This is a genomic window from Primorskyibacter sp. S187A, from assembly GCF_049800955.1.
Taxonomy (GTDB): domain Bacteria; phylum Pseudomonadota; class Alphaproteobacteria; order Rhodobacterales; family Rhodobacteraceae; genus JAKVBH01.
Window position 1 is genome coordinate 113751 of sequence record NZ_JBNAGA010000003.1, and the last position, 112223, is coordinate 225973.

The 112223-nt window shown below is 60.8% G+C and carries 111 protein-coding genes and 1 pseudogene (2 of these 112 cut by a window edge); 40 read left to right on the forward strand and 72 right to left on the reverse strand.

Annotated elements, in window-relative coordinates:
- The 3 genes in view from ACP15S_RS17875 to ACP15S_RS17885 are tightly spaced (at most 18 nt apart) and all read left to right on the forward strand, a layout consistent with a single transcriptional unit that may run on beyond the window.
- Positions 1-498, forward strand: the 3' portion of a protein-coding gene (locus ACP15S_RS17875) for a TRAP transporter small permease (protein ID WP_425041033.1). Its footprint begins 42 nt before the window's first position; only the last 498 of its 540 coding nucleotides appear in the window; its start codon lies off the left edge, out of view; it ends in the stop codon at positions 496-498.
- Positions 495-1994: a TRAP transporter large permease gene (locus tag ACP15S_RS17880; protein WP_425041034.1), complete on the forward strand. Its 1500-nt coding sequence runs from the start codon at positions 495-497 to the stop codon at positions 1992-1994. Before ACP15S_RS17875 ends, ACP15S_RS17880 begins: the two co-directional genes overlap by 4 nt.
- A gap of 18 nt (positions 1995-2012) precedes the next feature.
- Positions 2013-2771, forward strand: coding sequence for an SDR family oxidoreductase (locus ACP15S_RS17885; RefSeq protein WP_425041035.1), 759 nt, complete (start codon positions 2013-2015; stop codon positions 2769-2771).
- A gap of 118 nt (positions 2772-2889) precedes the next feature.
- Here the strand turns inward: ACP15S_RS17885 and ACP15S_RS17890 are convergent, their stop codons facing one another.
- The 7 genes from ACP15S_RS17890 to ybgC all read right to left on the reverse strand — a co-directional run bounded on the left by ACP15S_RS17890 (position 2890) and on the right by ybgC (position 8849).
- Positions 2890-3699, reverse strand: coding sequence for a tetratricopeptide repeat protein (locus ACP15S_RS17890; protein WP_425041036.1), 810 nt, complete (start codon positions 3697-3699; stop codon positions 2890-2892).
- Complete coding sequence (gene pal, locus ACP15S_RS17895) at positions 3699-4226, reverse strand: peptidoglycan-associated lipoprotein Pal (RefSeq protein WP_425041037.1); 528 nt, start codon at positions 4224-4226, stop codon at positions 3699-3701. Before pal ends, ACP15S_RS17890 begins: the two co-directional genes overlap by 1 nt.
- 72 nt (positions 4227-4298) lie before the next feature.
- Positions 4299-5621: a Tol-Pal system beta propeller repeat protein TolB gene (gene tolB / locus ACP15S_RS17900; RefSeq protein WP_425041038.1), complete on the reverse strand. Its 1323-nt coding sequence runs from the start codon at positions 5619-5621 to the stop codon at positions 4299-4301.
- A 98-nt stretch (positions 5622-5719) separates the two neighbouring features.
- Positions 5720-6829, reverse strand: coding sequence for a cell envelope biogenesis protein TolA (locus tag ACP15S_RS17905; protein ID WP_425041039.1), 1110 nt, complete (start codon positions 6827-6829; stop codon positions 5720-5722).
- A 9-nt stretch (positions 6830-6838) separates the two neighbouring features.
- Positions 6839-7306, reverse strand: coding sequence for a protein TolR (gene tolR / locus ACP15S_RS17910; RefSeq protein WP_425041040.1), 468 nt, complete (start codon positions 7304-7306; stop codon positions 6839-6841).
- Between the two features lie 4 nt (positions 7307-7310).
- A complete protein-coding gene (tolQ, locus tag ACP15S_RS17915; protein WP_425041041.1) occupies positions 7311-8006 on the reverse strand; it encodes a protein TolQ in 696 nt (231 codons plus the stop codon).
- A 453-nt stretch (positions 8007-8459) separates the two neighbouring features.
- Positions 8460-8849, reverse strand: a complete 390-nt coding sequence (gene ybgC, locus ACP15S_RS17920; protein WP_425041042.1) for a tol-pal system-associated acyl-CoA thioesterase — start codon at positions 8847-8849, stop codon at positions 8460-8462.
- 108 nt (positions 8850-8957) lie between these two features.
- Between ybgC and msrB the strand changes: the two genes are divergently transcribed.
- Complete coding sequence (gene msrB / locus ACP15S_RS17925) at positions 8958-9422, forward strand: peptide-methionine (R)-S-oxide reductase MsrB (protein ID WP_425041043.1); 465 nt, start codon at positions 8958-8960, stop codon at positions 9420-9422.
- Between the two features lie 161 nt (positions 9423-9583).
- Positions 9584-9709: a hypothetical protein gene (locus ACP15S_RS17930; RefSeq protein WP_425041044.1), complete on the forward strand. Its 126-nt coding sequence runs from the start codon at positions 9584-9586 to the stop codon at positions 9707-9709.
- Between the two features lie 4 nt (positions 9710-9713).
- Here ACP15S_RS17930 and ACP15S_RS17935 read toward each other — a convergent pair whose 3' ends face one another.
- Together ACP15S_RS17935 and glyA are read right to left on the reverse strand one after the other, a co-directional pair.
- Entirely contained in the window at positions 9714-10670 is a 957-nt protein-coding gene (locus ACP15S_RS17935; protein ID WP_425041045.1) for an NAD(P)-dependent oxidoreductase, read from the reverse strand.
- 10 nt (positions 10671-10680) lie between these two features.
- Positions 10681-12000 (reverse strand): serine hydroxymethyltransferase, encoded by a 1320-nt coding sequence (glyA, locus tag ACP15S_RS17940; RefSeq protein WP_425041046.1) that lies wholly within the window; start codon positions 11998-12000, stop codon positions 10681-10683.
- Between the two features lie 200 nt (positions 12001-12200).
- On the opposite strand from glyA, the gene ACP15S_RS17945 reads away from it, so the two are divergent.
- From ACP15S_RS17945 to ACP15S_RS17970, 6 genes are all read left to right on the forward strand, one after another.
- The gene (locus ACP15S_RS17945) at positions 12201-12944 is read left to right on the forward strand and encodes a substrate-binding periplasmic protein (RefSeq protein WP_425041047.1); all 744 of its coding nucleotides are present in this window, start codon (positions 12201-12203) and stop codon (positions 12942-12944) included.
- 16 nt (positions 12945-12960) lie between these two features.
- Complete coding sequence (locus ACP15S_RS17950; RefSeq protein WP_425041048.1) at positions 12961-14385, forward strand: ATP-binding protein; 1425 nt, start codon at positions 12961-12963, stop codon at positions 14383-14385.
- A gap of 21 nt (positions 14386-14406) precedes the next feature.
- Complete coding sequence (locus tag ACP15S_RS17955; protein ID WP_425041049.1) at positions 14407-14796, forward strand: response regulator; 390 nt, start codon at positions 14407-14409, stop codon at positions 14794-14796.
- 53 nt (positions 14797-14849) lie between these two features.
- Positions 14850-18146, forward strand: a complete 3297-nt coding sequence (locus tag ACP15S_RS17960; protein WP_425041050.1) for a chemotaxis protein CheB — start codon at positions 14850-14852, stop codon at positions 18144-18146.
- An 87-nt stretch (positions 18147-18233) separates the two neighbouring features.
- Positions 18234-19451, forward strand: a complete 1218-nt coding sequence (locus ACP15S_RS17965; RefSeq protein ID WP_425041051.1) for a sensor histidine kinase — start codon at positions 18234-18236, stop codon at positions 19449-19451.
- Positions 19452-19568: 117 nt separating this feature from the next.
- Complete coding sequence (locus ACP15S_RS17970) at positions 19569-19955, forward strand: response regulator (protein ID WP_425041052.1); 387 nt, start codon at positions 19569-19571, stop codon at positions 19953-19955.
- Between the two features lie 23 nt (positions 19956-19978).
- Here the strand turns inward: ACP15S_RS17970 and ACP15S_RS17975 are convergent, their stop codons facing one another.
- Complete coding sequence (locus ACP15S_RS17975) at positions 19979-20998, reverse strand: Gfo/Idh/MocA family protein (protein ID WP_425041053.1); 1020 nt, start codon at positions 20996-20998, stop codon at positions 19979-19981.
- A gap of 79 nt (positions 20999-21077) precedes the next feature.
- On the opposite strand from ACP15S_RS17975, the gene ACP15S_RS17980 reads away from it, so the two are divergent.
- Positions 21078-21356, forward strand: coding sequence for a putative quinol monooxygenase (locus tag ACP15S_RS17980; protein WP_425041054.1), 279 nt, complete (start codon positions 21078-21080; stop codon positions 21354-21356).
- Positions 21353-22150, forward strand: coding sequence for an N-acyl homoserine lactonase family protein (locus ACP15S_RS17985; protein WP_425041055.1), 798 nt, complete (start codon positions 21353-21355; stop codon positions 22148-22150). The genes ACP15S_RS17980 and ACP15S_RS17985 overlap by 4 nt, the downstream gene beginning before the upstream one ends.
- A 2-nt stretch (positions 22151-22152) precedes the next feature.
- On the opposite strand, the gene ACP15S_RS17990 is transcribed toward ACP15S_RS17985, so the two are convergent.
- From ACP15S_RS17990 to ACP15S_RS18030, 9 genes are all read right to left on the reverse strand, one after another.
- Complete coding sequence (locus ACP15S_RS17990) at positions 22153-24567, reverse strand: ligase-associated DNA damage response DEXH box helicase (protein WP_425041056.1); 2415 nt, start codon at positions 24565-24567, stop codon at positions 22153-22155.
- A 162-nt stretch (positions 24568-24729) separates the two neighbouring features.
- Positions 24730-26040 carry an ATPase gene (locus ACP15S_RS17995; RefSeq protein ID WP_425041057.1) on the reverse strand — a complete coding sequence of 437 codons (1311 nt, stop codon included), beginning with the start codon at positions 26038-26040 and terminating at the stop codon, positions 24730-24732.
- A gap of 63 nt (positions 26041-26103) precedes the next feature.
- Positions 26104-26613 carry a prepilin peptidase gene (locus ACP15S_RS18000; protein WP_425041058.1) on the reverse strand — a complete coding sequence of 170 codons (510 nt, stop codon included), beginning with the start codon at positions 26611-26613 and terminating at the stop codon, positions 26104-26106.
- A 5-nt stretch (positions 26614-26618) separates the two neighbouring features.
- The gene (locus ACP15S_RS18005; RefSeq protein WP_425041059.1) at positions 26619-27476 is read right to left on the reverse strand and encodes a tetratricopeptide repeat protein; all 858 of its coding nucleotides are present in this window, start codon (positions 27474-27476) and stop codon (positions 26619-26621) included.
- A gap of 43 nt (positions 27477-27519) precedes the next feature.
- A complete protein-coding gene (locus tag ACP15S_RS18010; RefSeq protein WP_425041060.1) occupies positions 27520-28083 on the reverse strand; it encodes a tetratricopeptide repeat protein in 564 nt (187 codons plus the stop codon).
- Between the two features lie 52 nt (positions 28084-28135).
- The gene (locus ACP15S_RS18015) at positions 28136-29137 is read right to left on the reverse strand and encodes a type II secretion system F family protein (RefSeq protein WP_425041061.1); all 1002 of its coding nucleotides are present in this window, start codon (positions 29135-29137) and stop codon (positions 28136-28138) included.
- A 13-nt stretch (positions 29138-29150) separates the two neighbouring features.
- Positions 29151-30116 (reverse strand): type II secretion system F family protein, encoded by a 966-nt coding sequence (locus tag ACP15S_RS18020; RefSeq protein ID WP_425041062.1) that lies wholly within the window; start codon positions 30114-30116, stop codon positions 29151-29153.
- A gap of 5 nt (positions 30117-30121) precedes the next feature.
- Entirely contained in the window at positions 30122-31594 is a 1473-nt protein-coding gene (locus ACP15S_RS18025; protein ID WP_425041063.1) for a CpaF family protein, read from the reverse strand.
- A 9-nt stretch (positions 31595-31603) separates the two neighbouring features.
- Positions 31604-32887, reverse strand: a complete 1284-nt coding sequence (locus ACP15S_RS18030; protein ID WP_425041064.1) for an AAA family ATPase — start codon at positions 32885-32887, stop codon at positions 31604-31606.
- A 319-nt stretch (positions 32888-33206) separates the two neighbouring features.
- On the opposite strand from ACP15S_RS18030, the gene ACP15S_RS18035 reads away from it, so the two are divergent.
- Entirely contained in the window at positions 33207-33791 is a 585-nt protein-coding gene (locus ACP15S_RS18035; protein WP_425041065.1) for a VPLPA-CTERM sorting domain-containing protein, read from the forward strand.
- A 72-nt stretch (positions 33792-33863) separates the two neighbouring features.
- Here ACP15S_RS18035 and ACP15S_RS18040 read toward each other — a convergent pair whose 3' ends face one another.
- The 6 genes from ACP15S_RS18040 to ACP15S_RS18065 form a co-directional block, all read right to left on the reverse strand.
- Positions 33864-34565 (reverse strand): OmpA family protein, encoded by a 702-nt coding sequence (locus ACP15S_RS18040; protein ID WP_425041066.1) that lies wholly within the window; start codon positions 34563-34565, stop codon positions 33864-33866.
- A gap of 4 nt (positions 34566-34569) precedes the next feature.
- Positions 34570-35997, reverse strand: coding sequence for a type II and III secretion system protein family protein (locus ACP15S_RS18045; protein ID WP_425041067.1), 1428 nt, complete (start codon positions 35995-35997; stop codon positions 34570-34572).
- Positions 35998-36203: 206 nt separating this feature from the next.
- The gene (cpaB, locus tag ACP15S_RS18050; protein WP_425041068.1) at positions 36204-37052 is read right to left on the reverse strand and encodes a Flp pilus assembly protein CpaB; all 849 of its coding nucleotides are present in this window, start codon (positions 37050-37052) and stop codon (positions 36204-36206) included.
- Positions 37053-37265: 213 nt separating this feature from the next.
- Entirely contained in the window at positions 37266-37463 is a 198-nt protein-coding gene (locus ACP15S_RS18055) for a hypothetical protein (RefSeq protein ID WP_425041069.1), read from the reverse strand.
- A gap of 280 nt (positions 37464-37743) precedes the next feature.
- The gene (locus tag ACP15S_RS18060) at positions 37744-37941 is read right to left on the reverse strand and encodes a Flp family type IVb pilin (protein WP_425041070.1); all 198 of its coding nucleotides are present in this window, start codon (positions 37939-37941) and stop codon (positions 37744-37746) included.
- A gap of 90 nt (positions 37942-38031) precedes the next feature.
- Positions 38032-38229 carry a Flp family type IVb pilin gene (locus ACP15S_RS18065; RefSeq protein WP_425041070.1) on the reverse strand — a complete coding sequence of 66 codons (198 nt, stop codon included), beginning with the start codon at positions 38227-38229 and terminating at the stop codon, positions 38032-38034.
- A 340-nt stretch (positions 38230-38569) separates the two neighbouring features.
- On the opposite strand from ACP15S_RS18065, the gene ACP15S_RS18070 reads away from it, so the two are divergent.
- A complete protein-coding gene (locus ACP15S_RS18070) occupies positions 38570-39394 on the forward strand; it encodes a lytic transglycosylase domain-containing protein (RefSeq protein ID WP_425041071.1) in 825 nt (274 codons plus the stop codon).
- A gap of 156 nt (positions 39395-39550) precedes the next feature.
- Here the strand turns inward: ACP15S_RS18070 and ACP15S_RS18075 are convergent, their stop codons facing one another.
- The 6 genes from ACP15S_RS18075 to ACP15S_RS18100 all read right to left on the reverse strand — a co-directional run bounded on the left by ACP15S_RS18075 (position 39551) and on the right by ACP15S_RS18100 (position 44792).
- On the reverse strand, positions 39551-40177 hold the full coding sequence (locus ACP15S_RS18075; protein ID WP_425041072.1) for a 3-oxoacid CoA-transferase subunit B: 627 nt from the start codon (positions 40175-40177) through the stop codon (positions 39551-39553).
- Entirely contained in the window at positions 40164-40982 is an 819-nt protein-coding gene (locus ACP15S_RS18080) for a hypothetical protein (protein WP_425041073.1), read from the reverse strand. Before ACP15S_RS18080 ends, ACP15S_RS18075 begins: the two co-directional genes overlap by 14 nt.
- Entirely contained in the window at positions 40979-42046 is a 1068-nt protein-coding gene (locus ACP15S_RS18085; RefSeq protein WP_425041074.1) for a GSCFA domain-containing protein, read from the reverse strand. The genes ACP15S_RS18080 and ACP15S_RS18085 overlap by 4 nt, the downstream gene beginning before the upstream one ends.
- A gap of 69 nt (positions 42047-42115) precedes the next feature.
- Positions 42116-43159, reverse strand: coding sequence for a PAS domain-containing protein (locus tag ACP15S_RS18090; RefSeq protein ID WP_425041075.1), 1044 nt, complete (start codon positions 43157-43159; stop codon positions 42116-42118).
- 20 nt (positions 43160-43179) lie between these two features.
- Positions 43180-43875: a CoA transferase subunit A gene (locus ACP15S_RS18095; protein WP_425041076.1), complete on the reverse strand. Its 696-nt coding sequence runs from the start codon at positions 43873-43875 to the stop codon at positions 43180-43182.
- 149 nt (positions 43876-44024) lie between these two features.
- Entirely contained in the window at positions 44025-44792 is a 768-nt protein-coding gene (locus ACP15S_RS18100; protein WP_425041077.1) for an FCD domain-containing protein, read from the reverse strand.
- 128 nt (positions 44793-44920) lie between these two features.
- On the opposite strand from ACP15S_RS18100, the gene ACP15S_RS18105 reads away from it, so the two are divergent.
- From ACP15S_RS18105 to ACP15S_RS18120, 4 genes are all read left to right on the forward strand, one after another.
- Complete coding sequence (locus ACP15S_RS18105) at positions 44921-45331, forward strand: hypothetical protein (protein ID WP_425041078.1); 411 nt, start codon at positions 44921-44923, stop codon at positions 45329-45331.
- A gap of 119 nt (positions 45332-45450) precedes the next feature.
- Positions 45451-48906: a chromosome segregation protein SMC gene (gene smc, locus ACP15S_RS18110; RefSeq protein WP_425041079.1), complete on the forward strand. Its 3456-nt coding sequence runs from the start codon at positions 45451-45453 to the stop codon at positions 48904-48906.
- Positions 48907-48968: 62 nt separating this feature from the next.
- The gene (locus ACP15S_RS18115; protein WP_425041080.1) at positions 48969-49325 is read left to right on the forward strand and encodes a hypothetical protein; all 357 of its coding nucleotides are present in this window, start codon (positions 48969-48971) and stop codon (positions 49323-49325) included.
- An 87-nt stretch (positions 49326-49412) separates the two neighbouring features.
- Positions 49413-49802 carry a hypothetical protein gene (locus tag ACP15S_RS18120; RefSeq protein WP_425041081.1) on the forward strand — a complete coding sequence of 130 codons (390 nt, stop codon included), beginning with the start codon at positions 49413-49415 and terminating at the stop codon, positions 49800-49802.
- Positions 49803-49808: 6 nt separating this feature from the next.
- Here ACP15S_RS18120 and ACP15S_RS18125 read toward each other — a convergent pair whose 3' ends face one another.
- The 4 genes from ACP15S_RS18125 to ACP15S_RS18140 all read right to left on the reverse strand — a co-directional run bounded on the left by ACP15S_RS18125 (position 49809) and on the right by ACP15S_RS18140 (position 54848).
- Entirely contained in the window at positions 49809-50789 is a 981-nt protein-coding gene (locus ACP15S_RS18125) for a glutathione S-transferase family protein (RefSeq protein WP_425041082.1), read from the reverse strand.
- A 189-nt stretch (positions 50790-50978) separates the two neighbouring features.
- Entirely contained in the window at positions 50979-52157 is a 1179-nt protein-coding gene (locus ACP15S_RS18130; RefSeq protein WP_425041083.1) for a MalY/PatB family protein, read from the reverse strand.
- A 3-nt stretch (positions 52158-52160) separates the two neighbouring features.
- A complete protein-coding gene (gene ptsP, locus ACP15S_RS18135) occupies positions 52161-54407 on the reverse strand; it encodes a phosphoenolpyruvate--protein phosphotransferase (protein WP_425041084.1) in 2247 nt (748 codons plus the stop codon).
- Between the two features lie 216 nt (positions 54408-54623).
- Complete coding sequence (locus tag ACP15S_RS18140; RefSeq protein ID WP_425041085.1) at positions 54624-54848, reverse strand: DUF1127 domain-containing protein; 225 nt, start codon at positions 54846-54848, stop codon at positions 54624-54626.
- Positions 54849-55237: 389 nt separating this feature from the next.
- Between ACP15S_RS18140 and ACP15S_RS18145 the strand changes: the two genes are divergently transcribed.
- The gene (locus tag ACP15S_RS18145) at positions 55238-55534 is read left to right on the forward strand and encodes a hypothetical protein (RefSeq protein WP_425041086.1); all 297 of its coding nucleotides are present in this window, start codon (positions 55238-55240) and stop codon (positions 55532-55534) included.
- A gap of 102 nt (positions 55535-55636) precedes the next feature.
- On the opposite strand, the gene ACP15S_RS18150 is transcribed toward ACP15S_RS18145, so the two are convergent.
- The 10 genes from ACP15S_RS18150 to ACP15S_RS18195 form a co-directional block, all read right to left on the reverse strand.
- Positions 55637-56251, reverse strand: a complete 615-nt coding sequence (locus tag ACP15S_RS18150; RefSeq protein ID WP_425041087.1) for a class I SAM-dependent methyltransferase — start codon at positions 56249-56251, stop codon at positions 55637-55639.
- 6 nt (positions 56252-56257) lie between these two features.
- The gene (locus ACP15S_RS18155) at positions 56258-57499 is read right to left on the reverse strand and encodes an aspartate kinase (RefSeq protein ID WP_425041088.1); all 1242 of its coding nucleotides are present in this window, start codon (positions 57497-57499) and stop codon (positions 56258-56260) included.
- 91 nt (positions 57500-57590) lie between these two features.
- The gene (gene lipA, locus ACP15S_RS18160; protein WP_425041089.1) at positions 57591-58541 is read right to left on the reverse strand and encodes a lipoyl synthase; all 951 of its coding nucleotides are present in this window, start codon (positions 58539-58541) and stop codon (positions 57591-57593) included.
- A 179-nt stretch (positions 58542-58720) separates the two neighbouring features.
- Complete coding sequence (gene ccmD, locus ACP15S_RS18165) at positions 58721-58876, reverse strand: heme exporter protein CcmD (RefSeq protein WP_425041090.1); 156 nt, start codon at positions 58874-58876, stop codon at positions 58721-58723.
- Positions 58876-59607 carry a heme ABC transporter permease gene (locus ACP15S_RS18170; RefSeq protein ID WP_425041091.1) on the reverse strand — a complete coding sequence of 244 codons (732 nt, stop codon included), beginning with the start codon at positions 59605-59607 and terminating at the stop codon, positions 58876-58878. The genes ccmD and ACP15S_RS18170 overlap by 1 nt, the downstream gene beginning before the upstream one ends.
- 55 nt (positions 59608-59662) lie before the next feature.
- Positions 59663-60310, reverse strand: coding sequence for an SDR family NAD(P)-dependent oxidoreductase (locus tag ACP15S_RS18175; RefSeq protein ID WP_425041092.1), 648 nt, complete (start codon positions 60308-60310; stop codon positions 59663-59665).
- 11 nt (positions 60311-60321) lie between these two features.
- Entirely contained in the window at positions 60322-60741 is a 420-nt protein-coding gene (locus ACP15S_RS18180; RefSeq protein ID WP_425041093.1) for a DUF1178 family protein, read from the reverse strand.
- A 72-nt stretch (positions 60742-60813) separates the two neighbouring features.
- The gene (locus ACP15S_RS18185) at positions 60814-61290 is read right to left on the reverse strand and encodes an NUDIX hydrolase (protein WP_425041094.1); all 477 of its coding nucleotides are present in this window, start codon (positions 61288-61290) and stop codon (positions 60814-60816) included.
- A gap of 88 nt (positions 61291-61378) precedes the next feature.
- Positions 61379-62632, reverse strand: coding sequence for a 3-deoxy-D-manno-octulosonic acid transferase (locus tag ACP15S_RS18190; RefSeq protein WP_425041095.1), 1254 nt, complete (start codon positions 62630-62632; stop codon positions 61379-61381).
- Between the two features lie 18 nt (positions 62633-62650).
- Positions 62651-64279, reverse strand: a complete 1629-nt coding sequence (locus ACP15S_RS18195) for an AMP-binding protein (RefSeq protein WP_425041096.1) — start codon at positions 64277-64279, stop codon at positions 62651-62653.
- Positions 64280-64357: 78 nt separating this feature from the next.
- Here ACP15S_RS18195 and ACP15S_RS18200 point away from each other — a divergent pair, with 78 nt between their 5' ends.
- Together ACP15S_RS18200 and ACP15S_RS18205 are read left to right on the forward strand one after the other, a co-directional pair.
- Entirely contained in the window at positions 64358-65257 is a 900-nt protein-coding gene (locus ACP15S_RS18200; RefSeq protein ID WP_425041097.1) for a DMT family transporter, read from the forward strand.
- Positions 65258-65316: 59 nt separating this feature from the next.
- On the forward strand, positions 65317-65976 hold the full coding sequence (locus ACP15S_RS18205) for a sulfotransferase family 2 domain-containing protein (protein ID WP_425041098.1): 660 nt from the start codon (positions 65317-65319) through the stop codon (positions 65974-65976).
- On the opposite strand, the gene ACP15S_RS18210 is transcribed toward ACP15S_RS18205, so the two are convergent.
- The 4 genes from ACP15S_RS18210 to ACP15S_RS18225 form a co-directional block, all read right to left on the reverse strand.
- Positions 65977-67473 (reverse strand): phosphomannomutase/phosphoglucomutase, encoded by a 1497-nt coding sequence (locus tag ACP15S_RS18210; RefSeq protein ID WP_425041099.1) that lies wholly within the window; start codon positions 67471-67473, stop codon positions 65977-65979.
- 54 nt (positions 67474-67527) lie between these two features.
- Positions 67528-69174, reverse strand: coding sequence for a capsule biosynthesis protein (locus ACP15S_RS18215; RefSeq protein ID WP_425041100.1), 1647 nt, complete (start codon positions 69172-69174; stop codon positions 67528-67530).
- Positions 69152-69811, reverse strand: coding sequence for an ABC transporter ATP-binding protein (locus ACP15S_RS18220; RefSeq protein ID WP_425041101.1), 660 nt, complete (start codon positions 69809-69811; stop codon positions 69152-69154). The genes ACP15S_RS18215 and ACP15S_RS18220 overlap by 23 nt, the downstream gene beginning before the upstream one ends.
- A 167-nt stretch (positions 69812-69978) precedes the next feature.
- Positions 69979-70695: a trypsin-like serine peptidase gene (locus ACP15S_RS18225; protein ID WP_425041102.1), complete on the reverse strand. Its 717-nt coding sequence runs from the start codon at positions 70693-70695 to the stop codon at positions 69979-69981.
- Between the two features lie 161 nt (positions 70696-70856).
- Here ACP15S_RS18225 and ACP15S_RS18230 point away from each other — a divergent pair, with 161 nt between their 5' ends.
- A complete protein-coding gene (locus tag ACP15S_RS18230) occupies positions 70857-71456 on the forward strand; it encodes a uracil-DNA glycosylase family protein (RefSeq protein ID WP_425041103.1) in 600 nt (199 codons plus the stop codon).
- Positions 71453-72235 (forward strand): SseB family protein, encoded by a 783-nt coding sequence (locus ACP15S_RS18235; protein WP_425041104.1) that lies wholly within the window; start codon positions 71453-71455, stop codon positions 72233-72235. Before ACP15S_RS18230 ends, ACP15S_RS18235 begins: the two co-directional genes overlap by 4 nt.
- A gap of 130 nt (positions 72236-72365) precedes the next feature.
- Here ACP15S_RS18235 and ACP15S_RS18240 read toward each other — a convergent pair whose 3' ends face one another.
- The 7 genes from ACP15S_RS18240 to ACP15S_RS18270 form a co-directional block, all read right to left on the reverse strand.
- The gene (locus ACP15S_RS18240; protein ID WP_425041105.1) at positions 72366-73295 is read right to left on the reverse strand and encodes a 2-hydroxyacid dehydrogenase; all 930 of its coding nucleotides are present in this window, start codon (positions 73293-73295) and stop codon (positions 72366-72368) included.
- 12 nt (positions 73296-73307) lie between these two features.
- Entirely contained in the window at positions 73308-74447 is a 1140-nt protein-coding gene (gene rodA, locus ACP15S_RS18245; RefSeq protein ID WP_425041106.1) for a rod shape-determining protein RodA, read from the reverse strand.
- A 12-nt stretch (positions 74448-74459) separates the two neighbouring features.
- Entirely contained in the window at positions 74460-76403 is a 1944-nt protein-coding gene (gene mrdA / locus ACP15S_RS18250) for a penicillin-binding protein 2 (RefSeq protein WP_425041107.1), read from the reverse strand.
- Positions 76400-76939: a rod shape-determining protein MreD gene (locus ACP15S_RS18255; RefSeq protein WP_425041108.1), complete on the reverse strand. Its 540-nt coding sequence runs from the start codon at positions 76937-76939 to the stop codon at positions 76400-76402. Before ACP15S_RS18255 ends, mrdA begins: the two co-directional genes overlap by 4 nt.
- The gene (gene mreC, locus ACP15S_RS18260; protein ID WP_425041109.1) at positions 76932-77849 is read right to left on the reverse strand and encodes a rod shape-determining protein MreC; all 918 of its coding nucleotides are present in this window, start codon (positions 77847-77849) and stop codon (positions 76932-76934) included. Before mreC ends, ACP15S_RS18255 begins: the two co-directional genes overlap by 8 nt.
- 24 nt (positions 77850-77873) lie before the next feature.
- On the reverse strand, positions 77874-78413 hold the full coding sequence (locus tag ACP15S_RS18265; RefSeq protein WP_425041307.1) for an alpha/beta hydrolase-fold protein: 540 nt from the start codon (positions 78411-78413) through the stop codon (positions 77874-77876).
- Positions 78414-78559: 146 nt separating this feature from the next.
- Positions 78560-79678 (reverse strand): S-(hydroxymethyl)glutathione dehydrogenase/class III alcohol dehydrogenase, encoded by a 1119-nt coding sequence (locus ACP15S_RS18270; protein WP_425041308.1) that lies wholly within the window; start codon positions 79676-79678, stop codon positions 78560-78562.
- Between the two features lie 76 nt (positions 79679-79754).
- On the opposite strand from ACP15S_RS18270, the gene ACP15S_RS18275 reads away from it, so the two are divergent.
- Together ACP15S_RS18275 and ACP15S_RS18280 are read left to right on the forward strand one after the other, a co-directional pair.
- Entirely contained in the window at positions 79755-80741 is a 987-nt protein-coding gene (locus ACP15S_RS18275) for a LysR family transcriptional regulator (protein WP_425041110.1), read from the forward strand.
- Complete coding sequence (locus ACP15S_RS18280) at positions 80738-81643, forward strand: bestrophin family protein (RefSeq protein ID WP_425041111.1); 906 nt, start codon at positions 80738-80740, stop codon at positions 81641-81643. Before ACP15S_RS18275 ends, ACP15S_RS18280 begins: the two co-directional genes overlap by 4 nt.
- 74 nt (positions 81644-81717) lie before the next feature.
- Here ACP15S_RS18280 and ACP15S_RS18285 read toward each other — a convergent pair whose 3' ends face one another.
- The 9 genes from ACP15S_RS18285 to ACP15S_RS18325 form a co-directional block, all read right to left on the reverse strand.
- A complete protein-coding gene (locus ACP15S_RS18285; RefSeq protein WP_425041112.1) occupies positions 81718-82761 on the reverse strand; it encodes a PLP-dependent cysteine synthase family protein in 1044 nt (347 codons plus the stop codon).
- Positions 82762-82781: 20 nt separating this feature from the next.
- Positions 82782-83459, reverse strand: coding sequence for a sulfite exporter TauE/SafE family protein (locus ACP15S_RS18290; protein WP_425041113.1), 678 nt, complete (start codon positions 83457-83459; stop codon positions 82782-82784).
- 180 nt (positions 83460-83639) lie between these two features.
- Positions 83640-84005 carry a RidA family protein gene (locus ACP15S_RS18295; RefSeq protein ID WP_425041114.1) on the reverse strand — a complete coding sequence of 122 codons (366 nt, stop codon included), beginning with the start codon at positions 84003-84005 and terminating at the stop codon, positions 83640-83642.
- Positions 84006-84028: 23 nt separating this feature from the next.
- Positions 84029-84751, reverse strand: a complete 723-nt coding sequence (locus ACP15S_RS18300; RefSeq protein ID WP_425041115.1) for a DUF3726 domain-containing protein — start codon at positions 84749-84751, stop codon at positions 84029-84031.
- Entirely contained in the window at positions 84748-86424 is a 1677-nt protein-coding gene (locus ACP15S_RS18305) for a hypothetical protein (RefSeq protein ID WP_425041116.1), read from the reverse strand. Before ACP15S_RS18305 ends, ACP15S_RS18300 begins: the two co-directional genes overlap by 4 nt.
- A gap of 66 nt (positions 86425-86490) precedes the next feature.
- The gene (locus tag ACP15S_RS18310) at positions 86491-87786 is read right to left on the reverse strand and encodes a BCCT family transporter (RefSeq protein ID WP_425041117.1); all 1296 of its coding nucleotides are present in this window, start codon (positions 87784-87786) and stop codon (positions 86491-86493) included.
- Positions 87701-88039, reverse strand: a complete 339-nt coding sequence (locus ACP15S_RS18315; protein ID WP_425041118.1) for a hypothetical protein — start codon at positions 88037-88039, stop codon at positions 87701-87703. The genes ACP15S_RS18310 and ACP15S_RS18315 overlap by 86 nt, the downstream gene beginning before the upstream one ends.
- Positions 88040-88139: 100 nt before the next feature.
- Positions 88140-89081, reverse strand: a complete 942-nt coding sequence (locus ACP15S_RS18320; RefSeq protein ID WP_425041119.1) for a membrane dipeptidase — start codon at positions 89079-89081, stop codon at positions 88140-88142.
- Positions 89078-90529, reverse strand: coding sequence for an aldehyde dehydrogenase family protein (locus tag ACP15S_RS18325; RefSeq protein ID WP_425041120.1), 1452 nt, complete (start codon positions 90527-90529; stop codon positions 89078-89080). The genes ACP15S_RS18320 and ACP15S_RS18325 overlap by 4 nt, the downstream gene beginning before the upstream one ends.
- A gap of 89 nt (positions 90530-90618) precedes the next feature.
- Here ACP15S_RS18325 and ACP15S_RS18330 point away from each other — a divergent pair, with 89 nt between their 5' ends.
- The gene (locus tag ACP15S_RS18330; RefSeq protein WP_425041121.1) at positions 90619-91488 is read left to right on the forward strand and encodes a LysR family transcriptional regulator; all 870 of its coding nucleotides are present in this window, start codon (positions 90619-90621) and stop codon (positions 91486-91488) included.
- Positions 91489-91580: 92 nt separating this feature from the next.
- On the opposite strand, the gene ACP15S_RS18335 is transcribed toward ACP15S_RS18330, so the two are convergent.
- Entirely contained in the window at positions 91581-91997 is a 417-nt protein-coding gene (locus ACP15S_RS18335) for a MerR family transcriptional regulator (RefSeq protein ID WP_425041122.1), read from the reverse strand.
- Between the two features lie 156 nt (positions 91998-92153).
- Between ACP15S_RS18335 and ACP15S_RS18340 the strand changes: the two genes are divergently transcribed.
- The 6 genes and pseudogenes from ACP15S_RS18340 (at position 92154) to ACP15S_RS18365 (ending at position 96030) form a co-directional block, all read left to right on the forward strand.
- Positions 92154-93335: a permease gene (locus tag ACP15S_RS18340; protein ID WP_425041123.1), complete on the forward strand. Its 1182-nt coding sequence runs from the start codon at positions 92154-92156 to the stop codon at positions 93333-93335.
- A 78-nt stretch (positions 93336-93413) separates the two neighbouring features.
- On the forward strand, positions 93414-93728 hold the full coding sequence (locus tag ACP15S_RS18345) for a hypothetical protein (RefSeq protein WP_425041124.1): 315 nt from the start codon (positions 93414-93416) through the stop codon (positions 93726-93728).
- Between the two features lie 108 nt (positions 93729-93836).
- Positions 93837-94328 (forward strand): DUF411 domain-containing protein, encoded by a 492-nt coding sequence (locus ACP15S_RS18350; protein ID WP_425041125.1) that lies wholly within the window; start codon positions 93837-93839, stop codon positions 94326-94328.
- Complete coding sequence (locus ACP15S_RS18355) at positions 94325-94783, forward strand: c-type cytochrome (RefSeq protein ID WP_425041126.1); 459 nt, start codon at positions 94325-94327, stop codon at positions 94781-94783. The genes ACP15S_RS18350 and ACP15S_RS18355 overlap by 4 nt, the downstream gene beginning before the upstream one ends.
- Before the next feature lie 447 nt (positions 94784-95230).
- Positions 95231-95769 (forward strand): annotated as a pseudogene (locus ACP15S_RS18360) (TRAP transporter small permease subunit); the annotation flags it as partial.
- 105 nt (positions 95770-95874) lie between these two features.
- Positions 95875-96030, forward strand: coding sequence for a phosphate acyltransferase (locus ACP15S_RS18365; RefSeq protein ID WP_425041127.1), 156 nt, complete (start codon positions 95875-95877; stop codon positions 96028-96030).
- Between the two features lie 214 nt (positions 96031-96244).
- Here the strand turns inward: ACP15S_RS18365 and ACP15S_RS18370 are convergent, their stop codons facing one another.
- Entirely contained in the window at positions 96245-98863 is a 2619-nt protein-coding gene (locus tag ACP15S_RS18370; protein WP_425041128.1) for a GcvT family protein, read from the reverse strand.
- Between the two features lie 105 nt (positions 98864-98968).
- Positions 98969-99529, reverse strand: a complete 561-nt coding sequence (locus tag ACP15S_RS18375; protein WP_425041129.1) for a J domain-containing protein — start codon at positions 99527-99529, stop codon at positions 98969-98971.
- A 142-nt stretch (positions 99530-99671) separates the two neighbouring features.
- Here ACP15S_RS18375 and ACP15S_RS18380 point away from each other — a divergent pair, with 142 nt between their 5' ends.
- A complete protein-coding gene (locus ACP15S_RS18380) occupies positions 99672-101306 on the forward strand; it encodes an AMP-binding protein (protein WP_425041130.1) in 1635 nt (544 codons plus the stop codon).
- On the opposite strand, the gene ACP15S_RS18385 is transcribed toward ACP15S_RS18380, so the two are convergent.
- Positions 101297-103576 (reverse strand): NADP-dependent malic enzyme, encoded by a 2280-nt coding sequence (locus tag ACP15S_RS18385; protein WP_425041131.1) that lies wholly within the window; start codon positions 103574-103576, stop codon positions 101297-101299. The two genes, ACP15S_RS18380 and ACP15S_RS18385, sit on opposite strands and share 10 nt — an antisense overlap.
- Before the next feature lie 162 nt (positions 103577-103738).
- Here ACP15S_RS18385 and ACP15S_RS18390 point away from each other — a divergent pair, with 162 nt between their 5' ends.
- The 6 genes from ACP15S_RS18390 to ACP15S_RS18415 all read left to right on the forward strand — a co-directional run bounded on the left by ACP15S_RS18390 (position 103739) and on the right by ACP15S_RS18415 (position 109698).
- On the forward strand, positions 103739-104119 hold the full coding sequence (locus ACP15S_RS18390; RefSeq protein WP_425041132.1) for a cytidine deaminase: 381 nt from the start codon (positions 103739-103741) through the stop codon (positions 104117-104119).
- A complete protein-coding gene (locus tag ACP15S_RS18395; RefSeq protein ID WP_425041133.1) occupies positions 104116-105444 on the forward strand; it encodes a thymidine phosphorylase in 1329 nt (442 codons plus the stop codon). The genes ACP15S_RS18390 and ACP15S_RS18395 overlap by 4 nt, the downstream gene beginning before the upstream one ends.
- A complete protein-coding gene (locus tag ACP15S_RS18400) occupies positions 105441-106637 on the forward strand; it encodes a phosphopentomutase (protein WP_425041134.1) in 1197 nt (398 codons plus the stop codon). Before ACP15S_RS18395 ends, ACP15S_RS18400 begins: the two co-directional genes overlap by 4 nt.
- Complete coding sequence (locus ACP15S_RS18405; protein ID WP_425041135.1) at positions 106634-107617, forward strand: adenosine deaminase; 984 nt, start codon at positions 106634-106636, stop codon at positions 107615-107617. Before ACP15S_RS18400 ends, ACP15S_RS18405 begins: the two co-directional genes overlap by 4 nt.
- The gene (upp, locus tag ACP15S_RS18410) at positions 107614-108246 is read left to right on the forward strand and encodes a uracil phosphoribosyltransferase (RefSeq protein ID WP_425041136.1); all 633 of its coding nucleotides are present in this window, start codon (positions 107614-107616) and stop codon (positions 108244-108246) included. The genes ACP15S_RS18405 and upp overlap by 4 nt, the downstream gene beginning before the upstream one ends.
- Before the next feature lie 69 nt (positions 108247-108315).
- On the forward strand, positions 108316-109698 hold the full coding sequence (locus ACP15S_RS18415; RefSeq protein WP_425041137.1) for an SPOR domain-containing protein: 1383 nt from the start codon (positions 108316-108318) through the stop codon (positions 109696-109698).
- A 51-nt stretch (positions 109699-109749) separates the two neighbouring features.
- Here the strand turns inward: ACP15S_RS18415 and ACP15S_RS18420 are convergent, their stop codons facing one another.
- From ACP15S_RS18420 to ACP15S_RS18430, 3 genes are all read right to left on the reverse strand, one after another.
- Positions 109750-110772: a hypothetical protein gene (locus ACP15S_RS18420; protein ID WP_425041138.1), complete on the reverse strand. Its 1023-nt coding sequence runs from the start codon at positions 110770-110772 to the stop codon at positions 109750-109752.
- 124 nt (positions 110773-110896) lie between these two features.
- Positions 110897-111055, reverse strand: coding sequence for a cbb3-type cytochrome oxidase assembly protein CcoS (gene ccoS / locus ACP15S_RS18425; protein WP_425041139.1), 159 nt, complete (start codon positions 111053-111055; stop codon positions 110897-110899).
- Between the two features lie 13 nt (positions 111056-111068).
- On the reverse strand, positions 111069-112223 hold the 3' portion of the coding sequence (locus ACP15S_RS18430) for a heavy metal translocating P-type ATPase (RefSeq protein ID WP_425041140.1). The gene runs 1029 nt beyond the window's last position; the window shows 1155 of its 2184 coding nt (coding positions 1030-2184); the start codon falls outside the window, past its right edge; it ends in the stop codon at positions 111069-111071.

Sequence of the window (112223 nt, forward strand, 5' to 3'; positions counted from 1 at the left end):
GTCGGAGGCGTCGTGTTGTCGAGCCTCGTCGTGCTGGTCTGTCTGTCGATCTTGGGCCGCGAATTGGGCGCAGCCTTTCCCGCCAGCGGGCTGGCCCCGATCACGGGAGATTTCGAGCTGGTGGAAGCGGGCATGGCCTTTGCCATCTTTTGCTTCCTGCCGCTCTGTCAGATCGAGCAAGGCCATGCGGTGGTTGATGTTTTCACGTCGAAATTCGGGCCCCGGCTGCAGCGCGCTTTGATCTGGGTCTCGGATATCCTCTTTGCCGCGGTGCTTGTCCTGATCGCCGTGCAACTGGGCGCGGGCACGCTGTCGAAGATGAATTCCGGGCAAACGACCTTCCTGCTGCAATTTCCCATCTGGTGGGCTTATGCGCTGAGCTTTGTGGGCGCAGGCGTGGCGGCGCTGGTGGCCTGTGTCATGGCGGTTTTGCGCAGCCTTGAGATCACAACGGGCCAGAGCCTGATCCCCGCGTCTGATCAAGGAGCGCAGCATTGAGTGATCTGGCCATCGGAGCGCTGTCGTTTCCTGCGCTTCTTTTGATGATTTTTCTGCGCGTCCCGATTGGGCTGGCGATGTTTCTGGCCGGTCTCGTGGGGCTTGTGCTCGTCACGGGCGATGCGACCGTGCCCTTTGCGCGGCTCAAGTCGGAGACGTTTACGACCTTCTCCAGCTACTCGCTCTCCATCGTGCCGATGTTCCTGCTTATGGGGCATTTTGCGACGCTGGGGGGCATGTCGACCGCGCTTTTCAAGGCCGCTGAGGGCTGGCTCGGGCATCGCCGAGGCGGTGTGGCCATGGCCTCTGTGGGGGCCTGTGCAGGCTTCGGGGCGATCTGTGGCTCCTCGCTGGCCACGGCGGCCACGATGTCGCGCGTGGCGCTGCCGGAGCTCAAACGCTACGGCTATGCGGGCGGGTTCTCAACCGCGACACTGGCCGCAGGCGGCACGCTTGGCATTCTCATCCCGCCTTCGGTTGTGCTGGTGATCTATGCGCTGCTCACCGAGCAGAACATCGCCAAGCTCTTTCTGGCCGCGTTTATCCCGGGCCTTCTGGCAGCGCTGGGATATGTGATTGCGATCTCGATCTATGTCCGGCTGAACCCGGATGCCGCGGGCACGCGCCCGCCGGTGCCGATGGCGGAGCGATTTGCGGCGCTCATCGCGGTCTGGCCGGTGCTTGTGGTCTTTGGACTGGTCGTGGGCGGGATCTATTCGGGCTGGTTCACCCCCACCGAAGGCGCGGCTGTGGGCGCGTTTGGCACGGGGCTCATTGCCTTTGTGAAAGGCGGTCTGACCTGGTCGAGCCTCGGCGAGAGTTTCACGACGACGGCCAAGGCCTCCGCGATGATCTTTTTCATCATCCTCGGCGCGGCGTTTTACAACGGCTTTCTGGCGCTCACGCAGCTGCCGCAAGAGATCGCGGCCTGGGTCGGCGGGCAGGGGTTCTCGCCCTGGCTTGTGTTGATCGTGATCCTGATCTTCTATCTGCTGCTGGGCTGTTTGATGGACAGCCTGTCGATGATCCTGCTGACGATTCCGATCTTCTGGCCGATTGTCTCGGCGCTGGAGTTCAACTTCGTGACCATGGTGGAGCTGCAGAGCGCCAAGCTTGACGATCTGGTGGCCAGCGGGGCGGCGATGGCGGAGGCCACGGTCGATCAGGCGCGCGCGCTTTTGGCCGCAGGTGAGGCGTTGCCGCGCGAGATCACGCGGGAATTGGGGATGCGCGGGGTATCCAACGGGGCGCTCAACCGGATCAACATCGAACAGACGGCGATCTGGTTTGGCATCCTCGTTCTGATCGTGGTGGAGGTCGGGCTGATTACGCCGCCTGTGGGCATGAACCTCTTTGTGATCAATGCGATGGACCGCAAGACGCCCATGACGGAGACCTACAAGGCGGTGCTCTATTTCGTGGCTTCAGACCTCATTCGGGTCGCGATCCTCGTGGCCTTTCCGGTGATCACGCTGATGTTCATCCCCTGGTATTGAGAAAAGAGGAGAGGGCGCATGCAGATTGAGGGTCAGGTTGCGGTGGTCTCCGGCGGGGCCAGCGGATTGGGGGCGGCCACGGCGCGGCATCTGGCGGCTTTGGGCGCGCGTGTGGCGGTGCTTGATTTCAATGGCGATGCTGCAGGCGCTTTGGCCGCAGAGATCGGCGGGCAGGCCGAGACCGTGGATGTGCGCGATGAGGCCAGTGTGGCCGCAGCGATGGACAAGGTTGCCCAAGAACTGGGCGTGCCGCGTGTGGTTGTGAATACTGCCGGTATTGCCGATGCGGCGCGGGTTGTGAACCGGGAGGGTCAGACCTCCGTTGAGCTCTTCCGCCGGGTGATCGAGGTCAATCTGATCGGGACCTACACAGTCATGTCCCATGCGGCGCGGCACATGGCTGCGGCGGAGCCTGTGGGAGAGGAGCGCGGCGTTGTGATCAACACGGCGTCTATCGCCTTTGAAGACGGGCAGATGGGGCAGACGGCTTATGCCGCCTCGAAAGGTGGCGTGGCCGCGATGGCTCTGCCTGCGGCGCGCGAGATGGCCCGGCAGGGCATTCGTGTCATGACAATTGCGCCGGGTCTCTTCGAGACGCCGATGATGCAGGGCCTGCCCGAGGAAGTGGCGCAGGGGATTGTGGCGAATATCCCGTTTCCCGCGCGTCTGGGCGCGCCGGAGGAATACGCGCGGCTGGTGCAGAGCATTGTCGAGAACAGCTATTTCAACGGCACGGTGGTGCGTCTGGACGGGGCTGTGCGGCTGCCGCCCAGGTAGATCGCCGTTGAACTCCGGGTTGGCCTTGGGGGCTCTGCCCCCCGCAATCTGCGATTGCTCCCCCCGAGGTATTTAAGGACAAAAGAAGGGATGGGGCAGTCTTGGACGGCTGTCCGGATCAGTTGCAGCCCAGCGTGCCGGTCAGGTTCGGGGCGTCTATGGCCTGATCTGAGTTCGGAAAGCTCGCGCTCAGCTGTGCCAGGATCTGGCAGGCGGCGTCTGTCTGGCCCAAAGCGCCCAGAGCGTCGCCCAGGTTGAAGAGCGCTTCGGGCGCGGAGGCCCCGTCGGGAGCGAGATTATAGGCCGCGAGATAGGCCCGGGCGGCTTCGCGGGTATCGCCCAGTGCCTTCAGCGCATCACCACGACCGATCTCTGCGGCCGCGGCGAAAGGGCTGCCGGGGTAGGTATCGTTGAGCGCGGCGAAGAGATCGGCCGCGCGTTGGGCCTCGCCTGCGGCCAGGGCTTCTGAGGCGGCCTGGAAGTCAGCCTCTTCGCCGATGGCCACTTGTGTTGTGGTTTCGCTCGGGGTGGGCGCGGGACGCGCCGGTGTGGTCTCGCCCGTGTCGATCCCGCCCAGCGTCGAGGTCTCGCCCAGCTGGCTGACATCGCCGCCTTCGAGCTCAACGAGGCGAAACTCGAGATCACCGATCCGATTGGTCCCGTCCTGCACGATGCTCTGGATGCGGAACTCCAGCTGTTCTGTCTTGGCCGTCAACCTTTGCAATTCGCTCTCGATCACCTGCACGCGATCAAGCAGGGGCCCTGCATTGGGCACGGTTGCGCCGCCCGTCGTCGAGAGCTCGCGGCGCAGTTTCTGCACCTCCACATTCAGGACCGTCAGGTCCTGCCGGATATCCGCCAGTGTTTCGCTGTTCTGGGCCAGGACAGGGGCCGCGATCAGGCAAAATGCGAAGGCCAGCCGTTTCATCAGCTTGTTAGCCCGCCGGTGAGGATCGTGACGGAGCGGCGGTTCTGGCTGTAGCAGCTTTCGTCAGAACAGACAGCAATCGGGCGCTCCTTGCCATAGCCCACGCTTGTCAGACGTCCAGCCGAGACGCCTTTTGAGACCAGATAATCCCGCACGGCGGCGGCGCGTTTGTTGGACAGGCCGATGTTGTATTCACGCGTGCCCTGCTCGTCGGCATGGCCTTCGATGGTCGCGGTGTAGTCGGAATTCGTCATGAGCCACTGGGCCTGACCGTCCAGCGTCGCGCGCGCCTCGGCGGTCAACACGCTCTGGTCGACGGCAAAGAGCACGCGATCCCCGATGGCCTGACTGAAATATTGCGGGCTTGTGGGATCACCCAGGGGATTGGACGAGACGTCTGAATTGCCAAATCCATCCGCGCCCCCACCCGCGCCCAGATCAACTTCATTGTCGAACCGATCCGCATTGGTACAGGCCGAGATGGCCAAAACCGAAAGGAGACACACCGCTTTTGTCGTCAGTTTCATGATTTCTGCTCCTGTAGGGCTGCGCCCTCTTTTTTAAGGATGATTAACACAACTTGGCCGATCCGCCTAGCCTCACTGCAGCGGGCCCCAGCTGGGGTCTGATCCGCCGCCAGGGGTCGGGATGCGCTTGAGATTGCGCCCCGATACGTCAACCGAATAGAGGCTCGCGGAGCCTGACGCGCCTTGCGTCTCGCGGGTGAACATGATGACCCGGCCATTGGGGGCCCATGTGGGGCTCTCGTCGAGGAAGGAGGCGGTCAGCAGGCGCTCTTCGCTGCCATTCACGCGCATCACGCCTATGTGAAAGCGGCCCTTGCTTTGCTTGGTGAAGGCGATCTTGTCGCCCCGGGGCGACCAGACGGGAGAGCCGTAGCGGCCCTCGCCAAAGCTGATGCGCTGCGCGTCTCCGCCGCTGGCGGACATGATGTAGATCTGCTGGCTGCCCGAACGGTCGCTTTCAAAGACGATCTGCCGTCCATCGGGCGAGAAGGAGGGCGAGGTCTCAATCGCGGGCGTATTGGTCAGCCGGGTCATGGTGCTCGAGGCGACCTCCATGCGGAAAATGTCGGTATTGGCGCCTTGGGCCAGCGAAAAGACAATCGAGCGGCCATCGGGTGAGAAGCGGGGGCTGAAGCTCTGGGTGCCCGGGGCCTGTTCGAGGATGCGCGCGCGGGTATTGCCCACGTCGAGGACGTGAATACGCGGCGCGCCTGTGGCGTAGGAGGTGTAGAGCACACGGTCGCCCGTCGGCGAGAAGCGCGGCGCCAGCACGATGGCCTCGGACCCGGTCAGAAACTGCACATTGGCACCATCGTAATCCATGATGGCGAGGCGCTTCTTGCGATCATCTTTCGGCCCTGTCTCCGAGACAAAAACGACGCGACTGTCGAAATAGCCGGTCTCGCCGGTGATCCGGCTGTAGACCTGATCGGCAATCTTGTGCGCCACGCGCCGCCAGCTGTCTGTCGTGCCGTTAAACTGCAGACCTTTGCCGAGCTCCGCGCCGGAGAAGACGTCATAGACCCGGAATTTCACCGTGATCTGCTCGCCCGATAGCGAAACCGCGCCAAGGACCAGCGCCTGCGCGTTAATCGCTTTCCAATCGGGAAACTGCACGGGCGCTGCGAAAGAGGCCGGGCGCGAGATATAGGCCGTAGGCGGCACTTCGCGGAAGAGACCTGTGCCGGTCAGATCGTCAGACACGACCCGGGCCAGACGCTCGCCCCATTCCTGCGCGCCCGCGCTTTCGGCGATGAAATCGGGCACCGCGAAGGGCAGGGGCTCGATCACACCTTCCGTGATCTCGATCCGCAGCGGCCCGGATTGCGCAAGAGCCGCGCTGGCCATGAAGAGCGCCGTGAAGGCGGCCATGAGAGTTGAAACGACACGTATCATCGGGACCTCATTGTCTCGGTTGCCCTGGAAAAGTCTATGGAGGGCGCGGGGGGATCGGCAAGGGATTGCCGAGTGCTCGGCTCTGGGAGGGGTCCTTGTCATCGCACACGCATGCTCTCTGGATTGAAGGTGATTTCGATCTGTTTCCATTGCTCGTATTTCTCGGGCGGCAGATCGTAGCCGCCACGCTGGCAGCGCAGAACGGCGCGGCGGGCGGCCTGAAAGGCAACCTCCTGCGCGCGGGTGTCGCCGCCCTCGGCGCTGAGCAGGCGCACACCGCCTGCGACGGTGCCGTCGCGGTTCATGTCCATGGCAACAGTCACGATCACATCCGCCGCTTGCGATCCGACATCGACGACCCAGCAATCCTGCACGGCCACAACAAGCCCTGCGCGTTCACCGGCGGTCAGCGGCGGGCCTGTCGGGGCGGGCGCGGGCGCGGTGTCGGCGGTTTCGCCTGAAAGGGCTTCTTGCAGCGCGGCTGCCACGGCATCGGAATTGTCCGTTTCAGGTGGGGGCGTCTCAGCCACCTGGGGCGCCGGGCGGTTGGGCCGGGCTTGCGGTCGGATGGATTGCGCGGGCGCAGAAGGCGGGCCTTCTTCGGCTTCCGTCACAATCTCAGGCGCCGCGGCTTCGGGGCTTGTGGCCTCCTGCGCCTCTTGCACATCCGTCGTGTCGTCACTGGCGTCCGGGGCGATGGCCTCTTGGGTTTCCTCGTCAATCACCGTGTCGGGTTCTGGCGGGGCGACGGGTTCAGGTGCGACGCGATCGGCAGGGCGCAAGCGGGGGCGCTCCGAGATATCCGGCGCGTCGGGGACGACCGGAGTGGGCGGTGTGACCAGAGTTGTGACGTCGTTTTGCGGCGGCTCGACCGGCGCAGGTGGTGCGGGCGGTTCGGGAATGGCCTCGGGCGCGGGTGCGGCCTGCGGGGCTTGCGGAGCATCGGCAGGGGGGGGCGCGTCGTCCGGGGTGGGCGCGGGGGCAGGATCGGTCTCGGCGATCTCTGGCGTGGCTGGTGGTTGCGGCGTCGGCGCGGGGGTCACGGTGCTGGGCCGGGCCGTCAGCGCCGCAAATTCCTCACTTGTGACGACGGAGACATTGGCCACCTCAAAGGGCAGAGGATCTGCTGTGGACAATGGTCCAAACAGCATCACGCCGATCAGGCCGACATGGCCCGCCCCCGAGATATAATGGCCGATATGCGCCAAGGACCCGCCCTACTGGCCTGCGTCAAGCGACGGGCCACCCACATCCGTGACCAGCCCGATATTGGTAAATCCGCCCGCATTGAGCGCGCCCATGACCTGCATGACCTGCTCATAGGGCACCGCCCCATCGGCCCGCAGGAAGACGCGATCACTGGCGCGTTCGGCTGCGATGGCCCGTAACCGGCCGATCAATTCGTCGCGCGCCACATCCGTTGTCTGGATTTGAATGGCACCCTCTGCAGTCACCGTCACCGTCAAAGGTTCCTCGGCTTCCGTTGGCAAAGCGCCCGCCGCGGTTTTGGGCAGCTCCACTGGCACGCCCACAGTCAAGAGCGGGGCAGAGACCATGAAGATGATCAGCAAAACCAACATGACGTCGACAAAAGGCGTGACGTTGATTTCCGCCATCGGCTGCGCCCCGCCGCGCACGCGTCTGCGCCGACGGCCCCCGCTGGCTTTCATGACACCGGCCCCCATGGCTCTAACCGCCCGTCTGACGGCTGAGGATCGTTGCGAATTCGTCGGCAAAGCTCTCGTAGCCGCCGATGATGCGATCACTGTCTGCGGTGAGCTTGTTGTAGAAAATCACCGCCGGGATCGCCGCGACAAGACCCAGACCCGTGGCCAGAAGCGCCTCGGCAATGCCGGGCGCGACAACGGCGAGATTGGTGTTTTGCTGCTCGGCGATCTCGATGAAGGCGTTCATGATGCCCCAGACCGTGCCGAAGAGGCCCACGAAAGGCGTGGTTGAGCCGATGGTGGCGAGGATCGGCAATTGCGCCTGCAGGCTTTCGGCCTCGCGCGCAATGGCTACGTTCATGGCCCGGTCAATCCGCGCCTGCGCACCAGGGATCATCGCGCCGTCCGCCTTGTGAGACCGGCGCCACTCCACCATGCCTGCGGCAAAGACCCGCTCTGATCGGCCATCGGGCTCCGGGCCGATGGTTTCAAAGAGTTCATCCAAAGGCTCACCGGACCAGAACACACGATCAAACGCATCCGCCTCTGCGCGCGCCTTTCGAAATGCCAGGATTTTCTGAATGAAAATCGCCCACGCCCAGAACGACGCGACGATCAGCGCAACCATCACCAGTTTGACGATAAACGTGGCGCGCGCGAAAAGACCCCACATGGAGAAATCGATCTCCTTGGCGGCCGCCAAAACCTCTGTTTCCATATGCCTGCTCTCTGATGCCCGTTTGCGGACTTATTTGGTCATGTCTTAACGGATTTTGAGGGGGAAAGCCAATGAATACGAATCACCGCGCGCAAACGTGATAGGAAAGGTGCCGAACCAACCGTACCCAATGCGTGGAGGTTGGGAGGGGGCCAGCCCCCTCGGCCCTATCGGGCCTCCCCCCGGAGTTTATTTGGCAAGATGAAGCCAGAGGTACTTTACACCAGGCATTAAGATTAATCGTTTCACGGGTGCGACGTATGGCAGACTGTGTGGTGAGCCATGTGCAAGGGGGGGTCTGATGACGACCTGCGTCCCGCCTGGCGGTCGGGTCGTGATCAGGGATGATCCCCTTCATCTTGCCCAATAAACTCCCGCCGGAGGCTCCTGCGGGCGACCCAAAGCACAGCCGGTGCAAAATAAGGCGCGCGCGAAAAGGGTGCTGTCAAAGGCTCAATTCAACAAACCACGTATGCGGGCGGGCAAACGCGCGGGCTGGCCCGCGTCATTGATCATCACAATGGTCACGACCGCCTCAAAGAGCAGGGTTCCAGCGCAGCGCACGATTTGCCGCATGACAAGGCGGGCCGGGGTGATCTGCTCGACCGTCGTGGCAATGGTCAGCTCATCGTCGAGACGGGCCGGGGCGAGGTAATCCGCCTCAACGCGCCGCACGGCAAAAACCAGACCCTCGTCGTCTTTCAGGCGCCTCTGATCAATGCCCAGGCCTTTGACCCAATCCGAGCGCGCCCGTTCGATGAATTTGAGGTAATTGGCGTAGTAGACGATGCCGGCCATGTCGGTGTCTTCGTAGAAAACGCGGCATGAGAAGTGATGTGTCATGGCCCAGAGGGCTACACGCTTGCGCGAAGAGGTGCAATCGCACGGGCTTGTGAAGAGCGTTTGGTGCTGGATGCGGTACAAGGGCATGCCCACGTTCAGGAGATCACAATGCAACGCCGTACCTTTTGCACATCCGTTTTCGCCGTTTTGACCTTTTCGCGCACCGCGAAGGCTTCGGAATGCGGATTTGAGATTTGCCGCAGTGAGGGCGAATGGCGCGCGATGTTGACCTCGGCGCAATATAAGGTGATGCGCCGGGAGGGCACGGAACGGCCTTTCTCCAGTCCGTTGGATAAGGAGACGCGGACCGGCACATATGCCTGTCGCGGCTGCGATTTGCCGCTCTATCCGTCATCTACCAAGTACGACAGCGGCACCGGGTGGCCCAGTTTTTACCAGCCGCTGAACAATGCTGTTGCGACCAAGCCGGACCGCAAATTGCTTGTGCGCCGCACAGAGGTGCATTGCCGGCGTTGTGGATCGCATTTGGGGCATGTGTTCAATGACGGCCCGCCCCCCACGGGCAAACGGCATTGTCTCAACGGGGTCAGCCTGAAGTTCCTGCCCGCCTGATCGTTCTGCCCGCCCGGCCATTCTGGCTGCGTGATAGGCTTGCCTTCGGCCAGCCGCGCCGCGAGGTCGCTGCAGGGGCAAAGGCATGGATTTCCAGACTGGTGTGGCCGCGCCTCGTGAGGCACCATAACCCCATTCATTTGTTACGTTTGGGGGTTTTCATGAAGACATTTGTCATTGTTGCATCACTGATTGTGGCCGGGCTCGCCGTTGTGGCGCAGACGAGCCCGCAGCCTGCCGGTACGGCGTCTGATCCGAACCTGTCCGGGGAGCGCGCCGCGCAGTGAGGCGCTAGCCGTGTTTCGGGACAACTTCGAAGCCCTGTTCTTCCGGTTCATCATCCACCATCTCCGCCGGGAAGCCGGGGGCTGTGATCGAGAGCCCTGTGGCCTCCTCGAGGCGCTTGATGATGTTGGGTGAGAGTTCGCGGGAGCCGAACCTGTCGATCCCGTCTTTGAAGATGTCGATCATCAGCGGATTGATGTCGAGCGGCACGCCCGCGCGATCTGCGACGTCCTGGAAGAGCGAAATATCCTTGAGGACAAGGTCCATCGTGAAGGAGATATCGCGCGATCCGTTGAGGATCACCTGGCTCTCGGTCTCATGCACGAAGGAATTGCCGGACGAGATGCGCATCGCTTCATAGGCGGTTGCGAGATCCATGCCTGCGCCTTTGGCCACGGTCAGCGCCTCCGCGCAGGTGATCAGATTGGCCGTTGCGAGATAATTGGTCAGCACTTTGAGGACCGATGCAGAACCCAGATCCCCCGTATGCAGGACGCGCCGGCCCATGGTTGTCAGCAGCGGCAGGATCCGCTCGAAAGTGGCGCGGTCGCAACCTGCAAAGATGGAGATGTTGCCTGTATCCGCGCGGTGGCATCCGCCCGAGACGGGACAATCCACAGCCGCCGCGCCTGTGGCCAGCACCTTCGCGCCGAGGCGTTTGACCTCCGCTTCATCAGTGGTCGACATCTCCATCCAGATCTTGCCGGGGCCGAATGCTCCGAGGAGGCCATCCTCGCCCTCGACAACGGCTGCCGAGATCGTGGGGTGGGGCAGGCAAGTGATGATGGTGTCACAGGCCTTTGCCATCTCGCGCGGGCTTTGGGCCTCGCTTGCGCCTTTGGCGACGGCTTGCGCCACAAGCTCGGGATTGAGGTCACGCACCATGACGTCATGCCCGTTGCGCAGCAATGAGCCAGACAATTTGCCGCCGACATTGCCTAATCCGATGAAGCCGATTTTCATGGTCTTGTCCTTACGTGACATTGTGGATGTGGTGCAGCGTGCTGAAGCTCTGCCGCCACTGTGCGACCTCCGCGCTCAGATTTTCGGGCGCTTTGGAACGCAGGGCTTTGGCAATTAAGCGGGCAAGCTCAGGTGCATCCGCCGCGGTCATGCCCCAGCGGACAAGCTCGGGCGTTCCGATGCGCAAGCCATTGAGATCACCTGCAACCTCTTGGGCGGGCAACCCGATCCCGCAGGCCAGAAACCCCGCTTTGCGCAGCGTTTTCGAGGCGGTTTGACCACCGCCGAACGCAGCCGCATGCAGGGCGAACTGGTGCGAGGCGGTCGCGCCTGCGGCACATTCGAAGAGGTCGAGGCTTTCCGCTTTCAGGCCCTGCGCAAGCGCCTGGGCCATCTCGATCATCTCGCGGGCATAGGCTTGGCCAAAGTCGCGCCAATCCAGCATGGTCATGGCCAGGGCGGCGGATTTGGCCGCATCGAAATTCGCGGTCATGCCGGGGAAGGCGATGTGGTCAAAGCGTTCCGCGAGCTCTGGATCATTGGTCACGATCAGGCCGCCTGCGGGCCCGCCAAGGCTCTTGTAGGTGCTCATCGTCATGAAATGCGCGCCATCATCGAGCGGGTTTGACCAGGCCTTGCCGGCGATCACGCCGCATTGGTGGGCGGCATCAAACATAACTTTGGCGCCTACCTCATCTGCGATGGCGCGCACTTCCGCAACGGGATGCTCAAACAGGTTGAGGCTCGCGCCAATGGTGATCAGCTTCGGGCGCACCTCTCGGGCCAGGTGGCGCAAGGCGCCCACATCGATGGAATAGCGGGCCACGTCCACGGGCGCATCGTGGATGGTGAGGCCGAAGAGCCCGGCACATCCGGCTTGGTGATGCGTGACATGCCCGCCAATGCGCGCCGGGGGCGCGATGATCCGGTCGCCGGGCCGGCAGGTGGCCATGAAGCCATAGAGATTGGCCAGCGCGCCGGAGGGCACGCGTATTTCCGCAAAACGGGCGCCAAAGACCTCGGCACAAAGCGCGGCCGCCAGCACCTCGATTTCCTCGATGGCTTCCAGCCCCATCTCGTATTTATCGCCGGGATACCCCAGCGATGGGCGGGACCCGAGCCCCTGTGAGAGCATCGCTTCAGCGGCGGGGTTCATCACATTGGTCGCGGGGTTCAGGTTGAAACAGGCGCGCTCGTGAATGTCACGGTTGGCCCGCGTCAGATCGGCCAGCCGCTGGGCGATATCCTTCGAAGGGGTTGCCGCGACAGGGGCTGCGAGGGTTTGAACATAGGCCTCGCAGGCCTCAGGTACCCAGTCTCGTCGATCCATGATCTGTCCCTCGCAGCGGTCGTATATGGTGTTAGTGTTTTGTAGCCAGCGCGGACGAGGTGTGACACTCTGTTTGCGACGCGCGGGCAGACACCGCGTCTCTTCCGGGCAAATCCGAACGACATGTTCACACTTTTTAAACCAAAATTAACGATATCCTCCGCTTCGGGAGCCCGGCTTGCGGAATGAGGACCAGGAAAATGAAAGCACTTCGAAAAGCCTGTTTTTGGAGCTGGTTATGTCTGATGCCGCTGAGCGGCTGGGCAGAAACACTGCGGGTCGTGGCAGATGAATGGCCGCCTTACTCGGGCGCAGAGCTTCCCGAGCGCGGTTTGGCCATGGATGTGGTCTCATCGGTTCTCGAGCGCGCGGGATATGGGGTCGAGACCCGCATCCTGCCCTGGGCGCGGATCATGGGGGAAACGGAGGCGGGTGAGTTCGAAGTCGTCGGCACGATGTTCTTCAATGAAGAGCGCGCGCAGCAATGGCAGTTCAGTGAGCCTTATTACCTCACCAGCGTGCAGCTGATTCAGCGGACCGGCGCAGGCCACAGTTTCGAGGATATTGACAGCCTCTTGCCTTTGCGTGTCGCGGTGGGGGCCGGGACGTATTATGATCAATGGCTCATTGAGGCCGAGCATCCCGACCGCGTGGGACTGAAGACAACCCTGCAGGCCTTGCAGATGGTGGCGGCAGGCCGGGTGGATGTGGCGATTGTGAGTGTTCCCGTCGCCGAATACTACATCCGGACAAGTGCTCCGCAGCTCGCCGATCAGTTGGAATTCGCGCCCGGTGTCCTGGGTCTGCACGGGATTCGCATGGCTGTCCGCCGCAGTTTGGAGCGCAGCGATGACATCGTCTTGAGCTTCAATGAAACGCTTGCGGCCATGCGGGCCGATGGCAGCCTGACCTCCGTTCTGGACCGGCATCTCAATCAACAGTGAATGTGGAGTTCCCGGCATGGGGATCCTGAATATCTTCAGAAACAGCTTGGCGATCCGACTTGTTATCGCGTCGCTCGTAATCAGTTCGGTCCTGTCGGTCTTCTCGACCGGCGTGCAATTGTTTGCCACCTACCAGCGCGAAACGAACGTGGCTATTGCGGGGTTGGACAAGGTTGAGCTGGCCCTGGCGGAATCACTGGAGCAGGCGTTATGGACCTTTGATTTCGAGCAGGTGGAGATCATTCTTGCGGGTTTGCGCAGCAATGCCTCTGTCGCTCAGCTCACGTTGACGACGCCGACGGGACAGAGCTGGCAATTAGGTGAGGGCGAGGGCTCCTCGATCGTGCGGCGTTATGTCCTGACGAAACGGCAGGACACTGGCGAGGCGGATGTCGTGGGGGAGCTCTTTATCGAAGTCGGGCGCGCGGAAATCCTGAACGCCGTGGTGGCCCAGTTCTGGACGGTTTTTGCCTCTAACCTGACCAAGGCCTATTTCGCGGCACTGGCTCTGCTCGCGGTTTTTGCCTGGATGGTGACGCAACATCTGCGCAAGATCGCGGACTACGTCGATCACACCAGCGTTGAGGCCCGGGATGGTCCTCTTCAGCTGGATCGCAGGCCGCGCCGTGTACCCGATGATCTGGACAGCATCGCCAATGCGATCAATTCCTACAAAGCCCGGGTTTCCGAGGCGATGGCGCGGTTGCGACAGCAAATCGCGGAGCGCAGTGCGGCGGAACAGAAAGCCAAAAGTGCGGCCGAGGCGCGCAACTCGTTTCTCAGTACGATGAGCCATGAGGTGCGCACGCCGCTCAATGCGATTTTGGGATTGCTGCACCTCATCGAGATTCAGGAAGAATCATCAGAAAAACACAAGCAATATGCGCGGGTCGGCAAGCGGGCAGGACACCAACTTCTCAACCAGCTCAATAATGTTCTCGACATGGCGCGTCTCGATGCCTCTGGCGTCGAAATTCGGCGGAGCGCTGTGGATATGCGCAAGCTGGCCAGGCAATGGCAGGAAACGGCCTCGGCCCTGGTTGCCATATTGGACAAATCCGTGGAGGTCACGCTGACCTTGCATGATGACTTGAAGGACCACTACGAGCTCGATCAGGCCCGGGTCACTCAGATCGTTACCAATCTGACGGATAATGCCGTCAAGTTTACATCCTCGGGTGAGGTCAATATCGACGTGGCGCCGCGCGGCGATGGTTTGCGGATTTCCGTGGCCGATACGGGGCCGGGGATTGCGCCTGAGGAGCGCGAGCGGGTGTTCTCCCGCTTTACCCAATTGGAGAATGGCATTGATCGCCCGAAGGGTGGTTCAGGCTTGGGGCTTGCGATTTGTCTTGAATTGGCCAAACTGATGGGCGGCACCATCACGGTCGAGGACGATCATAGTGGTCGCTATGCTGTCATGTTCGTGTTAAGCGTGTAGTGCAAACCTCATAGGTCAGTCATGTCTCATGCTAAGAAATTGCTGCTGGTCGAAGATGATGCGTTCACGCGCTTCATGATGAAAGAGATTATCACAACGCTCGGTGTGGAGGCGGAATATGCCGTCAATGGGCAGGAAAGCATTGATCTGATCAATGCCGATCCAGGTGCTTTTGGCCTGGTTCTGATGGATCTTCATATGCCCGTCATGTCGGGCATTGAGGCGACCCATGGCATTCGGGCCAGTGAGTCCAATCCGCCGCGCGATGTGCCCATTGTCGCTGTGACGGCCGATGTCAGCTACCATGATGATGCGGTGGTCAAGGAACTCGGCATGGACGGATTTGCGGCTAAACCGGTGAGTCCGGGGCGTTTGCTCGATCTTGTCACGACCTATTGCCAGGTGGCCTAAGATTCTGAATTGTATGGCATAATTTTTGGCGCCAGGATCTTAGGCGAGACGAAATGACGACGACAAAGAAGACTTCCAAACCCGCAAAAGCCGCCGCAGCCCAGGCTGAGGACACCTCGCAAGACCAGCTGCGGTTCGTGGGCATTGCCGCATCAGCAGGTGGCCTTGAAGCGGTCTCGCTCCTCGCGCAGAATTTGCCGGAACATGCCGGCGCGGTCTACGTTGTTGCGCAGCACATGTCGCCAACCCACAAGAGCGTTCTGACGTCGCTGATCTCGCGCGAGACGCGCCTGCCGGTCAAAGAGCTTGAGGCCGAAACCATTCCCGAGCCCGATACGCTCTACATCACACCGCCCAATACCGACGTCATCTATCACAAGGGTCTGCTGCGATTGCGCAAGCCTAACGGGCATCCTGCATCACCCAAACCCTCGGCCGACCGATTGTTCAAAAGCTTGGCAGAGAATTGCGGCGAGAGTTCGGTGGGCATTGTGCTGTCTGGCACGGGCAGCGATGGCAGGTACGGGGTGCAGGCGATCCGCGAAGCGGGCGGCATCACCATTGCTCAGGATCCGATCAGCGCGAAATACGATGGCATGCCCACATCGGCCATTGAATCGGGCTGCATCGATCTGACGCTGTCTCCCGAACAGGTGGGCACGCATCTCGAAAAAATCATGGCCCGCCCGCGAAACCTTGATGCGTTCCGCACGGTCATGGACCAGCCCAACCCATTGGGCGAGCTGTTTGGCATTCTCCTGGCGCGCACCCGGGTCGACTTTGCTGATTACAAGGAAAACACGCTCAACCGTCGTATCGCGCGGCGCATGGGCGCGCTTGGGATCGACGATTACGAAGATTATGTCGATTATTGCCGCACCAGCGTTGATGAAGTTGACGCGCTGCACCGCGATCTTCTGATCTCGGTGACGCGGTTTTTCCGCGATCCGGAGCAATTCGCCTTGCTGCGTGATCAGTTGGGTGAGGCGCTTGACAAGCGCAAATCCGGGCCGATCCGCGTTTGGGTGGTGGGCTGTGCCACCGGCGAGGAAGCCTATTCCATTGCGATCACGCTGGCGGAATTGCTGGGAGGGATCGACAAGCTTGCAAAGCGCAACGTGCAGGTCTTTGCCACGGACATTGACCAGAATGCTGTCGAGATTGCCCGGCGCGGGATCTATCCGATCACAGCGGCGCAGGACATCCCCAACCATTTGCTGCACGAGTATTTTATAGTCAGTGAAGGAGAGGTGTCGGTCAAGCCGGAGCTGCGGGCTGTAACGCTCTTTTCACAGCACAACGTCTTCCAGGACCCGCCCTTCATCAATGTCGATCTCGTCAGCATTCGCAACGTGTTGATCTATTTCAATCTTGCGCTGCAAGAGCGTGTGCTCAGCCGGTTGCACTACGCCATGGCGACCGGGGGGCTTCTCTTTGTTGGCACGTCCGAGACCGTGGGCGAAATGGGCGTCTATTTCGAGAACCGGGAAGGGGCCGACAAGATCTTTGGCAAGCGGCGCGGTATCTCGGGCGAATTGTCGGTTGAGCCGGGCTCGCGCGTTTACAGTCCACGCATGTCCCGGCGCCATACGCCGGATCATGAGCAGGTTGCGCAAGAGGCGGTCAAGCGGGCAGAGATGTCGCTGGCGCGGGTGGTTGCGCCCAATGGTCTGATCTGTACCCGCAATGGCAATATCATCGAGATATTGGGCGATATCAGCCCCTTTATCGAGATCAGGGCCGGGATGGCTACATCTTTGAATATCAAGATGTTGATAGAGCCTTTGCGCTCCGAAGCCATGAGCCTTCTGGCCGTGGCCCTGCGCAATGAGGCGCGCCGCGAGGGACGCTGGCATGCGCTCAATCTGCCGGTGGGCAACCGCATCCAGCTTCAGGTCTATCCGTTTACCCATCAGGCCGGCGGCGAAACGCAGGGCTTGATCGCAATCAACTCCAAGTTCGAGGATGTGCCAAACCTGCAATCCTCCGATATCGAGGACAATGATCAGCGCGCCTATGTCGAGCGTATTGAGCAGGAGATCAAATCCACGCAGGAAGCGCTGCAACAGACGATCGAGGAACTGCAGACCGCGAACGAGGAATTGCAATCCGCCAACGAGGAACTTCAGTCGACCAACGAAGAATTCCAGGCCACAAACGAGGAGCTGGAGACGTCGAACGAAGAGCTTCAATCGACCAATGAGGAATTGCTTACGGTCAACGAAGAGCTTCAGATCAGCGCCGTCGAACGGCAGGCGCTGGCTTCGGAGCTCGAAGCCATGATGACCACGGCGCCTTATGCTGTGGCTCTGGCCGATCAAGCCCTTGTCCTGCGCCGGATGTCGAAACAGGCGCTGCAATTGTTCGGGCTGTCGGAATTGCCGCCGACGGGCGTGCATCTGAGCCAGTGTAATCTGCCTGCGGGCTTTCCCGCGCTTGCGCCGATTGCCAACACGGTTCTGCGGCTACAGGAGGCGCGGCGTCTGCCCATCCTGTCCGATGGGCAATATTTCACGATGGTCATGGCGCCCGTGCATGATTTGCACAAGAAACTCATCGGCCTGTCGATCACCATCACGCAGTATGACAATGAGCCGCTCGCCCGCATGCTGGAGATGATGGGCGCGGCCACGGGTGTCGCACGCTGGACCTACAATCTGGATACAGAGGAATTGTTCTGGTCCAAGGAGATGTTCGAGATATTTGGCCGCGACCGGTCGGGCAAGATGCCCATATGGGAAGATGTGATGCAATTGGTGCATCCCGAGGATCGCCAGAGCGAGCAGGATGCCATCGATACGCTCATCCGGCATGGCGGGACACATTCGTCCGAAACCCGTATGTTTGGTGCGGATGGCCGCATCCGGACAGTGTTTGGCAGCACAACTCTGGTTGAGGATAATTTCGGCCAGCCGGTGCAGTTGATTGGCGTCATGTGGGACACCGCCAAGCAAACTGAACACGCGATCCTGATGTCACACCTCCAGACCGTTCAGGCAGAGCTGGGCATCGGATTTTTCTCGATCGATGTGGCCAATAATCTGACTGTCTGGAACAGCTCGATGTATGATCTGCTGGGCTATTCCAGCGAAACCTTCTCGCCCACGTCCGAGAGCCTTCTACTGAAGCTGACGGGCGACACACATGATGAAATCTCGAACCTCTTCCACAGGGCGATCGAGAGCGGCACACCGTTTGAGACCACTTGCTTTATCAACGCCCAACCTGTGGGTGAGGCCCGGTATATCCTGAGGGTCTCGACGCGCAAGCGCGACGACGGACGGGTCTCCCATGTCTATGGGTCGCTTTTGCAGGCGCGAGATGCTTCCGAACAAGTTGCGAAAAAATGAGTTGGACAGGATGGCGTGTTAAGGCTGCGTTAACCGCGAATGCGGATTGTGGGCGCACCCCCCCTGATGCGCGGAAGGCACTACTCCATGAACGCTGTTCGACCTTTCGCGCCGCTTGTGGTTCCATCCAACCGGACAGTGCGAGATGTTCACTCAGTTCTGTCGCTTATGCCTAGTGATGCGGATATCAACCAAACCGTCCTGAGTTCGGCATTTCTGGCCTCTCCTTATGCGTCGTTCATTCTGGATTGGTCGGGCCGCATCCTGGTCTGTAACAGGCGCGCCGAGCGCACCTTTCTGCCGCAGGATACGACGCTGTCGGACCATTCGGGAGAGTTGTTCGCGGACCTGACCAGCCATTCGCCCGACGAAATGTCCCTTCTGTTGAAGGAAAGTGCGGCCAAGGGCAGTATAAGCGTCTTGATGAGCCGCCTGCAGCGGCCTGTTTCCGAGGTGGCGACGGTCTTTCGGTTGGCTTTGCTCAGATCGGAAACCCGCGGAGAACGTCTCTATCTGCTGACACAGGATCAGCTCAAGGCAACGGCCGACGCGTTGACGCGCATGAACGAGCGCCGCAAGGAAGCCTATGACAATCTCGCACGGTTGGAGCGCGCGCATCTGGATTTGCGACAGGCATTGCTGAGCACCGAGGCCTTCTCGCGCGCGGCGTCCCATGATCTGCGCACGCCGCTCAATACAATCGGCGGGCTGTTGGAGCTACTTCGCACGAAATACGGGGCGCAATTGCCCGATGGCGCTGGCGAATACCTGGATTACATGGGCCGGGCCGTGGATCAGATGAACACGCTCACGACGGAATTGCTCGACCATGCCCGTTCCAACGCTCCGGCCATTTTGGCCGAACCTGTGGATGTACGTGAAATTGCGCGTTCGGCGGCGCGCGACGCCGAGCACATGGTGGACGAAGTGGGTGGAACCCTGACCGTCAGTGGAACGCCCACGCGTGTGATGGCGGAGCCTGCTCTCCTGCAGATCCTCATCGCCAATCTTCTGGCCAATTCCATAAAGTACCGGTCTCCGGAGCGTGCCCTTGACATTGAAGTAAGATGCAGCGCGCCGGTCGGCGGTGTGGCGCGGCTCATGGTGCGCGACAATGGGATCGGTTTTGCGCAGAGCAAAGCGGACGAGATCTTTCGGCCATTTGTCCGTCTGGGTCAGGAAAAACGCGGCATGGGCATTGGCCTGGCCACATGCCACGAGGTTTGCCGGCGACATGATTGGTCGATTTCCGCGATCTCCGAGCCCGGACAAGGCGCGACATTTACTGTCGACTTCAGAGATTAAGATATCCTTCAAAAAAGTTATCAAAACCTAGCCACCGGGTCCGTTGATTAAGAGTTTTTTTACCGTCCGCGGACAAGACTATGGCAATTAAGTCGAGGTCTAGGAATGTCATCCATATTGCTGCTTGAAGACGATGCCGGTCTTCGTTTCACTTTTTCCGCAGGCCTGGAAAGCGCCGGCCATGACGTCATTGCTTTAAGTAGCTGCAGTGAGGCGATCCAGGCTTTGAAGACCTTCAAGCCCGATGTTCTTGTTCTCGACCTTCTGATTGATGATGGCAGTTCTATCGAAGTAGCGAGCTTTGCAAATTATGCAGCGCCTGAGGCGGAAGTGGTTTATGTGACAGGCAGTGGCATGTTTCCGCGTGGTGAGTTGTTCAACATGGTGAACAACCTGCGCTGGGTGCTTCGCAAACCCATTCAGATTGCAGACCTGAACGATATGATTTCGCATGTGGCTCTGCGCCAGAGCGAGACGGCCTTGTCATTTGGGCAGGCGGGATAGCCCGCCGCGCGCGGGTCGCTTACTCAATCGAGCCAGACTTTGCGCGCCTGCGATGCAGATGCGTAAATCGCCTCTTCAATCTCGATGACCCGCAGGTAGCTGCGCGCCGTGTTTTCGAGAGGTGTGCCTTCGTCCAGATGCCCTACGACATGGGTTTGCAAGGCGTGCACGCAATCTCCTCCAAATCCATCAAAATCGGTCGGCGCCAGCACTTCCTGCGTCTGCTGCGCCCCAAACGACCGCAGCGTCAGCCGGCCATCACCGCTGATCGACAATGTGGCCTGCGTGCCTTCGATCAACGCCTCTCCCATGGTGGCGCGCGCGTTTTGGGCGGCATGGTCGAGATGTCTGTTGCCATCAAAAATCGCGCGCGCGCCGTTTGCATGATCAAAGACAATCACGCCTGCATCCTCACCGGCAATCGCAGGATTGAGCCGCCGGAGATCGGCGTAAACCGCCAAAGGCTCTCCCAGTAGAAAGCGAAAGGTGTCGATCCAGTGCACGGCCGTTTCATGCACAAGAAACCGCTCCATCTTCTGAAAGTAGGGCTGGCGCGCGAGATAGGCATCCGGCCCCTGACCATCGCCCGGACGCAGCCGGAAGGTGCACTGCATCACCTCGCCCAAAACCCCTGACGTCATGACCTCGAAGGCGCGGCGATACCAGGGCTGAAAGCGGATGTTCTCGTGGATCACCAGCGTTACCCCTTGCGCCTCGGCCTCCGCCGTTACCTTGCGCGCCTCGTCCAGCGATGTGCAAAAGGGTTTTTGGCAAATCATTGTCCGGACGCCCGCGCGCATGGCAATCCGGATCGCATCGGCATGGGCGGCGGGGGGCAAGATGATGTCGAGCACATCGGGCCGCGTTGCCCGCAGCATGGCGCTGAGGTCATCAAAGGCGGGCGCGCCCGTGGCCTTGGCTTTGTCCAGATCCTGATCACAGGACCCCACCAGCGCAACCTGCGGCAGACGCGCCCAGCTCTGGTAGTGAAACTGAGCGAAATAACCAGCGCCCACACAGGCCACGCGCAATGGATCAGGCATGTCGGAATTCTTTCTCTTACCTCAGGGCAGTGCGGTAAGGTATGCACTAACCAGAACACCGCGCAAGGGAGGGCCGGGCATGTATGCAGTTGTTGTCACATTGAAAATTGAAGAAGGGCAGATGGAGCAGTTTTTGCCCCACATGATGGCCAATGCGCGCGCGTCGCGCGAGACAGAGCCCGGATGCCAGCAATTCGACGTCTGCCGCGATGGCGACACCCTGTTTCTCTATGAGCTCTATGATGACCGAGCGGCGTTTGAAGCCCATATGCAGACCGCGCACTACCAAAAGATGGATGCTGCCGCGCATCTCATTGCCTCAAAAGAACTCCAGACCTATGCAGAGGTCCTGCGATGAGCGATTGGCAGGTTCACGCCGTCAAATATGCCGATCGCAATGCACGGACCCGGGCTGACAGCTTTATCTTCGACGCCCACCACGACAGCCCGCATCCAATGGATTACTACATCTGGGTTCTGCGCAATGGATCGCAGACGATCCTTGTGGATACGGGCTATGACACCGAAGAAGCCACGGCGCGGGATCGCCCGATCCAGTTGGACCCACGAGACGCCTTGCGCCCGTTTGACATCCGGCCAGACGATGTCACCGATGTGATCGTCACGCATTTGCACTATGATCACGCGGGCGGTTTGCGTCTCTTTCCCAATGCGCATCTGCATCTGCAAACCGCGGAGATGGCTTACGCCACTGGCCCTTGCATGTGCCACGATACGTTGCGGATGCCCTTTACGGCCGGGCATGTCTGTGAGGCGGTCACGCGCCTTTATGCCGGAAAGCTGACCTTCTACGATGGCGACGGAGAGATCGCGGAGGGCGTCAGCGTGCATTGCATCGGCGGCCATTCCCGTGGATTGCAGGCGGTGCGGGTGCGCACGCAAGCGGGCTGGCTCGTGCTCGCCTCGGATGCGGCGCATTACTATGAAAACCTCTGGCTGAAAAAGCCCTTTCCCATCGTGGTTGACCTGCAGGACATGCTGGATGGCTACGGCAGGCTCGAGCGCTTGGCCAGCACACGCGCGCTTATCGTGCCGGGCCATGATCCTCAAGTGCGTGATGTCTTTGTGCAGGATCTGGCCCCGCATATTGTACGGCTTGATGTGGGGCCGCAAAAGGCGATTGAGCTCTAGGTTCAGGAGCACTCGAGCGTACTGAGCCCGGCTTCGGCCATGAGGCTTTGGGCCTCCTCTGCCAGAAGCCGCTCGTCTGCAATCCCGTTGACCGGGACCCGGCCTGGCTCCAGAAACAGCGGCGCAGCAAGAGGCGTCACACGGGTGAGGCGCAAGAGATCGACCCGGCCGGAAATGCGCTGCGCCAGATCGCGGATACGATCAAAATCCACGAGCCCGCGCATGGCCTCGGATCGTGTGATCTGGAGCAGCACGTGGTCGGGGTCATATTTGATGAGCGTGTCATAGAGAATGTCAGAGCTGAACGTGGCCTGCCGTCCTGATTTGCGCTGCGCGCCGGTGTTGCGCTGAATGAGCCCGGCGATGGTGGCCGAGGCGCGAAAGGTGCGCTTCATGACGGCATTGCCCGCAAGCCATGTGTCCAGCCCCTGCTCAAGGGCCGCGAGATCAAAAAGCGGCGCGGGGTCTGTAAGTGGCTCCAGCCCCCAGATAAGCGTCGCATAATCGGTCGAGACAAATCCCATCGGCGCCAGCCCCATCTCCTCCATCCGCTTGGAGAGGATCAACCCCAGCGTCTGCTGCGCATTGCGCCCGGCAAACCCATAGATGCAGGCATGCTCGCGCCCGTCATGGGGGAAGCTCTCGATCAACAGGCGACCGGGCTCAGGCAGCCGCGAGACACGGCGCTGCAAATGCAGCCATTCGCGCGTGTGCTCGGGCAGCGCGGGCCAATCGGGCTGTTGAAACATCGTCAGGATACGTTGACTGAGTTCCGTGGATGTTGCGAATTTGGTCCCCATGAAAGTGGCAATCTTGGGCTTCTTGGCGGCATTGCGCGTGACTTCCACAGTCATCTCGCGCAGCCCCTCGTAGCGCACGATCTGCCCGCCTATGAGAAAGGTGTCGCCGGGTGTGAGCGAGGCGGCAAAGCCTTCCTCCACCTCGCCCAATGGCTTGCCGCGCCCGCGCATGCGGACCTTGAGCGTATCGGTGTCTTGAATGGTCCCGATGTTCATCCGGATGAGCCGCGCCGCGCGAGGGTCGCGCAATTCCCAAAGCCCATCGTCACGCTGGCGCAGCCGCTGCCACTGATCATAGGCGCGCAGGGCATAGCCGCCGGTTGCGCAAAACGAGAGGCAATCGTCAAAGGCCTCCCGGCTCAGATTGGCATAGGCCCCCACCGTGCGAAACTCATCGTAAAGCGCATCGGCGTGAAACGGGCCCGCGCAGGCTGTGATCAGGATATGCTGACACAGCACATCGCGCGGCCCGGGCCCGCGCGCCTCGCCGTCGAGGGTCTGCGCCTTGACAGCTGCAAGCGCGGCCTGACATTCGACAATTTCAAAGCGGTTGGCCGGCACAAGCCGCGCTTTGGACGGGGCGTTGTAGCGGTGATTGGCCCGGCCAATCCGCTGCACCAGGCGTTTGACGTTCTTGGGCGCGCCCACCTGAATAACGAGATCCACATCCCCCCAATCGATCCCGAGATCAAGCGAACCCGTGCAGACAACCGCGCGCAAAGCCCCGTTGACCATCGCGGCCTCAACCTTCTCGCGCTGCTGCCGATCAAGGCTGCCGTGATGTATGCCGATGGGCAGGGCCTCTTCATTGGCCAGCCAAAGGTTGTGAAAAAACAACTCCGCCTGCGCGCGTGTGTTGTGAAAAATCAAAGTGGTTTTATGGGCCCGCACCGCCTCAAGAACCGCAGGAATTGCGTAGGCCGCGCCGCCTCCCGCCCACGGGGGCGCCTCATCAACGGCCAGCATGTCAATATCAGGCGCAGGGCCGGGGTCCGCAGTGAGAATTGGGCAGGGATCAGGATGGCGCGCCATCAAATGGGCGATCGCGTCAGGATCATCCACTGTGGCGGAGAGGCCCACACGCCGCAGGTCGGGACAAAACCGCTGCAACCGCGCAAGCGACAGAAACAGCTGATCCCCCCGCTTGCTTTCAGCCAAAGCATGGATCTCGTCAATCACCACACGCTTGAGCCCCGCAAACATGCGCGGCGCATCTTCATACGACGTGAGCAACGCCAGACTTTCCGGCGTCGTCAGAAGGATATGCGGTGGATCGGCGCGCTGCCTGCGTTTTTGCGTGTATGACGTATCGCCCGTCCGATCCTCGATCCGTATGGGCAAGCCTGCTTCCTCAACCGGGCGTCGCAAATTTCGCTTGATATCAGCAGCCAGCGCCTTGAGCGGAGAGACGTAAAGCGTATGCAGCCCCGCATGTGAGCCGTCCGCCAATTCCGCCAGAGTGGGCAAAAACCCCGCAAGCGTCTTGCCGCCCCCCGTTGGCGCAATGAGCAAAAGCGCAGGCAGATGCGCGCGCGCCAACATCTCTTGCTGATGAGGGTGAACCTGCCAGCCTTGCGCCGCAAACCAGGTTTTCAAAGACTGAGGTAATGCCGTCATGCCAGCGCAGCATAGGGCGTGCGCGCAGACCATCCAGTCTTCTTTTGCCTCAAAATACCTCGGGGAGGCGCAAACTTGTTTGCGCCCGGGGCAGCGCCCCGAACGGCCCCGCCGCCAAAGGCGGGGCTTAAAGAGGCGCGGGCGAAAGCCCGCACATTGGGATCACTTCACGATGGTTTCGTCCTTTACGAACATATTGGCCCAGGCGCGGTCCACCAGATCGGGGCGCATCTGCGGTGGGATGCCTTCAAAAGCGCAGATCGACAGGATTTGATCGATCAGGAACACGGGCTGGTAGTTCGCGTAGATATTCTTGATCGTCGGGTATTTGGTCTGCAACAGATGCACGAGGCTCGCCTCATCCAGCGGCAGGCCCTTTTTCTTGGCCACCATGGCAAAGATCTTCAGGAAGCCTTCCTGATCGGGGCCATCAATCTTGATCTTGAAGAAAATCCGGCGCAGGGCGGCCTGGTCAAAAATCTCGTTGGGGTGGAAGTTGGTGGAAAAGATCACCAGCGTGTCGAAGGGCACCTCGAACTTTTCCCCAGATTGCAGCGCAAGGATATCGCGGCCCTCTTCGAGAGGCACAATCCAGCGGTTGACCAGCGCTTGCGGCGGTTCTTCCTGACGGCCGAGGTCGTCCACGATGAAAATGCCGCCGGTCGATTTGAGCTGCAACGGTGCCTGATAGGTGCGCGCAGTGGGGTTGTAGACAAGATCGAGCATTTTGAGAGACAGCTCACCCCCCGTCACAACCGTGGGGCGGACGCATTTGACATAGCGCGTGTCATAGCGATTGGCGGTGCGGCGCAGGGAGTTCGGGTCATCCACCTCCGCCTCCGCTTCCGAATGCACGATGGGGTCATAGACCGTGATCACCTGACCGGCATATTCAATCGCGCGCGGGACGTAGATCTTGTCGCCCATGGCATTGCGGATCCCGTTGGAGATCGAAGACTTCCCGTTGCCGGGCGGGCCATACATCAAGACAGAGCGTCCCGCAGATACCGCAGGGCCCAGCTGATCCATCAAAGTGGGCGGCAGGATCAGGTCGCCCATGGCGCCTGTCAGCTGATCCCGATTGATCTGAATATTGCGGATCGATTGGCGCTTGATCTGTTCGCGATAGACATCGAGCGGCACAGGCATTGCACCATAGTATTCGGATTGCGCAAGCGCATCGAGGGCGCGTTGTTTGCCAGCGTCTGTGAGCTGATAGCCCATCTCGTTGCCAGCATTGGCATTGAGCGTCCCTGTGGCCTCAAGCAAGCGTTGAGAGCGGGCCAGATCGACGAGCTCTTGCGTGACCGGCACTGGCAGACAGATCGCCTCGGCCAGATGCGTGACCATATCGAGGTTCTTGCGAAACATCGTCTTGAGCAGGATATCCCGCATCATGACCATGGAAAGTTGCATCTCCTCCAGCCGCTTGGGGGCAGGGGGGGCCATGACATTTCCGGTTTGCATATTCATGGAAGGGTAAACTCCGTCAGATCACGCGCATGATCGCGACAAGAGCTTAACAATCAGGGTTCTCTATGACGGCACCGCGCCAAAAATGAGGCCAAGCAAGAGGTAGAGTGCCAAAGCGGGGCCAAGGGCCAGCCCCATCGGGAAATCCGAGCCGGTTTCCCAGCTTTTCCAATCCGGTGCGAGGTTGCGCAGGCCGGTGTGTTTGGCGATGCGGTGGGTGGCGAAGGCCGCAAGGATTGTTGCCGCCAGAAGCAGCAAGACGATGACCAGATCGCCCAGGGCAATAAACGGCGCGGCCGCCGCGGCAAACTTGGCATCGCCCGCGCCCACAGCGCCCGCGGCATTCATCACCATGCCCGCCACGAGGATCGCGGCAAAATGGCTCCACCGCCAGGCCCAATCCATGAAGGGCAGGGCAATGAGGCCAACGCCAAAGAACACGATGAGCAACGCGAGCACGGCCTTGTTCGGGATGATCATCCCGCGGCAGTCAGACCACGCCACGTAAAGACAGATGGGCAGGACGAAAGGCGCAAACCATGCGGCCTCCCAAACCGTCAGACCAAGCACCATGGCGCTTAGTTCGTCACGTTGTTTTCGAGCGCATCCAGAGACCGGACAGCGGCTTCGAAATATTGCGGATGGCTGTCGATGGCATCGCGGAACAGGCCTTTGCCGGTTTCCACGTCCCCGCGTTTGATTGCGGCCAGCCCCAGTGTGTGCAGCAGGTTGGCACGTTCCTCCTGGCTCATGGGCACAACGGGCAATTGGTAATTGCCTTGCGCGCCACGCGCGAGGGCGAGGTTGTTCTTGGCGGTAAAGAGCGTGTCGTCCTGACGGATGGCATCCAGGAAGAGCCGTTCTGCCCCGTCGAAATCGCCCCGGGTGAGCTTGGAATAGCCCCAGTTGTTCATGACGCTCGCAGGCGTTGTCGTCAGGCCAACGGCGGTCTCGTAGAAGCTGTCGGCGCGTTTCCATTCCTTGTTGCTGTCTGCAACCATGGCCTCCAGACGGTAGCGCTTGTAGGTCTCATGGGTGGGCGGGATTGCATCCAGGACAGTCTCGGCGGCCTCCCACTGGCTGTCGCGCAGAAGGGCATCGGCCAGTTGAACGGAATCCGCAGGCGTTGCGTCATCCATTTCAGTGATCTTGCGCCAGACGGGTACGGCTTCGGTCACCCGTTTGGCGCGAATGAGCGACGCGGCAAGGCCGCGATGCAGGTCGATCCGGTCGGGATTGTCCGCAGTGGCGCGCTGAAAATAGGACACGGCCTCGTTGGGGTCGGCCACTGTCAGCATCACATCGTTGAGATCGGTCTCATCGACAACATTGAGGTTGGAGAGTTTGCGATCAACGGCGTTCTTGTCGATCTCGCCGCATGCCGTCAGGCCCAGCACAGTGGCAAGGCCCAAGCCAATAACGAGTGGATGGCGCATGTTTTGCGTCCTTTTACTGCTCTGCCTCGGTTCAGATGTCGGTCTAGTTTGCGCGCCGGATCAGGTAATCCGACGTACCACGCCGCACCAGTTTGAACTCTTGTTCTTGCTCGTCACCGTATTCAATCTTTTCCATTTTTGCGAGCGCCAAACGTAAATTGTCCCGGATTGAGTCATTTTCGCCATTCGACAGCGCGAAGGCGCGGCGCAAAATTTGCTCAGCCTCTGCATTTTTGCCCCGTTCCATCAAAACAACGCCGAGATTGTTCCAGACCTCAGGCCAGGCATCTTCGGCCTTTACGGCACGACGCAGGAGCTGCTCGGATTGGTTCAGGCGGCCCAGGGCCAGGTTGGCTGATCCAAGCGAGGACAGGACTTCCGCGTCATCCAATCCGCGCTGAGCGGCGGCGCGGTTGAACGCACCCAGCGCCAGCTCCGCCTCTCCGGAGGCCAGCAACCTGTGGCCCACCAGCAGCTGATCGACCTGTTCTCCGCGTCGGTCGACTTCCGGTGCGAAGGGGCCACGTTGGGTTGTGGACAGGCTGCCCGTGTCACAGGCAGCCAGAAACGTCAGGGTCAGACAGACAAGTCCAATCGGCTTGTACATGGCGGGGCTCATTGCTCACAAATCTGCTCAGGCGCCCCGTTTGCCGGGGCTTTTATTCGTCTTCGACGCCGACCGTTCCGCTGATCCCGCCAAGCTGGGTGATCCCGTGCAGGGACGGACCCACGAGGATGATCAGGAGCGGAGGCACCGTGAGCATCATTGTGGCAAGGGTCATCTTCGTTGGCAACTTGTTTGCCTTTTCTTCGGCGCGCATGACGCGTTTGTCCCGCATTTCGGCAGAATAGACACGCAAGGCCTCTGCGATCGAGGTCCCGAAGGTCTGCGACTGGATGAGAACGGTCACAAAACTCTGCACATCCTGCACGCCGCAGCGCTCGCCCATGTCGTTGAGGACCTGTGTCTTGTCCTTGCCGGCCTTCATCTCGTGGCTCACGACTTTGAATTCATAGGCCAGCGAGGGAAAGGAGGTTTCGAGCTCGGCGGCCACACGCAGGATCGCCTGATCCATGGACTGGCCCGCTTCCACGCAGACCAGCAACATGTCGAGGCTGTCGGGAAAGCCCTCCTCGATCTGCTGCTTGCGCTCCTCGACGCGCCGCGTGACCCAGTATTTGGGCGCGAAATAGCCTGCCGCCCCGGGGCCCAGAATATACATCGCCATCTGCTGAACGGTCGCATTCTCGGGGCCAATCGCGAGGTAGTAATAGGCAAGCCCCGCGCCCAGAGCGAGCACGCCAAGGATCACCTGCGCGGCGTAGAACATGCGCACGGCATCTTTGCCGCGGTAGCCCGCCTGCATCAGTTTCTTGGCGATTTCAGAATATTCTTCAGCGTCTTGTGGTTCCAGAAAGGCCGCGTATTTGTCGAGCTTCTCATTGCGCGAGGTATGACGCAGCGCGCCTTCCTTCGAGGAGCCGCCCGTCTTTTGCTTGGCCTTGGCGGCGAGCTTCTCATAGGGGTCATTCTTGGCGTTGAGCATCATCGGAATGGCGATCAGAACGAGCGCAATTCCGAGAAAGCCAACGATGAAAATGGGCCACATCGGCGCCAGCGCGCCGAGGAATGGTTCAAAGAGCGGGTTCAGGGCTTCCATTGGGCTGATCTCCTCACACTTTGATGTTGGTCAGGATGCGCATGACAAACAGGTTGCCAGCCAGAAATCCGCCCACCACGAAACACGCCGGGATAAACCACGGATGATCGAGCACATCGTCGTAGTAGTTGGGGTCTGTTACCTGAATGAAGATCAGCGCGGCCACGGGGAAGCCAGAGAGGAACTTGCCCGACCATTTCGCCTCAGCCGTGATCGCAGCCACGCGCCGGAACAGCCGGAAGCGGGCCCGGATCACCTTTGACAGGCCCGCGAGGATCTCCGCAAGGTTGCCGCCAGATTGCTGCTGGATCGTCACAGCAACAGCCAGAAAGCGCAAATCCTGCATGTCGAGGCGTTCGGCCATGGCTTTGATCGCATCGCCCACATCCCGACCATAAGCCGCTTCATCGGCAATCATGCCAAATTCGGTAGCCAGGGGGTCTTTGACTTCTTTCGAGACAATCGCGATGGCCGAGGAGAAGGGATGGCCCACGCGCAGGCTGCGCACAATGAGCTCGATCGCGTCAGGGAGCTGTTCCTCCAGCATCGACAGCCGCTTGTTGGCCTTGGAATTCACCCAGAAAAACACGCCGCCCACCCCCATGACGACACCGCCCAGGATGCGCATGGGAAGACCCGCCTCCGTGCCCACGGTCAGGGCAAGAAATGACAGGGCAGACACCCCGACCATCATCATGATGAGCTGGGTGGGCGAGAAGGCAATCGCCGCGATCTGCGCCTTTTTCGCCAGCAGCGAATAGAGCGGCACCGAGCGCGATTTCATATGCTGGTTCATCTCCTTGCGGAGTTTTTCCAGCACTTCTTCGCGCCGCGTGCCCTTGTCGAGCATCTCCAGGCGGCGGTTGACGCGGTTATTCAGGCTGATCGATTTGCCAAAGACGGTCAGGTAGATGCCCTCAACGAGCACCAGAACGCCGACAAAGATCAGGCCGTAGATAATGGGTTCTGCTGAGATCATGGCAGCTACTCCGCAGCAAAGGGCTCAAAGATTGTGGGGGGCAGATCGTAGCCCCACAGGCGGAAGCGCTCGGAGAAGTGCGAGCGCACGCCGGTGGCCGTAAAATGGCCGATAATGCGGTTGTCGGGCGTCAGGCCCACGCGTTGGTAGCGGAAGATCTCCTGCATGGAGATCACATCGCCTTCCATGCCGGTCACTTCCGTGATCGAAGTCATGCGGCGCGAGCCGTCTTGCAGACGCGAGGCCTGCACGATGAGGTTCACAGCCGAGGAGATTTGGCTGCGCACGGCCTTGATCGGCATTTCGATGCCGGCCATGGCAATCATGTTTTCCAGACGTGAAATCCCGTCGCGCGGGTTGTTGGCGTGGATCGTGGTCATCGAGCCGTCGTGCCCGGTGTTCATGGCCTGGAGCATGTCGATCACTTCCTCGCCGCGCGTCTCCCCCACGATGATGCGATCGGGGCGCATCCGCAGGGCGTTTTTCAGACAATCGCGGGGCGAGACCTCGCCCTTGCCTTCGACGTTGGGCGGGCGGCTTTCCATCCGGCCCACATGGGTCTGTTGCAGCTGAAGTTCGGCCGTATCCTCAATCGTGAGGATCCGCTCGGCATCATCAATGAACGAGGACAAGGCGTTGAGCGTCGTTGTTTTACCCGAACCCGTCCCGCCTGAGACGATCACGTTGAGGCGGGTGGCCACGGCGGCCTGAAGATAGGCGGCCATCTCTTCGGTAAAGGCGCCAAACTTGACGAGATCGTCGATGCCCAGCTTGTCCTTTTTGAACTTCCGGATGGAAACGAGGCTGCCGTCCACCGCAATTGGCGGCACCATGGCGTTGAAACGCGAACCATCGGCCAGACGGGCGTCCACATAAGGGTTGCTCTCATCAACGCGGCGACCCACGGCGGAGACGATCTTGTCGATGATCCGCAGCAGGTGCTTTTCGTCCTTGAAGGTCACATCCGAGAGCATCAGCTTGCCCGCGCGCTCGACGAACACCTGCTGAGGGCCGTTCACAAGAATGTCGTTGACCGTCTCGTCCTTGAGCAGGCTTTCCAGCGGGCCAAGGCCCTTCACCTCGTCGAACAATTCCTGAATGAGCGTTGTGCGGTCCTCGCGGTTGAGGACCACGCCCTTCTCGCCCAGAACCTCGCCGGAGATATCGGCGATCTCGGCTTTGAGATCCGCCTCGGAGGCGTTCTCCAGGGCCGCGAGGTTGAGGTTGTCCAGCAGCGACCGGTGCAGCTCCAGCTTGAGCTCGCCCATCCGCTCCTTGCGCTTGCGTTCCTTGTCCGCCGGTCCCGCCGCGGCGGAGACCTTCTTGGGCATCGGGCGGCGCAGGGAAATGGGCGCGTCATCATCGGCCGGGGCCTCACCAGAGGCTGGCGCGTCTGATTTGACCGGCATCTTTGTGACATTATTTGCCGTTTTGGGCTCTGATTTACCGGGGGCAGCTTTTCGGTATTTAGAGAACATTTGGTTTCCTTACGCCGCTTCAGCGTCGTTGTTCTGGCCCAATTCGTGGATTTGGGCCGCCAGTTTGGCGATTTCCTTGCGCAGCGGGTTCTTGGCTGCGGAGGAGGCAATGGGCAGACCATGATCGCAGGCCTGGGTGACGGGTTTGCCGCCATCGGGGAATAGCACGTCGATGCCAATTCCGAGGCTTTCGGCCATGCGCTTGACGCGCGACTTGCCGGACAGATCCGTGAACTTCGGGGCGCGGTTCATGATGAAACGCATTTTCTCGAAAGGCAGATCTTCGGCCTGAAGTGCGCGTTTGAGGCGCAGCGCGTTCTGGGCCGAGCGCATGTCCAGCTCCAGCATCGCAAAATAGACATGCGCCGAGCACAGCACTGTCTCGGACCATTGCACCAACGTCGTGGGCATATCGACGATGACATAGTCAAAATGCGCTCGGGCCATATCGACAATGGTCTCCACATCTTGCGGCGTCAGCAGGTCCAGTGGCAGAACATCGGCAGGCGCAGTCAGAACCTGGACCTTGTCCTCAAAACTCATGAGAGCCTGGCTGAAGCTGTCCTCGTCCATGGATTCCGTATCCGACAGAAGCTCATAGACGGCTTCGCGCCGGGGCAGATCAAGGAACGTGGCCACCGATCCAAATTGCAGATCGAGGTCCAGAATGCAGACCTTGGGCCCGTCCTTCTTCGTGATATTCGCCAGTTCCCAGGCGAGGTTGACGGCGAAGGTCGTCGCGCCGGTCCCACCGGCGAGACCATGCACCGCGATGACCACGCCATCTTGCTGACTGCCCTTGCGCAGCTTGACCTTGCGCTCGGCGGGCGCGTCTTCATCCTCGTAGACGTCCTCATCTGCGGCCTGCACTTCGGGTTCGGGCTCCGGCGCGCGCATCCGGTCTATGGCGAAGGCCAGTTCGCCTTCGGGAAGCGGGTAGGGGACAAACTCATCCGCGCCACGGCGCAACAATTGATGCAGTGCCGCGGGCGTGACATCTTCCGCGATCAGGACGACTTTAATACCGCGCCCCTTGGCTGTGGTGATGATCTCGCCCAGTTGGGGCAGGATTTCCTCATCCAGATCATCCATTGCCAGGGCCACAAATTCGAGCGCCTCCGCGTCAGGTTGGGCAAAAAATGGGATGGCTTCGTCGAAACTGAGGTCACCCCATTGTTCGCCAAGCGCGCTTTCCATGTCTTCAATCAGAAGATCGAAGTTCTGCACATCCCGCGAGATTGTGCAGGCAATGATGGGTGCCACATCCATCGGAATTTCGTTCTGATCGGTCATTGCCTCATTCCTTCCTCTTCGCCACGTGACCCCGTGAAATCACCGACACTGCTCTTGCCGGGCGCGGTCGCATGACGCCCACCGGACTGGCCCGACGTGGAGCCGCTCGGAGGGATTGCGATAGTCAAGAGGTGCCGCCGAACTTGGGCAACAATGGGGCCAAAAGATCGTCATTTCGCGATTATTGTCACCGAGACCGAAACAGAAGCCGGTCGAATGCGAGCAAAATTTGACGATGACCCGGCAAGCGGGTATTTTTTACCTATTAACAAGCTAAGATCGGGGGACGATTATGAACTTATCTAAAATTGCTACAGGGATGGCAGCTTTGCTTTTGGCGACCAGTGCGCAAGCGGCTGTGATTGGAAAAGCGGATTTCGTCGGGGTCTCAGTCTCTGACTATGAAGGCCTTGGGCTGGACTTCTCAACGGATACTCCGTTGGACATCGATGGGAATACGTACAACACAGATACGGATTCCATTCGCTACTTCAGCGATTTCGGCGGGACTGTAGGCGGCACGGCCTTTGGTTTGGGTACGGAAAGCGACAGTGGGTTCATCGAGATCACGTTGGGCGGTTCGTATAATCAGGCCGGCTTGCAATTTGGCCAAGATGCTGCGGGCACAGCGCGGATCTCCTTCTTTTCCGGAACGACGTTGCTCAACAGCTTCGAGAACACGACGACCGGCATCGGCGGTATCTTCTATGGCTGGGACGCCGGAGCAGATTTGATTACCCGCGTTTTGGTGGAAGATTTGTCGCCAACCAACGGCCGTATCTTGGAAATTGACGACCTGCACACAGGCAACAGCGCTGTGACGGCTCCTGTTCCATTGCCTGCGGGTCTGCCGTTGATGCTGCTGGGCCTCGGCGGTTTGGCCGTCATGCGTCGCAAGTCCTGATGTCGCAGACGTAGAAACAGAAAAGAGCGCCTCGCAAGGGCGCTCTTTTTTTGTGCAGTGAGCCTGTTTGGCTTAGCGGCTGGAGGTCGCTGAGGCGGAGGCTGAGGCACCAGTCTCGCCGCCCGATAGGGTGGAGATCGCCGTCGCAGATGCCACGTATTGACGGTAGACGATCAGCGCGTATTTGCCATCCAGCACTGTGGGGTGGCTTTCCACAAAGCCCGATACTTCCGTCACTGTGCGGCGGTTCCGGCGCTCCCGACCTTCGGTCACGATCAAGGGCTGGCGCTCGCCGAAGGAGACGACCGCTTCGAGACGCGACTTCGAGATGCCGAAAGATGTCAGGTAATGGACAACCGCATTGGCGCGGCGAAGGCCCAGGCTCTTGTTATAGCTCGCAGATCCGACCTTGTCGGTATGGCCATAGACGCGAAAGCGCACTTCGGGAAACTGCTTGATCCAGGCCGCTTGCTCACGCAGCGTGTCGCGCGCGCCGGCGTCCAGCTCGGCGGAGTTGAAGGCAAAGTTCACCGTTGTCATGACTTCATTGGCAAAGCGCTGCGACAGATCGTAGGTCCATTGCTGCTGGCCGGTCATGTAGCCTACGTTGTTGATCGTGGCAGTTCCGAAGTTGCCTGTATCGATAAGCGCGCCTGCTTCGCGATGAAACTGGGACCGGACCGGGTCCGAGGTCGGAGCGCAAGCCGCAAGACCAGCGACCAACGCGCCTGTCAGCGCCACAGAGGTATGTTTTTTTTTCAGCCGCTTGGTCATGAGCTCAATCCATCACATAGCCATAGGACCCGGAGAAGTCCTGTTTGGCAACCTCTCCCGCAGCACCGCGACGCGGGCGCTGACCTTCGCCCGTCACGCGGCCAAAGAGGAAGAGATCTTTTTCGGTGGGGGGCCGCACGCGATCTGTGGGCAGCGCGAGCGCTTCGCCACGGGTCGGTGAAACCAGGTGTGGTGTCACGATGATCACCAGTTCGGACTGGTTACGACTGTATTCCGCAGACCGGAACAAAGCGCCCAGCACCGGGACATCGCCCAGCCATGGCACCTGACCGTTCAGGTCCGTGAAGTCATCCTGCAAGAGCCCCGCAATGGCAAAGCTTTCGCCGTCGCGCATCTCGACCGTGGTCGAGGTTTCACGGCGGCGGAAGGCGTCGATTGTGAACTGGTCGACGGAAAAGCCATTGGTCGTGTCAATCGAGGACACGGCGGTTTTGAGTTGCAGGTTGATCAAATCACCATCAACGACCGTGGGCACAAAGGCCAGCTCGATCCCGAAGGGTTTGAATTCAATGGAAATTGCGCCTTCTTCCTGCGCCACAGGCACCGGATACTCACCGCCTGCGAGGAAGGTCGCTTCCTGTCCCGAAAGGGCGGTAAGGTTGGGCTCGGCCAATGTACGGACAACGCCTTTGTTTTCCAGAGCTTCGAGCAGAACCGCCACTTCAACCGCACCGGCGTTGAAGCCAAGCGAGAAGGTGCCCTGATTTGTGGTGGACCCAGGGAAGCCGCCGTCGAGGATGCCTTCAAGCCCGGAATTCCGAGCAGCCTGGCCGGAGCCGCCGCGAATGCCTGCGTCGCCGCCGAGGATATCACCGCCGAGGGCAAGAGACGTGCTGAGTGATTTGGACACCGAGCGCTGCATTTCCGCGAACCGGACTTTCAGCATGACCTGCTGTACGCCGCCAACAGACATCAGATTGGACACGCGCTCCGGCGCATACCGCTGTGCCAGCTCAAGCGCGCGTTGCAGGCGCATGGCAGAGGAGACGGTGCCGGAGAGCACGATCCCGTCATTGGCGGTGCGCACTTCGATCTTCTCTCCGGGCAGGATCTGCCGCAGACGTTCCTTGAATTCGCTGATATCCGGCGCGACGCGGACGTCGACATTGGTGATCAACTTGCCGGAGGCATCGAGCAGCGTCAGGGTCGTCAGGCCGGGGGCCTTGCCCAAAACGTAGATCGTGCGATCGGAGAGCGATGAGATGTCCGCAATCGAGGGATTGGCAATGGACAGTTCCGCGAAGGGAACGTCACTTTCGACCACCACCGCCCGGTTCATGGGTACATTCAGATTGGAAGACGTGCCGCTGCGGACCACGCGAAGGGATTCCGCCTGAACAAACTCCGCAACCGGCATCACAGCCACGGCAGCGCCCAGCAGGGCGGCCTTCATAAACGTCGCAAATTTCATGTGACCTGCCTTTCCGATCACGCCTCAAGGAGCAGGTCTGACGCCCGCTTTGATGGTAAGTCTGCGTCATTTTTCATTTTTATGCAAGAATCAACGGCTTCGGGGCCAACCTTTATGTGGACAACTGGCAACAGGCCAAATGAGAATGCCCGCCCGATTACTAAATCGGGCAGGCTGATGCGGTTTATCCACAAGTTGTAGTGGCGTCAGTTCGTGCAGGGGATCGGGATCACAACCACTTCTGCGCCTTTGCGGGTCCGGATGGTGCACTCGCGCTTTTCTTCCTGGATCACGGGTGCGATCTCCTCGCGGGTCAGGCCCAAAAGCGCTGTCTGATCAACGGCAACTTGCCCGATCTCGCCTTCATCGTCATTGCCCACGAGCGCCAGTGTCAGCGCGCCGGTGGATTGCGCTTGCGCGAGGGCGGCGACCTGGAGGGGATCGACCCGGACAGTGATCGTGCGCGCCACATTGGCGCCTTGCGTTTCGCGATCCGCTTGCTGGTCGATGGCGATGATCGTCACGGCACGCTGGATCAACTTGGTGACGCCGCGGCGCGATCCGTTCTCATTGATGGAGCCGGTCCAATAGACGTCAACACGGTCTCCTGGGCGCAGAAAACCCGATACACCAGAGGCCACGTCGACCTTGATCGTGAAGGCCCGCATGCCATTGCCCAGGCGCGAGATCACGCCAGCATCTTGGCCCGGTTCCGTGACCTTGACCGCGAGAATGGGCTCATGCTTCTCCATGGTGCGCAGAACGAAACGATCTTCGCCGTCAAAGAGCGTGTCATTCTCGGCTGTGAATGCGCCTTCAGGGACAGACGCCTTGGGCCAATCCATCTTGATAACCTGATCTTCCGCAAGCACGTCACCGTACCGCAGGGTCTGCTTGGCGACGTAGACGGGAATGGTCGGGACGATCTTGGGCTGGTTGGCGCGCTCTTTCTCAAGAGCCATCTGATAGCTCTCGACATAGCCATTCACCAGGTACACGGCGAAACCGGCCAATCCGAGGCCCAGTACCAGGACAAGTCCAAATACCACACGCATGATGTCGTTCCTTTTCTGCTCGCGGCTGTCCCAGCGGTTGATCCATTGGGGTTACGCGTTTGGAAACAGTGTCGTTAGGAATTGTGGTCAAATTGGGCCATGGCCGGGAAAAAACAGCGGCGTGCTGTCTGGCTTTTGAATCAAAATCGGCGAGGGCAGAGGCCTCGCCGATTGAGTAGGACATTGAAGTCGTGGCAGCGCAATTGCAGCAGCTTATTCGGTGGCTCCGCCACCAAAGTCGTTCTCGCCATCCACAGCCGCACCGGCGGCGGACATGAGGCTGAAGGAGCTGTCTTCGATTGCGGCGAAAGAGATTGCCGACATTCCAACAACCGCTGCGGTGATAACCACCCAGTCAACGGTCACCGCGCCATCTTCATCGCGCAGGAAGTCGAACAGTTTCTGACGCATCCTAGTCTCCTTTTGGGTCAGGCGCTTTGCGCCAGTCTACCTTGGCAAAGACATATCGTCCTTCGCGCGGCAGCCATCCCGGTAGGGCTTGGAGTTGGGGGCTGTGTTGAGACACAGCGCCCCGTCCTTCGAAAACCAATCCCTATCCCGGTTTTGGCAAGCGTGACGTGAGAGTTTCGGATGCCAGCGGCCTGTCAGCCTGGATCCTCCGCCTCGTGCGACGCCTCCCGGGAGTACCGCCTGAGCCGGAGCTCAGGCGACGCGGGTCAGCCTAGGCTGATTACTCGGTGGCACCGCCGCCGAAGTCGTTCTCGCCGGTCACGGCTGTACCAGCAGCTGTGATCAGGCCGTTTGCGGATGTCTCGATGGCCGAGTATGCGGCGATCGCCATGCCAACAACGGCAGCTGTGAGAACAACCCAGTCAACTGTGACTGCGCCGTCTTCGTCTTTGCGGAAGTTTTTGATGAACTTGATCATGGTATTCTCCAGAAATCGGGTCCGGCTATGCCGGAAATCGTAAGGTGGGGTGCCCTGGCACGAGGCCAGGGCAGTCAGACCAGAGGTCTATTATTCGGTGGCACCGCCGCCGAAGTCGTTCTCGCCGGTCACGGCTGTACCAGCAGCTGTGATCAGGCCGTTTGCAGATGTTTCGATGGCCGAGTATGCGGCGATCGCCATGCCGACAACGGCAGCTGTGAGAACAACCCAGTCAACTGTGACTGCGCCGTCTTCGTCTTTGCGGAAGTTTTTGATGAACTTGATCATTGGATTAGTCTCCGTAGGTCGATTTGCATTTATACCCCGGCAAAGCTGTCTGATCCGGCCTCTCACTTCCGAACCACTCCGTCGCGGCATGGGGAGATATGGCCCTCACAATGGGGCGGGAGTTGGGCAGCAATCGCGCCATTTTAGAGTTCGTTTAGAAATTCCCTGAGACCGCCTTAAGATATTGAAAACAATCGGAATAATTTTGCATAGAATGCTATACTATCGGTTCGGCGCGCCAAATGTGACACAGGCGGCAGAATTTGCTGATCCAATGCTGGCGCGAAGCGCTTTCCTTTGAAAAACTGGAAACAATCATACCCTCACGAGGCCGAGCAGAATGCCCCTGGGACTTACGAGATTCTTCCTGCCCTTCCTGGCGGCGGGACTTTTTGGTGTTGCATCGCCCTTGCAGGCGGAAAGCCCGCCGCCGTTTCCCGATTTCAAGGCTAAGCGCATCAAGCCACCCAAGAGTGGCGCGGGCAAACGCATCACGGTTCAGATTGCGCCGCAGGAGGCGCCCGCGCCGCAAGCAAGTGCAGGCGCAGAGCGCACAGAGGCCGCCGCCGCGCCGCGCGGTGCGCGGTATCCCTGGTTTTGGGAGGTGATGTCTCCTTCTTTGGAGGACAGTGGTCCCGGGCGGCTGGAGCCCGCGCTTGTGGCGTTGCGCAACGCGCCGGACGGGGTTGCGTCGCCGCGCTTACAGAGCTTGCAGGACATCGCCCGCCAGCGCGGCGTGGATATTCTCAAAGCCAGCATCGGGACGGATGTATCTCCCGCGCTTGTTCTGGCCGTGATCTCTGTGGAGAGTGCGGGGCGGGTAGATGCTGTCTCCAAGGCAGGCGCACAGGGTCTCATGCAATTGATGCCGGCAACGGCTGCGCGCTTTGATGTCACCAATGCGCTGGCGGCCTCCGAGAACATCCGTGGCGGTGTTGCCTATCTGGATTGGTTGATGAAGGAGTTTGACCGCGATCCATTAATGGTGCTGGCTGCTTACAATGCGGGCGAGGGCGCAGTACGCAAACACAAGGGCGTGCCCCCGTTTGCAGAAACGCGCGACTATGTGCCCAAAGTCCTGGCCGCCTTCACGACCGCCAAAGGTCTGTGCCGCACGCCGCCGCAACTCATAACGGACGGTTGCGTCTTTACGGTCATGAATTAGGCGGCGCGCGCTCACGCGCGCAACACGATGCGCACGCGCAGGCGCGTGCAGGTCAGGGGGCGCTGCCCCCGTTGTCTGCGGCACCGCCCCAGGGATATTTTTGGCAAGAGGAAGGGGCGCACGGGGCGCGCCCCTCTGTTGTCCGTCGTTTCGGGGTCAGACGATCGTGGCTTGTGTGGCGGCGCGCAGGTCATCTTCGCTGACGCCAGGCGCGGTTTCCACGATGGAGAGGCCGCCCTCGACCACGTCGAGCACACCAAGGTTGGTGATGATACGATCGACCACGCCTTGACCCGTCAGCGGCAGTGTGCATTCGCTCAGCACTTTGCTGTCGCCGTGTTTGTTCGTGTGATCCATCACGACAACGACGCGGCCCACGCCTGCAACGAGATCCATTGCGCCGCCCATGCCTTTGACCAGCTTGCCGGGGATCATCCAGTTGGCGAGATCGCCATTCTCGGCCACTTCCATGGCACCGAGGATGGCCATGGCGATTTTGCCGCCGCGGATCATGCCGAAGGAGGTGGCGCTGTCGAAATAGGCGGTATGGGGCAGTTCTGTGATGGTCTGTTTGCCCGCGTTGATAAGGTCCGGGTCTTCCTCACCTTCGATGGGAAAGGGGCCCATGCCGAGCATGCCATTTTCGGATTGCAAGGTGACGCTCACGCCTTCGGGGATGTAGTTGGACACCAGCGTCGGGATGCCGATCCCGAGGTTGACGTACCAGCCGTCTTGCAGCTCCTGTGCGGCGCGGGCCGCCATCTCGTTTCTATCCCAAGGCATGTTCATTCTCCTTTTGCCGCATCGCAGCGGTCACTCTATCCAGAATATGGGTGAGCGCAATTGCGCCGTAGTCTTCATTCATGTGGTGGTGGTCTTCTGCACCATATGTCTCGCCTGCCGAGAGGCTGGGGGCGTTGCGGCCAAACCGGGCGCGTGTGAGCCCTGTCTCAGCGTGGAGTTTATCGGGCAGGGGGATCAGGCGTGCGCCAACGGCCTCCAGGGCTTGGCTGACACGTTGCGAATAGCCGGAGAGCCGGGGCGCGCCATCGGGGGTGAGATCTGCGAAACGGCGCCAGACATCATAGGCCGGGGCAGGGTCCTTCAGGCAGGTTTCGCATTTGCGCGGTTTGGGTACGAAAAAGAGCTGCGGAGAGGTCCAGTTGCGCCAGGGCTTGGCGGGGAGCGTGTGAAGGGCCAATGCGTCGCAAAATGCAGAATAGGCGGGGAGGCTCATACGTGGAAGCCGGGGCTGGGTGTGCAGGCCGTCGATGGAATAGGCCCCGAGCAACCGGGCCACTTCACCTTCGTGCAGGTACCAGCCGATCTGGACCACCGCGTCTGCTTTGGACAGATCCACATGGCTGGCCCCAAAGCCCGTTTCGATCGCGCGGCGCACGTCGGGTTTGAAGCGCTCCGGGGTGAGCGCGCCGAAGTGTTTTTGCCCGTTGATCTGAAGCTTTCGGAAACTCTTGCCGGGGAGTGCGAGGAAGCGCAGCTCGATGTCCTGCCAATTGGATTGGATCTGTTCCCAGCCCAGCTTGAGCGCGGCCACATGCGACGAGCCGATCAATGTGATCTGCGTCATGGGGAGAAGGCCTCCAACAAGGCGTCATCACAAGATGCCTCTTCCAGCTTTGCCATGCTGAGCGCGCCGGGCTTGAGCACGCGGCCACGCGCGAACGCCGGGTCGGCCTTTGCTGCATCGCCATGGGCGGCGCGGAACACCGACATGACCGCCGCAACGCCGGCATCCGAGACATTGCGCAGGTTTGGCGCGAAATAGGCGCCGCGTGTGGCGGGGGAGGTAATGATCTCGTAGGAGGGGAAGTAATCCACATTGCGGAACGTCTGGGTCAGACGGCCACACACGCTGCGCAGCGTGGCCTTGGAGTAGGCCGTGGCCACTTCGACATGCTGCCCTGAGGCCGTTGCGGTCAAAGGCACGGGAGAGACCGTGAGAAGCATGCGCATCTTGGGGTTCTCGCGACGCAAGAGCTCTCTAAGTGCCAAGGCATCTGCAAGAACCTCGGCAGCCGTGAAATTCTTGAAGATCATTGTCTCGGGATCGTAACTGCCTGCAATGACGCCGGGCGCTGTGGGGTAGATCGTTTCGTCCGAGCGCGCAATCCAGGCTTCGGTCAGGCCCATCGTGAAGACAAAGAGATCGATATGTGGAAGCGTCTCGCGCAAGGCGTGCAGATGTTGGGCGCGGTGCGCCAGGACGTCATCGGCGCTGGGCAGGCCTTGAGGTTCGACGCTGGGCCGCTGGGCATCGAAAAAACGCCCGTCCTTTTCCCACACAGGGTCACTTGGCGTCGCCTCGCCCAGACATTCGCGCACAAGCTGCACCATATGGCGAAGCGTATAGATATTGCCCATACGGGCCGAGAACTGGCGGTATCCAAAGCGCGCGGCGATGTCATCGGGCAGGGCGGAGTGCAGCGGCTCTGCGTCCAGCACGTGATAGCCCGCGTCGCGCAGATTGCGATTGAGATGCTGGGCGAAACAGGAGCCTGCGGTGAAGATCCGTGTCTTCTTCGTGATGCGAAACCTGGGCGCATAGATCCCGGCGGGATCCAATGGTGCGCGGTCCGAGACGGCATTGCGCCAGAAGGCATCCGGAGGCAGATCGTCGTAAGGCGAGGTCATGGAGCGTCAGCTTCGCGTGTTTCTTCAAATGCGGGCAACGGGCGCACACATGCCGCGGCGTCAGCCCGTTTATTTGTCATGTCCGGCGGGCACGTCCACTGTGACGACAGTCCCTGCCGCGCCGCGAATGACGTTCATGGATCCCTCCAGCCCGGTCAGCAAGTCATTCAGGATGCTGCCTCCCAGCGACGTCTCATTCGGGATCGTGACATTGTTGGGAATGCCGACGCCATCATCCGTCACGGTGATCCGGAACCCGCCTGCGGCCAGCCGTGTGACGCGCAACTCGATGAACCCTTCCGAGAGGCCCTTGAAGGCATGCTGAAACGCGTTTGTCAGAACCTCGGAAATGATAAGCGCGGCGCGGGTGGCGGTGTCGATGGAGACATCGAGGGATTCCACGTTTTGCGTATAGCGGATGCCGGACGATGCGCCATGATGTGCGATCGATGTGCCGACGCGGCTCAAAATAGCGCCCAGATTGATCCAGTCGCGCACATTCGAGCTGTCGAGCAGCTCCATTTCCTCATAGCATAGCTGCAACGTTTCCAGTCGACGCTCAAGCGCTTCGAAGTCGGCGGGAACGGACAGGTCTTCGCGGCTCTTCGAGATATTCTCAAGGATCACCCCCAGATCCTGCCGCACGCGGTGCACCAGCTTTTTGAGCTGCTGATCAGCATTCAGGCGCGTGCCATCGGTTTCCCGGTGACCCAGTTCGCGCTGGATGCCCAGAAAGTAGAGAGGCTTGCCCTTGTCGTCAGGTATGGCCGAGACGATGAGCCGGTTGAGGAACTTCTCGCCGTTGGCGCGATAATTGGTGATATCAACCGTGATATCTTCGCCATGCTCAATGGCATTGCGCAATGCATCCACGGAGCGTTTGTCGGTGTCTTCCCCTTGCAGGAACCGGCAGTTGCGCCCGATGGCTGCGGAGCGCGCAAAGCCTGTCGTCCGCTCAAAGGCTTCATTCACATAGACAATCGGATTGTCTTCAATGGCAGGGTTCGTGATGACCATGGCAAGACGCATGCGCGAGAAGCCCTCAAGAGCCTGCTTGTCCCTCAGGACATCTGCCATCGTCGTCTGGCTGTCGCGTTTCTTGTTCTCGGTCATGGGCGGATGATCGCTTTTCCTCAGGCTGCGCGCGTTGTGCGTTGTTCGATGCGCTTCTCGTGTTCGCCCTGGATAAGTCTATGTACATAGATACCGGGCAGGTGAATATGATCGGGATCAAGCTGGCCCGGCTCCACGATTTCCTCGACCTCGGCCACGCATATCTTGCCACACATCCCGGCGGGTACGTTGAAGTTGCGCGCGGTCTTGTTGAAGATCAGGTTGCCGGTGGTGTCCGCTTTCCAGGCTTTGATGATGGACAGATCGGCGAAAATCCCGCGTTCCATGATGTAGGTTTCGCCGTCAAATTCCTTGTGCTCCTTGCCTTCGGCAATTTGCGTGCCGACGCCGGTCTTGGTGTAAAAGCCCGGGATGCCGCAGCCGCCTGCGCGCATGCGCTCTGCCAAGGTGCCTTGCGGGTTGAACTCAAGTTCCAGCTCGCCGGAGAGATACTGGCGCATGAATTCCGCGTTCTCACCTACATAAGACGAGATCATTTTCTTGACCTGGCGTGTTTGCAGCAAGATCCCGATGCCAAAATCATCCACGCCCGCATTGTTTGAAGCAAAGGTCAGGTCTTTGGTGCCTGCGTCCTTGATCGCATCGAGTAAAAGTTCGGGGATGCCACACAAGCCAAAACCGCCCGAAGCGATAAACATCCCGTCAAACAGAACTCCGTCGAGCGCCTCAGAGGCTGACCCGTACACTTTTTTCATGGTATTCGTCCCCGCATGCAGTTGCACAGACTCTGACTTCTTAGGGCAGCAGTGTCAATCTGGTGCGCTGCTGCTTTTTTGGGCAGTTGTCAGTTTTATTTGACAGACTTCAGGCGCAAGTTTTTGACAGGTGGTGCTGCTCGTTGGGGCTAGCGCGCGGCCTCGTGTTCCAGTCTTTGGCGCGCGATTTCCTCATTTGCGGCAGCCCTGACATTGTCGCGCAGAGCCCCTTCGACGTAGGACAGGTGATCTTCGACAGCGCGCCGTGCTTCTTCGGGATCGCGCGCCTGCAAAGCTGCGTTGATGCGCGCATGTTGGGCCAGCAAGGTATCGCGCCGTGTGCGTTGTTTGAACATGACCTGCCGGTTGTAGAACACGCCTTCGCGCAACAGCTGGTACATGGAGCGCATCATGTGCAGCATGATCACGTTGTGGCTGGCCTCGATAATGGCGAGGTGAAATTCCGCATCAAGCGCCGCCTCATCGCGGGGATCGCGTTTGGCGTGGGCCGCTTCCATCTTGTCAAAGACGGTCTGGATGACCTTGAGATCTGTATCCGAACCCAGCCGCGCAGCGCGCTCTGCGGCCAGCCCTTCCATATCGCGGCGGAAGGAGAGGTAATCGAATTTGGCTTCTTCATGCCCGGAGAACAACTGCACCAAAGCCGGAGCAAACGCCGAGCCCAATACATCTGCCACGAAGACCCCGGCATTGGCTTTCGCAATCAACAGGCCGCGATCCTGCAGATCCGCGATGGCCTCGCGCAGACTTGGACGCGAAACGCCCAACCGCTCCGCCAGATCGCGCTCCGAGGGAAGCCGTTCGCCGGGTCTGAGGATGCCGCGCAGGATCAACTGCTCAATCTGGCGGACAACAGCTGTTGAGAGCTTCTCCGATTGAACAGGCTGAAACGGCATGGTGGCTCCCTTCGGCTTTGCGCGCGGATTGGTCAAAACATATGACCAGAAAGGCGCTGGAGCAAGGGACCTTGTCCGGTCACGGCTGCGGTAAGGATTGATTAACCATCTTTTGCGCAATTGGGGTCATGGATATGATGTCACGCGTCTTTGTTGCTTTCGTTGGGCTCACCTGTCTTGCCGCTTGCGACACGGGCACGCCGCAATACTGGGGGATTGATCCAGTGCGCGTTGAGGCGCGCGGTATGGTGTTTGACGTCCGCGTCAAAGGGGATCGTGCCGAGGCGCTGCGCAAAAACGTGATGGCCTTGCCGCGTGCGGGCGATGTCTCGTCGGCTGCCGCGGTGGCGATTGCGCAGGTCTCCGGCTGCAAGATCGCGGGCCTCACAGGGGATCCGTCCATCGTCGAAGCCAAGCTCGATTGCGGCTCTGGGGGTCCGCGTCTTCCCGAACCTGAACGGGAGCGCTTGCGCTGCGAAGGCGAGATCCTCTCCCGGCCCGCCATCGAGCTCGAAGAGATCACTTTGGACTGCCATTAACCTATATCTTGGGGATAAGTGCGGTCTGCTGCCTATATGCAGGGTGTTTTGATTGACAGGGATGCCTCTGGCTCGCAAAAATCCGACCCAATCGAGCGATTCCATCAAAGGCAAGCCTTTTGCGATTTTCCAAACTGCGTCTGACCGGGTTCAAATCCTTTGTCGACCCCACGGATCTGATCATTGCCGATGGTCTGACCGGGGTGGTCGGGCCCAATGGGTGCGGGAAATCCAACCTGCTGGAAGCGCTGCGCTGGGTGATGGGGGAAAACCGACCCACAGCCATGCGCGGCGGCGGCATGGAGGATGTGATCTTTGCCGGCGCTGCGACCCGGCCCGCGCGCAATTTCGCCGAAGTCTGCCTGCATCTGGACAATTCCGAACGGCTGGCCCCGGCCGGTTTTAATGACAGCGACAATCTGGAGATCACGCGTCGTATCACGCGCGATGTGGGCTCTGCCTACAAAGTCGGCTCCAAAGATGTTCGTGCGCGCGACGTGCAGATGTTGTTTGCGGATGCCTCAACGGGCGCCCATTCGCCAGCACTTGTCCGGCAGGGCCAGATCTCCGAGCTCATCAACGCCAAACCCAAGAACCGCCGCCGTATTCTGGAAGAAGCCGCAGGTATCTCAGGGCTGTATCAGCGACGCCATGAGGCGGAACTCAAGCTTAAGAACACCGAAGCCAATCTGCTGCGTGTCGATGACGTGATTGAGCAATTGGCCGGGCAATTGTCGCAATTGGCCCGCCAGGCACGGCAAGCCGCCCGGTATCGCGCGATCGGAGAAGAACTTCGCCATGCGGAGGGGCTCTTGCTTTACCGCCGCTGGCGCGATGCGGATGTGGCGCGCGCGGCGGCAGAGGATGTCTTGCGCGTCAGGATAACCGAGGCCGCACAAGCCGAAGGCGCCGCGCGTGACGCAAGCAAGGCCCGCGAAGGCGCCGAGGCGACCTTGCCGCCCCTGCGCGAGGAAGAGGCCATTGCGGCGGCCGTTCTGCAACGCCTCCTTGTTCAGCGCGACCAGCTGTCGGAAGCCGAAGCGCGCGCGGTTCAGACCATCGAGACCCTCGAACGCCGCCTTGCGCAGCTGACGCAGGATATCGCCCGTGAAGCCGGGTTGAACCGGGATGCGGGCGAAACCATCGAACAGCTTGAATGGGAGGCCAAGGAACTGGCCAAGGCCAGTGAAGGCCACGCCGATGCGCTCGCAGCGGCTCAGGCCGAGGCAAAAGAGGCCGCCAGTGTGTTGCAGACCCGCGAGAGCGATCTGGCCGCCCGGACCGAGGACGCAGCCCGTTTGGCCGCACGGCATCAATCGGCGCAGCGGTATCTCGATGACACGGGCAAGCTGAAAGCCCGTGCGGAAAGCGAGGCTGACAAGGCGCGCGAGGCACAGGCCCATGCGCGTGATGTGCTGAGCCGGGCGGAAGCAGAAAAAGCGACAGCCAAGTCGTCAGAGGCCGAGGCACAGGCGCTGGCGCAGCGGGCGGAAGAAACACTGAGTGCGGCGGAAACTGCGCGCTCGGAGACGCAATCGCGCGAGGCGATTGCACGCGCCGAACGCTCGGAAGCTGAAGGCGAAGCCAATGCGCTGCGCGCGGAGGCGTCTGCTTTGGCGAAACTGCTTGAGCGCGACACAGCCGAGGGCGGCCAGATCATGGATCGCCTCCAGGTCGAGCAAGGGTTTGAAAAGGCGTTGGGCGCGGCGCTGGCCGATGATCTTCGCGCGCCGGAGGTGGACGGGGACGGCCCGTCCGGCTGGTGTCTTTTGCCCGATTACGACCGCGCCGCGCCGCTTCCCGAAGGCGTCACGCCGCTCTCGCGCCATGTCTCGGTTCCCGGAGTTTTGCGCCGTAGGTTGGACCAGATCGGTCTGGTGGGCAGCGATGATGGCGCCCGGCTTCAAGCGGCGTTGCAACCGGGCCAGCGGCTCGTGTCTCTTGAGGGGGACCTGTGGCGTTGGGATGGGTTCCGCGCCTGGGCTGAGGATGCGCCATCTGCGGCGGCCCTGCGCCTGGAACAGCTCAACCGTCTGGAGACGTTGAAGCAATCTCTCGAGCAAGCCACGCAGCGCATGGAGGCCGCACGGGCGGCCCATGACACTTTGACAGCGCGGCTGACCGAGCTGACAGAGGCAGACAAGTCTGCGCGCGAGGCGCGCCGGGAGGCGGACAAACAGCTCACCGATGCAACCCGTGCGGTCAACCGCGCGGAGGCGGAAGCTGAGCTGGCCGATGGGCGTCTGGAAAGCTCTGGCCTTGCGGTGCAACGCTATGAGGAAGAGGCGCAGGCGGCTGCGCTGCAGGTCGCGGAAGCGCAACGTGCTCTGGCAGACCTGCCCAACCTCGATGCGGCGCGCGCCCTGGTCGAAGACCTCAAGATGACGGTCGAGGCGAGCCGCATGACGATGATGGCCCGCCGCTCGAGCGCGGATGAGCTGCGCCGGGAGGGCGAGGCCCGCACCGCGCGCAGCCAACATGTGACCAAGGAATTGTCCGGCTGGCGGCACCGTCTCGAAACAGCGGAAAGGCGCGCAGGCGAGCTCACCGAGCGCAAGCTGACAACCGAAGCGGAATTGGAAAGCGCACGCAAAGCACCCGATAGTTTGGCGGCGCAGCGCGAAGAACTGCAAGATGCCATTTCCAAAGCCGAGGCGCGGCGGGCTGATGCCGCGGATGCGCTTTCGAAAGGCGAAGCGGGCGCGCGCGACGCGATTGCAACCGAGCGCGATGCCGAGCGGCTGGCCTCAGATGCGCGCGAGGCGCGGGCTGCGGCGAAGGCGCGGGCAGAGGCGGCTCTTGAAGCCGTGCAGGCCGCCGCAGAACGTATCCGCGAAGAACAGGACGCCTCACCGGAGCGGTTGCTGGAGGTGTTGGATGCAAATCCTGATGCCATGCCCGAAGCCGATGCCATCGAAGCGGATGTGAACCGTCTCAAACGACAGCGCGATGCGCTGGGTGCCGTCAATCTACGCGCTGAGGAAGACGCCAAAGAGGTGTCGGCGGAGCATGATGCCCTCGTCGCGGAAAAGGCGGATCTGGAAGAGGCGGTAGCGACCCTGCGCTCGGGCATTGCCAGCCTCAACAAGGAGGGGCGCGAGCGTCTGCTGACGGCCTTTGAAGAGGTCAATCGCAATTTCTCGATGCTCTTTACCCATTTGTTCGGCGGGGGTGAGGCCAATCTGGTGCTCGTTGAAAGCGATGATCCGCTTGAGGCGGGGCTGGAGATCATGTGTCAGCCGCCGGGCAAGAAACTCTCCACCTTGTCGCTGCTGTCCGGGGGCGAGCAGACGCTGACGGCGCTTGCGCTGATCTTCGCGGTGTTTCTGGCCAATCCGGCACCGATCTGTGTGCTGGACGAGGTGGATGCGCCTCTGGATGATGCCAATGTCACACGATTCTGCGATTTGCTCGATGAGATGTGCCGTCGGACGGACACACGCTTTTTGATCATCACACACCATGCCGTAACGATGAGCCGCATGGATCGGCTTTTCGGTGTCACGATGGCGGAGCAGGGGGTCAGCCAGCTGGTCTCGGTGGATCTCAAACGTGCGGAGACGCTGGTCGCGTGATCGTGTGTGCGGGGCACGTGCATTCAGGCTAGAACAGAACAAACCCTGTTTTGGAGATCCCCATGCGCATCCTTCTTGCTCTCATTTTGTGTCTGCCCAGTGCTGTGTCAGCGCAGAGCTGGAGTTTGCGGGAAGGCGATCAGGTGTTTGAGCAAACATCGCTGGATGCCCGTTTGCGCGGCGAAACATTGACTTTTTTTGATAATGGGCAGTCCGAGTTTTACAGCGATGGCCGGTATACCTATACCTACGCCAACGATGGTGGCGTTGGATATGGTTACTATGAGGTTATGACCGACAGCTCCGTTTGCATTGAATTTGTTAACGGGTTTTCGCGCTGCGACGCCTATGTTCTGGACGCTGCTGGGCGATTGGTCGTTGTGACAGAGGCCGGAGATCGCTTTCCCGTGCGCCCTTGACGCTGGGTAAGCAAGAACCCGCCGAGGTTAACGACCGGACGGTGGCGATTCACCTTTTGTTAGGGATTTGTCAGCAGATTCATCACTATGCGAGATAAACTTTATACCGGTACGACCATGGATGTTCTGATTGTGGTCTCCAACCGCCATCTTGGCGCGCTTTGGTCGCGTCATCTCGAGCGTATTGGCGCGACGGTCTCCTTGGCGAATTCGCAGGAGGACGCGGTGCATGTGCTGCAGGAATCCGCGAAAGATGTGATTATCCTCGAACTGACATTGGAAGACGGGGCTGCATTGGCGGTGTCAGATTTTGCAAGCTACCGCCGCCCGGAGGCGAAGGTGATCTTCATTTCCAACGGGCGGTTTTTCAGCGACGGTTCGATTTTTCATCATTGCGCCAATGCCTGCGCGGTTGTTCCGAGCGCGACACGCCCTGAGGATCTTGCGGCGCTCGCAGAGCACCACGCGACCCACTAGGCCCGTTCAGAGCGCGCCGCGGCCGTGCGGCGCATCATAATCCAGTACCGGATTGAGCGGAATGATCCTGTGCGGGTTAATGGTCTCGTGGCTATAGTGGTAATGCCGGACGATATGCGCCATGCCGACCGTCTGTGCGACACCGGGCCATTGATAGAGCTCGCGCAGGTAACCCCAGAGATTTGGGTAATCCACGATGCGCTTGCGATTGCATTTGAAGTGCAGGTGATATACGGGATCAAAGCGAATGAGCGTCGTGAAGAGGCGCCAATCGGCCTCGGTCAGCGTCGCCCCCATCAGGTAGCGCTTGGTTGACAGACGGTCCTCCAGCCAATCCAGCGTCTCGAACAAGGGGACCACGGCCGCGTCATAGGCGCTCTGCGACGTGGCGAAGCCGCATTTGTAAACGCCGTTGTTGAGCGTGTCGTAGATACGCGCGTTCACGGCCTCAATGTCTTCGCGCATGGCTTCGGGCCAGAAATCGAGCGTATTTCCAGTGAGGCCATCGAATGCGGAATTGAACATTCGGATGATTTCCGAGCTCTCGTTGCTCACGATGGTGTTTTGCGCCTTGTCCCACAGGATGGGCACGGTGACGCGACCGGTCATCTGTGGTTCGGCCATCAGGTAGATGTCACGGGCGAAGGCTTTGCCATGCAGCGTGTCGCCGGTGGCGCCATCGTCATCGGTTTCGAACGTCCAGCCATCCGAGAGCATATCGGGATGCACCACCGAGATGTCGATGTGATCCTCCAGTGATTTGAGGCTCCGGAAGATCAGCGCCCGGTGTGCCCAGGGACATGCCAGCGAGACATAGAGATGGTAGCGGCCGCTTTCTGCCTTGAAGCCGCCTGTCCCGGATGGGCCCGCGCGGCCATCTGGGGTGATCCAATTGCGAAACTTGGCCTCGGAGCGTTCGAAGGCCCCATTACTGGATTTGGTGTCATACCATTGATCGCGCCAGACGCCGTCTACGAGCAAGCCCATGAAAACTCTCCTTGTGTTGCGCTAAAGCTAGCGCAACCGGCGTCTTTGCGTAACCTCGGCGGGCCAACAGGCCCTGTGCGCAGGCGCACAGGCTCAGGGCATTGAGAGGGGGCTCTGCCCCCGTCACGCCCTGCGGGAGCAGGGCGCGCCTCCCCCGAGGTATTTGAGGACAAAAGAAGGATGGGGCGCTTATTGCAGATCCTTAAATGCGTCATGCAGGCGGCTTACGGCTTCTTCGACATTGCGCCTTTGGGTTGCGATGTTGAAGCGCAGGAAGCTCTCTCCGCCGGTGCCGAAGATGCTGCCTTGATTGGGCGCGATCCGCGCTTGCTTGAGGACGCGATCCGAGATTTCTGATTGCGACATGCCTGTCCCCGCGAAATCGACCCAGGAGAGATAGGTTGCCTCGAGCGGCATAGAGGAGATGCCGGGAAGCGCATTGAGCCCCTCATCCAGCAAACGGCGGTTGCCATCCAGATATGAGATGAGATCCTCGAGCCAGGCTGCGCCATCGGGAGAGTAGGCGGCTGTTGGCATGTGGATCTGGAAGGCTTCTGTCGTGATGTAGAGCGCTTTCAGCCGTGCATCAAAACGGGCGCGCAGGTTCGGGTCATGGATGATGACATTGCCCGAGTGCATGCCGGCGAGATTGAAGGTTTTGGTGGTGGACGACATCATGATCACACGATCCGAGATTGTCTCGTCTATCATTGCCATGGGGATGTGCTTGCTCCCTGGGTAGACCAGGTCGTGATGAATTTCATCGCTGATGATGAGCAGGTCATGGCGTTTGGCGAAGTCTGCGACGCCCTGCAATTCGGCGCGGGTCCAGACGCGCCCGCCGGGATTGTGGGGGGAGCAGAGGATCAGCATCTTTTCCTGACCGGTCATCTGCGCATCATAGGCTTCAAAATCAAAGCCGTAGCGTCCATCTGTCAAGGTCAGGGGGCATTCCACCACACGTCGGTCGGCGGCGTTAATGACCCGAGCAAAAGAGTGATAGACGGGTGTGAACAGCACGATGCCATCGCCGGGGGCGGTGAAGGTATCGAGGCAAATGCCGATGCCGTTCATCAAGCCGTGGGTGGCAAAAATCGCATCGGGATCGACGTCCCAGCCATGCCGCTCGCGCATCCACCAGGTGATGGCGTTGTGATAGGCCGTCCGGTCTTTGCCGACATACCCGTAAATGCCCTGGTCCACGAGGTCCTGCATGCAGCGGGTCACGCTTTGGGGCGGGCGGAAATCCATATCAGCCACCCACATGGCAAGCCCATCGCTTGCGGGCACGCCAAACAGCGGCTCCATATCGTCCCACTTGTTGCACAGCGTATTGCGACGCTCGATTACCTCGTCAAACTTGCTCACCGATTACACTCCATTCGGCTGATTCCTGAAAAACTCCATCACCGAAGGACGCACGGATTGTTCTCCGCGGTGCCGGGCGGCATGAATGACCTGACGCAGATCGTCAAGGTTCGTCCGCCTGAGCAGACTTTTGACCGGGCCAATGGAGGCCGGACGCATCGACAGCGTGCGCAGGCCGATGGCGGCAAAACAGGCGGCCTCAATCGGCCGGCCAGCATCTTCGCCGCAAAAGCTGAGAGGTGTTTCGGTCCGTACGCAGCGCTCGACGATTTGCTCGATAAAACTCAGGAAAGAGACGTTCAACGTGTCGTAGCGACGGCGCACGCGCTCATTCTCGCGATCGGCCGCAAAGAAGAATTGCTTGAGGTCATTGCCGCCAATCGAAAGAAACTCCACGTCCTGAAAGAATTTCTCGGGCGCGAAGGCAAGAGAGGGCGTCTCCAGCATGGCACCCACGCAGAGCCGTTCTGGCAGCACATGGCCCAGTTTCTTTTCGCGGGCGAGCGCTTTATCCACCTCGGCGCGGGCGGAGCGGAATTCCTCGTATTGCGCGACGAACGGAAACATGACCGTCAGCGGGCGGCCATCGGCGGCTCTGATCAGCGCCTGAAGCTGCATGCGCATGACGCCCGGTTTGTCGAGACCCACGCGGATCGCACGCCAGCCCAAGGCCGGGTTCGGCTCGTCTTGGGGTTTCATATAGGGCAAGACCTTGTCGGACCCGATGTCGAGCGTGCGAAACACGACACGTTTGCCTTGGGCCGCATCGATGACGCGTTTGTAGAGCGCGGCCAGCTCGGTCCGCTGGGGCATCTGGTTGCGCACGAGGAACTGCAACTCGGTGCGAAAGAGCCCCACGCCCTCGGCGCCTGAGCTCTGAAGTGAGGGAAGGTCGGCCATCAGGCCGGCATTCATGTGCAAGCCGATGGTCTTGCCGCAAGGGGTCAGCGCGGGCTTGTCGATCAGGGAGGTGTAGCGCTCCTGCGCTTTGGCCTGCATGGCCATCTTGTCCCGGAAGGCGCTGACAACGGTATCATCAGGGCGCAGGTGCACGATGCCCTGATCCCCATCGACCATGATGTGGTCCCCGTTGAGAGCCTCTGTCGCCACGCGCCCCGCGCGGATAACCAGCGGAATGGCGAGTGCGCGCGCAACAATGGCGGCATGCGAGCCAACGGAGCCTTCCTCCAGCACGATGCCCTTGAGCGATCGGCCGTAGTCGAGCAATTCCGCAGGGCCGATGTTGCGCGCAATCAGGATCGGATTATCAGGCATGTCAGCGCCGGTTTGGGCGCCTTGTCCCGTGAGGATGCGCAAAAGGCGGTTGGACAGATCGTCCAGATCGCTCAAACGCTCGCGCAGATAGCTGTCGGAGGCCTGTGCCATGCGCGTGCGCGCGATGCTTTGTTCTTTCTCGACAGCGGCCTCGGCGGAGAGGCCCGCGCCGATATCTTCTTGCATGCGCCGCATCCAACCCTTGGAATTGGCGAACATACGATAGGCCTCAAGGACTTGAATTTGCTCGGAATCCCGAGCCCCTGCCAGCATTTGATCCACGCTGACGCGGAGTTGATCGACCGCCTCTTCCAGCCGCTCCACTTCCCGTGCCGGATCATCGGCAACCACATTGGTCACCACCACGCGGGGCTCGTGCAGCCAGACATGGCCCTCGGCGGCGCCTTCCTGCGCAGTGACGCCGCGGATCAGAAACGGCTGGGTATGGCGCGCTTTGAGGGCAGCGCCCTCGCCGGTAAAGGCGCCAAGCTCTGTCATCTCCGCCAAAACCATGGCCACGACTTCGAGCGCATAGACCTCGTCGGCGGAAAACTCACGCGCTTGCTTGGATTGGACCACCAGAACGCCAAGCGCTTCGCCCAGCCGCTGGATCGGGATGCCGCAGAAGCTGGAGAAAATCTCCTCGCCTGTCTCGGGCATGTAGCGGAAGCCGCGCTCCGAGGGAGCATCTGCCGTATTCACGATACGACCGGATTTGCCCACGCGCCCGACGAGACCCTCGCCCAGTTTCATACGGGTCTGGTGCACCGCGTCGGGATTGAGGCCTTCGGTTGCACAAAGCTCCAGCGTTTCCTCATCGCGAAAAAGATAGATGGAGCACACTTCCGTGCGCATGGATTCAGCGATCAACTGTGTGATGTGATCGAGCCGTTCCTGCCCGGCCGCTTCGCGCGCCATGGCATCACGCAGTCGTCCCAGAAGCTTTCGGCTTTCGCTTTCAGCGGTCTCTACCATGCTTGGCCTGTCTCCTCGTGCGGCCCCATTCAGGGGGGCTGCTTTCTCCTTTGGCGTGTATGGTTAGAGCATGTGGCGCTGCTGAGGAAAAGGACTGATCGACCGTGCCCCGGTCGCGCGGGCGGGCCGAGGCAAAAAAACGCCCCGCTGCGTTGTGGCACAGCGGGGCAGGGTGCGAGGAAGACGTCGCACCAGTATGACCGGGGAGTACGTCGGTCAGACTTTCGGCAAGTCCCAGAAAGGGCGCTTTGATTCTTCATCCGCCTCATGGCGGGTCAATCCAATGTCGCGCAACGCTGCATCATCCAGTTTTGCCAGAGACTGACGTTGGCGCAGCAGGCCTGCGTAGTTGGACAGGATGGCCCAGAGACCAGCGCGATGGCCTTGTGTTTGAGCAGCTTTGGCAACGGGGAAATCGTGGGATGCTGTTGTGAAGGCCATTGTGAAATTCCTTTGTGTGATCAGGTGTTCGTGTTGTCTGACCTCACATTGCCTCTTTGCGCGGATGCGTTCTGTGAAGCGCTTCACATAGTTTGATGTTTTTGGGAAAAAATTCCCCTTGGCGCGCAAGAACGTGTGTTTCTTGAGGTTTATGCCTCGGAAATGTCGCGAATTTCCCGTGCGTTTGCTGCAATCCAAGTTTTGAATTTGCTCGACTATGTGTGTGTGTGGACTGGCAAATGGGCCTACTTGAGAAGGAATTGGTGTACCCTGGGTCTCAGGCCTCGGCGCCCGATATCTTCGTCATGGCAAAGGCCTATCGGAACGCAGCTCAGGCGCTGCTCCGCTCAGGGCTTGCAAGCTCGGGCGCTGATGGAGCCCCTGTTCGCATGTGTTGTTTGCATTCTGTCGAGCTTTGCCTGAATGCCTATCTGAGACACAAGGGCGTCTCCGCAGGGCAGATCCGCGCGCGTTTGCACAATGTGTTTGATCCTGAGTTCGCGCATGATCTCAGGCTGCGCAAGAAAACGGCGCGACACTTGCTCTGTGTCTCGACATCGCGCGAATACCTGATGACGCGCTATGCGCCTGAGCGGCTTGCAGACATGTCTCAGATGAACCGGATGACGGCCACGGCTGAAGAGGTCTTGAAAAAGACCGGCAAACATCTGGGCATTGAAGCCTGATCTTAACTCGTTTGCGCGCGCATCGCTTGGTTGCCTGTCCTGCTCCGAGGCTCTGACATAGGGATGGCAGAACATCCGCTGCTTGGGACGTCTTGGTGGGCGTTAGACTTTTCGCGCCGCAGTGTAGACGCGCGGCGCTGTGCCGGGCTGGACGTAGGTGTCTTCGATCACGAAACCTGCCGCTTCAATAGCGGCCACAAGATCGGTTTGCGAGAAGCTGCGCACGAGGGGGGCTTTGCCGATCAGACGCATGGCCGGAATGATCCAGGGCAGAAACCACGCGCCATCTTTGAGAACAGCGGTCTTTGCAAAAAAGAGCCCGCCTGCGGGCAGCTTGCCGTGAATGCTGCGCAGAACGCTGTGTTTGTCGTCCACGAGATGCAGAAGGTTAAGCGCCAGGATCACGTCATGCGGGCCCTCGGGCAGACCTTCGGCAGGCGCCACCGAGAAGTGCAAGTGCGGCAGATTGGCGGCTGCGTGCTTGCGCTTGGCGATGTCAATCATATGTCCGGAGATGTCTGTGGCGTGGTAGTGCGCCACATCTCCGGCCAGCTCCAGAGCGGTCGTGCCGGTGCCGCATCCCAGCTCAAGAACCCTGTGGGATGGTTTTAGCCGCGCGCGCATGCGCTCGCGCGTCTCGACATAGGCAGCCATATCCTCAATGGGATCGCGTGCGTATTTCTCAGCGACTTTATCCCAGAAGGCGACGCTCGTCATTGAGCCTCAGCCCGCCGTTTTCTCTAGCTCAAAGGCATCATGCAGCGCCTGAACCGCCAGCTCCATGTACTTGCGATCGATCAGCACGGAGATCTTGATCTCGGACGTGGTGATGACATTGATGTTGATGCCTTCATCCGAGAGCACCTGGAACATCTTGGCCGCAACGCCTGCATGGCTGCGCATGCCGATCCCCACGACCGAGACTTTGGCCACGGCGGTGTCGGCCACGATATCGTGGAAGTTGATGTCGCCCGCGGATTTGGCGTCCAGCATGGCTTTCTCGGCACGGGCCACCTGATCGGTGGGGCAGGAGAAGGTCATGTCCGTGCGCCCTTCCTCCGAGATGTTTTGCACGATCATGTCGACATTCACGCCCGCTTCCGACAAAGGCCCGAAGATCGCGGCTGCGATCCCGGGGCGGTCGGCCACGGAAATGAGGGTCATCTTGGCTTCATCGCGGCTGTAGGCCACGCCGGAGACAACGTTGAGTTCCATGATTTCCTCCTCATCGCAGACGAGCGTTCCGGCTTCGTCGCTTTGTTCTTCAAATGAACTGACAACCCGCAGCTTCACATTGTAGCGCATCGCCAATTCGACAGAGCGGGTCTGCAGGACCTTGGCGCCCAGCGAGGCGAGCTCCAGCATCTCCTCGAATGCGATCTTGTCGAGCTTGCGGGCCTTTTCGCAGATGCGCGGGTCCGTGGTGTAGACGCCGTCGACATCGGTGTAGATATCGCAGCGCTCTGCCTCGAACGCGCCGGCAAAGGCCACTGCCGTGGTGTCGGAGCCGCCGCGGCCCAGCGTTGTGATGCGGCCTTCCTCGGAAATCCCCTGAAAGCCGGCCACAACGGCAACCCTCATGCCTTCGGCGAATTTGCCGTTGATGTTGTCCGTGGGGATCTCGGTGATCCGGGCGGAGGCGTGTTGCGAGGTGGTCTTGAGCGGTACTTGCCAGCCTTGCCAGGAGCGCGCGGGCACGTCCATTTCCTGCAAGGTCAGCGCCATAAGCCCCGCCGTCACATTCTCGCCGGACGACACAACCGCATCATATTCGCGCGCGTCATAGAGCGGCGATGTTTCGTTGACCCAGCCCACAAGCTCGTTTGTCTTGCCCGACATGGCGGAGACGATGACGATCACGTCATAGCCCTTGGCCACTTCGACGCCCACGCGTTTGGCCGCGCGGCGGATGCGGTCGAGATTGGCGACAGATGTGCCGCCGAACTTCATCACGAGAACAGGCATGGGCCCCTCACTGGATCACTTCGCGCGCGGTGTAGTGGGCGCGCGCATCAGACGCAAGGTGCGCCCTGTCGCAGGCGCCGCGCGCGCGTGCTCAGGCGTTGGCCAGTTTTTCTTCCCGCGCCGCGCTCAATCGCGCGAAGTCATCCCCCGCATGGTAAGACGAGCGCGTCAGTGGCGTGGCCGAGACCATCAGGAAGCCCTTGCCAAAGGCGGCTTTCTCGTAGGCCTTGAACTCATCAGGATGCACGAAGCGATCTACCGCATGGTGTTTGGGCGTCGGCTGAAGATATTGCCCGATGGTCAGGAAATCGATGTCTGCGGCGCGCATATCATCCATGACCTGCATCACCCCCTGACGGTCCTCGCCAAGGCCCACCATAATCCCGGATTTCGTGAAGATCGACGGATCGAGCTCCTTGACCCGTTGCAACAGGCGCAGCGAATGGAAATAGCGCGCGCCAGGGCGCACTTCGGGGTAGAGACCCGGTACGGTTTCGAGGTTGTGATTGAACACGTCAGGCTTGGCGTCCACGACAACTTCGAGCGCCTCGGGTCCGCATTTGATGAAATCCGGTGTCAGGATTTCGATGGTCGTCTTGGGCGAGCGATGCCGGATGGCGCGGATGGTTTGCGCAAAATGCTCGGCGCCGCCGTCTTCCAGATCGTCCCGATCAACTGACGTGATCACCACATGGTTCAGCCCCAGTTTCTGGACGGCATCGGCCACGCGTCCGGGCTCAAAAGCATCAAGCGTCTGCGGCTTGCCTGTGGCGATGTTGCAGAAGGTGCAACCGCGGGTGCAAATCTCGCCCATGATCATCATGGTGGCGTGGCCCTGGTTCCAGCATTCCCCGGCGTTGGGGCAGCCCGCCTCTTCACACACCGTGACAAGGCGGTTCTCGCGCATGATGCGGTGGGTGTCCTCATAGCCCTTGCCCGTGGGCGCTTTTACGCGAATCCAATGGGGCTTTTTCGGCTGGGGGTTATCCTTGCGATGCGCCTTCTCTGGATGGCGCTGTTCGGGCAATTTGAGGTCTCGCATCGGTTTTTCCCCGCGAAGTGTCTGGTGTCGTTGCGTCATAACATACGTGTCTGCGGTGGGAATTGCGAGTTCCGCAAAGCTGTCATGCTGTCGCGCATCCCCATGTTAACGAGTTTGCCCACCGCAGGCGCTTGTCTCAACCGCCGGGCCGAGAATAACCTTGCAATGTGGAGAAAGCGTCAACCAGAGTTGCGGGCGCGGGTCTCGACGTCTTCCAGAGCCGCGCGGATGGCTTTGGCGCGGGAGACCGACAACAGGCACAGCGCGATGATCAAGCCCAGCGAGACGCCGTAAGCTGTGAGCACATAAAAGGCATAGGCTCCAAGATCCGGCATCATGCCATCCTTTCGCGCGCAAGCAGGGCGCGCATGCGTCGCGCGCGAATTTCTGTCTGTGTGCGCACCAGAACCAGAACAATGAAGAGCGCCACGAACCCGGCGAGCGTCACCACAAGGGGTAGCCAGAAGACGTCCGAGATATTCTCTTCCTTGTCGAGGCTGAGTGACGCACCCTGATGCAGGCCCTGGTTCCAGAAAAGCACGGCATAGCGCGACAAGAGCGCAAAGACCGATCCGACGAGGCAAAGAACAGATGTCAAATCCGCGGCCGTGTCATCGTTTTCAATAGCGGACCACAGCGCGATGTAGCCCAGGTAAAACAGGAACAGCACGAGAAAGGACGTGAGCCGTGGGTCCCATTCCCACCATGTGCCCCACATCGGTTGGCCCCAGATCGCGCCTGTGAAGAGCCCGATCACGGTCATCACAGCGCCGATGGGCGCAGCAGCGCGTGCGGCCAGCGCCGAGACGTGGTGCCGTCGGATGATCCACACAAGCGATGTCACGAGCATCATCAGCCACGCATTGATTGCAATGAAGGCGGATGGCACGTGCACATAGATAATTTTGACGGTGGATCCCTGCCGGAAATCATCGGGCGTGAAGAAAAATCCCCAAATCAGACCAACAGAAATCAGCCCGATTGCAATCACCCACAGCGCAGGGATCACCTTGCTTGTGGTGTCGATGAATTTCTTAGGATTCGCGTATTCCCAAAGACTTGCCATGGCTCAGGTGTATTCCGCGCGGCTTACAAGCTCAATTGACAATATCGCGCAGGTCTCAATAGGCATGGTCTTCCCCGTCCCATGTGCGAAAACACCCGGTGGTCTCCATCGAAAGCGCCTGAAACTCGCGGGTTAGGCCCTTGGCTGAGGCATCGGCGGGGATGTTGGCCTCAGGCCCTCCCATATCTGTGGGGACCCAGCCGGGATGGTAGATACCAACGGCGATTCCGTCCGCTTTCAGGTCCGAGGCAAGGTTGCGCCCGATGTTGAGGGCGGCGGCTTTGGAGGCGCGGTAGATGTATGAGCCTCCCGGTGCGCGTGTATGGCTGGCCATCATGCTGGAGATGATGGCGATCTTTGCGCCCTTCGTGGCGCGCAGATGCGGCAGCAGCGATTGCACGGTCAGAAAAACACCTGTCACATTCACGGCAAAGGTATCGGCCCACATCTGCGCGGGAAATCCGGTCTCCAGCGGTGCGCCTTTGTCGAAATAGACGCCGGCATTGCAGACAAGCAGGTTCAGCGGCTTTCCATCCAGCGACGCGGCGAAGGCTGCCAGACTGTCGGTATCGGTGACATCAAGCGGCGCAAGTCCCGCCTGACCACCTCGCGCGGTCCCGGTCACGTCCCAGCCGTGAGAAGTGAACTCCGACACAAGTTGTGCGCCAATGCCGCGGTTGGCGCCTGTCACGACAGCATGCATGGGCCGTCTCCTCAGTTGGATTTGTTGGTGGGTCGGAAGGGCAGGGGTGCCACGGGCACACCCTCATCGATCAGCGCCTTGGCCTCATCAAGCTTGGCCTCGCCATAGATCGAGGTCTCGGGGGTCTCGCCCAAGTGCATCTCACGGGCCTTTTTCGCAAAATCGCCACCCACGTATGTGGCGTTGTCCTCGACATGTTTTTTCATGGCGGCCAGCATCTGCTCTGGCGGTGACGCAGGCGTGCTCAGCGTGTCCGTCGTGTTGGACTTGAGCGCGACGCGAGGCGCCATTATGTCTTTGACCACATCGCTCGATCCGCAAATGGCGCAGGACAAATGACCGGACTTCGCCAAAGCCTCATAGGCATCAGCGGACTGGAACCAGCTTTCAAACCGGTGGTCATCCTCACATTTCAACGCGTAGCGGATCATGTTTGCGGCCCTGATTTCATGATCAGAGAAATATACGTCCCAGATGCAAGTTCAAGAGACAGGGGTTGCGGCCTAGCCACGCAGCAGGCTTGGGTCAAAGGCCTTCAAAATGGCCTTCAACTCAGGTTCTGCAACCTGAAGCGATGCCTTTTTGGGGGAAAACCACTTCCGCTTGCGCTCTGCGCGCTCGGGGAATTCCTCCGCCAGTTTCTTGACACGCACAGGGTAGACCAGAACCGCGCAAGGCAGATCCGGCGCGTCCTCATTGGTCTTGAGATAGGAATAGAGCCCCAAGCACTGCTCGAAGGCCCGGCCTTTCACGCCTGCTTCTTCCCAGGCTTCGGTGGCGGCGGCTTGGGCCGGGGTCACGTCACTCATGGGCCACCCTTTGGGCAGGATCCAGCGTTTCGTGGTGCGCGACGTGATGAGCAGGATTTGAGGTTTGTCTTTGACAATACGATAGCACAGCGCACCGAATTGGGTACGCAGATCGCGTTTGTTGACACCGCGCATGTTCAACGGTGCTTGTCGGAAAGCTAAAACGGACATCTACCTGCTCAGTTTTGACATGACTATAGGTCAAGCAAATGGAAATTACCAGTAAACACAGTGTAAAGCCGTCTACGTTACCAAGGGGTTAAGCGGCAATCAGGCTCAGAATGCGCGCGACGATCGGCTCTGGCGAACCGCTTTGGGCGCAGATTTCGGCGCTTCGGTGGGCCAGAGAAGAGCGGCGCTCACCATCGCGAAGCTCTAGCAGAAGGTCTGCGATGTCTTTGGAGGTTGATGCCTGAAAGGCGCCACCGCTGGTGTCCAGACGGCGGTAAATCTCGCGGAAGTTGGACGTATAGGGCCCGTGCAGGAGGGCGCACCCATGCGCGGCAGGTTCGAAGGGCGTGTGGCCGCCCCGGTTGATCAGGGATCCGGCCACGAAACAGATCCGGGCCAATTCATAGAAAACAGGCATTTCGCCCATGGTATCGGCGAGATACACGCCGCCGGTTTCGCATGTTTCGTGACGTGTGCGCTGCGCAACGTCCAGCCCGCGTTCTTCTGCAAGTCCCCGAATTTTCTCCGCGCGCTCGACATGTCTTGGCGCAAGGATCAAGGTGAGCTCTGGCCAGCTTTCGCGCGCGATGCGGTGCGCCTTGAGGATCATCTGATCTTCGCCGGGGTGCGTTGAGGCCGCAAGCCAAGTGCTTTCACGATCAAAGGCGTTTCGCAAGGCCTCGTCAGGTCCGGCGCGACCCGAGGGGGTATAAAGCGCCTTGAGGTTGGTGACATCGCCCATCCGGTCACCGCTGAGGCCAAGGCTGCGGAAGCGGCGACGAGACCCTTTGTCCTGCGGTAAAAGCCATCTCACATCCGCCAATAGTGGTCGTGAAATCCAAGTAAACCGCCGCCAGCCACGCGCCGTGCGCCGCGACAGGCGCGCGCCCAGAACAATGACAGGGAGGTCCGCTTGCGCGACGGTGCGCAGCCTGTTGGGCCATAACTCGCTTTCCATGACGACGAGGCCCGCAATGCGCCACGCACGTATCAAGCGCTTGGCGGCCCACCTTGTATCAAACGGGGCCAAACGGGCTTGCGTTCTGGGCAGTTGCCATTTTTGCGCAAGGGCGCGGCCCGTGGTTGAATTGGTGGTGATCAGGATGTGCAACTCAGGATCACGGGCGAGCATGAGGCGCAAAATGCTCTCTGCCGATGCCAATTCGCCCATGGAGGCGGCATGCAGCCAAATGCTGCGCGCGCCGGTTTCAAGTCCACCCGGGGCGACCCCCATGCGCTGCCAAAAATCAGCGCGCGTCTCCCGTCCGCGCGCGACGCGCGTCAGACCCATGAGCGTCAATAACGGGATCAAGAGTGTCAGAAGGAGGCGATAGAAACCCATGCACCTCCCCTAACGCGGCTAGAGCGATTGCGCCACCTTGCGCAGCTCAAACTTCTGGATCTTGCCCGTGGAGGTCTTTGGAAGTTCCTGAAAGACAACAGCCTTGGGCGTTTTGAACCCTGCCAGTTTGGAGCGGGTGAAGGCAATCAGCTCATCGGCCTCCACGGCATGCCCATCCTTGAGCTCGACAAAGGCGCAAGGAACCTCGCCCCATTTCTCGTCGGGCTTGGCGACGACAGCGGCGAGCAACACGGCATCATGGCCCATGAGGCAACCCTCAACTTCCACCGACGAGATGTTTTCGCCGCCTGAAATGATGATGTCCTTGGCGCGGTCGGCGATCTGGATATAGCCATCGGGGTGCTGCACCGCGATATCGCCCGAATGAAAGTAGCCGCCTTCAAAGGCGTCTTCCGTGGCCTTGGGGTTCTTGAGATATCCTTTCATGACGGAATTGCCACGCATCATGATCTCACCCTGCGCCGCCCCATCCATGGGAACCTGCTCCATCTTGGCGTCCATCACGGTGATGTCTTCCATCATGGGGAAGGCCACACCCTGCCGGGCCTTGATGGCTGCGCGCGCGTCGCCTTCCAGCCCGTCCCAACGTGACTCGTCCCATAGGCATTCGGTGACGTGACCATAGGTTTCCGTGAGGCCATAGACCTGCGTGACGTTGAAGCCCAGGGCCTCGATCTTGGCCAGCGTCGCAGGCGCGGGCGGGGCACCGGCGGTAAAGACCTCGACCACGTGTTCAAAATCGCGCCGCTCTTCTTCGGGGGCATTCACGATCATGTTGAGAACGATCGGCGCGCCGCCAAAATGCGTTACGCCTTCATCAGCGATCGCGTCGTAGATGGCCTCTGCCGTGATATCGCGGCAGCACACCAATGTGCCGCCCAGAACGGGCATCATCCAGGTGTGGTTCCAGCCATTGCAGTGAAACAGCGGGACAATCGCCATGAAGACAGGATTCAGTACCATTCGCCACGACACAACCGTGCCCATGGTCATCAGATAGGCGCCCCGGTGGTGATAGACGACGCCTTTGGGGCGTCCCGTGGTGCCGGACGTGTAATTCAGCGCAAGGCTTTCCCACTCGTCCTCGGGCATATGCCACGCGAAATCGGGATCGCCGGTCTCCAGCAGGGCCTCATACTCCATGTAATGGCCATGGGCATGCACGCCGCCATGATCATCGGCCACTTCGATCAGCTTGGGCTTGGGCCCCTCCATCCGCTCCAGCGCTTCAGCCGCCAGCGGCAGGAACTGGGGATCCACGAGAACGACCTTCGCGCCTCCGTGGTCAAAGATATAGGCGACCGTATCAACATCGAGCCTCGTGTTGATCGTGTTGAGCACCGCACCGCAGGCGGGCACGCCGAAATGCGACTCGGCCTGCGCGGGCAGGTTGGGCAGCAGCGTCGCCACAACGTCGCCCGGCGCCACGCCCATTTTCGTCAGGGCAGAGGCCAGTCGTGAGCAACGCGCATAATACTCCGCATAGGTCTTGCGATGGGGGCCATAGACCACGGCGAGCTTGTCAGGGAACACGCGCGCGGCGCGCCGCAGATGCGACAAAGGCGTCAGCGGCACGTAATTCGCCGCGCATTTCTCCAATCCGGTTTCGTCTGCCATCCAACCCATCGTGCGCTCTCCCTGTTCACGACCCTGAGAGTCGTTATAAGGCGCGCGCCAATTGCCGCAATAGAGCTTCATGCCCGTATGAGTGCGAACCCTTCCGATACTCGACCCCGCGCCGCGGCGTTGTCCATGCTGACGGGCATGGCCATTATCGGCGCCGTGGACAACACCATCGCGCCTTTGGCGCGCGACATCGGCATCTGGCAGTTTTACTTTATTCGCTCGCTCATGAGTGTTCCGCTCATTCTGCTGGCGGCCTGGTGGGGGCTGGGAAGCGTGTGGCCGCGCAGGCTCTGGGCCGTTGCGTTGCGCGGCGGCGTCATTGCCACGGCCATGGTGTTTTACTTCGGTGCGCTGGCCGTCATCTCCTTACCGCAGGCGTTGGCGGGCCTCTTTACCTCGCCGATCTTTGTGCTTCTGATAACAGCCATGGTCCTTGGCCAAAAGGTTGGGCCGTGGCGGATCGGGGCCGTGGCATTTGGCTTTCTGGGCATTTTGCTGGTCATCGAGCCTTGGGGCGATGCGCCATCGGTTGCGATGCTGATGCCGGTTGTTGGCGGGTTTCTCTATGCGTTCGGCGTGATCGCCACGCGGACCATCTGCTTTGGCGAATCGGTTCTGTCGATGTTGCTTGCGCTCTTTGTGTGTCAGGGCGTGATCGGCCTCGCGGCCCTTGGAGTGCTGGGCGCCGCTGAGGGTGATTTTGTGACACGCGGCTGGGTCTGGCCCATGGCGCCGCTGAGCTGGGCGATCCTTGCGGTGCAAGCGGTGGGCGCTGTCATCGGCGTGGGGTTTCTCTTTCGCGCCTACAGCTTGGGTGACGCCTCCTACGTCACGGTTTTTGAATACTCCGTTTTCGTCTTCGGAGCCTTTTTTGCGTGGCTCTTTTTTGGCGAGCTCGTAAGCGCCACGGCTGCAATCGGTATCGCTCTGATCTGCGGCGCAGGTATTGTCATTGCCTTGCGCGCGCCTGCGGACTAAGTGCCGGAACGGCATAATTTCCGATACAGCTTGCCAGAGTTTGGCTCTAGGCTGCGCGCATGATTATCTCGCGCGGTCGCCGCTATATCTTCGTGCATATTCCTAAAACCGGCGGGACGGCCTTGTCACTGGCCCTTGAGGCGCGGGCCAAGGCCGATGACATCCTGATCGGCGATACGCCCAAGGCGCAGCGGCGCAAGGGGCGGCTCAAAGGGTTGGAGACCCGGGGCAGGCTTTGGAAACATGCCACTTTGGCTGACATCGAGGGATTGGTTGACCCGGGTGAGCTGGAACAACTCTTCTGCTTCACGCTCGTGCGCAATCCGTGGGACAGATTGGTCAGCTATTATCATTGGTTGCGGGCGCAAAGCTTTGCGCATCCGGCCGTCGCTCTGGCGCAATCGGCGGATTTCGATGGGTTTGTGCGAGATGAGGCCACTGCCCGCGCTCAACGCAACACGCCCGCACGCCACTATATGACGGATGCGTCAGGGCAGGAGAGGGCGCAGGCCTATGTGCGGCTGGAACATCTTCGCGATGATCTTGCGCCGGTCGAGGCGCATTTGGGCTTCAAGTTAGACGTCGCGCGCAGCAATGCCTCTGCGCGCGAAAGGGATTATCGCGTCTACTACACAGACACCCTTGCTGCCCTCGTTGCAGAGCTGTGCGCCGAGGACATTGCCCGCTTTGGCTACAGCTTTGACGGCGGCGTGCCTTGATCACAAGGTCTGATCGTAATCGCCAACTTCAGGCTCGGTGCGGATGATTGCATCGATATCTTCAAAGATTGCCCGTAGGTGCGCGTCGCTTTCAGGGCTTTCACACACCACAACAAGATTGGGCGTATTGGAACTCGCGCGGACCAACGCCCACCCGCCATTGGCCAGAATGGCGCGGGCGCCATTGACCGTGACCACCTTTTCGATTTTTGTGCCCCCCAGGCTTCCGCCGCCCTCGGCCAGGTTTTGGACCTTTTCAACCAGCCGCTCGAGCACGGCGTATTTGGTTGTGTCGGCGCAATAGGGCGACATGGTCGGGCTTGAATAGGTGACCGGCAGTGCCTTGCGCAGATCCGACATCGATTTGTCCGGGTTGCGATCCATCAACTTGCAGATCTCAACGGCCACGCGCATGCCGCAATCATAGCCGCGGCCGATTGGCTCCGCGAGAAAGTAATGGCCGGACTTTTCAAAGCCCGCCAAGGCCCCGATCTCTTTGACACGGCGCTTCATGTGGCTGTGGCCGGTTTTCCAGTAATCCGCCGTCACGCCGTTGGCTTTGAGTTCGGGATCAGAGGCAAACAGACCTGTCGATTTCACATCGGCAACAAAGGTGGCGCCGGGATGCAGCTTGGAGAGATCGCGGGCGAGAATGACGCCGACCTTGTCCGCAAAAATCTCTTCGCCTTCATCATCCACAACGCCGCAACGGTCACCATCTCCATCGAAGCCCAAGGCCAGATCTGCGCCGGAGGCTTTGACGGAGCCTGCCATGTCATGCAGCATCTCCATCGCTTCGGGATTGGGATTGTAGTTCGGGAACGTGTAGTCCAGTTCGCAATGGCTCTCGACAACCTCAACGCCCATCCGTCGAAAGAGCGCGGGCGCGAAGGCGGCGGCTGTGCCATTGCCTGTTGCACAGACAACCTTCAGCGGTCGCGTCATCTTGAAATCACCCACAAGGTCGTCGAGATAAGCCTCCTGGACGCCATCGACGAATTCATAAGCGCCGCCGCTGCGAGGTTCGAAATCGCCCTGCAGAACAATGTCGCGCAGCTCGGCCATCTCGTCCGGACCATGGGTCAGGGGGCGTTCAAACCCCATCTTCACGCCGGTCCAGCCATTGGGGTTATGGCTCGCCGTGACCATCGCCACAGCGGGGACATCGAGGTGAAACTGCGAGAAATAGGCCATGGGCGAGAGGGCGGGGCCAATATCCTTGACGGTCACGCCCGCCTGCATCAGCCCCAGCATGAGCGCGTTTTTGATCGACAGCGAGTAGTCACGATAATCATTGCCCACTGCGATCACGGGATCAATGCCGCGACGATGCATTTGTGTGCCCAGACCCAACCCCAGCGCGGTCATGCCGGGCAGATTGATCTCTTCGGGGAACTTCCAGCGCGCATCATATTCGCGAAACCCGGTGGGCTTGATCATCGGACGTTTGAGAAAATCCCAGGTGTTCGGCGCTACGTCATGAAGGGGTTTGTGCATGTCTTGGTCTTTCTGAAGGGAATGGCTGCGGCTGGTAAACGGCAGGGGTCGTCGTTACGCCGTGACTTGTTCGCGCAGGATCGAGGCCGTCAAGGAGAGCATCAAGTAGATGCCTGAAAAGATCAGCAGCGACAGCATCGTGTTTTCGAACTTGCGCGGGTAAGACGGATCTTGCGGCGCGACCGGTTCCACGGAGGTGGTCAGGTAACGCACCTGCGAATTGGCATCGCGCCGGGTCTGGTTCAGCTGCTCCAAAGCAGCTGTGAGCATCAGATCTCGTGTCGCCACATCGGCCTGAGCCAGTTGCACGCGAGAGGCCAGCTCAGCGAGGGATCGCCCATCTGAATTGACCTGGGTCATCTCATTCCGCAGGCGGCTGAGCGTGTCCTCCAACCGCCGGATATCACCCTGTGTGCCATCAACTTTCGCGCGATTTGGGCGCGAGTTATCAAGAAGGGCGGCCAGCTCGATTTCCTTTTCGCGCAGCTGTGTCTCGAACGTATTGATCTGCGTGCGCAGCGAGGTGATCTCGCCTTCGGGATCAATGAGGTCATTCTCAAGCTGCAAGCGGACCAGCCGTTCCTGCGCTTCGCGCCGCGCCTGTTCGGCTTCAACAAGATTGCGCTCGGCATCGCGCACCTGATTTTCACGCTTGCGTTGTGACAGGCTGTCCACACGCTCCTCGGCATAGGTGATCAGGCGCTCCGAGAATTGCGCAGAGACGGCTGGATCAGCTGCGCGCACTTCCATTCGAATCACGCCTTCTGTCGGGTCAAAGCCAATTTTGACGTTTTTCTGATACAGTTTGTGGGCGACTTCATTGGATGCATGTGGCGACAGGCGCTGAATGGGATCTATCCAATCCTGTGCGAAATGGGAGGCAAAACCGGAATCCTCGTCCAGCCGGATCATCGCGTCTTTCGATGTCAGGTAATCCTGAACGGAAATCGCATCGGTTGCGGTGGCAAATTGCGTCCCGGACAAAAGTGATGTCGCGCTGGAGGGGCCGCTCTCCGCTTTGAGGATCAGAAAGGCCGATTTCGTGGCGTACATCGGGGTGGCCACAAAGTAGAAATAGAAGCCGCAAATGAACGTCGGGAGCAGAACGAAAAACAGCAGGCGAGTGACCAGCATCAAGGATTTCTGGCGTCGACGGCGCGCGATATCTCTTTGAATTTCAGCAACTTCCCGGACACGGCGCTGCATTGGGCTCGCGGTGTCGGTGGAAGGAACATTGGCCTCACCCGCAGGAACTGTCTGGGGCAGTTTAGACGGCGCCTCAGCTTCTTTTTGACCCTCGGGCACAACCAATTCGAGCATGTTCACGCGTTGGAACGGGTTGATCCCACGTTCACGCAGCTGGCGCACCGCATCAAAATCTGACGTGACGGCAAGGCCGTGCTTTTGAGCCTGACGCCTTGCCATGCGCAACTGGCGTCCCGTCAGGCCTTCGCGCCGGATGGCGTCGATGTCAGTTTCGCCTGCAACCTGCTGGGCGGAGGCAACGTCGCCTTCACGCAGGGGGGGCGTCGGCGCTTGTGGTTCAGATGGCTTTTCGCCGATCGGGGTATTTGCGCCAAAGTTTTGCGGATCAACAGGCACATCCGGCGCGGCCGCCGGCGGCGGCGCGGTGTTGGCCGCGGGCCCCGTTCCTGCGGAGCGCTTTATGCGAAACTTTTTAGCTTTGGGTTTCGTAGTCATAGAGCTGCTTCGCTTCTTCGAGTGTCTCAAACATGTGCAATTGCCCGTGTACCATGACCGCGGCCTTGCGGGCAAAACGCTCGAGAATTTGCGGTTGGTGTGAGACGATTATGATTGTTGTTGTCCGCAGACGTTCTGCGAGGATATTGGCGGCTTTCCGGTTGAACTCCGCATCGGTTGAATTCGGCATGCCTTCATCGATCAGGTAGATATCGAAATCCAGCGCCAGCATCAGCGAAAACGTGAACCGCGCGCGCATGCCTGAGGAATAGGTGCCCATGGGCTGGTCAAAATATTCCTCGAGACCGCAGAGCCAGCGGCAGAACGCTTCAACGTAGTCGGGATCAAGCCCGTAGAGCTGGGCAATGTATCGTGCGTTCTCGCGGGCGGAATGCTTGCTGACAACCCCGCCCATGAACCCAAGCGGGAAGGAGACCTTGCAGTCTCGGCGGATCTCGCCTTCGTCCGGTTTTTCAAGCCCTGCCATCATCTTGATCAAGGTGGTCTTGCCCGTGCCATTGGGCGCGAGGATGCCCAAGCTTTGACCGAGTTCGACGCGAAAAGACGCGCGCTCAAGGATCACCTTGCGCTGCGTCCCGGTCCAGAAGGACTTGCTCACATTCTCGAACTCTAGCACCTAAACTGCTCCAACGGGCTACCATCTCCTTACCGGAGTTTTCTTAATGGGGTGTTAGGCATTAAATTTGTTCACATTATGACGTCTAGTCTTCGGCAAATCCAACAAATGTGTCCAAATCAGAACAAATGACCTTGCGGCGCATGCTCAAAGCGCAGGCATCTTGCTCATTTGGCCATGATGTCCAGCAGGGGCTGGCCCGGCACTACCGCGACCGAGGCGCGCGGCCCGGGCGCATTACGACCCACCAGCACGGCGACGATTTCCCAACCCGTATGTGTTCGCCGCAATAGCGGCGCGCCCGAATTGCCGGCGACAACTTCGCAATCAGTTGTGATGAGTGGCAGTTGTATCGGCGCCGTCAGACAAGCGAATTGGGCCGTTGGCACATCACGATCCTCGTTTGAGTAAGCCACGACATTGAGAGGTGTGGCAGGGCGCAGAGGCGCGCTGGGCAAGGCCAGCGGAATGGGGGAAATGTCTGTGATGGGATCGGTCAGTTTCAGCAGCGCTGTATCAAAGGGGATTTGATCGGGGGTCATGCCGGCTTGTGGCGCGCGCCGTGGGTCGAGGAAAATGGCTTGCGCGCGCTTGGCGGCCGCGAAATCGTCGCCATGCCGCCCGGCCACGAAGAGGATGGTGATCGGGCGCGGCATGTCCTGGACGCAATGGGCCGCGGTCAGAACCCATTGCGGCGCGATCAACGTGCCGGTGCACAAGGTTGGCGTGTTGAGCCGTCCTCGGTTGATCCGTCCTACGGCCTGAAAGTCTGCGGCCTCGTTGAGTGACAGCGCGTTGCGTTTTGGGGATTGTGCTGCGCCGGGCAGCGCGCCCCACAAGAGGAGCGATAGGGTGGTCACGATGAGAATGCAGCGTCTGGTCATGCCGCATGGGTAACACATTGCGCCTCTGTCATGGTCCTAAAATCTATGTGTAATGTGAGACGCACGAGACGACGATATCCGCGAGTACTCGACTTCGCGGGGCATCGGGCCAGCTATCTCGGGCGCAGATGTGTTCATGAGAAAAAGGGAAGGCAGGGACGATGGAAGAGGCCACCCGCCCTGACGTTTTTGCGGAGATTTCGCGCTGCGAGCTTTGCGCGGATCGCTTTGCTGCGACGCATACAGCCCATGAGCCCCGCCCTGTTTTTCAATATGCCCCGGGTGCAAGGATCCTGCTGGTGGGGCAAGCGCCCGGGGCGAGAGTGCATGCGTCGGGCAGACCTTTCACGGATCCCTCTGGCGACAGGTTGCGCGCGTGGCTGGGGGTTAGCGAGGATGTTTTCTATGACCCCGAGCGCTTTGCCATCTTGCCCATGGCGTTTTGTTTCCCGGGTTATGATGCAAAAGGATCAGATCTGCCGCCTCCGCCGCTTTGTGCGCGAACGTGGCGGGGCAGGATCATGGCGGAGATCGGGGCATTTGATCTGACGTTGCTGGTGGGCGGCTATGCGCAGCGGTATCATCTGCCGGAAAAGGTCGGCGTCACGCAATCGGTCAAGGCGTGGCGCACCCATGCGCCTTCGCTCTTTCCCTTGCCCCACCCGTCCTGGCGCAATACGGCATGGTTGAAGAAAAACCCATGGTTTGACGCGGAGCTGTTGCCAGCCTTGCGCGCGCGGGTAGAGGAGGCTTTGGAATGACGGAGACAATGCTTGATCAGGCACATGCCGCCTTTGCGGCCGCGCCTGAGAACGAGGCTGCACAGGTGAGCTTTTATGGGCGGCTGGCGGCGGCGGAGCTTTTTGTCATGCTGTCGCAAGAGCCTGAGGGAGATCAGATTGTCCCTGAGATCTTTGATCTGGGTGATGCGCGCTTTGTGCTGGTCTTTGATACCGAAGAGCGTCTGGCACGTTTTGCTGACCGGATTGTGCCCTATGTCGCGCTGTCGGGCCGGGCGCTTGCCGAGATGTTGGCCAACCAAAACGTCGGGCTGGCCCTGAACCCCGATGTGGCCCCCTCAAGCATGATGGTGCCCGCCGAGATCGTGGACTGGCTCGCCGGCGCTCTGGAAGCGCGGCCAACGCAGGCAGAGGGACGCCCGGAAGATGTCTTTCCCCCCAAGGGGTTGCCGGAGGGGCTTCTGAAAGCGCTCGACAGCCGGTTGGCCGCCGCGTCGGGGTTGGCGCGTATGGCCTATCTGGTCGGGGTGCAATACGACAGCGGGGCACGCGGACATCTGCTGGGATTTGTCGGCGTTGTGCCCGGCGCTGAGGGCGCGCTGGCTCTTGCAGTGCAGGATGCCTTGACCTTTTCGGGGCTTGATGCGGCGGCGTTGGACGTTGCGTTTTTCGATGAAAGCCACAGCATGTCAGCAGTGCTCGCACGCCATGGTTTGCGATTTGACTTGCCGCAAGCAGAGCAGCCCGCACCGCGCGCCGCGCCAGGTTCGGACCCCGATCGTCCGCCTCTCTTGAAGTAAGGTATTTTGATTGTGCCCGCTGGCGCGGGCGCAGGATTTTTTGGCAGGGGCTTTGCCCCTCGCGCCCTTCGGCCGCTCACCCCAAGGTATTTGGTGACAAAAGAAGGGAAGGGCGCTTTCTCAGGCTTGATCAATAGCCCAGGCGTCGGTCGACCAGATGCTCAAAGGGCGCGCCTTTCTCGCCGTTTGAGATATTTCGGGCGATGACTTGGGCGGCGAGGACGGGCCGTGTTTCTGAGGCCACATGGGGGGTGACCGTGACCTTGGGATGCGCCCAGTAGGGGTGATCTTTGGGCAGGGGTTCGGTGCGAAAGACGTCGAGGGTTGCGTGGCCAATCTGGCCGCTATCGAGGGCTGCGATCAGCGACGTGTCGTCGATCAGGGGGCCGCGCCCGGGATTGATGAGCGCGGCGCCGGGAGCAAGCCAGCTGAGTGTTTCGGCGTTCATGATGTCCTGTGTCGCGGGTGTATCGGGCAGGAGCAGGATCACGATCTGCGCTTGGTCAAGGGAAGGGCGCAACCCCTCGGCTCCATGGTGGCAGATGATGTCCGGTGCGGCTTTTGGGCTGCGTGACCAGCCGTGGGTTTCAAAGCCGACGCTTGTCAGAGCATTGGCACAGGCGAGCCCCAGAGCGCCGAGGCCCAATATCGTGACCTTTCGCTCGGACGCCAGAGGCGGCACGCGGGGGCGCCACGCATGGCTGGGATTGATGATATGGGCGTCCATGCCGAGGTGATGCCGGAGCGTATGGCCGGTGACCCATTCGACCATGCCTTCGGTCAAGCCGCCGCCGACCATGCGCGCGAGCGGGAGGGTCAGGGTTGGGTTATCCACGACAGCCTCCACGCCCGCCCAGAGATTGAGGACGGCTTTGGCGCGAGTGTAGGGGGTAAAATCCTGCAGGAGTGAATTGGGGGCGTAGACGATGTAATCCACCTCGTGGGGCGGGAAATCCAGTCGGAGGTCGACGTCAAGCCCGTCCTCGGTGAAGGCGGCGCGCAGGGGCGTTTCGTATTGATCCCACCGTTCACTCCGGGCGGCAAACAAGACATTGATCATGGCGCGCTGGTCCTACCTTGGTTTGTGCACATGGGCCGATTGCACCAGGCCGAAGCCCAGCAGCAGGATCATCATGGCAGACCCGCCATAGCTCACAAGCGGCAAGGGCACACCCACCACAGGTGCCAAGCCCATGACCATCGACATGTTGACCGCAAAGAACAGGAAGAAGTTGATGGCGATGCCGAAGGTCAAAAGCGAGGCGAAGCGGTTTTGATTGTTGATCGCGGAAATGACGCAGAACACGATGATCAGCACATAAAGGGCCAAGAGCGAGAAGGCGCCCAGAAAGCCGAATTCCTCCGCCAGCGTCGTGAAGATGAAGTCTGTGTGCTTTTCAGGCAGGAAGTTAAGGCGCGATTGCGTGCCTTGCATGAAGCCGCGTCCTGTCCATCCTCCGGAGCCCAAGGCTATCTTGGATTGCGTGATATGATAGCCTGCGCCGAGCGGGTCTGAGGCCGGATCGATGAAGGTATCAATCCGGCGGAACTGGTAATCCTTGAGCAATTGCCACTCGGTCCCCCGGGATTGGAACACAGCCGTGATCAGGCCGATCAGCCCGGCGATCACGGCGCCGAAATAGGCCCAATGCACCCCCGCGATGAACATGACCAGACCGCCTGCGGACAAGAGGAGGATGGCTGTGCCGAGGTCTGGCTGGCGCAAGACGAGGAAGGTGGGCAGCAAGATCAAAAGCACCGGGATCATCACCCAGATGGGCCGTGACGTGCGTTTGAGCGGGAGCCAATCGTAATAGGCCGCCAGTAACATCACCATCGTGATCTTCGTGACTTCCGAGGGTTGAAGCCGGAGCGGACCAAGATCGATCCATCGCTGCGCGCCCATGCCGACGGCGCCGAAAAGTTCTACGCCAATGAGCAGAGCGATGGAGAGGCAATAGGCCAGCACAGCCATATTGCGCCAAAACCAGATTGGCACCATGGCCACGCAGATCATCATCACGAAGCCCACGGCAAAGCGCTTCATCTGCGGCTCCGCCCAAGGGCTGAAAGAGCCACCCGCGACGGAATAGAGCATCAGGAACCCAACGCAGGAGACCGCGAAGAGCAGCAAGGCCAGAGGCCAGTTCAGATACAGAACCTTGCGCCAGCCCGAGGGCGTGTATTTGACACGGTATTCCAAGTAGGACATGTGATGGCGCCCCTATGCCCGATCCGGCGCGGTGCCGCCGCGCGAGATGCGTTCCTCGCGCAAGCGCCGTTGCTGGCTCTCGATGCGACCGCGATCCTTGCGCGGGTAGGCGGACAGGGGCGGGTCATCGCCGACAAGCGCCTGTAGCGTCACGTCGCGCGCAATCGGGGCTGCTGCGGTTGAGCCACCGCCCCCATGCTCGACCACCACCGAAACCGCGATCTGCGGACGCTCGTAGGGGGCGAAGTTGACAAATAACGCGTGATCGCGCCGCTCCCATGGCAAATCTTCATTGCGGATGACGCCCCGCGCGCGCTCGGCGGCTGTAATGTTGCGCACCTGGCTGGTGCCTGTCTTGCCAGCCATGCGCAACTCGTCTGCGATGATGCGGCTGCCATAGGCTGTGCCGCGTCGGTGATTGGAGACCGTATACATCGCGCGGCGCACCATGCGCAGATGGTTCTCATTCAAGCCGAGGCTCAGGCCGCTGCGGTCCGGTGTTTCGATGCCATCAACTGTCTTGATCAGGCGCGGCGAGATGCTGCGGCCTGTCGCCAAACGCGCCGTCATGACGGCCAGTTGCAAGGGCGAAGACAGCACAAATCCCTGACCGATTGAGGCGTTCACCGTATCGCCGATCACCCATTCCTGATTGCGTGTGCGTAGTTTCCAATCCTTGTCGGGCATCAACCCGTCAGACACGGCTGACATCGGCACGTCATGGGCTTGCGCGAGCCCGAGCCTGCGCCCCATGTCGGCGATATTTTCAATGCCTACCTTGAGCGCGAGATCATAGTAATAGACGTCGCAGCTTTGCTTCAGGCTTTCCTCGAGGTTCATGTGCCCGTGACCCGCCCGTTTCCAGCAATGGAACTTGCGGCCCGCGACATCCAGATGGCCGGGGCACCAGACGGTCTCCTCCGGGCCGATGACGCCCGCCTCCATGGCAGCGAGAGCCGTGACCATCTTGAAGGTCGACCCGGGGGGATAGGCATCCTGCACGGTTTTGGAGGCCAGCGGGCGGTGATCGTCGTCGCGGTAGATCCCATAATCGTCGGCGGAGATGCCGCGCACAAACTTGTTGGGGTCGTAGGAGGGCGAGGAAGCCATGGCCAGCACGTCGCCTTTCTCGAGATCGAGCACGACGACGCTCGCGCTTTCGCTGCCCAGACGCGCCTGAACGTAGTTCTGCAAATCGCTGTCGATCGTCAGCTGCACATCTGCGCCGGAGCGGCCCTCGCGCCGGTCCAGCTCGCGCATCACCCGTCCTGCGGCATTGACCTCAACGCGCTTTGCCCCCGCGTCGCCCCGCAATACGTCCTCGAGCTTGGTCTCCACACCGACCTTGCCGACCTGAAAGCGCGGGATGCGCAAGAGCGCGGGCGGATCCTCATATCGCGCCAAATCGCGCTCAGAGACAGGGCCTACATAGCCTACGACATGGGCGAAGTCGTGGCCCATGGGATAGCTGCGAGAGAGCCCAACCTCTGGCGTTATTCCGGGCAACGCCGGGCCATTCACAGCAACGCGGGAAATTTCCTCCCATGTCACGCGATCTGCAAGCGTGACTGGCAGGAAAGGCCGCGAGCGGGCCATCTCGCGCTTTGCGCGTTCGATTTCCTCGGGGTCCAGCGCAATGATTTCGCCCAGGCGGGCAATGACGGCATCTACATCGTCGGCATCCTCGCGCACGAGCGTGATGCGATAGGAGGGCTCATTGGCTGCGATGACCCGCCCGTTGCGATCAAAGACTTCGCCGCGCGCAGGCGGGATGACGCGAATGTTGATCCGGTTTTCCTCGGCGAGCAAACGGAATTGCGCGGCTTCCTCGACCTGCATCTGACGCATGCGCCAGACAAGCAGGCTCGCAAAGCCCACTTGTAGGCCACCAACGATCAGCCCGCGCCGCGAGATGCGGCGGGCGCTTTCTTCGAGTTCTTTGGCGGGGCGCCTCACAGCCTGCTCCCTCCTGTCGCTTCCTCACCCGGCGCATGGGCCCGCACTCCAAAAAGCAGCCCGGATGCCAAGACAACCACTGGGTAAAATAGGAGCGTCATGGCCGTCTGAAAAGCCGTCAGACCCAACGGCGGATTGGGAATGAAGAGAACGGAATGCACAACGCGCATCCCCAGTGTCAGCGCCACGATCATGGAGGTGACGAGCAGCAGCTCCGACAGAAACCCTTCGTCGCGCATTTGCAAAACCCGACGTTTGAGGACTTCGGAGGCAATGAGCACAAAAGCGGCCATCAAACCGGGCGGGCGATGCAGCATCAGATCGGCAAAGAGCATCACGCCCGCAATCAGCACAGCCGGAACATAATCCGGCCGCCGCAGGGACCATGCAAATGTCATGGCCAGCAGGATGTCGGGCGCCGCCCAATTGCGCGGCATGGTCTCCAGTGGGATCAGCTGAAGCAAAACGATCACGAGCGCCAAAGCGCCAAAGCTCGCGCGCATGATCCATAGCCGGGATGCCGGGGTCTCAACCATCACCAGCCTCCGCGCGCGCATCGTCCTCGGGTTCGATCTCCAGCTCCAGCCCGTCGGGCACCACTAGGTTGCCTGCCGTGCCGGGCTTGGGCGCTTCGCCCGCGCGCAGCACACGCAGAAATTCGAGGCGTTCGGTGTCAGCAGACAGGCGCACGCGCAGCCGGCCGCCCGGGTCCTGGGCGACCTGCCCAATGACAAGCCCCGGCGGCAGCACGCCGCCGTCGCCCGAGGTCACGACGCGGTCGCCCGGGCGCACAAGATCGGCATTCTCGATGAAATCGATGGGAGGGGAGGCGGTATTGTCCCCCACGATCAGGGCCCTTTGGCCCGAAGGTTGGATAACAGCAGGCACCCGACTGGACGTATCCGTGAGCATCACGACCCGCGCCGTGGCCTCGCCCACGCCGGAAATGCGCCCCACAAGCCCCAGTCCGTCCATTGCGGCCCATCCATCGCGGATCCCGTCGCGCCCGCCGATGTTGAGCAAAACCGATTGCCGGAAGGGCGAGCCACTGTCGGCCAGGACAACGCCCGTCACATAGGTCAGCGCAGGATCGAGCCGCACATTGTTGAGATCGAGCAGCCGCGCATTTTCCTGCTCCAGCTGAAGCGCGGCCTCTTTCCAACTCTTCATTTGCTGCAATTCGCGCCTGAGCTCCTGGTTTTGCTCGTAGAGCTGTTGATAGCTCTGGAAATCGCGGATCAGATTGGCCGTCGCGGTAACAGGACCCAGCGCCCATGAAAAAGACGGCACAACCCGGTCAATCACTTGCGCGCGAAACTGCTCAACGCGGGGGCTGTCAATCCGCCAGACGAGGAACGTTGCCAAAAGGGCAAGCACCATCAACGCCAGAAGCAAACGCTTCAGCGGGCCGGTATAATCATCAGAATTCGCGCGGTCGCGGGCCAAGTGGTGGGCTCCTTGGGACGTCGTTTAACAGAGATACACGATTCTCAAGGGGACCCAAAGGGATGCTCGGTTGAAGGGGCAAACGATATCTGTGCGTCCTCGGCAATTGCCGGGGCAGCATCTCTTGGCAATCGGGCTGCATGCAGAAACCGACTGAAACCGCTCCGGATTTCGCAACGCCAGAACCAGCGCGCCATGGCCGCCCATGGAATGGCCCAAGACCGACGGTTTGTCGCTGACTGGGACTGTCGCCTCAATCAGGTGTGGCAGCTCGTTCAGAACATAGTCATACATCCGGTAATGACGATTCCACGGGGTCTGCGTTGCATCGACGCAAAACCTCGCGCCCTGGCCCGGATTATAGCCATCATCATCGGCGACGTCTGCGCCGCGCGGGCTCGTCTCGGGCGCGACCATTGCAAGGCCCAGCTCGGCAGCAATGCGTCGGGCGCCCGCTTTCTGCATAAAGTCCACATCTGTGCAGGTCAGGCGGGACAGCCAATAGACAACCGGTACGCTTTGCCCATCCGCCGTCTGTGGCGGCTGGTAGATTGCGCAGCGTATGTCTCAATTCAAGGTCGTGGAGCGGTGGGTATGATGCTTGGTCCTGCCATCAAAGCACGTGTTGGTGCTCGTGTTTTCCAGTGTCATCGCGCAGCTGTTTGTTAGCCTGGAGGGTCGCGCCGAATAGGCGCGACCGACCCTGTAATCTACTTGTCGAAATGAATGACAGAGCGGATGCTCTTGCCTTCATGCATCAGGTCAAATGCGTCATTGATGTCCTCAAGGCTCATCGTATGCGTGATGAAGTCGTTCAGCTTGAACTCGCCCTGCATGTAGCGCTCGACGTAATCCGGCAGTTTGGAGCGACCTTTGACGCCGCCGAAAGCAGACCCGCGCCAGACACGGCCTGTGACAAGCTGGAATGGACGGGTCGAGATTTCCTGACCCGCGCCTGCGACGCCGATGACCACGGATTCGCCCCACCCCTTGTGGCAACATTCCAGCGCGAACCGCATGACGTTGACGTTGCCGATACACTCAAACGAGTAATCCACGCCGCCATCTGTCATTTCAACAATCACGTCCTGAATGGGCTTGTCGTGGTCCTTGGGGTTGATGAAATCGGTCGCGCCCAGTCTGCGGGCGAGGTCAAACTTGCTCTCGTTGATGTCAATCACGATGATCCGACTGGCCTTGGCCATGGTCGCTCCAATGACGGCCGACAGGCCGATGCCACCCATGCCGAAGATCGCCACTGTCGCGCCTTCCTCAACCTTGGCTGTATTCATCGCCGCGCCCATGCCCGTGGTGACGCCGCAACCGAGCAAGCAGACCTCTTCCAATGGCGCCTCAGGGTTCACCTTGGCGAGCGAGATTTCCGGCAGCACGGTGTATTCGGAGAAGGTCGAGCAGCCCATGTAGTGCAGGATCGGCTTGCCGTTCTTGTAGAAGCGGCTGGTCCCGTCCGGCATCAGGCCTTTGCCTTGGGTTTCGCGGATCTTCTGGCAGAGGTTGGTCTTGCCGGATTTGCAGAACTTACACGCGCCGCATTCCAGCGTGTAGAGCGGGATCACGTGGTCGCCTACGGCAACGCTGGTCACGCCTTCGCCGATGGATTCAACGATGCCGCCGCCCTCGTGGCCCAGAACAACCGGGAACAGCCCCTCCGGATCGTCCCCGGACAGGGTAAAGGCGTCGGTGTGGCACACGCCAGTGGCCACGATGCGCACGCGGACCTCGCCCGCGCGGGGCGGCATGACGTCAATTTCTTCGATTGAGAGGGGTTCGTTCACAGCCCAGGCAACGGCTGCCCTGGATTTGATGATACCGGTCATTTTGGCTCACTTTTTTCTCATGCGGGAGTTCTGGATCGTGATTTACACTATTCCTCGGAGGGGATAATTGAGCTGGTATGCAAATCACTATTTCCAGATGGTAATAGTCAGCTTGCTTGTTCCAGTGATGATGGAGGCGCATTTGGTTGTCTGGGAAGGTGTTTCAGAATTCGTCGCAGTCGCGGAGGCTGAGAGCTTTACGGCTGCCGCCAACCGGCTCGAGATTTCCACCGCTCAGGTCAGCCGCCAAATCGGCGCCCTGGAAGCGCGGCTTGGCGTCAAACTGTTTTACCGGACCACCCGAAAGGTTTCGATCACAGAGTCGGGACAAGTTTACTACAACCACTGCCGTCAGGTTCTTGACGGATTGGCCGAGGCGGAGCGCGCAGTCACCGATCTGAACCAATCGCCCAAAGGCAGGCTGAACATGACTGCGCCGGTGACTTATGGCGAAAGCAGGGTCGCGCCGCTTATCAACGACTTTGTCGTGCTTTACCCGGAGTTGGAGGTCACCCTGACACTCACCAATCAGATGGTTGACCTTGTGGCGGAGAGCTATGACCTGGCGATTCGTCTGGGCGAATTGAATGACAGCACAATGATGGCGCGACGGTTGGCATCGCGCACCCATTACACCTGCGCATCACCTGCCTACCTTGCGGCGCAAGGGGCGCCTTATACATTGTCCGAGCTGGAAGAACACAACTGCCTGAAAGGCACGTTGGACACGTGGCGGTTCCAGGAAAATGGAAAGCCCCGGCACATCCGCGCACAAGGCACCGTGCGATGCAACAGCGGTTGGTCACTGCGCGATGCAGCCCTCAAGGGCATCGGCATAATCCAACTGCCAGACCACTATGTGCGCGCAGATATCGAGGAAGGTCGGTTGGTGCCGGTCCTTGAGAGCTTTTGCGCGCCCAATGACGGTATCTGGGCGATCTACCCCCACAATCGTCACCTGTCACCCAAAGTGCGGTTGGTTCTGGATCATCTCAGCGCGGGATTGGGCAAAACGGAAGACATGAGTGCCACAAAGGTCGGGGCAGCCGGATGATCGTCAGAGAAAACCCTTCAACGCTCAAACTGTTCTTTGTGATGCAAGGCTCTGTGGTGCCGAAAATTCTCGGCAGGATCATCGGGATTGCGCTTGTGACGATCGTGGTGGTTCTGGTGGATCAGCATGTCGTCACGGTGCCGCATATCTCCATTGCCGCGATGGGGATATTTGGTGTCGCACTTTCTCTCTTCCTCGGGTTTCGCAACAACGCGGCGTATGAGCGGTGGTGGGAGGCGCGCAAACTCTGGGGCACGATGATCGCCGATGTGCGCAATCTGGGGCGGCACATGTGTGTCTTTGTTGGCAAAGTTGAAGACCGCGAGAAGTTCCTGTCCTACGCTGTGGCCTTTGCGCATTTGCACCGCGGATTCTTGCGGGGTGTTGATGTGCAGGTGGAGATTGTCCCATGGGTCGGCGAGGAGAAGGCCGCCGCGATGGTTTCAAAGAAAAACCCGGCGGATGCAGCGTTGCGCGCGATGGCTGACAAACTTGGCAAACTGGCCGAGGCCGGTGCGATCAGCGGTTTTGGGCAGATGACCATCTCACAGACGCTGTCTTCTCTGGCCTTGGCGCAGGCGGGCTGCGAGCGCATATTCACCACGCCGCTGCCCTTCGTGTATTCGCTGTTGGTGCGCCGGACGACCTTTCTCTATTGCTGGCTGCTGCCCTTCGCGCTGATCGAGGCGACGGGCTGGTTCGCGCCTGTGTTCGCTGCCGTCGTGGCGTATGTCTTCTTTGGCCTGCAAGCCGTGACCAACGAGCTGGAGCACCCGTTCCGCAATGTTCAAAACGGACTGCCGCTTGATGCGATGTGCCGTACCATCGAGATCTCGGCCTCGGAAGCCTTGGAGCGTACACCTCCCGCGCCCCTGTCTGCTACAAATCATGTGCTGACTTGATGGCGCGGTGAGCGCCATTTCACGAAGCCAGCCATGATGCCGAATTTCCTGCGTCGTGCACGGCGTATGGCGTGTCAGCCGTAGTCTGCGCTCAGGCTCTCTGAATATGGCGTGCAGTCACCGATGCAGCTGCGCACCCATTCGGGGTTGTGATAGGTATCGAGGTACCGGTCGCCACTGTCACAGAGCAGCGTCACGATGGAGCCGGTTTGACCCCGCGCAACCATCTCTTTCGCGAGACTGAGCGCGCCCCAGAGATTGGTGCCGCTCGATGGGCCTGTCTTGCGGCCAATCAGGGTCTCAAGCCACCGCATCGTTGCGATACTTGCGGCATCAGGCACTGCGATCATGCGATCAATGACGCCGGGCTGAAACGAGCGTTCGACCCTGGGTCGGCCAATCCCTTCGATCCGGCTTGATCTGTCTGATGTCAGATCGGGATCGCCCGTCACGTAGCTTTCATAGAAAACCGAGTTTTCGGGGTCCACGACGGTCAGTTGGGTGTCGTATCCCTTGTAGCGAATATAGCGGCCCAGGGTTGCCGACGTGCCCCCCGTGCCAGCGCTCATCACAAGATGCGTCGGGATCGGGTGCGGCTCACGTTCCATCTGGGTGTAAACGCTTTCGGCGATATTGTTGTTGCCGCGCCAGTCTGTTGCCCGTTCGGCATAGGTGAACTGGTCCATGAAGTAGCCGCCGATCTCCCGGGCCAGCGCGACCGAGGCCTCATGCATTTGCGGCGCGCTGTCGACGAAATGAGTCTTGCCGCCGTAAAACTCGATCTGTCTGATCTTGCTGCGCGCCGTACTCCGGGGCACAACCGCAATGAAGGGAACCCCGATCATGCGGGCGAAATAGGCCTCGGAGACCGCCGTGCTGCCGGAGGAGGCTTCAACCACTGTCGTGCCCTCGCGGATCTGGCCATTGCACAGCGCATAGAGGAAAAGCGAACGGGCGAGCCGGTGTTTGAGGCTGCCGGTCGGATGGGTGCTTTCGTCTTTGAGGTAAATATCGACGCCCGCGAGCCTGGGGATCGGCAGCTTGAACAGATGTGTGTCTGCCGAACGATGCGCATCGGCATTGATCTTCTCGATGGCGGCTTTGGTCCACGTATGCATGTCGGTGCGTCCCGGCCTCTCTAAAGTGATTTCATCAAAAGCATGACTGCCGCGCCGGAGGCGATGAGCAACATCAGAAAACGGCCCATACGCTTGCTCAGATACCCGCGCACACGTCTGCCCAGGATATACCCCACGAGCAAACCGGGCAACATGACGAGGCCCAGAATGGCCTGGGTCATGTTGAATACACCAGCAATCGCAAGGGCGATCAATGACGCGGTATAGGAAAATGTGAAGACCAACGCCATGGTTGGCCGCGTCTTTTCAATGGCTTCGTTTTGATACAACACGACCAGCGGTCCACCCGGGATACCGATTGCCGTTCCCATGACGCCAACCGCGAGGCCACAAACCATGAGGTTGCGCGAGGTAAGCGCCAACGCCTTGGCAAAGAGCGTTATTGCCACCGCGCCCAGGATCAGAGCAGCGAACACGATACCAAGCGTTTGAGCCGGTAGGATGGCCACGACAACCGCGCCGAAGATCGTCCCGATCGCGATGGTGGGCAAGAGAAATGCAATTTCGCGGCGCACCACAAAGGTTCGGCCATCTCCCAGCATGAGCAGGGACAAGAACAGGTTCACAAACAACATAGGGCCAGGCACATATTCCAGGCTGATCAGCGCCAGCAAAGGGGCGGCGATCATTCCAAAGCCCATCCCTGTTGACGTTTGCACCAATGCGGCAAGTATCACGATCCCATTCGCGCAAAGCAGGGACGATACAGACTGTGTCAATTCCAATGACGTCCCCTTCAAGAGGTCTTGCGGGCAGCCATGCTATAGCACCGGTTTCTGTCAGGCGCACGACAGGCGAATTCGCGTGAGCGTGCGAGGCTGGAATGGCATGTCATGGCCATTCCAGCTCTTCCGGTGTCAGGCGGCGGCGTCCTGTGGGAGGGCCACAACCGCGATCATCTCGACGCGCATGCCGGGGCGGGCAAGCGCCGTGCCCCCGGTGGCGCGGGCAGGCGGGGCGTCTTTGCTGACCCAGTCGTCCCAAACCGCGTTCATGCCCATGAAATCGGCCATGTCGGCCAGCCAGACCTGGACTGATGCGATGTCTGCCTTACTCGCGCCGAGTTCGGCCACGACAGCGTCCATCTTGGCCAGCACCTGACGGGTCTGGGTTTCGATATCGGCGGTGAGGTCGTCGGGAACCTGACCGGCGAGAAACGCGATATTGCCGATGGTGACGGCCTGGCTCATGCGAGGGCCGGGGTTGAGGCGGGGGAGGGTCATGTCATGTCCTTCGTCAATCATTGTCACTGAGGGTTGATCCGGCACCAGCGCGCGATGCTTCCGTCGCCGGAACGGTCGTGCGCATGGCAAATGTGTTGAGCGCTGCGATCGTCGCGGAGGTGGTTTTCGCCTTTTTGGCTCGCCGCCGTGTCCTGGCGTGTGGCTTGAAGATGAGCGGCTTCGACGCTGAGCGTCAGCTCCAGCTGTGCCGCATCAAGGAGCGTGGCCGCGCGCTGTAGCGATGCCTCGTCCCCGTCCGCGTCAACGGCGCCTTGCGCTGCGCTCAGCGTGAAGCTCAGGCCATGGCGGCGGCCCAAGTCAGCCAGAAAAGGCAGGAGCAATATCGGCGCGCTCACCGGGCCCAACGCGATCCGCGCCCCGGCAACAGGCCCCTCTGGCAGGCCTGCATAATCGCACATCGTGGCGCCAAGTATGATCGGGCAGGCGGTGTAACCCTTGGCGTTTTGCCAACTCCCGGGCACGACCGTCGGGCACAGATCCTGCCAATCCTTGCCATCTGCACGCTCCAGATGCGCCCGCAGATAGGACGGGCCGTCGAGACCATGGGCCACCAGCCACGCGGCGGCAAAACCGGCTTCTTCGGCCAATCCCCAGGTCATGCCCGCCCCGCGTGCGGCCTTCATGCACAGCGATGCGGCCTCGTTGCACGACAGCGGCGCGGATTGCAGTTCGCTGAAATACGGCGTGGTCTCGCCGCGGGTCTGGTCGTGGGGTATTGCGCTCATGTCACGCCCTCCGATCTGAGCTCATCGGGGAAGGGCACGCCCGCAAAGAGGTTGATGCGCACCCAGCGGTCCGAGCGCGGGTCAAACTGGCTCGCACCAAAAAACGCCAGCTTGCAGCGCAAGAGATCAATGGGAAGCATGTCGGCGGCGATCAGGTTGTCCTGCACTTCGGCATAGGGGTGGTTGCCTGCAATCTGGGCCCGGCGCACGGCATAGCGGTGTTCGGGATGAGCCAGCATCAGTGCGGCGACAGGTTGAGACGCGTCAAACGCCCGCACACAGTCATAAAGCTCCGACATCAGGCGGGCGATGCACAGGGGCTGCTCCAGCGTGGCACCGTCTTCGGTGGCCCTTTCGCCAAGGCGAGGTTCGAGCTTTTCTTCCGACACATACCAGAACCGCGCAATGTTTTCGGGCGAGGAGAAATCGATCCTGAGCGCCCAGGCATAGTCGCGCTCGAAAATGTCGCGCAGCCCGGCGACTGACATGGCCCCATTGATGCGGAAACTTGCCGCCTCATCAGCGCCCATGTGATCGGCCAGTTCATCGATCAAAGCGCCGTGGGGCTCCAACATCAGCGCCAGGAGTGCCTCTTGCCCTTCCAGCGTGAGAGTTGCTTCGCCCCAGGCCCAGAGCGCATCCCAGGGGTGGTCGGCGTGCCAGTCGCACCTGGCAAGATGGTCGGACATCAACGCCAGATCGCGGCGCAGGTCATGCAGCTTGCGCACTTGAACGGGGTGCTCTGAATGCCACGCGCCCACATTGACAGTGGCGGCTGTGAGGGCTGCGGCGATGCCCGCCACCGCCTCTGGCTGCGCGTTGGGTTGCGCGCGTACGCGGGCGAGGGCCTCTTCGCGGGCCATCATCCAGTTGTTGTGCAAGACGGGGTGACGCACGATGAACGGCGCCATGCCAAGGCCGGTGGAATTGCCCACGCCAAGGCTGCGCCGCGTGTCGCGGTCCAGTTTCACGGCCCTGTCCCCGCCTTTGGCCGCCGCGATATGCTCGGCGATATCCACGGTAAAGGCGCGGATCAGCCAGACCGTCAGCATCTCGACCTGAAAGGGCGCCGCGAGTTCCGGGCGCGCGGCGATATCGCTGCGATCAGAGGCCCCGAATTTGCCGGAGCCATAAACAGCCGTTGTGCGCATGAGATAGCCGACCTTGGCAATCTCTGCCGGATCCGGTTGCTGGCCTTGTGCGAGGGCATCAACCACATGCTCAAAGAGGCGCACGGAGCGGTTGGCACGCGCCAGCGTCAGCTCTTTGGGGCTGATTCGCCCCGCCTCTTGAATGGGCACATTCTCGGCCAGCCGTGCGATATCCTCGGCGCTTGGGTCTCCGTCAAAGAGCGTAAAGGTCGCGTCCCATGCTGTAGCAATCACCCGGTCCGAGCGCATCTCGGGGGGCAAATCATGGGCGAAGGCCACAAGGCTGTAGGTCCGCCCGGCGCTGCGCACGCGGTAGACGCCATGGCCCACGCCATTGGCATCCACATTCCACACAGGACGGTCAATCTGCAAGTCCGACCTGGCCAGACGCCTGAGCAACACGCGCAGAAAAGACAGCCGTGTCGGATGGCCGCTGCCCATACGCGCAAGGCGCATGACCTCAGACGCGGGCCGTATGTAGCGGGCCAGTTCAGGCGTAAGGTTCCGTTTGCTGACAGACATTGCTTCCTCCCAGACGAGTAGATTGGTGGTGGAGGTGGCGCAGAGGTGCCGCGCCACCTCAAGGCACTATGCAAGTGCAACCTCAGCTTCGCGACCCAGCATCCACGTGATGCGCAGAGCATCCCAAAGCGACGGTAGCAGGATCAGGGAAACCGGCACGGCTGTCACCACGATAAAGCTTTGCAGCTTGCCGATGCCACCCGACTCGGTCGAGATCAGGATCAACGCCATGACACCCATCGCAAGACCCCAGAAGGCGCGCATCGCGGCAGGGGGTTCGCCGGTCGTCATGGTGGAGGAGATCACGTAGCTCATCGAGTCACTGGTCGTCGCCACAAAGCACATGGTCAGCACCAGGAAGAGCACTGACAGGATCATCCCCATTGGCATCGCCTGAGTTATGGCCAAGAGGCCTGCCGGCAGGTTGAACCCTTCGAACGGGCCGGACACGATGCCCGGCTCTGCGATCTCGAAGAAGATGCCGGACCCGCCGATGATAGTGAACCAGAAGTTCGTGATCAGAGGCGCCATGATCGACAGCGTAAGAATGATCTGACGGATCGAACGCCCCCGGCTGATGCGCGCGATGAACACCGCCATGAGCGGGCCGTACCCCATGAACCAGCCCCAGAAGAAGACGGTCCACCAGCCCAGCCAGCCTGCATCGCCAAACAGCCCCGCATCGCCGCGATACATGGCCATTTCAAAGAAATGCGTCGCATAGACCTGCATACCGCCGAAGAAACCCGCGAAGATCGCTGTGGTCGGGCCTGCGATCAGCGTGAAGACCAGCAGAGCGGCTGCGAGGATCACGTTGATTTGCGAGAGGATCTTGATGCCTTTGGCAAGTCCCGTGATGGCCGAGATGGTGTAGAGGCCGACCAGCGCCATGATGGCGATGGCCTGGGTTGTGAAGTTATCGGGAATACCTGTCAGCTCGTTCAGGCCGTAGGACATTTGCAGGCCCAGAAAACCGATGGGGCCAACAGTGCCCGCGACCACGGCGATAATGCAGGAGGCATCTGTGATGATGCCGATTGGTCCCGTCAAGGCGCGCTCCCCGAAAACCGGATAGAGCAGCGTGCGCGGAGCCAGCGGCAGGCCCTTGTCATAGTGGTAATGCATTAGCATCACGGTCGTCAGCGAGCCAAGGATTGCCCAGGCCAGAAAGCCCCAGTGCATGAAGCTCTGCGCAAGGGCGGCATGGGCTTTGGCCTGCACATCGCCACCCAGATCGCCAAAGACGGGCGCCGGAGACAGGAAATGTGCAATCGGCTCACCTGCCGCCCAGAACACGCCGCCGCCAGCGAGCAGGGTGCACATGATCATGGCGGCCCAGCTGAAGGTGGTGAATTCCGGCATAGCAAGCCCCCCCCATCAGGGTTCTGGAGCCGGGCAAAACGCACAGCACAAGGCCGATCAGGAAGGTGGCCAACAACAAGACCTGCCAATAAAGCCCGAAATACTTGGCCGAGAAAGCAAAGCTGCTGTCGACGAGCGCCGAAAGCCCGTCGAGGTCCAAAAACGCATAGGCGCAAAACAGCGCGATAAAGCCGCCTGTGATGGCAAATAGCGCTTTGTCAGTGGTGCCCGCAGGCGGTGTCTTATCGCTCATCTAATTTCCTCCCAAAGCGATGACGCACGGCCTATTCGGCCGCGCTTTTCAGGGTGTTTGGCGCCTCTGCGGCGCCAAAGCTTTTTGCAAAGAATTCGTGCTAATTGCCGCCCATCACGCCGTCTGTTGTGGCCTCATCAAGCCCGGCGGCGCGCAGGCCCGCGCGAAGGCCCGCCAGATCGCGGTTGTCGTTGAACCAGGTGGGCATGGGCGGGAAGCCTGCATTGTCGGCCGAGCCTTCGCCATAGTCGATCTGCTTGGTCCAGCGCCCCACGCGCATCCATTCCACGATGCTGTCGGGCTGGTCCTGGCATAGGTCCGTGCCGATCCCAACGTTTTGCGGCCCCACCAGATCAACCGCCAAAGCCGCCATGTCACACCACGATTGCAGGGTGCAATTGCTGCCGTCCTTGAGGTGATGCGGATAGGCTGAAAGCCCCAGAAACCCATCCGCGGCCCCAAGCGCGCGCAGCAGATCATCGGATTTGTTGCGCAGTGCGGCGTGCCAGCTGGCGGGGTTGGCGTGGCTGATGGTGATCGGGCGGGTCGAGTGCTCGACCGCCTCAAAGGTGGAGCGTTCGCCGGAATGGCTCATGTCGACGACCATCCCCACGCGGTTCATCTCGGTCACCACGTTTTTGCCCATGCGGGTCAGGCCGGTGTCCTCGTCCTCATAGCAACCCGAGGCCAGCAACGACTGGTTGTTGTAGGTCAGTTGCATGAAGCGCAGGCCGAGCGTGTGCAGGATCTCGATCAGCCCGATATCGTCCTCCATACAGGAGGGGTTTTGCGCGCCAAAGAAGATCGCCGTGCGCCCGGTTTCCCGTGCGATGCGGACATCATCCGCTGTGCGGCCCTGAAAGATCAGGTCAGGGAACTGTTCGAACCAGCGGTTCCATTTCTCCATCACAAGCACGGTTTCGCGGAACGTCTCGTGGTAGGTGATGGTGACGTGGACCGCGTCCACGGCCCCTTCGCGCATCTGGCGAAACACTTTCTCGGACCAGTTGGCGTATTGCAGGCCGTCGATCAGATAGGTCATGCAGGCTCTCCGGCGCTCACATAGGCTGTCTTGACGGTGGTGTAGAACTCGGCGGCGTAGCTGCCCTGTTCGCGCGGACCAAAGCTGGACGCCCCGCGCCCGCCGAAGGGCACATGGTAATCTGTGCCCGCGGTCGGCAGGTTCACCATGACAGTGCCCGCGCGCATGTTGGCGCGGAAGTGGCTGGCTCGGGCCAACGATTGCGTCATGATGCCAGCGGTCAGGCCGAATGGCGTGTCATTGGCGCGGGCCAAGGCTTCGTCATAGCTGTCCACTTTCTGCACGGCGGTGATCGGCGCAAACATTTCCTCGCGGTTGATCTGCATGTCGTTGGTGGTGCCAGCAAAGACGGCGGGGGCCATGTAGTAGCCCTCGGTTGCCATCTCCAGCCGGTCGCCGCCGCAGAGCAGCTCAGCCCCCTCGGCCTTGCCGATACCGACATAGTCGATATTGCCCTTGAGTTGGCTCTCGCTGACCACAGGACCGATCTGCGTGCCATCTTCCAATGCGTGGCCGACCTTCAGCGCCTTGGCCGATGCGACCAGTTTCTCAACGAAGGTATCATGCACAGCGGAATGCACGATCAGGCGGCTGGCGGCGGTGCATTTCTGCCCCGTGCCGCCAAAGGCGGAGCCAGCGGCGTGGGCCACGGCCAGATCCAGATCGCAATCGTCCATCACGATCAGCGGATTCTTGGAGCCCATCTCCATCTGCACCTTGGTCATGTTCCGCACAGCCGCCGCCGCGATGCCACGGCCCACGGGCACAGAACCGGTAAAGCTGATCGCGTCTACGTCAGCGCTTTCGACAAGGCGCTGGCCGACATCACGGCCCGGACCTGCAACGAGGTTGAACAGACCTTTGGGGATGTCCTGACGGGCGATGATCTCTGTCAGAGCAATCGCGCTCGCGGGCGTGACATTTGCGGGCTTCCAGACGACGGCGTTGCCAAAAGCCAGCGCGGGCGCGATTTTCCAGGCAGGTGTGGCCACGGGGAAGTTCCAAGGCGAGATGATTGCCACGACGCCCACGGCCTCGCGGCGCACGTCGATCTCGATGCCGGGGCGCACGCTTTCTGCGAGATCACCATGCTGGCGCAGCACTTCGCCCGCGAAATAGGTGAAGAATTGACCCGCGCGGTAAACCTCGCCCTTACCCTCGGCCAGCGGCTTGCCCTCTTCGCGCGACAGCAAACGCCCGATCTCCTCCGCACGGGCCATGAGTTCAGTGCCGATGGCCATCAGCACATCATGGCGTTTCTGGATACCAGCGGCCCACCACGCAGGCTGGGCCCGGCGCGCGGCGGCCAGTGCCTGATCCAGCTGGCCCGCATCCGCTTGCGCATACATGCCGATCAGGTCCGACGTGTCCGAAGGGTTGCGGTTCTCGATCTGGGTGGCGCCGTCTGTCCAGGCACCATCGATGTAGAGTTGCGTACGATCGGTCATGGGGATCTCCTGTTTTTCAACTCTCCCGTAGACGATTGCATGCAATTCAGTCATTCTGAAATTATTGAAGTTTTATTCAGGGTTTCTGAATGTCTATAAAGCTGGAGATGCTGCGCACCTTTGCCATCGTCGCCGCCCAGGGCACCTTGTCAGGCGCGGCGCACAAGCTGGGGCGGACACCCTCGGCCGTATCGATGATGCTGAGCCAGCTGGAGCAGGAGGTCGGCGCGCCACTCTTTGAAACCGACAGAAAGTCTCGTCTGACGCCGTTGGGGCAATTGGTGCTCGAAGAGGCGCAGCGCGCGAGCGATGTGTTTGACCGCAGCGTCGCCGCCATCCGCCGCCATGCCATGTCCACGGCCGGGATCGTGCGGATTGCGGCTGTGCCCTCGGCCACGGTAGCGTTGCTGCCTGACGTGATCGAGACGTTCCGCGCGCGCCACCCCGACGCGCGAATCGAGATCAGCGACGTGGACAGCGCCACGGTCCGCGCCCGCATTCAGCACGACGAAGCGGACATCGGGATCGTTTCGGCACAGCCCGAAGAGGCGCTGGAAGGGACGCGTATTCTGGTCGATGACCTGGGCATCGTCTGCGCCGAAAGCGGTCCGATCCACCGAGCTCATTTGGACAATACGGGTGCATCGGACTGGGACCTCCTCGCGCTCGAGCCGCTCATCGCGAACCCGCTGTGCGCGCTTGTCGACGCGCCTATTGTGGAGAAATTGAGCCTTGCGAGCACGTTGGAGGCGCGCAATACAACTGCAATCCTGTCCTTTGTGCGCCGTGGATTTGGGGCGAGCATCCTGCCGTTCGATGCGGTGCGCAGTCAGCCCGATGGGGTGGAGTTCTTCGTGCCTACGCGCGCCGCGAGCCAGCGGGAATTGCGCAAGATCGCGCAAGACCAAACCGCGCTGCGCGGGGCGGTTCTGGAATTCTGGCGGTTGCTGGACCGCTAGGGAGGAAGGCTACATGGCTGGCGCGCGCGCAGGCCCGCTCTTGTGGCCCGTAATGTATGATCCGTCAGGTATGATCCGTCAGGTATGATCCGTCAGGTATGATCCGTCAGGCAGGCGGAATGGTCGCGCAGCACCTCAAGAACCCGACAGTCGGACACCGTATCCCGGCTGCACTCCCGCAGCATTCGCTTGAGTTCCGTGCGCAGGGCGTCAAGGCGCGCGATGCGAATTTCGACGTCCATGAGCTGTCGCTGCGCGATGGCATCCACGTCGCCGCAAGGCCGGTCCGGGTTGTCGGAGAGGTCCAGCAACTCGCGGATCGCGTCGAGGGTAAAGCCAAGCTGGCGCGCGTGCCGGATGAAGGCCAGCCGATCCAGATCGGTCTCACGATACCTGCGCTGCCCGCCTTCGCTCCGCTCGGGCTCGGGCAGAAGGCCGATCTCTTCGTAGTAGCGGATGGTCTGCACCTTGGTGCCGGTGCGCTTGGCAAGGGTGCCGATGGCCAGCATGGAAAGCCTCCGTAGTTTCTACAGTGAATGTAGCTTTTGATCATTTCCGCGGGCCGTTCAAGGCCTGCGGCGGGTCGGCGGAAAAACTTCAAGATATCTCTTGAAGCTACAGTTGCTAGAGGTCCTATCTTGCGAGTCGGACTTGGAGAAGACGACATGACAGACAGAGGTATCCCCGCGACGTCCCGATCTTGCGACACGGGCGAGATCAATTTACCCGCCGAGGACCCGCCGCGTTTGACGTCCAAAAAGGCAGCGTCTTGCTGCGAAGGGCCGGACGAAATCGCAGTCTCGTCCTGTTGTGGCCCAAGGGCGGATGCAGATGCCCCGAATTGGCGGCGTTTTGATTGGATGCTCTGGGGCTCAGGCGCGATCATTCTGGTCAGCTATCTTGCGGGCTTTGCGCTCTCCCATGAGGCCCCGTTCGGGCTTGGAGTCTTTGCCCACGGCGTGCAGGAGATGATGAACCTGATGTGGTGGGGCATCCTTGTGGGCATGCTCGCCGTGGGTCTGATTGACCGGGTGCCGCGCCAATTCGTCATCGGCATCATTGGCCGCGATCAGGGGGCCAAAAGCCTTGTGCGTGCGGTGCTCGCCGGGGTGTTGCTCGATCTGTGCAATCACGGCGTTCTGATGGTCGGTGCAAAGCTCTATGAACGCGGCGCCAGCCTCGGGCAGGTCTTTGCCTTTTTGATTGCAAGCCCGTGGAATTCGCTGTCGCTGACGATCATCATTGGTGTGCTGATGGGCTGGGAATGGATGGCGGTGTTCCTCGTCGCATCCCTGCTCATCGCCTTTGCGACCGGTTTCATTGTCGAAGCGCTGGAGCGCGCGGGCCGCGTCAAACCCAACCCCAACCGTGAAGACCTGCCCGCCGATTTCCAAGTCTGGCGCGAGGCAAAAGCGGGACTGCGCAGCACGCGCTATGACATGGCCTTTGCGAAAGATGTTGCGCGGCGCTCCGTCACCGCCAGCCGCATGGTGCTGCGCTGGCTGTTCTTCGGCATTGTGCTGGCTGCCCTGATCCAGGCGACCGTGCCCACAGAAATCTTTGCGACATGGTTCGGTGCGACGCTCTTCGGTCTGTTCACAACCCTGCTCGCGGCTACGATCATCGAGGTCTGCTCAGAAGGATCCGTGCCGATTGCCGCCGATCTGATGACGCGCGCGCAGGCGCCGGGCAACGCGTTTACCTTCCTGATGGCGGGCGTTGCGACCGATTACACCGAGATCCTGATCCTGCGCGAAGTCACCGGGCGGTTGAAGGCGGCGCTTCTTTTGCCGCTGTTGACCGTGCCTCAGGTGCTCATCATCGGCTGGGCGTTGAATGCGGTTTAATGGTCGCAGGCGGGGTGCGCTGCCAAGTCACGAACCTGCGACTTGCCATGCGCATCCGGCCAGATGTAGGTCTATGTCATGTGGTTGATACGCTTCTTGTTGATGACGGTTTTGATATGCGCGGTATCGCTCTTAGGCGCGATGCAGGATCATCATATGGCGGCATCCCTCCACGAACAGGCGGCGACAAGTGCGATGGCGGATGCCCATCCTGAGTGCTGCGAAAGCAGTGCCGAACACGCACAAACCTGTCACCTGTTGCCCGCGCTGCTTCCAACCACGGCTTTGGCAGATGCGTCACCCGCCATGAGCGGGGATGTGTTTTGCGCCGCAAACCTCCGACTGACGGGACTTGAGCCGTCTGGGCCCCTCGATCCGCCCCGCATCCTGTGATGCCGGCTGCGCCCGTGGACGGCGCAGCATTCACATCAGCATTCACATGACCGCGGGCCTCGCCCGCAGCGCTCCTTTCGGGCGCGCATCCATCGAGAGGTAACTCCAATGAAACCGACTACGAAACTCATGGCTTTCGCACCTGCCGCGGCTTTGGCCCTTGGCATGGTGTCTGTTGGATGGGCGGGCATTGCCCATGCCGACAGCCATCCCCGCATGGACCACGCCACCATGCATGTCACGAAAAGCCCCACCTGTGGCTGTTGCGGCGATTGGGTCGCGCTGGCCCGACAGGAAGGCTACGACGTCACAATCACCGACACCGAGGACACCACAGAGGTGAAACTGGCTGCGAATATTCCCGGCGAGATATGGGCCTGTCACACCGCGATGATTGATGGCTATGTCGTCGAGGGCCATGTGCCCTTCGCTGCGATTGCCCGATTGCTGGCAGAGCGGCCCGGGATTGACGGGATCGCCGTTCCCGGAATGCCCTTCGGATCGCCCGGTATGGGGGATGATCCAAACGCCCGCTATGATGTCATCGCCTTTGGGGGCGATGCAGGCATGGGCGCGGTTTTCTACCGGGCTGGCCTGTGACGCGGCGCGGTGTGGTCATCGGTGGAGCGGCCCTGATCGGGGCCGCTTTCGCCGCAATTGCCATCACCTTGCAACAGGATGACGACATTGTCCTGCAACACAACGATGCAGAGATCGTTGCGTCTGGTCAGGCTGTCTATGACACATATTGCGCGTCTTGCCATGGCGTTAATCTGGAAGGTCAGGAGAACTGGCGCTCACCGGGCGCCGACGGGCGCCTTCCCGCGCCGCCCCATGATGAAACGGGCCATACGTGGCACCATAACGGACATACGCTCTTCGGCCTGACGAAATATGGGGTGGCGGCTGCGATTGGCGATCCGGACTATGCCTCAAACATGCCGATATACGATGGCGTTCTGAGCGATGACGAGATCATCGCCGTCCTCAGCTATATCAAATCAACCTGGCCCGCAGAGATCCGCGCACGTCACGACGCGATGGAACGCAGGTGAAACATCCCGCCGCCGACCCATGGCATATCCGGCGCCCCTGAATGTGTTGAGGTCCTCGGGCGGTGAGGAGACGTCATAGCCCCGGGCGCTCCTTTTCTCAGCGGACCCTTTCCCCGATGAGGCGGATCCCCTCGGCGACCTTTCCCAAGGAATCGAGGAATATCCAAGCCGAACATACGCCTTTGGTTGTATGGGGCCGCTGAAAAACGGAGCGCCCGGCTCAATGCCGACACCATCGGGCGCTTTCACCCAAAGGCTCGTGCCACCAAACCGCGCTGCGCCAACCATCTCCAGTTTCGTTGCAGCACGGGCTTCTAAAAGTCTGTGACGGGACTTTGCGAAGCTGCACGCTTCTGGCTGCTTTTTGTGTACTTGCTGTGATTCCAGATGATCGTGCGCACCTTGTTCGACTTTTCGTTCTCCTGAGGCGAAGCACTGTCAGTCCACATGTTCGTTTGGTTCGAGTTCTTTGGGGCCAGCGATGCGGCCAAGATGGGCGCGCACAACCGTGTGACCTTACAGTTCAAGTTTCTGCCGCCGAAGGCGATCATGTACATCGAGGCTTTTGCCAACCACTTATGGATCTCTTTCAACGTCTGCTTGGTCTACCTGGCGATCGATTGCGTCTTCAACAAGATGAACTGGTTGCAGTCTTCCCAGGCCATGGGGTTCCACCTGAGCTGGGTCTTCATCGTGCTGCCCGTAGCGTTCACGTTGATGACGATCCGCGCGTTTGCCGATGATGATCCCGCAGAAGACGGCATAGAACAGGAGTTTCGCGGCAGTAACAGCTTTCTGATCCCAAATGGTTTTCGTGGCTATTGGCACGTTCTGGAAGCCACAACAAAGCACTTCGTCATCCGCGACAATTCCGCCGACGGGCCCATTGTTTTGGGGCGCAAAATGACCTCCATAGCAAAGATACTGGATACAGCCATCAGGCTGGATCTAAAGATCGTCCTGAGCGAAGGCGAAGATCCGCGCGTCATGGCCGCTGCTATTGAGGTGCGGCGGCTGAAACTGGCGCGGCTGGCGCTGGTCGGCCGCGCCGCCGTCATGGAAGCGGCTCTGTCCTCAGAGGCGATGCGACTGTGTTCATTTCCCCTAATTTGGACGCGGGCAATAGCGCGCAAAAAATCGCACAGCGCATTGGCGGAGCCCGCGCGGCAGGCCCAATTCTGCAAGGTCTGAGCCAACCTTCCATGACCTTTCAAGAGGCTGCGACACAGAAGACATCGTGCCCATGATTGCCTTGACTGCGCTTCAAAATCGCAAATGAACTATGGGACAGCAGCGCGCAGCCGAAAGTGCAAGCACCGGGCTGCGCGCGGAGCAAACATCGAAAGCCATTCATCCTCTGGACGAGTGCCGACAGATTTGCACTTTGCTCAACGGCCCCGACCCAACAGATGGGAACTTTTCCCATAGTGCCCATAGTGCCCATGGGGGACGGAGGGGCGGTCAGCCGTCCTTGCGGATTACCTCGTTTTTAGGGTCATAGGGGCTGTCGCACGTGACAACGGCATCCCAGAGTTTGTTTTGCATCCGGACTTGCAGCCTGGTGCCTTCGACAGCCAACTCCGGTGAGACATAGCCCATGCCGATGCTCTTGTTGAAAGCCACGGAATAGCCACCCGACGTCAGGCGTCCCACGCGTGTGCCGTCCGGGGTATAAAGCGCCTCGCGCCCCCAGGGATCGGCATCGTCAGGCCCGTCGATCAGCAGCGTGCAGCACTTGACGCGCACACCCGTCTCCACGAGTTTTTCCTTGCCGAAGAAGTCCTTCTCCAGATCGACAAAGCGGGGCAGGTCGGCCTCCAGCGGTGTCGCATCCCGGCCCAGCTCGGTGCCGAAGGCGCGATAGCTCTTCTCCTGCCGGAGCCAGTTCTGTGCCCGCGCGCCCACGAGTTTCATGCCGTGTTTGGCGCCCGCTTCCATGAGCAGATCCCAGAGGTAGTTCTGCATCTCGATGGGGTGGTGCAGCTCCCAGCCGAGCTCGCCCGTATAGGCCACGCGGATCGCTTTGACCGGGCACATCCCGAGCTCGATGTTGCGCATCGTGAGCCACGGGAAGCGCTTGTTCGACAGCGCCGTTTCGGGGTCTGCATCCTTGATGACCTCGGCCAGCACGTCGCGTGATTTCGGTCCGGCAATGGCGAAAACACCCCATTGCGTTGTGACCTCTTGTGCATTGATGCGGCCATACTCGGGCTCTTTGTCCTCAATCGCCTTGTAGAGGTAATCCTGATCATAGGCGGTCCAGGCACCGGCGGAGACGAGGTAGTAGTCGTTCTCGGCCTCGCGCACGATGGTGTATTCCGTGCGCGTCGTGCCGTGATCGGTGAGCGCGTAGGTCAGGTTGATCCGGCCCACGCGGGGCAGCTTGTTTGTCGTGAACCAATCAAGAAACGCCGTCGCGCCAGGGCCCCAGATGCGGTGCTTGGTGAAGGCGGTGGCATCAATGAGCCCCACGCCTTCGCGGACAGCCTTCGCCTCCTCCACGGCATATTGCCACCATGCACCACGTCGGAAGCTGCGGGCGTCATGGTCGGAGAAATCCGCAACCGGCCGGAATTGCCCCCCGGGATACGCAGTATCACGGATCGCCCCCGACCCGCCCCCCAGGGCGGGGGCGATGCCCCCACCCTCGGGCCGGGGGCCATCGTCTGTTGATCTCACAACCGGCTCGATTGCATAGTAATTTGGACGCTCCCAGCCATTCACCCAGCCAAACTGCGCCCCCGCCGCCTTCTGCCGGTCATAGGCGGGTGCCGTGCGCAGTGGCCGGCATGCTTCGCGCTCTTCATCGGGGTGGTGCAGGATGTAGACGTGTTCGTAGCATTCCTCGTTCTTGCGCGCGGCGAACTCGGTGGTCATCCAGGAGCCGTAGCGTTTGGGATCGAGGGAGGCCATGTCGATCTCGGCCTCACCTTCGACCATCATCTGCGCGAGGTAGTAGCCTGCGCCGCCCGCGGCCGTGATACCGAAGGAGAAGCCTTCAGCGAGCCACATGTTGCGCATCCCCGGCGCCGGGCCAATGAGCGGATTGCCATCGGGCGTGTAGCAGATGGGGCCGTTGAAATCATCCTTGAGCCCTACCGTCTCAGTCGATGGAATACGGTGGATCATCGACATGTATTCTTCTTCGATCCGCTCCAGATCGAGGGGGAAGAGGTCCGCCCGGAAGCTGTCGGGGACGCCATATTCAAACCGCGCGGGCGCATTGCGCTCGTAAGGGCCAAGGATCCAGCCGCCGCGCTCTTCGCGCACATACCATTTCGCATCGGCATCGCGCAGGACAGGGTGCTCTCCATGCTCTTTGCGGTATTCCACCAGCATCGGATCGGGCTCGGTCACGATGAATTGGTGCTCGACCGGGATCGCGGGGATCTTGATGCCGAGCAGCTTTGCTGTGCGCTGTGCGTGGTTGCCGGTGGCGGTCACGACATGTTCGGCAGTCACAACCGTTTGCTCATCAGAAGCCACGAGGTTGCCGCCCTTCTCGACCATCTTGGTGAGCGTCACGCGCCACTCGGACCCGGTCCACTCATAGCCATCCACCTGCCATTTGCGCTCGATCACAACGCCGCGTTGGCGTGCACCCTTGGCCATCGCCATGGTGACGTCGGCGGGGTTTATGTAGCCATCGGTCGGGTGATAGATCGCGCCCTCGAGATCTTCCGTGCGCACCAGCGGCCAGCGCTCCTTGATCTGGTCGGGCGTCATCCACTCAAAGGGCACGCCGCAAGTCTCGGCAGTGGAGGCATAGAGCATGTATTCGTCCATGCGCGCCTGCGTCTGCGCCATGCGCAGGTTACCCACCACGGAAAAGCCCGCGTTCAGCCCCGTCTCTTCCTCAAGCGTCTTGTAGAGCTTGATCGAATAGTCGTGGATGTGGGTCGTCGCGTAGGACATGTTGAAATAGGGCAGGAGCCCTGCGGCATGCCATGTGGAGCCAGAGGTCAGCTCGTCGCGCTCCAGCAGCATGACATCATCCCAACCTGCGCGGGCAAGATGATAGGCGATCGAGGTCCCAACGGCTCCGCCGCCGACAACGAGAGCTTTGACGTGGGTTTTCATGAAGGCGACTCCTGACTGACTTGCCATCGAGATGTCGCTCAAATTCTCAACCTTGCCGCAATCCGCGCCGACCGATCACAGTTGGAAAACGACGCGCTCCGCCGCTTAGGTGCTCAGATCCACGGTTGAGCGCAACAGACGCCCCATGGCCCGCAACCCGGCGTATCCTTCCCGCGCGGCGCGGTAGGAGGCGTCGATCCGCGGCTTCAGAACCAGAGCATCGGATGGGATGTCCGTCTCAGGGTCTCGTTGCGTCCTGGCCTTTGCGGCCTCTGCGGCTTTCGCGGCGCGCAGGGCGGCCTCATGGGCCTCTTGCTCTGCCTTCATCTGAGCGCGTTCTTCGGCTTGTTGCCGCGCCATGCGTGCCTGACGTTGCATTTCCGCCTGCGCCCGGCGCCGCGCTTCATTGTGGCGCGCTCTTTCGCGGGCCTTCCGGGCCTTCTCGCTTTGGTCCAACGCGGCAAAGCCATCGCGGTGAAAGCGCAGGAGATCATAGGCTTCATTGATCTCGGCGAATCTCTTCGTGGCAGCCTTGGGGCATCCGCTGGCGACATCGGGATGATGATCGCGCGCCAAAGCGCGCCACTTTTTGCGAATGGTCGCAAAATCATCGAGAGGCGAGACCCCGAGGACCTTGTAGGCATATTCAGGTGCTGTGCGTTTCACAATCGGGAGCTCCTTGGCATCAAACACCGCTTGTGCCTTCGCCCCCACGAAAACGCACCAATTACGGTAAAATCCAAACTACACTTTTGGTGCCTGCGGCGAAATGAAATACTTGCCGGAAGGTTAACGGGAGGAAGGTGCCATGCTGCGCGCCAAAGCAGGCTATGAGGATACTCGGGCGGCGTTCCGCTGGGACATACCTGAGCGCTACAACATCGGTGTCGATGTCTGTGACAGGCTCGCAGAAGCTACGCCGCAGGCGCTTGCGCTGCGCGATGTGGCCCCGGGTGGCGCGTTTCGTGACGTGACCTTCGGCGCGTTGCGCGCGAGATCCAATCAGCTGGCCCATGTCCTGCAGGGCCGCGCGCAGCCGGGGGACCGTGTTGGTGTCTTGCTCGCGCAATGTGAAATGACCGCACTGGCGCATATTGCAGCCTTCAAAATGGGGGCCATTTCGCTGCCTTTGTTTACCCTGTTTGGGCCTGATGCCTTGCTGCATCGCCTGAAGGATTCCGGCGCGCGCGTCGTGATCACGGATGCTGAGGGCGCGGCAAAACTGGAGCCGTTGCGCGCTCAATTGCCAGAGCTCGTCCATGTCCTGACCGTTGCAGACGCGCCGGATGACAATGCACTCGAAGCGCAGATGGCCTCACAAAGCCCCGAGTTTACGCCGGTGGATACCGCTGCGGATGACCCGGCGCTTTTGATCTATACCTCCGGGACAACGGGCCATCCCAAAGGCGCGCTGCATGCCCATCGTGTGTTGCTTGGCCATTTGCCGGGCGTGGAAATGAGCCATGATTTCCTGCCGCAGGAGGGCGACAGGATCTGGACGCCTGCGGATTGGGCGTGGATCGGGGGGCTTCTGGATGTGCTGCTGCCGGCCTTGCATCATGGGGTTCCCGTTGTGGCCCATCGGTTTCGCAAATTCACCGCCGAGGCGGCGTTTGATTTCATCGAGACCCATGGCATCCGCAATGCGTTCCTGCCGCCCACGGCCCTCAAGTTGATGCGTCAGGCCGAGGGTCGTCGCGTGCAGATGCGATCCGTGGCTTCAGGCGGAGAGACATTGGGCGCAGAGCTTTTAGACTGGGGCCGCGATGTTTTTGGCGTGACGATCAACGAGTTTTATGGACAGACCGAATGCAACATGGTCGTGTCGTCCTGCGCGGCGCTGGCACCTGCGGAGCCGGGCGTCATGGGGTGGGCTGTGCCCGGCCATGAGGTCGCAGTGATCGATCCGTCAGGTGCCGCCTGTGAGACGGAGGAGGAGGGCGACATCGCCGTGGTCAGTCCCGATCCCGTCATGTTTCTCAAATACTGGAACCGGCCCGAGGCGACCGATGAGAAATTCCGCACCGGCCCGGATGGCACGCGCTGGCTGCTGACCGGCGACCGCGGCTGGCACACATCCAGCGGGCGAATTGCCTACAAAGGCCGCGACGATGATGTCATCTCCTCATCGGGCTACCGTGTTGGCCCTGCGGAGATCGAGGATTGTTTGCTTACCCATCCCAGCGTCGCCATGGCGGGCGTGGTGGGCCAGCCGGACAAGACGCGCGGGGAGATCATCGTGGCCTATGTGACGCTGACAGCGGATGCCGCGCCGGGTGACGCGCTGGCCCAGGAGATCAGCGACCATGTCCGCACACGATTGGCCGCCTATGAGGCGCCGCGCGCCGTGCGCTTTCTGGACGAGATGCCGCTAACGACCACAGGCAAGATTATCCGCCGCGCGCTCAGAGAGCATGCGCGCGGCGTGCGTGATCAGCCGTAATGTGAGACAGGCGTTCCTGCGATGGCGGCCATATTGAGCAGCCCGCGCGCCGTCACCCCGGGCGTCACGATATGGGCGCGGTTGCCCATGCCCATCAGGATCGGGCCGACTTCCAAACCGCCCGCTTTCATCTTCAGAATGTTGCGCACGCCCGAGGCCGCATCGGCATTGGAAAAGATCAGAACATTGGCCGCGCCCGTCATCCGGTTGGACGGCAGCAATCGCGCCCGCAATTCAGCATCCAGCGCCGCATCGACCTTCATCTCGCCTTCATAGCAGAAATCGACGCCTTTGCGGTCCAGAATGGCCATCGCCTCGCGCAGCCGCCTGCTGGAGTCGGAGTTTTCATTTCCGAATTGCGATTGCGAACAAAAGGCGATGTTGGGCGTGAGGCCAAAGCGCTTGACGTGGCGCGCGGCCCCTTCGGCGATCTCGGCCAGTTCCTCTGGTGTCGGCGCGCTCCAGACATGGGTGTCTGCGACAAAGAGCGGCCCGTCTTCGAGGATCATCAGCGAGAGGGCGCCATGGGGGGCCATCGATTCTGTCCCGAGCACCTGGCTCACGTAGTTCAGATGCCAGCGATACTCGCCAAAGGTCCCGCAAATCAGGCTGTCAGCATCTCCGCGATGCACCATGACTGCCCCAATGGCTGTCGTGTTTGTGCGCATGATCGCGCGGGCCAGATCGGGCGTCACGCCGCGCCGGGCCATGATCTCATGATAAGTGCCCCAATAGTCGCGGTAGCGGGGGTCGTTCTCGGGGTTCACGATCTCGAAATCGCGCCCGGGTTTGACGGCCAGCCCCGCCCTGTCTGCCCGGGCCTCGATCACCTCGGGGCGACCGATCACGATGGGCTTTTCGGTGGTTTCCTCCAAAATGGCCTGCGCGGCGCGCAGCACGCGCTCGTCTTCCCCTTCGGCAAAGACGATGCGGCGCGAGGCTGTGCCTGCTGCCTCGAACACGGGGCGCATCAGCAGCGCGGACTTGAAGACCGATTGGCGCAGGCTTTCGCGATAGGCTTGCATATCCTCAAGCGGACGGGTGGCCACGCCTGTCTCCATGGCAGCTTGCGCGACAGCGCTTGAGACAACGGCCGACAGGCGCGGGTCAAACGGTTTGGGGATCAGATAATCCGCGCCAAAGGTGAGTTGCTCGCCCTTGTAAGCGGCAGCGGCTTCCGCGCTTGTTGTCTTGCGCGCGAGCTCGGCAATGCCCTCGATACAGGCGATTTGCATCGCATCATTGATCTCCGTTGCGCCCACGTCCAGCGCGCCTCGGAAGATGAAGGGGAAACACAGCACGTTATTGACCTGATTGGGAAAATCGCTGCGCCCCGTGGCGATGATCGCATCGGGCACTGCGGCGCGCGCGAGATCGGGCATGATTTCCGGCGTGGGGTTGGCCAGAGCAAAAACGATCGGTCGTTTGGCCATTTTGGTGACATGTTCGGGCTTGAGCACCCCGGGGCCCGAAAGGCCCAGGAAAAGATCCGCCCCGTCGATCACCTCATCGAGGCTGCGCTTGTCAGAGGCCTGCGCGAAGGCGGCCTTTTGCGGGTTCATATCGATCTCGCGGCCTTCATGGACCAGCCCGTGAATGTCGCAGAGCCAGACGTTTTCGCGTTTGACCCCAAGCTTGAGGAGCATGTTCAGGCAGGCGATGCCCGCCGCTCCGCCGCCTGTCGAGACGATCTTGATGTCCTCAAAGCGTTTGCCCGCGACACGCAGCGCATTGGTGGCGGCGGCGCCCACGACGATGGCCGTGCCATGCTGGTCATCGTGGAAAACGGGAATGTTCATCCGCTCGCGACAGATCTTTTCGACGATGAAACAATCGGGCGCCTTGATGTCTTCGAGATTGATCGCGCCAAAGGTAGGCCCCATGGCACAGACGATCTCGGCAAGCTTCTCCGGGTCTGTTTCATCGAGTTCGATGTCAAAGCAATCGATGCCTGCAAACTTCTTGAAGAGGACAGCCTTGCCTTCCATCACAGGCTTGGAGGCCAGCGCACCGATATTGCCAAGCCCCAGGACCGCAGAGCCATTGGTCACCACTGCAACGAGATTGCCGCGCGCCGTGTAGCGGGCTGCATCCGCAGGGTTTTCCTTGATCTCGATACAGGCCTCCGCCACGCCGGGGCTGTAGGCTCGCGCCAGATCGCGGCCGTTGGCCAAGGGCTTCGTGGCCCGGATCTCCAGTTTGCCTGGTTTTGGAAATTCGTGGTAATGCAGCGCCGCCTTGCGCAAAGCATCCTTGCCTGAATCGCTCATCTGTCCCTCCGCTCTTTTGGATAGTTTAGCCTTAAACGAGTGTGTGTGGGGTTAAAATGCGGTGCTTGGCCGCTGGGGTCTTTTTGCCAATGCGCCCCTTGCGGAATCTGCCCTCGCAGATCAACATGTCCCTTCGACATCGGGTCATCAGGGGGAGACCACATGCGCGAGCAAGCGTTGCAGATCCGCGAGAAGGCCTATGCGCCCTATTCGGACTTTCCGGTGGGGGCTGTGGTCCAGACGCCATCGGGCGAGACATTCGCGGGATGCAATGTCGAAAACGTGGCCTACCCTGAGGGCACATGCGCCGAAGCGGGCGCTATCGCAGCGATGGTGGCTGCGGGCGCGCGCGAAATTGTGGCGGTTTATGTCGTGGCAGGCAGTGACAGCCCGGTGCCCCCCTGCGGTGGCTGTCGCCAAAAGCTCGCGGAGTTTGCCAAAGGCCCTGTGCGCGTGACCATGGCGACCGTGAGTGGCGTCGAAACCGAGGTGCTTCTGTCCGAGCTGTTACCCGGGGCATTTGGCGCGGAGCACATGTCGTGAGCGATGCGCGGTCCATTCTCGCGCAATTGCGCACGGGACGTGACGTCTCGGCCGATGACTTGACGTGGTTTGCCCAAGGGTTGGCAGATCACAGCGTGAGCGCGGCGCAGGCCGGCGCTTTTGCCATGGCGGTTTGCATGGGCGGGCTGGGCGAGGCTGGTCGTGTGGCTTTGACCAGGGCCATGCGCGATTCCGGCGAAACGCTGCGCTGGTCCTTGCCCGGGCCAGTGCTCGACAAGCATTCGACCGGTGGCATTGGCGACTGCGTCTCTCTCGTTCTGGCGCCAGCGCTGGCGGCTTGCGGCGCCTATGTCCCGATGATTTCGGGCCGTGGGCTGGGGCATACCGGCGGCACGCTCGACAAGCTCGAAGCCATTCCCGGCGTCAGCACCGAGCTGGAGACCGCACGCTTTGAGACTGTCGTGCGCGAGGCTGGCTGTGCCATCGTGGCCGCATCCGCACGGATCGCACCGGCGGACAGGCGCCTCTACGCGGTCCGCGATGTGACATCCACCGTCGAGAGCCTCGATCTGATCACAGCCTCCATCCTGTCCAAGAAATTGGCTGCGGGGTTGGAAGGTCTCGTGCTGGACGTCAAGACGGGCTCAGGCGCGTTCATGAAATCCCAGGAAGAGGCGCAGGCCCTTGCCGAGGCGTTGGTCAAAACTGCGAATGCGGCAGGCTGCCCCACGTCGGCGCTCTTGACGGACATGTCCCAACCTTTGGCCCCCAATCTGGGCAATGCGCTGGAGGTGGACCATGTCATGGGCGTGCTGTGCAGCGGGGTGCGTGGGCCGCTCTTTGATCTGACATGCGCGCTCGGCGGCGTGGCTTTGGCGCAGGGGCGATTGGCGGCGGATATGGAGCAGGGCGCAGGCCTTATTGCGCGCGTCATCGAGACGGGCGCAGCGGCAGAGCATTTTGGCAAGATGGTCGTCGCCATGGGCGGGCCGCTTGGCTTTACAGAAAACTGGCGGCGCTACCTGCCCGAAGCACCGGTCATTCAGGAAGTCACGGCCGCGCAGGGCGGGCGGGTCCGGTCAATTGACGGCGAAGTGCTGGGCAATGTGGTGGTGCATCTGGGCGGCGGGCGACGTGTCGAAGGCGATCAGATCAACCCCGCTGTGGGGCTGAGCGATGTTATCCGGCTGGGCGCATCCATCGCGCCGGGGCAGCCTTTGGCGCGCGTACATGCGATGCGCGAAGCACAGGCAGACGCAGCCGCGCGCGCCATCCGGGCGGCGATCCACATCGAAACTGACCTTGAAGTGGATGCGCACGCCAATCCGGCACCGGAGCTGATCACCGGTCAGGTGACGCCATGAGCCGCGCTTTCCTTGTTGTCATGGATTCCGTGGGCATCGGCGGCGCGCCGGACGCGGATACCTTCTTTAACGGCGACGTGCCCGATACAGGCGCCAACACCCTGGCGCATATCGTGGACGCAACGGGGCTCTTTCTGCCGACGTTGGATCGCATGGGGCTGGGCGCGGCCTGCGCTTTGGCGTCGGGCGTGCAATTGCCCGGCTGGTCCGAGCGGCCGGACGGGGCCGGGGGCTGTTGGGCAGTTGCCACAGAGCAATCACGGGGCAAGGACACCCCCTCGGGCCATTGGGAGCTCGCAGGCTTGCTTGTGCCCTGGGAATGGCACTATTTCCCCGATACGCAACCAAGCTTTCCCAAAGAAATCAGCGCCTTGGCGGCAAAGCTCGCGGGCGTTGACGGGATTTTGGGGGATTGCCACGCATCTGGTACGGATATTCTCTCTCGTCTCGGTGAGGCGCATATGCAGACGGGACAGCCCATTTGCTACACCTCAGCGGACAGTGTTTTTCAGATTGCTGCCCATGAAGAAACCTTTGGTTTAGAGAGGCTTCTGCAGCTTTGTTCAGACATGTCCGGCCCCTTGCATGACATGCGCGTCGGACGTGTGATTGCGCGGCCCTTTGTCGGAACACCAGGAAATTTCAAGCGGACGCAGAACCGGCGCGACTATGCGATGACGCCCCCTGAACCGATCCTCACGAACTGGGCGCAAGACGCAGGCAGACTTGTCCACACGATTGGCAAGATCAAGGATATCTTCGCCGGGCAAGGTGTTGATACGGCTGTAAAAGGTGCGGATGTTGATCTCATGCAGGAGCTTCACAAATCTGTGGATAACCTGCCCGATGGGTCCTTGTGTTTTGCCAATTTCGTGGAGTTCGACAGCCTCTATGGCCACCGCAGAGATCCACAGGGTTATGCACAGCACCTCAGCTGGTTCGACGGGCAAATCGCAAAACTTCTGCCAATACTGCGTGAAGGCGACTTGCTTGTCATTACGGCCGATCACGGAAATGACCCGACGTGGGTCGGGACGGACCACACGCGGGAGCGGGTGCCGGTTCTGGTTCATGGCGCAGGCAGCGGATCACTGGGCGGATCACTGGGCCATGTCGCCTTCGCCGATGTGGCGGCATCGGTCGCGGCCCATCTCGGCCTGACATCCAGCGGACCGGGGAGGTCGTTTTTATGAGCATGTCGCAACTGCCCAAGGCGGAATTGCATCTGCATCTCGAGGGCGCGGCCCCGCCAGCGTTCATTCGCGGTCTGGCCAAGGAAAAGAGCATTGATCTGCAAAAGATCTTCAATGGGGACGGAACCTATGCCTACCGGGATTTCGCGCATTTTCTGACTGTCTATGAGGCGGCCTGCACGGTGTTGCAAACACCCGAGGATTTCTACCGCCTGACGCAAGCGGTTCTTGAAGAGAGCGCGTCACATGGTGTCGTCTATGCAGAGACTTTCGTATCGCCTGATTTCTGCGGCGGCGGAGATGTTGTGGCGTGGCGCGAGTATATGGCCGCGATGCAGGAAGCGTCGGAGGCCGCGGATCGGGCCCTTGGCATCACTTTGCGCGGGATCGTGACCTGCATTCGGCATTTCGGACCCGAGAAAGCCAAGGCGGCGGCCCTGTGTGCTGCGGAAACGCGGGGCGATTGGCTCGTGGGGTTCGGTATGGCCGGGGATGAGAATACCGGCCAGCCCGGGGATTATGCCTATAGTTTTGACCTGGCGCGCGAAGCGGAGCTGCAATTGACGGTGCATGCCGGTGAATGGCGCGGCCCGGAGGAGATCAAGGCAGCGCTGGATGATCTGCGCGTGGCGCGGATCGGGCACGGCGTGCGCGCGATTGAGGATCTGGCCCTCGTGGATCGACTGGCCGAAGACAAGATCACGTTGGAGGTCTGCCCGATTTCGAACGTGACGCTGGGGGTTTACCCCGCGCTGAGCGCCCATCCGATCGAAAACCTCCGCGCGCGCGAGGTGCCCGTCACCATATCAACCGATGATCCCCCCTTCTTCCACACCACGATGACGCGCGAATACGAGGCTCTTGCGCAAACCTTTGGCTGGAATGAAGATGACTTCGCAGAACTCAACCAGAATGCCATGCGCGCGGCGTTCTGTGATGATGAAACCCGAGCTCGCGTGCAAAAAAGGTTCTCCCAATGATAGATCATCTCACCGTCGTCAGCCATCCTCTTGTGCAGCATAAACTGACGTTGATGCGCGAAGCGGGCACGTCGACGGCGGTTTTTCGTCAGTTGCTGCGGGAGATCAGCCAGTTTCTGGCCTATGAGATCACGCGCGAATTGCCGATGACGACCAAGGAAATCGACACGCCGATGGAGCGCATGAATGCGCCGGTTCTGGCGGGCAAGAAGCTGGCGCTGGTCTCGATTTTGCGGGCAGGCAATGGTCTGCTCGATGGTGTGCTCGAGCTCATCCCGTCGGCGCGTGTGGGATTCGTTGGATTGTACCGAGACGAGGAAACGCTCAAGCCGGTGGAGTATTACTGCAAACTGCCGGAGCGGCTGGAAGATCGACTGGTCATTGCCGTCGATCCCATGCTGGCCACGGGCAATTCCTCTGTTGCAGCGATTGACCTGATCAAGGCGCGCGGCGCCACGAATATACGCTTTTTGTGCCTGTTGGCGGCACCTGAGGGCGTGGCGCGGATGCGCGAGGCGCATCCGGATGTGCCCATCGTGACGGCGGCGCTTGATTCCCACCTGAATGAAAAAGGCTATATCGTTCCGGGCCTTGGCGATGCAGGCGATCGCATGTTTGGCACGAAATAGCGCCTTTCGGGCTTGCCGCGTCGCGGCGCTTCGTGCATCTTGTCTGCTACCATCTGTGGGGGCAGATACATGAAAAACTATACGATTATGCCGCTTGTTCTGGCCGTGGCGGGTCTTGTCTGGACAGCTCCGGAGGTGGCGGCGCAGATCGACCGTACGCTCGCGGTGCCCGCTGAAGTGCCGCCTGCGTCGTTCCGGGGCAATCAATTCGTCGACAGTCGGGGCTGTGTCTATGTGCGCGCTGGCGTCGACGGGGCGACCCGTTGGGTGCCGCGTGTCTCGCGCAGCCGCGAGGTGGTCTGTGGTTTCCAGCCGACCGGTGCGACACGCACCGCAGGCGCGGCGCCAGCGCGCAACGCGCCAGAGGTGGTGCAAATCACGCCGCGCGGCACGTCCGCTGCTGCACCCGCGCCAGCACCTGCTGCGACGCCCACACCGGCGCCTGCGCCACGCGTTGTGACACCCGCGCCCGCACCGCGCCCGCAAGCGGCGCCAAACCAGCCCATCCGAACCGTGGCCAGCACGCCGGCCACGCCGCGCGTCATTCGCCCCGCACCTGTCACACGGCCCGCGCCGGTCGCTGTGCCTACGCCACGCGTTGTGACACCGACGCCGGCACCGCGGAGCACCGCCACAGCCAATGCCGGCTGCCCGGGCCTCTCGGGTATGTCCAAGAAATACATGCATTCCGGGCCCAATGTCCGCTGTGGCCCGCAGGCGCAGCCGCATGTGACCCTCAAAGGCGGCACACAGAAGCTGCGCACGCCTACGGGCCAGGTCAAAACCATTCGCAACCGCGATGTCGTGGTCTATTCGGGCACCTCCGGCGTCCGCCAGATCACGGGCCAGACCGTGATCGCCCCGCGCAACGCATATGAAGAGCGCCGTCAAGCGGTCACCAAAGTGCCCAAAGGCTATAAGCTGGCCTGGGAAGATGGACGTCTGAACCCAAAGCGCGGCTATCAGACGCTGGATGGGCGGCGTAAGATGATGCTGGTGTGGACCAATACGGTTCCGCGGCAATTGGTCGATCAATACAGCGGCGAAGTGGTCACGCGCTATTTCCCCGATTTGCAATACCCCTACACCTCCCCGCGCCAACAAGCGGCAGCTGAAGCAAAGGCGAAGGTCTCTGTAAAAGCGCCCAAGGCCAACACGGTCCAAACGATCCGGCCGCGCGCGGTCTCGACCAAATCGGCCCCGATCAAAACCCGTGCCAAGCCCGCAACCCATCGGTTCGTCCAGTTGGGCACGTGGAACAAAGGGGAAGAGGCCTCCACCGTGAAACGTCTCCAGCGCGCGGGCCTGCCGGTTAAAATCGGCAAGTTCAGCCGCAACGGCAAAGAGTATCGCTCTGTTCTGATGGGGCCTTATGCCAAGCAGGATGCGCTGATGGCGGGGCTCTCCCGGGCCAAGAAGATGGGCTATAGCCGCGCCAAATTGCGCAAGTAATTCCCCCTCGCCTGTGTGAGGTCAGGCCTCGCCCTTTGGGCGGGGCCTTTTTCATTCGCAGATCGCTTGCAGGCGCAACCAATCATTGTCGCGGAGCACTTCGGGAACGCTCTGGCCTGACAATTGATCCGCCTCGATGAGCGGCAGGACGCTCTCGCCCGTTACATCAAGCGCGAAGGCGTAGGGGCGCAAGTGCAGCTGAGCGCTTTGAAATCCGTCCACAAGAGATTGCGTGGGCAGGGGCATTTGCGGCGCGGTCATCACATGGGCGGCAAAGGCCTCCAGCGCGTCCTGCGGGACCTGACCTGTTGTCAGAAGGCGCGCGCTGGCCCAGAAGCCCGCGTGATCGAGCAGGCGGCCCAGCGGGTCAACGGCCCGCGCCCGCAAGTCCTCGGCAAGCGCGAAGCCAGCGGCGGCTTCGGGCTCGGGGCTCAATTCGATCAGGTCGCGGTTCAGAAGGATGAAGCCACCGGGCAGATGCGCCGCCCGTGCAGGCCCGCCGCGCAGCACAATGAGATCGCCCGCGCGGCTCTCGCCCAACACACGGCGCGCCAGCATGCGCAGCGCGGGCGCAGAGGCCCCGGCGCGGCAGGGTGGTCCCGAGAGTGTGGTGATCTCGTCCAGAAGCGCCAGCCCGATGGCATCTCGCTTCACTTCCGGTACGACGCGCAATGTATGATCGCGCAATGCGCCGGGCAGCCAGAAGAACGCCAGAGCGGCAGCCCCGCCAAGGATCGACGCGGAGAGCAACCAGCGCAACCGCCCTTGCCGTGGCCGTGCGCGCGAGATCGCGCGGCGCAGCTTTTCGATGGCGTCCACCATATCCTTGGCATCGGGGCCCAGTTCCAGAAGCTCGTCGGGATCGCCATCGGGATGATAGATCGCGGGCATATGGCCGGGGTTGAGCCGCTCGACAGCTGCGAGAGACCAATGGGTCAGCGCCTGATCGGACATGTCTTTGAGCATCAACGTGGCATCGCCAAGCGAGACCACGACCTCGCGCCGCTGCGCCTCTGCCGAGGCGCGCCAAAGGCCTGTGGCCTCCAACCGCTCATAATCCTTTAACGCTGTCATCTGCGCGTGTCGCCGGGCCTGCTCTGCCTCATTTGGCAAAACGTATCACGAGGCGGGGCGGGGGGTCCAGAACTCTGCCTGAAGGCGAGTGCGGGCTCTGCGCGTGATGGCTGGGTTGCGCGGCTCAAGGCTTGGGCTTGTCGTCCCAATCGTCCGTGAGGATGCGCTGCGCGTTGCCATCGGGGTCGTCATATTGCTTTGCGCGGACGGTAAAGACAAAAGCGGCCAGCCCCAGCAACCCCAGAAAAAGCGCAATCGGGATCAGATAGACAAGGACATTCATGCCAACCGTCTCCTCATTTCAACCGCAGCGCATTGAGCGATACGGTAATCGAAGACGACGACATGGCCAAGGCCGCAATCAGCGGCGAGCAGAGGCCGGCGATGGCCAAGGGGACGGCGAGAATGTTGTAGATTGTCGCGATGCGGAAATTCTCCCGGATGCGACGCGTGGCTTTGCGCGACGTCACCAGAGCGTCGGGCAGGGAGCCCATGTCTTGACCCAGCAGGACGATGTCGGAGGCGACGCGCGCCGCGTCCAGCGCGGAGGCCGGAGAGATTGAAACATCGGCGGCGGCAAGGGCGGCGGTATCGTTGAGGCCGTCTCCCACCATCAGCACATGCGCGCCCTCTTTGCGCAGCGCGTCAATCCGGGCGGCTTTGTCTTCGGGGCGCGCCTCGGCGATCCAATGGTCCACCCCCAGCCGCGCAGCCATGGCCTCAACCGGCGCCGTGGCGTCTCCGGACATCACGATCACGGTGTGACCAGCCGCTTTGAGATCGGCGACAGCCGTTTCAACGCCGGGCCTCAAAGCATCGAGAAATCCGAAGCGCACGGGCGCCTGGCCGGGCAGCGCCAGCCAGGCTGAGGTTTGCAGGCTCGTGCCGTCAGCGCCGACCCATTCGGCGCGGCCCAGTCGCACGCGCGCGCCATCCAGCTTGGCTTGCGTCCCAAATCCTGGCACTTCCGTGACCTCGGCCACATGTGCAGGGATCAGGCCGCGGGCCTCGCCTGCGCGCACAATGGCCTGGCTCAGCGGATGCGCCGAGGCATGGGCCAGCGCCATGGCTATGCGCAGCGTGTCATCATCAAAGCTCTCGGGATGGGCGAGCTGGGGCGTGCCTTCAGTCAGGGTGCCGGTTTTGTCGAAAACAACCGTGTCCACCTCTGCGAGACGCTCCAGCGCGGTCTCGTGTTTGATGAGAAGACCTTTCTTGAAAAGCCGGCCCGAGGCTGCGGTCGTCACGGCAGGGACCGCGAGACCAAGGGCGCAGGGACAGGTGATGATCAGAACAGCCGCCGCGATATTGAGAGCGATGCGCAGATCTCCGGCGTAGAGATACCAGCCCACGAAGGCCAGGGCAGACAGGATGTGCACGCCCGGCGCGTAGAGTTTCGCGGCTTTGTCGGCCAGCGAGGTGTAGCGCGAGCGGCCCGATTCCGCGATGGC

Bases quoted from the DNA above. Each gene is read 5' to 3' on its own strand.
- ACP15S_RS17885 (WP_425041035.1), top strand. From the start codon at position 2,013: ATGCAGATTGAGGGTCAGGTTGCGGTGGTCTCCGGCGGGGCCAGCGGA.
- ACP15S_RS17890 (WP_425041036.1), bottom strand. From the start codon at position 3,699: ATGAAACGGCTGGCCTTCGCATTTTGCCTGATCGCGGCCCCTGTCCTG.
- pal (WP_425041037.1), bottom strand. From the start codon at position 4,226: ATGAAACTGACGACAAAAGCGGTGTGTCTCCTTTCGGTTTTGGCCATC.
- tolB (WP_425041038.1), bottom strand. From the start codon at position 5,621: ATGATACGTGTCGTTTCAACTCTCATGGCCGCCTTCACGGCGCTCTTC.
- tolR (WP_425041040.1), bottom strand. From the start codon at position 7,306: ATGGGGGCCGGTGTCATGAAAGCCAGCGGGGGCCGTCGGCGCAGACGC.
- tolQ (WP_425041041.1), bottom strand. From the start codon at position 8,006: ATGGAAACAGAGGTTTTGGCGGCCGCCAAGGAGATCGATTTCTCCATG.
- ybgC (WP_425041042.1), bottom strand. From the start codon at position 8,849: ATGACACATCACTTCTCATGCCGCGTTTTCTACGAAGACACCGACATG.
- msrB (WP_425041043.1), top strand. From the start codon at position 8,958: ATGCAACGCCGTACCTTTTGCACATCCGTTTTCGCCGTTTTGACCTTT.
- ACP15S_RS17930 (WP_425041044.1), top strand. From the start codon at position 9,584: ATGAAGACATTTGTCATTGTTGCATCACTGATTGTGGCCGGGCTCGCC.
- ACP15S_RS17935 (WP_425041045.1), bottom strand. From the start codon at position 10,670: ATGAAAATCGGCTTCATCGGATTAGGCAATGTCGGCGGCAAATTGTCT.
- glyA (WP_425041046.1), bottom strand. From the start codon at position 12,000: ATGGATCGACGAGACTGGGTACCTGAGGCCTGCGAGGCCTATGTTCAA.
- ACP15S_RS17945 (WP_425041047.1), top strand. From the start codon at position 12,201: ATGAAAGCACTTCGAAAAGCCTGTTTTTGGAGCTGGTTATGTCTGATG.
- ACP15S_RS17950 (WP_425041048.1), top strand. From the start codon at position 12,961: ATGGGGATCCTGAATATCTTCAGAAACAGCTTGGCGATCCGACTTGTT.
- ACP15S_RS17955 (WP_425041049.1), top strand. From the start codon at position 14,407: ATGTCTCATGCTAAGAAATTGCTGCTGGTCGAAGATGATGCGTTCACG.
- ACP15S_RS17960 (WP_425041050.1), top strand. From the start codon at position 14,850: ATGACGACGACAAAGAAGACTTCCAAACCCGCAAAAGCCGCCGCAGCC.
- ACP15S_RS17965 (WP_425041051.1), top strand. From the start codon at position 18,234: ATGAACGCTGTTCGACCTTTCGCGCCGCTTGTGGTTCCATCCAACCGG.
- ACP15S_RS17975 (WP_425041053.1), bottom strand. From the start codon at position 20,998: ATGCCTGATCCATTGCGCGTGGCCTGTGTGGGCGCTGGTTATTTCGCT.
- ACP15S_RS17980 (WP_425041054.1), top strand. From the start codon at position 21,078: ATGTATGCAGTTGTTGTCACATTGAAAATTGAAGAAGGGCAGATGGAG.
- ACP15S_RS17985 (WP_425041055.1), top strand. From the start codon at position 21,353: ATGAGCGATTGGCAGGTTCACGCCGTCAAATATGCCGATCGCAATGCA.
- ACP15S_RS17990 (WP_425041056.1), bottom strand. From the start codon at position 24,567: ATGACGGCATTACCTCAGTCTTTGAAAACCTGGTTTGCGGCGCAAGGC.
- ACP15S_RS17995 (WP_425041057.1), bottom strand. From the start codon at position 26,040: ATGAATATGCAAACCGGAAATGTCATGGCCCCCCCTGCCCCCAAGCGG.
- ACP15S_RS18000 (WP_425041058.1), bottom strand. From the start codon at position 26,613: ATGGTGCTTGGTCTGACGGTTTGGGAGGCCGCATGGTTTGCGCCTTTC.
- ACP15S_RS18005 (WP_425041059.1), bottom strand. From the start codon at position 27,476: ATGCGCCATCCACTCGTTATTGGCTTGGGCCTTGCCACTGTGCTGGGC.
- ACP15S_RS18010 (WP_425041060.1), bottom strand. From the start codon at position 28,083: ATGTACAAGCCGATTGGACTTGTCTGTCTGACCCTGACGTTTCTGGCT.
- ACP15S_RS18015 (WP_425041061.1), bottom strand. From the start codon at position 29,137: ATGGAAGCCCTGAACCCGCTCTTTGAACCATTCCTCGGCGCGCTGGCG.
- ACP15S_RS18020 (WP_425041062.1), bottom strand. From the start codon at position 30,116: ATGATCTCAGCAGAACCCATTATCTACGGCCTGATCTTTGTCGGCGTT.
- ACP15S_RS18025 (WP_425041063.1), bottom strand. From the start codon at position 31,594: ATGTTCTCTAAATACCGAAAAGCTGCCCCCGGTAAATCAGAGCCCAAA.
- ACP15S_RS18030 (WP_425041064.1), bottom strand. From the start codon at position 32,887: ATGACCGATCAGAACGAAATTCCGATGGATGTGGCACCCATCATTGCC.
- ACP15S_RS18035 (WP_425041065.1), top strand. From the start codon at position 33,207: ATGGCAGCTTTGCTTTTGGCGACCAGTGCGCAAGCGGCTGTGATTGGA.
- ACP15S_RS18040 (WP_425041066.1), bottom strand. From the start codon at position 34,565: ATGACCAAGCGGCTGAAAAAAAAACATACCTCTGTGGCGCTGACAGGC.
- ACP15S_RS18045 (WP_425041067.1), bottom strand. From the start codon at position 35,997: ATGAAATTTGCGACGTTTATGAAGGCCGCCCTGCTGGGCGCTGCCGTG.
- cpaB (WP_425041068.1), bottom strand. From the start codon at position 37,052: ATGCGTGTGGTATTTGGACTTGTCCTGGTACTGGGCCTCGGATTGGCC.
- ACP15S_RS18055 (WP_425041069.1), bottom strand. From the start codon at position 37,463: ATGCGTCAGAAACTGTTCGACTTCCTGCGCGATGAAGATGGCGCGGTG.
- ACP15S_RS18060 (WP_425041070.1), bottom strand. From the start codon at position 37,941: ATGATCAAGTTCATCAAAAACTTCCGCAAAGACGAAGACGGCGCAGTC.
- ACP15S_RS18065 (WP_425041070.1), bottom strand. From the start codon at position 38,229: ATGATCAAGTTCATCAAAAACTTCCGCAAAGACGAAGACGGCGCAGTC.
- ACP15S_RS18070 (WP_425041071.1), top strand. From the start codon at position 38,570: ATGCCCCTGGGACTTACGAGATTCTTCCTGCCCTTCCTGGCGGCGGGA.
- ACP15S_RS18075 (WP_425041072.1), bottom strand. From the start codon at position 40,177: ATGCCTTGGGATAGAAACGAGATGGCGGCCCGCGCCGCACAGGAGCTG.
- ACP15S_RS18080 (WP_425041073.1), bottom strand. From the start codon at position 40,982: ATGACGCAGATCACATTGATCGGCTCGTCGCATGTGGCCGCGCTCAAG.
- ACP15S_RS18085 (WP_425041074.1), bottom strand. From the start codon at position 42,046: ATGACCTCGCCTTACGACGATCTGCCTCCGGATGCCTTCTGGCGCAAT.
- ACP15S_RS18090 (WP_425041075.1), bottom strand. From the start codon at position 43,159: ATGACCGAGAACAAGAAACGCGACAGCCAGACGACGATGGCAGATGTC.
- ACP15S_RS18095 (WP_425041076.1), bottom strand. From the start codon at position 43,875: ATGAAAAAAGTGTACGGGTCAGCCTCTGAGGCGCTCGACGGAGTTCTG.
- ACP15S_RS18100 (WP_425041077.1), bottom strand. From the start codon at position 44,792: ATGCCGTTTCAGCCTGTTCAATCGGAGAAGCTCTCAACAGCTGTTGTC.
- ACP15S_RS18105 (WP_425041078.1), top strand. From the start codon at position 44,921: ATGGATATGATGTCACGCGTCTTTGTTGCTTTCGTTGGGCTCACCTGT.
- ACP15S_RS18115 (WP_425041080.1), top strand. From the start codon at position 48,969: ATGCGCATCCTTCTTGCTCTCATTTTGTGTCTGCCCAGTGCTGTGTCA.
- ACP15S_RS18120 (WP_425041081.1), top strand. From the start codon at position 49,413: ATGCGAGATAAACTTTATACCGGTACGACCATGGATGTTCTGATTGTG.
- ACP15S_RS18125 (WP_425041082.1), bottom strand. From the start codon at position 50,789: ATGGGCTTGCTCGTAGACGGCGTCTGGCGCGATCAATGGTATGACACC.
- ptsP (WP_425041084.1), bottom strand. From the start codon at position 54,407: ATGGTAGAGACCGCTGAAAGCGAAAGCCGAAAGCTTCTGGGACGACTG.
- ACP15S_RS18140 (WP_425041085.1), bottom strand. From the start codon at position 54,848: ATGGCCTTCACAACAGCATCCCACGATTTCCCCGTTGCCAAAGCTGCT.
- ACP15S_RS18145 (WP_425041086.1), top strand. From the start codon at position 55,238: ATGTGTTGTTTGCATTCTGTCGAGCTTTGCCTGAATGCCTATCTGAGA.
- ACP15S_RS18150 (WP_425041087.1), bottom strand. From the start codon at position 56,251: ATGACGAGCGTCGCCTTCTGGGATAAAGTCGCTGAGAAATACGCACGC.
- ACP15S_RS18155 (WP_425041088.1), bottom strand. From the start codon at position 57,499: ATGCCTGTTCTCGTGATGAAGTTCGGCGGCACATCTGTCGCCAATCTC.
- lipA (WP_425041089.1), bottom strand. From the start codon at position 58,541: ATGCGAGACCTCAAATTGCCCGAACAGCGCCATCCAGAGAAGGCGCAT.
- ccmD (WP_425041090.1), bottom strand. From the start codon at position 58,876: ATGCCGGATCTTGGAGCCTATGCCTTTTATGTGCTCACAGCTTACGGC.
- ACP15S_RS18170 (WP_425041091.1), bottom strand. From the start codon at position 59,607: ATGGCAAGTCTTTGGGAATACGCGAATCCTAAGAAATTCATCGACACC.
- ACP15S_RS18175 (WP_425041092.1), bottom strand. From the start codon at position 60,310: ATGCATGCTGTCGTGACAGGCGCCAACCGCGGCATTGGCGCACAACTT.
- ACP15S_RS18180 (WP_425041093.1), bottom strand. From the start codon at position 60,741: ATGATCCGCTACGCGTTGAAATGTGAGGATGACCACCGGTTTGAAAGC.
- ACP15S_RS18185 (WP_425041094.1), bottom strand. From the start codon at position 61,290: ATGTCCGTTTTAGCTTTCCGACAAGCACCGTTGAACATGCGCGGTGTC.
- ACP15S_RS18190 (WP_425041095.1), bottom strand. From the start codon at position 62,632: ATGGGTTTCTATCGCCTCCTTCTGACACTCTTGATCCCGTTATTGACG.
- ACP15S_RS18195 (WP_425041096.1), bottom strand. From the start codon at position 64,279: ATGGGTTGGATGGCAGACGAAACCGGATTGGAGAAATGCGCGGCGAAT.
- ACP15S_RS18200 (WP_425041097.1), top strand. From the start codon at position 64,358: ATGAGTGCGAACCCTTCCGATACTCGACCCCGCGCCGCGGCGTTGTCC.
- ACP15S_RS18205 (WP_425041098.1), top strand. From the start codon at position 65,317: ATGATTATCTCGCGCGGTCGCCGCTATATCTTCGTGCATATTCCTAAA.
- ACP15S_RS18210 (WP_425041099.1), bottom strand. From the start codon at position 67,473: ATGCACAAACCCCTTCATGACGTAGCGCCGAACACCTGGGATTTTCTC.
- ACP15S_RS18215 (WP_425041100.1), bottom strand. From the start codon at position 69,174: ATGACTACGAAACCCAAAGCTAAAAAGTTTCGCATAAAGCGCTCCGCA.
- ACP15S_RS18225 (WP_425041102.1), bottom strand. From the start codon at position 70,695: ATGACCAGACGCTGCATTCTCATCGTGACCACCCTATCGCTCCTCTTG.
- ACP15S_RS18230 (WP_425041103.1), top strand. From the start codon at position 70,857: ATGGAAGAGGCCACCCGCCCTGACGTTTTTGCGGAGATTTCGCGCTGC.
- ACP15S_RS18235 (WP_425041104.1), top strand. From the start codon at position 71,453: ATGACGGAGACAATGCTTGATCAGGCACATGCCGCCTTTGCGGCCGCG.
- ACP15S_RS18240 (WP_425041105.1), bottom strand. From the start codon at position 73,295: ATGATCAATGTCTTGTTTGCCGCCCGGAGTGAACGGTGGGATCAATAC.
- rodA (WP_425041106.1), bottom strand. From the start codon at position 74,447: ATGTCCTACTTGGAATACCGTGTCAAATACACGCCCTCGGGCTGGCGC.
- ACP15S_RS18255 (WP_425041108.1), bottom strand. From the start codon at position 76,939: ATGGTTGAGACCCCGGCATCCCGGCTATGGATCATGCGCGCGAGCTTT.
- ACP15S_RS18280 (WP_425041111.1), top strand. From the start codon at position 80,738: ATGATCGTCAGAGAAAACCCTTCAACGCTCAAACTGTTCTTTGTGATG.
- ACP15S_RS18285 (WP_425041112.1), bottom strand. From the start codon at position 82,761: ATGCATACGTGGACCAAAGCCGCCATCGAGAAGATCAATGCCGATGCG.
- ACP15S_RS18295 (WP_425041114.1), bottom strand. From the start codon at position 84,005: ATGACCCTCCCCCGCCTCAACCCCGGCCCTCGCATGAGCCAGGCCGTC.
- ACP15S_RS18300 (WP_425041115.1), bottom strand. From the start codon at position 84,751: ATGAGCGCAATACCCCACGACCAGACCCGCGGCGAGACCACGCCGTAT.
- ACP15S_RS18305 (WP_425041116.1), bottom strand. From the start codon at position 86,424: ATGTCTGTCAGCAAACGGAACCTTACGCCTGAACTGGCCCGCTACATA.
- ACP15S_RS18310 (WP_425041117.1), bottom strand. From the start codon at position 87,786: ATGCCGGAATTCACCACCTTCAGCTGGGCCGCCATGATCATGTGCACC.
- ACP15S_RS18315 (WP_425041118.1), bottom strand. From the start codon at position 88,039: ATGAGCGATAAGACACCGCCTGCGGGCACCACTGACAAAGCGCTATTT.
- ACP15S_RS18320 (WP_425041119.1), bottom strand. From the start codon at position 89,081: ATGACCTATCTGATCGACGGCCTGCAATACGCCAACTGGTCCGAGAAA.
- ACP15S_RS18325 (WP_425041120.1), bottom strand. From the start codon at position 90,529: ATGACCGATCGTACGCAACTCTACATCGATGGTGCCTGGACAGACGGC.
- ACP15S_RS18330 (WP_425041121.1), top strand. From the start codon at position 90,619: ATGTCTATAAAGCTGGAGATGCTGCGCACCTTTGCCATCGTCGCCGCC.
- ACP15S_RS18335 (WP_425041122.1), bottom strand. From the start codon at position 91,997: ATGCTGGCCATCGGCACCCTTGCCAAGCGCACCGGCACCAAGGTGCAG.
- ACP15S_RS18340 (WP_425041123.1), top strand. From the start codon at position 92,154: ATGACAGACAGAGGTATCCCCGCGACGTCCCGATCTTGCGACACGGGC.
- ACP15S_RS18345 (WP_425041124.1), top strand. From the start codon at position 93,414: ATGTGGTTGATACGCTTCTTGTTGATGACGGTTTTGATATGCGCGGTA.
- ACP15S_RS18350 (WP_425041125.1), top strand. From the start codon at position 93,837: ATGAAACCGACTACGAAACTCATGGCTTTCGCACCTGCCGCGGCTTTG.
- ACP15S_RS18370 (WP_425041128.1), bottom strand. From the start codon at position 98,863: ATGAAAACCCACGTCAAAGCTCTCGTTGTCGGCGGCGGAGCCGTTGGG.
- ACP15S_RS18380 (WP_425041130.1), top strand. From the start codon at position 99,672: ATGCTGCGCGCCAAAGCAGGCTATGAGGATACTCGGGCGGCGTTCCGC.
- ACP15S_RS18385 (WP_425041131.1), bottom strand. From the start codon at position 103,576: ATGAGCGATTCAGGCAAGGATGCTTTGCGCAAGGCGGCGCTGCATTAC.
- ACP15S_RS18390 (WP_425041132.1), top strand. From the start codon at position 103,739: ATGCGCGAGCAAGCGTTGCAGATCCGCGAGAAGGCCTATGCGCCCTAT.
- ACP15S_RS18400 (WP_425041134.1), top strand. From the start codon at position 105,441: ATGAGCCGCGCTTTCCTTGTTGTCATGGATTCCGTGGGCATCGGCGGC.
- ACP15S_RS18405 (WP_425041135.1), top strand. From the start codon at position 106,634: ATGAGCATGTCGCAACTGCCCAAGGCGGAATTGCATCTGCATCTCGAG.
- upp (WP_425041136.1), top strand. From the start codon at position 107,614: ATGATAGATCATCTCACCGTCGTCAGCCATCCTCTTGTGCAGCATAAA.
- ACP15S_RS18415 (WP_425041137.1), top strand. From the start codon at position 108,316: ATGAAAAACTATACGATTATGCCGCTTGTTCTGGCCGTGGCGGGTCTT.
- ACP15S_RS18420 (WP_425041138.1), bottom strand. From the start codon at position 110,772: ATGACAGCGTTAAAGGATTATGAGCGGTTGGAGGCCACAGGCCTTTGG.
- ccoS (WP_425041139.1), bottom strand. From the start codon at position 111,055: ATGAATGTCCTTGTCTATCTGATCCCGATTGCGCTTTTTCTGGGGTTG.